95 protein-coding genes, 1 tRNA gene and 3 pseudogenes (1 of these 99 running past the window's edge) are annotated in these 115,343 nt (G+C 71.6%); 49 read left to right on the top strand and 50 right to left on the bottom strand.

What is annotated here, in order from left to right:
• Positions 1-1,339: the 3' portion of a CocE/NonD family hydrolase gene (locus HAV39_RS25855; protein WP_191841757.1), read on the top strand. Its footprint begins 227 nt before the window's first position; only the last 1,339 of its 1,566 coding nucleotides appear in the window; its start codon lies beyond the left edge, outside the window; the stop codon is at positions 1,337-1,339.
• A gap of 101 nt (positions 1,340-1,440) precedes the next feature.
• Here the strand turns inward: HAV39_RS25855 and HAV39_RS25850 are convergent, their stop codons facing one another.
• The 10 genes from HAV39_RS25850 to HAV39_RS25805 form a co-directional block, all read right to left on the bottom strand.
• The gene (locus HAV39_RS25850) at positions 1,441-1,854 is read right to left on the bottom strand and encodes a DUF7144 family membrane protein (protein ID WP_191841756.1); all 414 of its coding nucleotides are present in this window, start codon (positions 1,852-1,854) and stop codon (positions 1,441-1,443) included.
• A gap of 85 nt (positions 1,855-1,939) precedes the next feature.
• Positions 1,940-3,139 carry a YibE/F family protein gene (locus HAV39_RS25845; protein WP_191841755.1) on the bottom strand — a complete coding sequence of 400 codons (1,200 nt, stop codon included), beginning with the start codon at positions 3,137-3,139 and terminating at the stop codon, positions 1,940-1,942.
• Positions 3,140-3,148: 9 nt separating this feature from the next.
• On the bottom strand, positions 3,149-5,578 hold the full coding sequence (locus HAV39_RS25840) for a hypothetical protein (protein WP_191841754.1): 2,430 nt from the start codon (positions 5,576-5,578) through the stop codon (positions 3,149-3,151).
• Positions 5,579-5,655: 77 nt separating this feature from the next.
• A complete protein-coding gene (locus HAV39_RS25835; protein ID WP_191841753.1) occupies positions 5,656-6,255 on the bottom strand; it encodes a GTP-binding protein in 600 nt (199 codons plus the stop codon).
• Positions 6,248-6,637, bottom strand: coding sequence for a DUF742 domain-containing protein (locus HAV39_RS25830; protein WP_191841752.1), 390 nt, complete (start codon positions 6,635-6,637; stop codon positions 6,248-6,250). Before HAV39_RS25830 ends, HAV39_RS25835 begins: the two co-directional genes overlap by 8 nt.
• Positions 6,627-7,031: a roadblock/LC7 domain-containing protein gene (locus HAV39_RS25825; RefSeq protein WP_191841751.1), complete on the bottom strand. Its 405-nt coding sequence runs from the start codon at positions 7,029-7,031 to the stop codon at positions 6,627-6,629. The genes HAV39_RS25830 and HAV39_RS25825 overlap by 11 nt, the downstream gene beginning before the upstream one ends.
• The gene (locus tag HAV39_RS25820) at positions 7,028-9,262 is read right to left on the bottom strand and encodes a sensor histidine kinase (protein ID WP_191841750.1); all 2,235 of its coding nucleotides are present in this window, start codon (positions 9,260-9,262) and stop codon (positions 7,028-7,030) included. Before HAV39_RS25820 ends, HAV39_RS25825 begins: the two co-directional genes overlap by 4 nt.
• A 171-nt stretch (positions 9,263-9,433) precedes the next feature.
• Positions 9,434-11,275 carry a 1,4-alpha-glucan branching protein GlgB gene (gene glgB, locus HAV39_RS25815; RefSeq protein WP_239120213.1) on the bottom strand — a complete coding sequence of 614 codons (1,842 nt, stop codon included), beginning with the start codon at positions 11,273-11,275 and terminating at the stop codon, positions 9,434-9,436.
• A gap of 267 nt (positions 11,276-11,542) precedes the next feature.
• Positions 11,543-12,883 (bottom strand): glycosyltransferase family 4 protein, encoded by a 1,341-nt coding sequence (locus HAV39_RS25810; protein ID WP_239120215.1) that lies wholly within the window; start codon positions 12,881-12,883, stop codon positions 11,543-11,545.
• 143 nt (positions 12,884-13,026) lie between these two features.
• Positions 13,027-14,991: an amylo-alpha-1,6-glucosidase gene (locus HAV39_RS25805; protein ID WP_191841747.1), complete on the bottom strand. Its 1,965-nt coding sequence runs from the start codon at positions 14,989-14,991 to the stop codon at positions 13,027-13,029.
• Positions 14,992-15,176: 185 nt separating this feature from the next.
• Here HAV39_RS25805 and HAV39_RS25800 point away from each other — a divergent pair, with 185 nt between their 5' ends.
• Positions 15,177-17,753, top strand: coding sequence for an MGH1-like glycoside hydrolase domain-containing protein (locus HAV39_RS25800; protein ID WP_191841802.1), 2,577 nt, complete (start codon positions 15,177-15,179; stop codon positions 17,751-17,753).
• Between the two features lie 76 nt (positions 17,754-17,829).
• Here HAV39_RS25800 and HAV39_RS25795 read toward each other — a convergent pair whose 3' ends face one another.
• The 5 genes from HAV39_RS25795 to HAV39_RS25775 all read right to left on the bottom strand — a co-directional run bounded on the left by HAV39_RS25795 (position 17,830) and on the right by HAV39_RS25775 (position 23,287).
• On the bottom strand, positions 17,830-19,158 hold the full coding sequence (locus HAV39_RS25795) for an ATP-dependent 6-phosphofructokinase (protein ID WP_191841746.1): 1,329 nt from the start codon (positions 19,156-19,158) through the stop codon (positions 17,830-17,832).
• A 104-nt stretch (positions 19,159-19,262) separates the two neighbouring features.
• Positions 19,263-20,510, bottom strand: coding sequence for a hypothetical protein (locus HAV39_RS25790; RefSeq protein ID WP_191841745.1), 1,248 nt, complete (start codon positions 20,508-20,510; stop codon positions 19,263-19,265).
• Positions 20,511-20,674: 164 nt separating this feature from the next.
• Positions 20,675-21,586, bottom strand: coding sequence for a formylglycine-generating enzyme family protein (locus HAV39_RS25785; protein ID WP_191841801.1), 912 nt, complete (start codon positions 21,584-21,586; stop codon positions 20,675-20,677).
• A gap of 68 nt (positions 21,587-21,654) precedes the next feature.
• Positions 21,655-22,416: an HdeD family acid-resistance protein gene (locus HAV39_RS25780; RefSeq protein WP_191841744.1), complete on the bottom strand. Its 762-nt coding sequence runs from the start codon at positions 22,414-22,416 to the stop codon at positions 21,655-21,657.
• 163 nt (positions 22,417-22,579) lie between these two features.
• The gene (locus HAV39_RS25775) at positions 22,580-23,287 is read right to left on the bottom strand and encodes a ZIP family metal transporter (protein WP_203736085.1); all 708 of its coding nucleotides are present in this window, start codon (positions 23,285-23,287) and stop codon (positions 22,580-22,582) included.
• 111 nt (positions 23,288-23,398) lie between these two features.
• Here HAV39_RS25775 and HAV39_RS25770 point away from each other — a divergent pair, with 111 nt between their 5' ends.
• From HAV39_RS25770 to HAV39_RS25760, 3 genes are read left to right on the top strand one after another with little or no spacing between them, the layout of a single operon-like run.
• Entirely contained in the window at positions 23,399-25,336 is a 1,938-nt protein-coding gene (locus tag HAV39_RS25770) for an arylsulfatase (RefSeq protein ID WP_203736086.1), read from the top strand.
• Complete coding sequence (locus HAV39_RS25765) at positions 25,336-26,238, top strand: HAD family hydrolase (RefSeq protein ID WP_191841743.1); 903 nt, start codon at positions 25,336-25,338, stop codon at positions 26,236-26,238. The genes HAV39_RS25770 and HAV39_RS25765 overlap by 1 nt, the downstream gene beginning before the upstream one ends.
• A gap of 51 nt (positions 26,239-26,289) precedes the next feature.
• Positions 26,290-27,543, top strand: a complete 1,254-nt coding sequence (locus HAV39_RS25760) for an amidohydrolase/deacetylase family metallohydrolase (protein ID WP_191841742.1) — start codon at positions 26,290-26,292, stop codon at positions 27,541-27,543.
• A gap of 30 nt (positions 27,544-27,573) precedes the next feature.
• Here the strand turns inward: HAV39_RS25760 and HAV39_RS25755 are convergent, their stop codons facing one another.
• Positions 27,574-28,035 (bottom strand): hypothetical protein, encoded by a 462-nt coding sequence (locus HAV39_RS25755; RefSeq protein WP_191841741.1) that lies wholly within the window; start codon positions 28,033-28,035, stop codon positions 27,574-27,576.
• A gap of 300 nt (positions 28,036-28,335) precedes the next feature.
• Here HAV39_RS25755 and HAV39_RS25750 point away from each other — a divergent pair, with 300 nt between their 5' ends.
• Entirely contained in the window at positions 28,336-29,466 is a 1,131-nt protein-coding gene (locus tag HAV39_RS25750; RefSeq protein WP_191841798.1) for a hypothetical protein, read from the top strand.
• Between the two features lie 44 nt (positions 29,467-29,510).
• Here the strand turns inward: HAV39_RS25750 and HAV39_RS25745 are convergent, their stop codons facing one another.
• On the bottom strand, positions 29,511-30,716 hold the full coding sequence (locus HAV39_RS25745; protein WP_191841740.1) for an MFS transporter: 1,206 nt from the start codon (positions 30,714-30,716) through the stop codon (positions 29,511-29,513).
• A 219-nt stretch (positions 30,717-30,935) separates the two neighbouring features.
• On the opposite strand from HAV39_RS25745, the gene HAV39_RS25740 reads away from it, so the two are divergent.
• On the top strand, positions 30,936-31,829 hold the full coding sequence (locus tag HAV39_RS25740) for an NAD-dependent epimerase/dehydratase family protein (protein ID WP_191841739.1): 894 nt from the start codon (positions 30,936-30,938) through the stop codon (positions 31,827-31,829).
• A gap of 68 nt (positions 31,830-31,897) precedes the next feature.
• Here the strand turns inward: HAV39_RS25740 and HAV39_RS25735 are convergent, their stop codons facing one another.
• Positions 31,898-32,845, bottom strand: a complete 948-nt coding sequence (locus HAV39_RS25735) for a helix-turn-helix domain-containing protein (RefSeq protein WP_191841738.1) — start codon at positions 32,843-32,845, stop codon at positions 31,898-31,900.
• 91 nt (positions 32,846-32,936) lie between these two features.
• Between HAV39_RS25735 and HAV39_RS25730 the strand changes: the two genes are divergently transcribed.
• Positions 32,937-37,133 carry a S8 family serine peptidase gene (locus tag HAV39_RS25730; protein WP_191841737.1) on the top strand — a complete coding sequence of 1,399 codons (4,197 nt, stop codon included), beginning with the start codon at positions 32,937-32,939 and terminating at the stop codon, positions 37,131-37,133.
• A gap of 163 nt (positions 37,134-37,296) precedes the next feature.
• On the opposite strand, the gene HAV39_RS25725 is transcribed toward HAV39_RS25730, so the two are convergent.
• Positions 37,297-39,039 carry an IlvD/Edd family dehydratase gene (locus tag HAV39_RS25725; RefSeq protein WP_191841736.1) on the bottom strand — a complete coding sequence of 581 codons (1,743 nt, stop codon included), beginning with the start codon at positions 39,037-39,039 and terminating at the stop codon, positions 37,297-37,299.
• A 135-nt stretch (positions 39,040-39,174) separates the two neighbouring features.
• Between HAV39_RS25725 and HAV39_RS25720 the strand changes: the two genes are divergently transcribed.
• The gene (locus HAV39_RS25720; protein ID WP_191841735.1) at positions 39,175-40,050 is read left to right on the top strand and encodes a fumarylacetoacetate hydrolase family protein; all 876 of its coding nucleotides are present in this window, start codon (positions 39,175-39,177) and stop codon (positions 40,048-40,050) included.
• Complete coding sequence (locus HAV39_RS25715; RefSeq protein WP_191841734.1) at positions 40,047-41,075, top strand: serine hydrolase domain-containing protein; 1,029 nt, start codon at positions 40,047-40,049, stop codon at positions 41,073-41,075. The genes HAV39_RS25720 and HAV39_RS25715 overlap by 4 nt, the downstream gene beginning before the upstream one ends.
• 15 nt (positions 41,076-41,090) lie before the next feature.
• Here the strand turns inward: HAV39_RS25715 and HAV39_RS25710 are convergent, their stop codons facing one another.
• Both HAV39_RS25710 and HAV39_RS25705 read right to left on the bottom strand, forming a co-directional pair.
• Positions 41,091-42,104: a UDP-N-acetylmuramate dehydrogenase gene (locus tag HAV39_RS25710; RefSeq protein ID WP_191841733.1), complete on the bottom strand. Its 1,014-nt coding sequence runs from the start codon at positions 42,102-42,104 to the stop codon at positions 41,091-41,093.
• Positions 42,105-42,176: 72 nt separating this feature from the next.
• Positions 42,177-42,593 (bottom strand): VOC family protein, encoded by a 417-nt coding sequence (locus HAV39_RS25705; RefSeq protein ID WP_191841732.1) that lies wholly within the window; start codon positions 42,591-42,593, stop codon positions 42,177-42,179.
• Positions 42,594-42,733: 140 nt separating this feature from the next.
• On the opposite strand from HAV39_RS25705, the pseudogene HAV39_RS42840 reads away from it, so the two are divergent.
• The 4 genes and pseudogenes from HAV39_RS42840 to HAV39_RS42835 form a co-directional block, all read left to right on the top strand.
• Positions 42,734-42,857 (top strand): annotated as a pseudogene (locus HAV39_RS42840) (MerR family transcriptional regulator); the annotation flags it as partial.
• Between the two features lie 102 nt (positions 42,858-42,959).
• A pseudogene (locus HAV39_RS25695) lies at positions 42,960-43,172 on the top strand (sugar nucleotide-binding protein); the annotation flags it as partial.
• A gap of 233 nt (positions 43,173-43,405) precedes the next feature.
• Positions 43,406-44,941 (top strand): sugar transferase, encoded by a 1,536-nt coding sequence (locus tag HAV39_RS25690; protein ID WP_191841731.1) that lies wholly within the window; start codon positions 43,406-43,408, stop codon positions 44,939-44,941.
• Between the two features lie 27 nt (positions 44,942-44,968).
• Positions 44,969-45,361: pseudogene (locus HAV39_RS42835) on the top strand (glycosyltransferase family 2 protein); the annotation flags it as partial.
• 366 nt (positions 45,362-45,727) lie between these two features.
• Here the strand turns inward: HAV39_RS42835 and HAV39_RS25685 are convergent.
• The 5 genes from HAV39_RS25685 to HAV39_RS25665 are packed head-to-tail and all read right to left on the bottom strand — an operon-like array spanning position 45,728 to position 51,110.
• Positions 45,728-47,047 carry a glycosyltransferase family 4 protein gene (locus HAV39_RS25685; RefSeq protein WP_239120221.1) on the bottom strand — a complete coding sequence of 440 codons (1,320 nt, stop codon included), beginning with the start codon at positions 47,045-47,047 and terminating at the stop codon, positions 45,728-45,730.
• Between the two features lie 28 nt (positions 47,048-47,075).
• Positions 47,076-48,392, bottom strand: a complete 1,317-nt coding sequence (locus HAV39_RS25680) for a nucleotide sugar dehydrogenase (RefSeq protein WP_120318266.1) — start codon at positions 48,390-48,392, stop codon at positions 47,076-47,078.
• A 21-nt stretch (positions 48,393-48,413) separates the two neighbouring features.
• Positions 48,414-49,475: a GNAT family N-acetyltransferase gene (locus tag HAV39_RS25675; RefSeq protein WP_191841729.1), complete on the bottom strand. Its 1,062-nt coding sequence runs from the start codon at positions 49,473-49,475 to the stop codon at positions 48,414-48,416.
• A gap of 4 nt (positions 49,476-49,479) precedes the next feature.
• A complete protein-coding gene (locus HAV39_RS25670; protein WP_191841728.1) occupies positions 49,480-50,430 on the bottom strand; it encodes a glycosyltransferase family 2 protein in 951 nt (316 codons plus the stop codon).
• Positions 50,427-51,110 carry a polysaccharide deacetylase family protein gene (locus HAV39_RS25665; RefSeq protein ID WP_239120223.1) on the bottom strand — a complete coding sequence of 228 codons (684 nt, stop codon included), beginning with the start codon at positions 51,108-51,110 and terminating at the stop codon, positions 50,427-50,429. Before HAV39_RS25665 ends, HAV39_RS25670 begins: the two co-directional genes overlap by 4 nt.
• A gap of 332 nt (positions 51,111-51,442) precedes the next feature.
• Between HAV39_RS25665 and HAV39_RS25660 the strand changes: the two genes are divergently transcribed.
• Positions 51,443-52,255, top strand: a complete 813-nt coding sequence (locus tag HAV39_RS25660; protein WP_191841726.1) for a hypothetical protein — start codon at positions 51,443-51,445, stop codon at positions 52,253-52,255.
• Between the two features lie 25 nt (positions 52,256-52,280).
• Here the strand turns inward: HAV39_RS25660 and HAV39_RS25655 are convergent, their stop codons facing one another.
• The 3 genes from HAV39_RS25655 to HAV39_RS25645 are packed head-to-tail and all read right to left on the bottom strand — an operon-like array spanning position 52,281 to position 55,686.
• Positions 52,281-53,354 (bottom strand): hypothetical protein, encoded by a 1,074-nt coding sequence (locus HAV39_RS25655; RefSeq protein ID WP_191841725.1) that lies wholly within the window; start codon positions 53,352-53,354, stop codon positions 52,281-52,283.
• Between the two features lie 41 nt (positions 53,355-53,395).
• Complete coding sequence (locus HAV39_RS25650; protein WP_191841724.1) at positions 53,396-54,778, bottom strand: O-antigen ligase family protein; 1,383 nt, start codon at positions 54,776-54,778, stop codon at positions 53,396-53,398.
• Complete coding sequence (locus HAV39_RS25645) at positions 54,775-55,686, bottom strand: YveK family protein (RefSeq protein WP_191841723.1); 912 nt, start codon at positions 55,684-55,686, stop codon at positions 54,775-54,777. The genes HAV39_RS25650 and HAV39_RS25645 overlap by 4 nt, the downstream gene beginning before the upstream one ends.
• A 486-nt stretch (positions 55,687-56,172) precedes the next feature.
• On the opposite strand from HAV39_RS25645, the gene HAV39_RS25640 reads away from it, so the two are divergent.
• From HAV39_RS25640 to HAV39_RS25630, 3 genes are read left to right on the top strand one after another with little or no spacing between them, the layout of a single operon-like run.
• Complete coding sequence (locus HAV39_RS25640) at positions 56,173-57,378, top strand: glycosyltransferase (RefSeq protein ID WP_191841722.1); 1,206 nt, start codon at positions 56,173-56,175, stop codon at positions 57,376-57,378.
• Entirely contained in the window at positions 57,375-58,301 is a 927-nt protein-coding gene (locus HAV39_RS25635; RefSeq protein WP_191841721.1) for a glycosyltransferase family 2 protein, read from the top strand. The genes HAV39_RS25640 and HAV39_RS25635 overlap by 4 nt, the downstream gene beginning before the upstream one ends.
• On the top strand, positions 58,301-59,875 hold the full coding sequence (locus HAV39_RS25630) for a lipopolysaccharide biosynthesis protein (RefSeq protein ID WP_191841720.1): 1,575 nt from the start codon (positions 58,301-58,303) through the stop codon (positions 59,873-59,875). The genes HAV39_RS25635 and HAV39_RS25630 overlap by 1 nt, the downstream gene beginning before the upstream one ends.
• Before the next feature lie 78 nt (positions 59,876-59,953).
• Here HAV39_RS25630 and HAV39_RS25625 read toward each other — a convergent pair whose 3' ends face one another.
• A complete protein-coding gene (locus tag HAV39_RS25625; protein ID WP_191841719.1) occupies positions 59,954-60,736 on the bottom strand; it encodes a hypothetical protein in 783 nt (260 codons plus the stop codon).
• 626 nt (positions 60,737-61,362) lie between these two features.
• Here HAV39_RS25625 and HAV39_RS25620 point away from each other — a divergent pair.
• The 9 genes from HAV39_RS25620 (at position 61,363) to HAV39_RS25580 (ending at position 70,590) form a co-directional block, all read left to right on the top strand.
• On the top strand, positions 61,363-61,632 hold the full coding sequence (locus HAV39_RS25620) for an acyl carrier protein (protein ID WP_120318277.1): 270 nt from the start codon (positions 61,363-61,365) through the stop codon (positions 61,630-61,632).
• A complete protein-coding gene (locus tag HAV39_RS25615) occupies positions 61,616-63,139 on the top strand; it encodes a class I adenylate-forming enzyme family protein (protein ID WP_191841718.1) in 1,524 nt (507 codons plus the stop codon). Before HAV39_RS25620 ends, HAV39_RS25615 begins: the two co-directional genes overlap by 17 nt.
• Before the next feature lie 25 nt (positions 63,140-63,164).
• A complete protein-coding gene (locus HAV39_RS25610) occupies positions 63,165-64,079 on the top strand; it encodes a hypothetical protein (RefSeq protein ID WP_191841717.1) in 915 nt (304 codons plus the stop codon).
• An 8-nt stretch (positions 64,080-64,087) separates the two neighbouring features.
• The gene (gene acpS, locus HAV39_RS25605) at positions 64,088-64,774 is read left to right on the top strand and encodes a holo-ACP synthase (RefSeq protein ID WP_191841716.1); all 687 of its coding nucleotides are present in this window, start codon (positions 64,088-64,090) and stop codon (positions 64,772-64,774) included.
• Entirely contained in the window at positions 64,774-66,795 is a 2,022-nt protein-coding gene (gene asnB / locus HAV39_RS25600; protein ID WP_191841715.1) for an asparagine synthase (glutamine-hydrolyzing), read from the top strand. The genes acpS and asnB overlap by 1 nt, the downstream gene beginning before the upstream one ends.
• Positions 66,792-67,793 carry an NAD(+) synthase gene (gene nadE, locus HAV39_RS25595; RefSeq protein WP_120318281.1) on the top strand — a complete coding sequence of 334 codons (1,002 nt, stop codon included), beginning with the start codon at positions 66,792-66,794 and terminating at the stop codon, positions 67,791-67,793. The genes asnB and nadE overlap by 4 nt, the downstream gene beginning before the upstream one ends.
• A gap of 75 nt (positions 67,794-67,868) precedes the next feature.
• The gene (locus tag HAV39_RS25590; protein ID WP_191841714.1) at positions 67,869-68,603 is read left to right on the top strand and encodes an acyltransferase; all 735 of its coding nucleotides are present in this window, start codon (positions 67,869-67,871) and stop codon (positions 68,601-68,603) included.
• 16 nt (positions 68,604-68,619) lie between these two features.
• Positions 68,620-69,933 (top strand): glutamate-1-semialdehyde 2,1-aminomutase, encoded by a 1,314-nt coding sequence (locus HAV39_RS25585; protein ID WP_191841713.1) that lies wholly within the window; start codon positions 68,620-68,622, stop codon positions 69,931-69,933.
• A 72-nt stretch (positions 69,934-70,005) separates the two neighbouring features.
• On the top strand, positions 70,006-70,590 hold the full coding sequence (locus HAV39_RS25580; protein ID WP_191841712.1) for an SAM-dependent methyltransferase: 585 nt from the start codon (positions 70,006-70,008) through the stop codon (positions 70,588-70,590).
• A gap of 34 nt (positions 70,591-70,624) precedes the next feature.
• Here the strand turns inward: HAV39_RS25580 and HAV39_RS25575 are convergent, their stop codons facing one another.
• The 5 genes from HAV39_RS25575 to HAV39_RS25555 all read right to left on the bottom strand — a co-directional run bounded on the left by HAV39_RS25575 (position 70,625) and on the right by HAV39_RS25555 (position 75,607).
• On the bottom strand, positions 70,625-71,260 hold the full coding sequence (locus HAV39_RS25575) for a PIG-L deacetylase family protein (RefSeq protein WP_191841711.1): 636 nt from the start codon (positions 71,258-71,260) through the stop codon (positions 70,625-70,627).
• Positions 71,260-72,078, bottom strand: coding sequence for a glycosyltransferase family protein (locus HAV39_RS25570; protein WP_191841710.1), 819 nt, complete (start codon positions 72,076-72,078; stop codon positions 71,260-71,262). The genes HAV39_RS25575 and HAV39_RS25570 overlap by 1 nt, the downstream gene beginning before the upstream one ends.
• Positions 72,075-73,316 (bottom strand): class I SAM-dependent methyltransferase, encoded by a 1,242-nt coding sequence (locus HAV39_RS25565; protein WP_191841709.1) that lies wholly within the window; start codon positions 73,314-73,316, stop codon positions 72,075-72,077. The genes HAV39_RS25570 and HAV39_RS25565 overlap by 4 nt, the downstream gene beginning before the upstream one ends.
• 96 nt (positions 73,317-73,412) lie before the next feature.
• Positions 73,413-74,579 carry a class I SAM-dependent methyltransferase gene (locus HAV39_RS25560; protein WP_191841708.1) on the bottom strand — a complete coding sequence of 389 codons (1,167 nt, stop codon included), beginning with the start codon at positions 74,577-74,579 and terminating at the stop codon, positions 73,413-73,415.
• Positions 74,576-75,607: an NAD-dependent epimerase/dehydratase family protein gene (locus tag HAV39_RS25555; protein WP_191841707.1), complete on the bottom strand. Its 1,032-nt coding sequence runs from the start codon at positions 75,605-75,607 to the stop codon at positions 74,576-74,578. Before HAV39_RS25555 ends, HAV39_RS25560 begins: the two co-directional genes overlap by 4 nt.
• Before the next feature lie 242 nt (positions 75,608-75,849).
• Here HAV39_RS25555 and HAV39_RS25550 point away from each other — a divergent pair, with 242 nt between their 5' ends.
• Positions 75,850-76,740: a phosphatase PAP2 family protein gene (locus HAV39_RS25550; protein WP_191841706.1), complete on the top strand. Its 891-nt coding sequence runs from the start codon at positions 75,850-75,852 to the stop codon at positions 76,738-76,740.
• Here the strand turns inward: HAV39_RS25550 and HAV39_RS25545 are convergent.
• Positions 76,714-77,928 carry an acyltransferase family protein gene (locus tag HAV39_RS25545; protein WP_191841705.1) on the bottom strand — a complete coding sequence of 405 codons (1,215 nt, stop codon included), beginning with the start codon at positions 77,926-77,928 and terminating at the stop codon, positions 76,714-76,716. The genes HAV39_RS25550 and HAV39_RS25545 overlap by 27 nt on opposite strands.
• A gap of 453 nt (positions 77,929-78,381) precedes the next feature.
• Here HAV39_RS25545 and HAV39_RS25540 point away from each other — a divergent pair, with 453 nt between their 5' ends.
• Both HAV39_RS25540 and HAV39_RS25535 read left to right on the top strand, forming a co-directional pair.
• Complete coding sequence (locus HAV39_RS25540; RefSeq protein WP_191841704.1) at positions 78,382-80,343, top strand: FAD/NAD(P)-binding protein; 1,962 nt, start codon at positions 78,382-78,384, stop codon at positions 80,341-80,343.
• A gap of 143 nt (positions 80,344-80,486) precedes the next feature.
• Positions 80,487-81,617: an acyltransferase family protein gene (locus tag HAV39_RS25535; RefSeq protein WP_191841703.1), complete on the top strand. Its 1,131-nt coding sequence runs from the start codon at positions 80,487-80,489 to the stop codon at positions 81,615-81,617.
• Between the two features lie 105 nt (positions 81,618-81,722).
• On the opposite strand, the gene HAV39_RS25530 is transcribed toward HAV39_RS25535, so the two are convergent.
• On the bottom strand, positions 81,723-82,589 hold the full coding sequence (locus HAV39_RS25530; RefSeq protein ID WP_203736091.1) for a LysR family transcriptional regulator: 867 nt from the start codon (positions 82,587-82,589) through the stop codon (positions 81,723-81,725).
• 102 nt (positions 82,590-82,691) lie between these two features.
• On the opposite strand from HAV39_RS25530, the gene HAV39_RS25525 reads away from it, so the two are divergent.
• The 3 genes from HAV39_RS25525 (at position 82,692) to HAV39_RS25515 (ending at position 84,105) form a co-directional block, all read left to right on the top strand.
• The gene (locus tag HAV39_RS25525; protein WP_191841701.1) at positions 82,692-83,429 is read left to right on the top strand and encodes an SDR family oxidoreductase; all 738 of its coding nucleotides are present in this window, start codon (positions 82,692-82,694) and stop codon (positions 83,427-83,429) included.
• A gap of 104 nt (positions 83,430-83,533) precedes the next feature.
• Positions 83,534-83,758 (top strand): hypothetical protein, encoded by a 225-nt coding sequence (locus HAV39_RS25520; protein WP_120318294.1) that lies wholly within the window; start codon positions 83,534-83,536, stop codon positions 83,756-83,758.
• Positions 83,755-84,105: a type II toxin-antitoxin system PemK/MazF family toxin gene (locus HAV39_RS25515; protein ID WP_342355589.1), complete on the top strand. Its 351-nt coding sequence runs from the start codon at positions 83,755-83,757 to the stop codon at positions 84,103-84,105. Before HAV39_RS25520 ends, HAV39_RS25515 begins: the two co-directional genes overlap by 4 nt.
• A gap of 237 nt (positions 84,106-84,342) precedes the next feature.
• On the opposite strand, the gene HAV39_RS25510 is transcribed toward HAV39_RS25515, so the two are convergent.
• The 3 genes from HAV39_RS25510 to HAV39_RS25500 all read right to left on the bottom strand — a co-directional run bounded on the left by HAV39_RS25510 (position 84,343) and on the right by HAV39_RS25500 (position 86,853).
• Positions 84,343-85,689 (bottom strand): TolB family protein, encoded by a 1,347-nt coding sequence (locus tag HAV39_RS25510; RefSeq protein ID WP_191841699.1) that lies wholly within the window; start codon positions 85,687-85,689, stop codon positions 84,343-84,345.
• Entirely contained in the window at positions 85,686-86,198 is a 513-nt protein-coding gene (locus HAV39_RS25505) for a SigE family RNA polymerase sigma factor (protein WP_191841698.1), read from the bottom strand. The genes HAV39_RS25510 and HAV39_RS25505 overlap by 4 nt, the downstream gene beginning before the upstream one ends.
• A 583-nt stretch (positions 86,199-86,781) precedes the next feature.
• Positions 86,782-86,853 (bottom strand) — tRNA-Arg (locus tag HAV39_RS25500).
• A gap of 184 nt (positions 86,854-87,037) precedes the next feature.
• Between HAV39_RS25500 and HAV39_RS25495 the strand changes: the two genes are divergently transcribed.
• Positions 87,038-87,757: an LPXTG cell wall anchor domain-containing protein gene (locus HAV39_RS25495; RefSeq protein ID WP_191841697.1), complete on the top strand. Its 720-nt coding sequence runs from the start codon at positions 87,038-87,040 to the stop codon at positions 87,755-87,757.
• Between the two features lie 85 nt (positions 87,758-87,842).
• Here the strand turns inward: HAV39_RS25495 and HAV39_RS25490 are convergent, their stop codons facing one another.
• Together HAV39_RS25490 and HAV39_RS25485 are read right to left on the bottom strand one after the other, a co-directional pair.
• A complete protein-coding gene (locus tag HAV39_RS25490) occupies positions 87,843-88,472 on the bottom strand; it encodes a DUF305 domain-containing protein (protein WP_191841696.1) in 630 nt (209 codons plus the stop codon).
• Between the two features lie 10 nt (positions 88,473-88,482).
• A complete protein-coding gene (locus tag HAV39_RS25485) occupies positions 88,483-89,295 on the bottom strand; it encodes a thioredoxin-like domain-containing protein (RefSeq protein ID WP_191841695.1) in 813 nt (270 codons plus the stop codon).
• An 86-nt stretch (positions 89,296-89,381) separates the two neighbouring features.
• Here HAV39_RS25485 and argS point away from each other — a divergent pair, with 86 nt between their 5' ends.
• From argS to HAV39_RS25450, 7 genes are all read left to right on the top strand, one after another.
• Positions 89,382-91,031: an arginine--tRNA ligase gene (argS, locus tag HAV39_RS25480; protein WP_191841694.1), complete on the top strand. Its 1,650-nt coding sequence runs from the start codon at positions 89,382-89,384 to the stop codon at positions 91,029-91,031.
• Between the two features lie 82 nt (positions 91,032-91,113).
• Entirely contained in the window at positions 91,114-92,499 is a 1,386-nt protein-coding gene (gene lysA / locus HAV39_RS25475) for a diaminopimelate decarboxylase (RefSeq protein ID WP_191841693.1), read from the top strand.
• Between the two features lie 43 nt (positions 92,500-92,542).
• Positions 92,543-93,829, top strand: a complete 1,287-nt coding sequence (locus HAV39_RS25470) for a homoserine dehydrogenase (protein WP_191841692.1) — start codon at positions 92,543-92,545, stop codon at positions 93,827-93,829.
• 234 nt (positions 93,830-94,063) lie between these two features.
• Complete coding sequence (gene thrC, locus HAV39_RS25465; RefSeq protein WP_191841691.1) at positions 94,064-95,113, top strand: threonine synthase; 1,050 nt, start codon at positions 94,064-94,066, stop codon at positions 95,111-95,113.
• An 81-nt stretch (positions 95,114-95,194) separates the two neighbouring features.
• A complete protein-coding gene (locus HAV39_RS25460) occupies positions 95,195-96,412 on the top strand; it encodes an MFS transporter (RefSeq protein ID WP_191841690.1) in 1,218 nt (405 codons plus the stop codon).
• Between the two features lie 78 nt (positions 96,413-96,490).
• The gene (locus tag HAV39_RS25455; RefSeq protein ID WP_191841689.1) at positions 96,491-97,354 is read left to right on the top strand and encodes an SPFH domain-containing protein; all 864 of its coding nucleotides are present in this window, start codon (positions 96,491-96,493) and stop codon (positions 97,352-97,354) included.
• 9 nt (positions 97,355-97,363) lie between these two features.
• Positions 97,364-97,561: a type II toxin-antitoxin system antitoxin gene (locus HAV39_RS25450; protein ID WP_191841688.1), complete on the top strand. Its 198-nt coding sequence runs from the start codon at positions 97,364-97,366 to the stop codon at positions 97,559-97,561.
• Between the two features lie 47 nt (positions 97,562-97,608).
• On the opposite strand, the gene HAV39_RS25445 is transcribed toward HAV39_RS25450, so the two are convergent.
• A complete protein-coding gene (locus HAV39_RS25445) occupies positions 97,609-97,986 on the bottom strand; it encodes a hypothetical protein (RefSeq protein WP_191841687.1) in 378 nt (125 codons plus the stop codon).
• A 152-nt stretch (positions 97,987-98,138) separates the two neighbouring features.
• Between HAV39_RS25445 and thrB the strand changes: the two genes are divergently transcribed.
• On the top strand, positions 98,139-99,041 hold the full coding sequence (gene thrB, locus HAV39_RS25440; RefSeq protein WP_373311603.1) for a homoserine kinase: 903 nt from the start codon (positions 98,139-98,141) through the stop codon (positions 99,039-99,041).
• A gap of 384 nt (positions 99,042-99,425) precedes the next feature.
• Positions 99,426-101,348, top strand: coding sequence for a transcription termination factor Rho (gene rho, locus HAV39_RS25435; RefSeq protein ID WP_191841685.1), 1,923 nt, complete (start codon positions 99,426-99,428; stop codon positions 101,346-101,348).
• 63 nt (positions 101,349-101,411) lie between these two features.
• On the opposite strand, the gene HAV39_RS25430 is transcribed toward rho, so the two are convergent.
• Positions 101,412-102,104 carry an alpha/beta hydrolase gene (locus HAV39_RS25430; RefSeq protein ID WP_191841684.1) on the bottom strand — a complete coding sequence of 231 codons (693 nt, stop codon included), beginning with the start codon at positions 102,102-102,104 and terminating at the stop codon, positions 101,412-101,414.
• Positions 102,105-102,303: 199 nt separating this feature from the next.
• Here HAV39_RS25430 and HAV39_RS25425 point away from each other — a divergent pair, with 199 nt between their 5' ends.
• On the top strand, positions 102,304-105,720 hold the full coding sequence (locus HAV39_RS25425) for a phosphodiester glycosidase family protein (protein WP_191841683.1): 3,417 nt from the start codon (positions 102,304-102,306) through the stop codon (positions 105,718-105,720).
• A 125-nt stretch (positions 105,721-105,845) separates the two neighbouring features.
• Here the strand turns inward: HAV39_RS25425 and HAV39_RS25420 are convergent, their stop codons facing one another.
• The 3 genes from HAV39_RS25420 to HAV39_RS25410 all read right to left on the bottom strand — a co-directional run bounded on the left by HAV39_RS25420 (position 105,846) and on the right by HAV39_RS25410 (position 108,516).
• A complete protein-coding gene (locus HAV39_RS25420; RefSeq protein ID WP_191841682.1) occupies positions 105,846-106,433 on the bottom strand; it encodes a Uma2 family endonuclease in 588 nt (195 codons plus the stop codon).
• Between the two features lie 88 nt (positions 106,434-106,521).
• The gene (locus HAV39_RS25415) at positions 106,522-107,403 is read right to left on the bottom strand and encodes a phosphatase domain-containing protein (protein ID WP_191841681.1); all 882 of its coding nucleotides are present in this window, start codon (positions 107,401-107,403) and stop codon (positions 106,522-106,524) included.
• Positions 107,404-107,424: 21 nt separating this feature from the next.
• Entirely contained in the window at positions 107,425-108,516 is a 1,092-nt protein-coding gene (locus HAV39_RS25410) for a 2'-5' RNA ligase (RefSeq protein ID WP_191841680.1), read from the bottom strand.
• Positions 108,517-108,700: 184 nt separating this feature from the next.
• Between HAV39_RS25410 and rpmE the strand changes: the two genes are divergently transcribed.
• Entirely contained in the window at positions 108,701-108,925 is a 225-nt protein-coding gene (gene rpmE, locus HAV39_RS25405) for a 50S ribosomal protein L31 (protein WP_120318328.1), read from the top strand.
• 84 nt (positions 108,926-109,009) lie between these two features.
• The gene (gene prfA, locus HAV39_RS25400) at positions 109,010-110,098 is read left to right on the top strand and encodes a peptide chain release factor 1 (RefSeq protein ID WP_191841679.1); all 1,089 of its coding nucleotides are present in this window, start codon (positions 109,010-109,012) and stop codon (positions 110,096-110,098) included.
• A 97-nt stretch (positions 110,099-110,195) separates the two neighbouring features.
• Here prfA and HAV39_RS25395 read toward each other — a convergent pair whose 3' ends face one another.
• Genes HAV39_RS25395 through HAV39_RS25385 form a run of 3 tightly spaced genes read right to left on the bottom strand, consistent with a single transcriptional unit; the run spans position 110,196 to position 112,820 of the window.
• Positions 110,196-110,984 carry an ABC transporter permease gene (locus HAV39_RS25395; protein ID WP_191841678.1) on the bottom strand — a complete coding sequence of 263 codons (789 nt, stop codon included), beginning with the start codon at positions 110,982-110,984 and terminating at the stop codon, positions 110,196-110,198.
• Between the two features lies 1 nt (position 110,985).
• A complete protein-coding gene (locus HAV39_RS25390; protein WP_191841677.1) occupies positions 110,986-111,771 on the bottom strand; it encodes an ABC transporter permease in 786 nt (261 codons plus the stop codon).
• Positions 111,768-112,820, bottom strand: coding sequence for an ABC transporter ATP-binding protein (locus HAV39_RS25385; protein ID WP_191841676.1), 1,053 nt, complete (start codon positions 112,818-112,820; stop codon positions 111,768-111,770). Before HAV39_RS25385 ends, HAV39_RS25390 begins: the two co-directional genes overlap by 4 nt.
• Before the next feature lie 105 nt (positions 112,821-112,925).
• Here HAV39_RS25385 and prmC point away from each other — a divergent pair, with 105 nt between their 5' ends.
• The 3 genes from prmC to HAV39_RS25370 all read left to right on the top strand — a co-directional run bounded on the left by prmC (position 112,926) and on the right by HAV39_RS25370 (position 115,311).
• A complete protein-coding gene (gene prmC / locus HAV39_RS25380; RefSeq protein ID WP_191841675.1) occupies positions 112,926-113,801 on the top strand; it encodes a peptide chain release factor N(5)-glutamine methyltransferase in 876 nt (291 codons plus the stop codon).
• Positions 113,802-114,040: 239 nt separating this feature from the next.
• Positions 114,041-114,709 (top strand): L-threonylcarbamoyladenylate synthase, encoded by a 669-nt coding sequence (locus tag HAV39_RS25375; protein WP_191841674.1) that lies wholly within the window; start codon positions 114,041-114,043, stop codon positions 114,707-114,709.
• Positions 114,709-115,311 carry an arsenate reductase/protein-tyrosine-phosphatase family protein gene (locus HAV39_RS25370; RefSeq protein ID WP_191841673.1) on the top strand — a complete coding sequence of 201 codons (603 nt, stop codon included), beginning with the start codon at positions 114,709-114,711 and terminating at the stop codon, positions 115,309-115,311. Before HAV39_RS25375 ends, HAV39_RS25370 begins: the two co-directional genes overlap by 1 nt.
• The last annotated feature ends 32 nt before the right edge of the window (positions 115,312-115,343 follow it).

Genomic DNA, 115,343 nt, shown 5'->3' with positions numbered 1-115,343 from the left:
GGCCAACGCGCTGGCCCAGGGCGGGTACACCGTGCTGTCGTACACCCCGCGCGGCTGGTGGGCCTCGGGCGGCGAGATCGACACCGCCGGCCCGAAGGACATCGCCGACGTTTCCCGGGTGCTCGACTGGCTGATCGCGAACACCACCGCCGACCCGTCCCGCATCGGCATGGCCGGCGTCTCCTACGGGGCCGGGATCAGCCTGATCGCGTCCGGCCACGACGCCCGGGTGCGGGCGGTGGCGGCGCTGTCCGGCTGGAGCGACCTGGTCGCCTCGCTGTACGGCGGCGACACCCGGCGGCTGCAGTCCTCGGCCCTGCTGGTCGGCTCGGCGGCGCTGCTCGGCGACACCAGCGACGAGTTCGACGCGATCATCGGCGACTTCTACGCCAACCGGAACATCGCGGGGGTCAAGGAGTTCGCCCGGCTCCGCTCGGCGAGCACCTACCTCGCCGGGATCAACGCCAACCGCCCGGCGGTGCTGCTGGCCAACGGGTACGGCGACACCATATTCCCGCCGAACCAGCTGGTCGACTTCTACGGCGCGCTGGCCGGCCCGAAGCGGCTGGAGTTCGCGCCCGGCGACCACGCCATCCCCGAGCTGACCGGCCTGATCGGGCTGGACAACCACGTGTGGACCTCGGTGCGGCGCTGGTTCGACCGGTTCCTGTCGGGCCTCGCCAACGGCGTCGACACCGAGCCGCCGGTGGTGCTGCGCTCGCTGACCGGCGGGGCGGTGGAGTCGTACCCGAACTGGGCCGCGACCGCCACCTCGACCAGGCGCTACGGCCTAGGCGAGGTCAACTGGCTGACCGGCACCGGCAAGCTCGGCGGCGCGGCGACCACCGGCTGGTCCCGGCGGACCTGGTTCAACGACGACACGGTCGCCGCGGGCGGCATCGTGCTGCTGTCCAACGGGCTGCAGGCGCTGACCGGCATCCCGCCGACGGCCTGGCTGCCGGCGGTGGACCGGGACAACGGCGCGGTGTGGATCGGCGACGAGGCGTCGAGCGTGGTGCGCATCCGCGGCAGCGCGACCGTGCACACCCGGTTCACCCCGACCGAGCGCAGCGGCACCATCGTGGCCTACCTCTACGACGTCGACTGGGCCGGCACCGGCAAGCTGATCACCCACGCGCCGGTGTCCTGGCTGAACGCCACCGCGAACACCGCCCGCACGGTCGACCTCGCGCTGCCCGCGACCAGCTGGGACCTGCCCGCCGGGCACCGGCTCGCCCTGGTGGTCGACGGCCACGACGGCCTCTACCTGGACGAGAACGGCTGGCTGGGCTCGGTGCTGTTCTCCGGCCAGTCCTGGGTGGACGTGCCGGTGCGCTGAGGGACGAGATCGCTGTCCGGTGTCGGAATCTCGGGTCCAACCGCAGATTCCGACACCGGACAGCGATCATCGAAGGTGACGCCACGGGAGTGGGACCGAGGTCAGTCGGCGGTGCTGCCGCGCGGCGGCACCACCAGGGCGTAGATGACCAGGACGCAGAGCGCGATGTTGATCAGCGACCAGAACGGGTACACCGGCAGGTAGAGCATCTGGAGCAGGGCGGTCGCGCCGGCCAGGCCGATGCCCGCGCCGCGGGCCCACTCCTTGCCGGACCAGATGCCCGCGCCGACCGCGATCAGCACCGCGCCCAGCAGGACGTGCAGCCAGCCCCAGGTGTGCAGGTTGAACAGGTACAGCTCGCCCTGGGTCGACGTGGCGTACGCGGCATACCGGTCGTTGGCGATCGCGAAGATGCCCTCCACCACGTTGAACACCCCCAGTAGCAGAATGAGCAGGCCGGCGAACGACAGCCAGCCCGAGCCGATGCGCTCGGTCGCTTTCGCCACGGTCGACATAGCACCCACCTTCGTGCGAAACGGACGAAGCCCCTTCACGTTAGCGTCGAATGCACCCCTGATCAGGGCGAACGCCGGAAACAGCTCACGCCGCGCCGGGCTCGACCGGCTGCGCGTGCGTGTGCGCGGCGTGCCGGTGCGAGCGGGCGATCGCCCAGGCTGCCAGCGCGGTCGTGATCGGAACCGCGGCGATGAGGCCGATCGTGCCCACCACGCCGCGCACGATCTCGGCGGCCATCACCTGCGTCGACAGCACGTCACGGGTCCGGGTGCCCGCCGTGACGAGCAGGAGCATCAGCGGGAGCGAGGCGCCCGCGTACGCCAGGATGATGGTGTTGACCACCGAGGCGACGTGGGACCGGCCCACCTTGATCGCCGACCGGTAGAGCTGCCGCGCGCCCAGCGTGGGATCGGCCAGCGACAGCTCCCCGACGATGGCCAGCTGGGTGATCGCGACGTCGTCGAGCACACCCAGCGTGCCGATGATGATGCCGGCCAGCAGCAGGCCGCGCAGGTCCACCCCGGCCAGCACGTTGGCGAGGATCGCGGCCTCGTCGGTGCCGGAACCGGTCAGGTGCAGCAGGTTCGTGGTGAGCAGGCCGAGCAGCCCGGTCAGCACCAGCGCGGCCAGCGTGCCGAGCAGCGCCATGGACGTGCCCACGCTGACCCCGTGCGTCAGGTAGATCACCGAGAACATGATCGTGGCGGACCCGACGATGGCCACCCACAAGGGCGGCTCGCCGCGCACGATCGCGGGCAGGATGAAGGCCAGCAGCACCGCGAAGCTCACCACGAGGCCGACCAGGCTCGCCACGCCGCGCCAGCGGGCGAACGCGATCACCGCGGCGACGAACAACGCGACCAGCGCCAGCAGCCAGCCCCACCGGTCGTGGTCGACGACCGCATACCGCTGGCCGCCCTCGGCGTCGACCGACCCGATCAGCACCACGTCGTCGCCGACGCCGACGACCGGCGCGCTCGGCCCGGTCGGCACCACCGCGTCGACCACCTTGTCGCCGATGCGCACCTGCGCGGTGCCGCAGTCGCCGCCCGGCTGGGCCGGGACCTCGCGCGGGCAGGCGGGTGTCGCCGACACGATCTCGCCGTGCAGCCGCTGGGTGGTGTCGGAGGCCTGCTGCGGGGACGGCCCGCGCGGCCACAGCACGATCAGCCCGATCACGGTGGCCACGACCAGCGGCACGATGACCGCGGTGACGATCCGCCGCAGGTCAGCCGGGGCAGGTGGCAGCGACTCGCCAGGCTCGTGACTGTGTCCGGCCCCCATGAGCCGAACCTAGCCGCCGAACCCCGCGCAGTAGGGGCCTTTGCCCGGGTTGGGGGGTCCGGTCACCAGCACGGCGTACCGCCGGCCGCTGTCGGAGTAGGTCACCAGCACCCGGCCGTCGCCGCTGGTCACCAGCGCGGCCTGGAACAGCTCGCCGGTCAGCAGCGGCAGCGCCGCCCGGCGGGCCCGGTCCACCGAGCCGGGCGGGCAGTGCCAGAGCACCAGCCTGCCGCTGCCGTACTCGGCCGGGGCCAGCGGCACCGGGGCGGCCAGATCGGACTCCGTGCCCAGCACGTACAGGCCGGGGCCGTTCGCGGCGACCGCCACCGGCGCGTGGAAGGTGATCGCGTCGCCGCCCGCGACCAGCCGCGGCATGCCGGCGCCGGGCAGCAGCACGGCCTGGTCGGTGGCGCGCTCCGGTGCGCCGATCTCGGTGACGCGGGCGGTGTCGCACGCGGCCGTCGGGCACGTCGCGAGCCAGGCCCGGCGTCCGGCCGGATCGCGCAGCAGCACCGTCGGCCGGTCCGCGGGGTCGAGGGTGAGCTGCAGCAGCGGGGCGTACCCCGGAGCGGTGACCGTGCCCTCGGGCAGCCAGGCGCTCAGCTCGACCTCGACCGTGCCGAGCACGTCCAGCGACCGCCGGTTGCAGTGCACCGTGTTGCAGCGGGTGACCGCCAGCTGCACCCGCGGCCGGGCATCGGCCTTGGGCAGCAGCGGGCGGGCCGTGGCCACCACGACCGAGCCGTCCGGTCCGGCGGCGACGGCCAGGTGCGACTGGCCCTCCTTGCCGCCGCTGTGCCAGTGGGTGATGCCGTCCTCGCAGGTGCCCGGCTTGGGTCGGGAGTCGGCCGGGGCCCACGGTGCGGTGCAGCGCTGCATCTGCACGGCGTCGTCGCCGTCGGTCTTGACCGCCCGGTTCTCCCGTCCGCGGATGCCCGCCGAGACCACGTCGCCGGTGGCGGTGATCGCGGTGGCGGGCATCGGCGCGCCCAGCATCAGCGGTTCGGAGCTGCGGGAGCGGACGTCACGGCACTCGTCGTCGAGGCACCAGTGCGGGCCGTAGTCGGTGACCACGACCGGGTGGTGTCCGGCCGGCCACGCCGTGGCCAGCACCTCGCCGCTCCATGAGACGCCGTGCCGGCTCGCGTGCGGGCCGTCCCACGGGTCGGCGGCCGCGAAACCCAGCCCGAGCAGGGCCGGCAGCGACAGCGAGGCCAGTGCCGCGGCGAGCGCGGCGCGGCCGGTCCAGGGCCGGGCGAGCCTGGTGACGGGCCGGGTCGACTTCGCGAGGGGTCCGGTGAAGCTGACGACGGGCCGGGTGAACCTCGCGACGGGCCGGACGAGCTTCGCGACGCGCCGGGCGAGCCGCGCAATACGCCAGGCGAGCCGCGCGACAGGCCGGCCGGACCTCGCGACGGGCCAGGCGGCGTCGGCGAACAGCCGCGTGAGTGCGGCGAAGGGCCCCGTTCGCGCCACCGTGCCGTGCCGGGGACCCGTGGCCCGTTCGGCCGCGGTGAGGCCTGACGGGACGGTGGCGGACGGCTGCTGCTCGTCGGTGGCCGGGTCCGTCGGCGTGGGAACGGTGACCGAGGGGGACAGGGCCGACAGCGTCTGGTCGACCCGGTCGAGGTCGGCCTCCGCGCCACGGGCGCCCGCCGGACGGCGTTGCAGGTAGACGGTGGCGAGCACGGCCGCCTGCACGGCCGGCACGACGATCGCGGCCACGGCGGCGACCACCAGCGCGAGCGCGGGCTGCGCCTGGGTCAGCGCGGCCGCACCCATGCCCACCAGTGCGGGGGTCACCACCACCCCGATCGCCAGCGCCCCGCCGGCCGTCAGCATGCGGCCCGCGGCGAGCGCGTGCGCGTGCGACAGCCAGGAGGCCGCCCCGTCGCCCAGCACGATCGCGGGCACCGTCAGCAGCCTGCTGGCCAGCACGATCAGGGTCAGCACGAAGAGGGCGAAGACCGCCGCGGTGGCCACGTCCTGCGGCAGCGCGATGTCGAAGAAGGCGATGGCGAGCATGGTCACGATCTGCAGCCCGACCGCGGCGACCGCGAGCAGCAGCAGGGCCGGGACCAGCGCCGGCAGCCGCCGCAGGGACAGCAGCAGCGCAGCCCGGGGATCGACCGGGATGCCACGCACGCCGCCCGCCGCCACCGCGATGCCCGCGACCAGGGCCACCACCCAGCCGAGAGCGAGCGCGACCAGTCCCGCCCCGCCGGCGGCCGCCGCGGGCGCGGGGGTGAAGGACCCGTCCACGATCGTGGCGCTGCCGTTGAGCGCGAACATGCCGATGACCTCGCGGGCCAGCAGCGCGGGCACGAGTGCGGCGGCGGCCACTGTCAGCAGGCCCCGCGACCGCGTCAGCGTGAGTGCGGCGGCGTCGCGCAGGAGGGCCGGCAGGCTCCGGTTGGCGAGGCGCTCAGGAGTCGGCACCGGCGCAGCGTACCGGCGGCACCCGGGTCACGCCTATGGCTTAGACGTCCTCCGAAAAGTAGGCATCGCGGCTGTGGTCAGCCGGTGCCCGCCGCGGCGGTGTGCGCGGTGCCGAGCGTGATCGCCCGTACGTGCTCGATCAGCGTGACCAGCACCTCGCGGCCGGATCGGCGATCGCGCACGTCGCACATCACCACGGGCACGTCCGGATCCAGCGACAGCGCCCCGCGCACGGCGTCGACGCCGAAGGGCTGGTGGCCGTGGAAGCAGTTCACCGCGACGACGAACGGGATGCCCCGGCGCTCGAAGTAGTCGATGGACGGGAAGCTGTCCGCCAGCCGCCGGGTGTCGGCCAGCACCACCGCGCCGAGCGCGCCGATCGCCAGCTCGTCCCAGAGGAACCAGAACCGGTCCTGGCCCGGCGTGCCGAACAGGTAGAGCACCGCGCTGTCGCCGATGGTGATCCGGCCGAAGTCCATGGTGACCGTGGTGGTGCGCTTGGCCTCCACTCCGGACAGGTCGTCGGAGTCGGTGCCGGCGGAGGTGAGCACCTCCTCGGTGTGCAGGGGCAGGATCTCGCTCACCGTGCCCACCATTGTCGTCTTGCCTGCGCCGAACCCCCCGGCGACCAGTATTTTGATCGCCGTGGGTACGGACCGGGCACGCTCGTCACGCATGACGGAGGCCAAGGATCACCGCCTGGAGGATGTGGTCGTCCGGAATGTGGCCGGGGGCCACGGCGGGCGCCAACCGCTTGACGGCGCCCTCGTCGAGCAGGTCTGCGAGGAGTACCCGGACCACGCCGAGGGCAAACCCGGCACGGGAGGACAGCTCGGCGACCGAGATGGGTTCGTGAGCGAGGGCGAGCAGCGCCCGGTGCTCGGGTTGCAGGTGGACGGCGTGGCGGCGCTGCCCCACCGGTGTCGCCACGACATACGTGAGCAGGTCGAACGTGCCCGCGCCGGGGCGTGCCCGGCCGCCGGTGACCGCGTACGACCGCACCAGCGGCCCGGCCTCGGCATCGAGCCACTCGTGCGCATCGTCGTCGTCAGCGCGCATGGGTGGAGGTCGGCCGCGGCTGGGTGCCGAGGCTGTGGCCGATGCGCTCGATGACCATCTGCATCTCGTACGCGACCATGCCGATGTCCGAGTCGGCGTTGCTGAGCACCGCGAAGCAGCTGCCCTCACCGGCGTCGGTGACCAGCAGCACGGCCTCCTCCATCTCGATCACGGCCTGGCGCACCGGCCCGGCCTTGAAGTGCCGTCCGGCGCTGCGCGACAGGCTGGCGAAGCCGGCCGCGATCGCGGCCATGTGGTCGGCGTCGGCCTGGGTCAGGTCGCGCGACGCGCCGAGCAGCAGCCCGTCCACCGAGAACACGACGGCCCGCAGCGCCGCGGGTATGCGGTCCACGAAGTCGTCGAGCAGCCAGTCCAGGCCCGCGGGATTGCTCATGATGTCGACTCCTCAGGCGGTTCGGCCGCTGCGGGGGTGTCAGCGGGAGGGGTGGGTCCGGTCCGGACCGTGGCCGCGACCCGGCCCCGGTGCGCACCTGCGAGCAGGGACGTCAGGATGTTGCGCGTGCGCTCGGCGGGCCGGACCGGTGGCTCGGCGGCGCCGGGCACGGGGTCGAGCTCGATGACCGGCTCCTCGCGCAGCGGCGCGGCGAGGTGAGTCTGCGGCTCGCGCACCGGCAGCTCGCCCTCGGCGGGCGCGGCGCTCTCGGCGGGCGAGGCGACCGGAACCGCCGGGGTGGACGGCACCGGCGTCGCCGTCGGGACGGGGGCGTTGCCGTCGACGACCAGCTCGCGCGGCAGCAGCACCACCGCGGTGAGCCCGCCGTACGGGGACTGGCGCAGGGTGACCCGGATGCCGTGCCGGGCAGCGAGCCGGGCCACCACGAACAGGCCCAGCCGGGAGCTGTGCGCCGGGTCGAAGTCGGGCGGATCGGCGAGCCGCCCGTTGGCCTCCTCGACGACGGACGCCGGCATGCCGACGCCGCGGTCCTCGATCTCCACCGCGTAGCCGTTGGGCAGCAGCTGCCCGGCCACCGTCACGTGGGTGTCGCGGGGCGAGTACGCGGTGGCGTTCTCCAGCAGCTCGGCCAGCAGGTGGATGACGTCGCTGACGGCGCGGCCGCGCAGGGCCAGCTCCTGCGGCGGCACCACGGTGATCCGGGTGAACTCCTCGACCTCGGACACCGCGGAGCGCATCACGTCGTGCAGCGGCACCGGATGCCGCCAGCCCCGGCCCGGCTTGGCCCCGGCCAGGATCACCAGGTCCTCGGCGTGGCGGCGCATCCGCGCGCCGAGGTGGTCGACGCGGTACAGGTCCTCGAGGTCCTGCGGGTCGGTGACCCGGCGCTCCATCGCGTCCAGCAGCGCCAGCTGGCGGTGCAGCAGCACCTGGCTGCGCCGCCCGATGTTGAGGAAGACCTGGTTGAGGCCGTTGCGCAGGGTCGCCTCCTGCACCGCCGAGGCCACCGCGGTCCGCTGCACCAGGGCGAAGGCGTTCTCCAGCTCGTTGAGCTCGTCCTCGATCGGGCCCGGCGGCGGCACCTCGGCGTCCACGTCCACCTCGACGCCCGCGCGCAGCCGCGCCACCACGTCGGGCAGGCTGTGCTCGGCGACGTGCAGGGCCTGCGTGCGCAGCGCCTGGATGCGGCGGATGACCGAGCGCGCCACCCGGACCGAGACCAGTGCCAGCACCACGATGACGACCAGGCCCGCGCCGCCGGCCAGGCCCAGCCGGAGCAGGATCGCGGTGGCCGCGGGCATGGTCGCGTCGATGGTGCGGGTCGCGGCAGCGGACTCCAGGTCGTAGAGCTTGCCGTCGACGGTGGCGTAGTCGGCGGACCACTGGGTGGCGTCGATGGCCGGGGCCGGTCGGCCGAGGTCGGCGAGCCGGTCCTCGACCGCCCGCATCCGCAGGTAGGCCGCGCCGTCCAGGATGGCGGTGTAGTGGACCGCGTCGTCGGGGTGCAGGTAGCGGGTCGCGGTGTCGTGCGCGCGCCGCTGCAGGCCGATGAGCGCGACCGCCTCGGACCGCTCCGCCGCGGACATGCCGCCGGCCGCGATCGCAGCGCTGATCAGCGCATTCTCGCGGGCGTAGAGTTCGCGGGCCTCGGTGAGCGCGATGACCGTGCCCGCCTGGCGGTTCAGCTCGTGGTCGTCGAGGCCGGACACCGACCCGTAGAGGCCGAAGGCCTTGTCGATGATCCCGCTGTACAACCGCATGATCTGAACCCGGTCGTACTGGCGGGTGTCCACCACGGCCCGGCCCACCGGCAGCTCCTCCAGGGCCTTGTCGACCGCCGCCAGATGCTGCCTGGTGAGCGCGCTCGCGGCCGCCTCGGCGTCCTCGCTGCCGGTGAGCCGCCGGAACTCGGCCAGCGCCGTGTCGGTCTCGCCCCGCTGAGTGGACAGTTCGGTCGCCGCGCCCGCCCCGCCGCTGAGGAAGCGCATGGACAGGGCGCGCTCGGCCTGCAGCTCGCTGACCAGCTCGTAGGCGGGTTGGCCGAACATGTCGACGCCGGACTTGACGTCGAGCAGGTTCGCCGCCGGGCCGACCGTCACCGTGGTGCTGAACAGCCACATGCCGAGCAGCGGCACCAGCGGCGCCAGCAGGAGCAGCATCACCCGCGACCTGATCGACCAGCTCTGCTGGGAGAAGAAGCGTCGGGGCATAACGACCTCATAAGCGCACCGGGGGCGGGACCACGCGAGGGAAACGTGGAAATACTACTGATCTCACGGCCCCGGCACACCTTTCGGGTGCCCTCAGTTCACCAGGTAGGACGCGGAAAACACGATGACCGGCACCGATGCCGGCGCCGGTCATCGTGTTGAAGACCATCGTCACGCGGGGGCGAACCAGACCGCCCCGTAAGGTCCGACCTGGACGACCGCGTTGCCCTCGGCGTCGGTGCGGATCCGGCCCATGTTGCCGACCCCGGAACCGCCGTACACCTCCGCGTCGGTGTTGAGCACCTCCAGCCACGACCCGGTGCGCGGCAGCTTGATCTGGTGGGCGTGCAGCGGGATGCCGGAGAAGTTGGCCACGCAGGCCAGCAGCTTCTTCGACGTCTTGCCGTGGCGTACGAAGGAGACGGTGTTGCTGCCCGAGTCGTGCGGGTCGATCCAGCTGAACCCGCCCGGTTCGGTGTCGCGGGCCCACAGCGCGGCGCTGTCGCGGTAGATCCGGTTCAGGTCGCGCACCAGCCCGCGCACGTCCCCGTGATAGTCGGCGTGCGCCCAGTCGAGCCCGAACTGCTCGCTCCACTCCGATTCCTGGGCCAGTTCCGCGCCCATGAACAGCAGCTTCTTGCCGGGGAAGGCGTACATGTAGCCCAGCAGCCCGCGCAGCCCGGCCAGCCGCTGCCAGCGGTCGCCGGGCAGCTTGCCCATCAGCGAGCGCTTGCCGTGCACCACCTCGTCGTGGCTGAGCGGCAGCACCCACTGCTCGTCGAAGGCGTAGCAGCTGGGCCAGGTGAGCTGCGCGTGGTGGTAGCTGCGGTGCGACGGGTCCTTCTTGAGGTATTCGAGGGTGTCGTGCATCCACCCCATGTTCCACTTCATGCCGAAGCCCAGGCCGCCGAACTCGACCGGGCGGGACACGCCCGGCCAGGCCGTCGACTCCTCGGCGACGGTGAGGATGCCGGGCTGATCGGCGTACACGGCGGTGTTGAGCTCCTGGAGGAAGTCGACCGCCTCCAGGTAGGTGTTGCCGCCGAACACGTTGGGCGTCCACTGCCCGGCCTCGCGGGAGTAGTCGAGGTAGAGCATCGACGCGACCGCGTCCACGCGCAGGCCGTCGACGTGGAACTCCTCGCACCAGTAGCGGGCGTTGGCGACCAGGAAGTTGCGCACCTCGCGCCGGCCGTAGTTGAACACCAGCGTGCCCCAGTCGGGGTGCTCGCCGCGCTGCGGATCCTCGTGCTCGTAGAGCGGGGTGCCGTCGAAGCGGGCCAGCGCCCACTCGTCCCGGGGGAAGTGGGCGGGCACCCAGTCCAGCAGCACGCCGATGCCGGCCTGGTGCAGCCGGTCGACGAGGTGCCGGAACTGGTCCGGGTCGCCGAAGCGGGCGGTGGGCGCGTAGAAGCCGGTGATCTGGTAGCCCCACGAGCCGCCGTACGGGTGCTCCATCACCGGCAGGAACTCCACGTGCGTGAAGCCCAGGTCGGTCACGTAGGCGACCAGTTCGTCGGCCAGTTCCTTGTAGGACAGCCCCGGCCGCCACGAGCCCAGGTGCACCTCGTAGGTGGCCATCGGCCGGGCGTGGTGGTCGGCGCGCTTGCCGCGCCCGGCCATCCAGGACTCGTCGTTCCAGGTGTAGTCGGAGGAGAAGAGCACCGAGGCGTTCTCCGGGGGGCACTGCGTCGCGACGGCCAGCGGGTCGGCGCGGTAGGTCCAGCGGCCGTCGGCGCCGTGGACCCGGTAGCGGTAGCGCTGGCCGGCTGCGGCGTGCGGCACCGTGGCCGCCCAGACCCCGCTGCCGCCCTGCGGGCGCATCGGGATGCCGTCGTCCGGCCACCAGCCCGAGAAGTCACCGATGACCTGCACCTCGCGGGCGTTCGGCGCCCATACCGCGAAGCGCCAGCCCGCGCCGTCGGGCTCGGGATTGGCCCCGAGCACCTTCCAGAGCCGCTCGTGCCTGCCCTCGCCGATGAGGTATAGATCAAGATCGCCGATCAGGTTCATGGCTTCTCCTCGCCGTTCCGGATGCCCCGTTGACCAACGAGCCGAAGCCGTATCCGCACCGTCCTCGCTGCTCATCGGCTCGCTTGCGGTCGGGGTGGGGCGCTGAACGGCGCCCATGATTCGCTCGCTGCGCTCGCTCATCGCGCCGCCTCCGGCGTCGCGATGAGCCGAACGGCGCCCATGATTCGCTCGCTGCGCTCGCTCATTGCGCCGCCTCCGGCGTCGCGATGAGCCGAACGGCGCCCGTGATTCGCTCGCTGCGCTCGCTCATCGGAGCAGGTTTCCGTCAGGGACGATGATCTGAGGGCGCTCACCGCCGGACTGCTCGGCCAGGCGCTCGACCTGGAAGGCGGGCTCCTGGGCGATGGCGCTGCGATAGGTCTGCACGGTGCTGGCCGCGATGGTCTGCCAGCCGTACCGCTTGGACACCATGGTCAGCGCGCGTCTGGCGATCTGCTTGGCCTTGACCGGCTCGGCAAGCAGCGTGCCCACGGCGCCCGCCAGCGCCTCGGGGTTGCTGTGCGGGAAGGTCATGCCGGTCACGCCGGGTTCGACGATCTCGGCCAGGCCGCCGGTGTCGGCGACGGCCAGCGGCGCGCCGGCCGCGGCGGCCTCCAGCGCGACCATGCCGAACGGCTCGTACAGCGAGGGCACCACGGTGGCGTCGGTCGCCGCGAGCACGGCGGGCAGCTCGCGCTCGGACAGGAAGCCGATGAAGCTGACCGTCTTGTCGATCTTCAGCTGGTGCGTCGCCTCGACCAGCTGCTCGCGGTAGGGGCCGTCGCCGGCGATGACCACCCGCAGGCCCGGGTGCTCGTCGGCCAGCTGCGGCACGGCGTCGACCAGGTGCTGCACGCCCTTCTCGTACACCAGCCGCCCGGCGAAGCCGACCAGCGGCCCGTCCCCGGCGAAGCGCGAGCGGGCCTCACGGACCGCCTGCACGGGCGCCTTCCAGACCCGGCCGTCGACGCCGTTGGGGATGACGTCGACCTTGCCGATGGGCAGGTTGAGCAGGCGGGTGACCTCCCAGCGCATGTACTCCGAGCAGACCAGCACCCGGCAGGCGCGGTGGCCGAGCCACCACTCGACGGAGTGGATGCTCTTGTTCAGGTCCTCCGGCAGCCAGCCCTGGTGCCGACCGGCCTCGGTGGCGTGGATGGTGGCGACCAGCGGGCGGCCCAGGTGCTCGGCCAGCGTCACCGCGGTGTGCGTGACCAGCCAGTCGTGGCCGTGGATCACGTCGTAGTCGTCGGCCTCGGCGGCCCGCAGCGCGGCCCGGGTCAGCGTGTGGTTGAACGCCATCGTCCACGCCAGCAGCGTCGGGGTGGCGAGCGGGAACAGCGGCGGGTCCTCGGGCGCGCGGACGATGCGCACCCCCTGCACCCCGGGCACCGGCGGGGGAGCGTACTCCTCCAGCGGCGCGCCGGGCGCGTGCCGGGTGACCACGGTGACGTGGTGCCCGGCCATCACCAGCGAATTGGCCAGCGCATGCACGTGCCGACCGAGACCGCCGACCACAACCGGCGGGTACTCCCAGGAAAGCATCATGATCCGCAGCGGCTTCGATGCCGTCGGCGGACCCGATGGAACGGGAAGGTTCATGGTCATGCGGCCCCCTCGCAGACTCCCGGGCATACGAAATCAAGGCACCGGACACTCGGTGCCGTGTACGCCTTTGGGGTTGTACAAAGTCTGACTGATACCAATTTCGAGCTGGGGACCTTGTGTTTCGTGTCTGTTACGCTCTGCTACTACTCAGTAGACGTGACGTGAATTCTCATCGTCTCGGCCACGCTCCACGCCTGGAACGGGCAGCCCGTGGCCCGGTGCGGGGCGTCGCCGTCGGCGGTCTCGCTGACCGAGCCGAGACCGTGGTCACCCAGATGTGCCAGCAGTCCGGTCAGCACCCCGCGGGTCGGCAGCCCGGCCCGGCGCAGCGCGTCACCCAGCGGCCCGATCAGCCACGGCCAGACCGTGCCCTGGTGGTAGGCCAGATCGCGGTCGCGCAGCGTGCCGCCGTGCACCGGCCGGTAGGCCGGGTCGGCCGGGTCGAGGCTGCGCGGCCCGAGCGGGGTGAGCAGGGCGTCGGTGATCCGGTGCAGCACCGCCGGGTCCGGTTCCATCGGGGCGTACGGCAGCGACCAGGCCAGCAGCTGGTTCGGCCGCAGCGCGGCGTCGTCGGGATCGAGGACGTCGTAGAGGTGGCCGCCCGGTGCGGGGAAGCGCCGCCGGAACGCCGCCTCCGTCACCGCGTGCCGCCGCCGCACGTCGTCGCTGTGCCGCCCGGCCCGCTCGCGCAGCGCGGCCAGCGCCGCCAGCCCGTTGCACCACAGCGCGTTGATGTCGACGGCCTTGCCCGCGCGCGGGGTCACGCCCATCCCGTCGACGCGGGCGTCCATCCAGGTCAGCGCCTCGCCGTCGGCGCCCTGCACGAGCAGCCCGTCGCTCTCGTCGACCTTGATCCCGTAGCGGGTGCCGCGCAGGTGCGCCGCCAGCACCTCGTCCAGCGCGGGCACCAGCTCCGCGGCGAGGTCGTCGTCGTCGCTCGCGCGCACGTGCCGGTCGATCGCGTGCAGGAACCACAGCGTCGCGTCGGCGGTGTTGTAACCGACCGCGCCGCCGTCGGCCGTGTTGGCGAGCATGCCCTCCGACAGCGTCGCCGCGTACGCCCGCAGCAGCTCCCGCCCCTGCTCCAGGCGCCCGGTGGTCAGGAACAGCCCCTCGTAGGACGTCATCGTGTCGCGTGACCAGGCGCCGAACCACGGGTAGCCCGCCACCACGTCCGGCCCGCCGGCGGTGGTCACCACGAACGCGTCCGCCGCCAGGGTCAGCCGCGCGGCATCGGCGTCGGCCGCACCGGCGGTCAGCGCCCGGCGGCGCGCGCGTTCGGTGTCCACGATCGTCGCGGCCGATGGCGGTTCGACGCTCAGGTCACCGGCCCAGGCGGTCACCTCCAGGGCGTCGCCGGGCTCGGCCAGCGTCGCGGTGAACCGGCCCGCCAGCAGCAGATCCTCGTTCGGCACGTAGCCGCGGGCGGCCTCCATCCGGTGGTGCACGTTGCGCAGCCAGGTCCCGTCCGGGGCCCAGCCGGCGTCGGCGGCCCGGTCGGCCCACGGCCGGGTGTCGGGCGGTCCGGCGGGCGCCGACGCGGGACCGCCGCCGGCGGCCAGGCGGCCGCGCAGCCGGTACGCGCCGGCGACGACCGCGCCTCCGGCGACCTCGTGCACCGGCAGGTCACCCGCGCGACGCTCGCCGTGCTGGTCACGCCAGGTGCACAGCGCCTCCAGGGACAGCTCCACCGGCCCGCCGCCGACGAGCCGGTCCACGACCGCCACGCACGGAGAGCCGTGGCGCATCGCCAGGGTGCGCTCCAGCACCGTCGCGCCGATCCGCCAGCGCCACCGGGGTAGACCGTCCACCAGGGCGAACTCCTCCAGCAGGAGGTGTCCCTGCGGGGCGATCGTGCCGTCGGCCCACTCGTGGACACCCAGCCGCACGATCCGGCCGCCGGGCGGGCGTACCACCGGATCGAGCGCGGCCAGGCCGACCTGCCTGGCCGCCGGAGTGTCCCCCGCGACCACGAGCAGCGCGTGGTAGCGCCGCGTGCGCAGCCCGCTCACCGTGCCCATCGCGTAACCGCCGCGCCCGTCGGCCACCAGCCACTCCCGCGCCGCGCCGAGGGCCGGCTCGCCACATACCTGCGTCCCGAATCGCATGCAGCAACTCTGTCAAAAAACCGGGGCAATCGGGATGGTGATCGCGCGACTCCGCCAAAGTTACGCAGACGTGTAACAGAGGCAGGAGACAATCACGGGGTGGGCGAGCAGAGCGGGGAACACGCGTGATTGACGCGGAACGCAGGAGACTGGCCGATGCGGATGCCGGGGCGGAGCCCTGGCGGATGTGGGGGCCCTACCTCTCCGAGCGGGCCTGGGGCACCGTGCGCGAGGACTACAGCGAGCACGGCACGGCCTGGGAGTACTTCCCGCACGACCACGCCCGCTCCCGCGCGTTCCGCTGGAACGAGGACGGGCTGGCCGGCATCTGCGACGAGCGGCAGACCTTCTGCTTCGGCCTGGGCCTGTGGAACGGGGCCGACCCGATCCTCAAGGAGCGCATCTTCGGCCTGACCGGCAACGAGGGCAACCACGGCGAGGACGCCAAGGAGTACTGGTGGTACACCGACTCCACGCCGACGCACTCGTGGATGTCGTGGCGCTACCACTACCCGCAGCGCGAGTTCCCGTACTCGGAGCTGGTCGCGGTCAACCGCCAGCTGGACCGCTCCGAGCCAGAGTACGAGCTGGCCGACACCGGTGTCTTCGCCGACGACCGCTACTGGGTCGTCACCGTCGACTACGCCAAGGCCTCGCCGACGGACATGTGCATGCTCGTCTCGGTCACCAACCGCGGCGCGGCTCCGGCGACCCTGCACGTGCTGCCCACGCTGTGGTTCCGCAACACCTGGTCGTGGGGCCTGCCGGGCCGCGACGACAAGCCGGAGATCGTGGCCGGCGGCGGCGAGCTGCGGGGCCAGCACCGCATCCTCGGTCGGCTGGTGCTGCAGGGCGACGGCACGCCCGAGCCCCTGGCCTGCGACAACGAGACCAATGCGGCGCGGCTGTGGGGATACGAGGAGACGCCCGACTACCCGAAGGACGGCATCGCCGACCACGTGGTGCACGGCCTGCCCACGGTCAACCCGGCGCGCACCGGGACCAAGGCCGCGCTGCACTACGTGCTGACCGTGCCGCCGGGCGAGACGGCGCAGATCAGGCTGCGGCTGACCCAGGTCGCCGCCCCGGGCGGCAAGGAGCGCCCGGTGCCCTCGCTGGGCGCGGAGTTCGACCAGGTCATGGCCGCGCGCAGGGCCGAGGCCGACCAGTACTTCGGCTGGCTGGTCCCGCCGGGCACGCCGCCCGCGCAGGCGCAGATCGTGCGCGAGGCGGTCGCCGGGCTGATGTGGGGCAAGCAGTTCTACCACTACGACGTGGCCCGCTGGCTGGACGGCGACCCGGCCTCGCCCGCGCCGCCGGAGGGCCGCCGGTTCGGGCGCAACAGCGCCTGGCGGCACATGACCAGCTTCGACGTCATCTCCATGCCGGACCCGTGGGAGTACCCCTGGTACGCCGCCTGGGACCTGGCGTTCCACTGCGTGGCGCTGGCCCGGGTCGACCCGCACTTCGCCAAGGAGCAGATCCTGCTCCTGCTGCGCGACTGGTACCTGCACCCCAACGGGCAGCTCCCGGCGTACGAGTGGGCGTTCGGCGACGTGAATCCGCCCGTACACGCCTGGGCGGCGCTGCGCGTGTTCGAGATCGACGGCGGGCGCGACTACGCCTTCCTGGCCCGCGTCATGCACAAGCTGCTGCTCAACTTCACCTGGTGGGTCAACCGCAAGGACACCGGCGGCAACAACCTGTTCGAGGGCGGCTTCCTCGGCCTGGACAACGTCGGCCCGTTCGACCGGTCGGCGTCGCTACCGGTGCCCGGGGTGCTGGAGCAGTCCGACGGCACCGCCTGGATGGCGATGTACGCCCTCAACCTGCTGGAGATCTCGCTGGTGCTGGCCACCCACGACCGGGTCTGGACCGACATCGCGACCAAGTTCCTGGAACACTTCGCCTACATCGCCAACGCCGCCTCCCACCAGGGACTCTGGGACGACGAGGACGGCTTCTTCTACGACCTGCTGCGGCGCACCGACGGGCGGGAGGTGCCGCTGAAGGTGCGCTCGGTGGTCGGCCTGCTGCCGCTGTGCGCGACGACGACGCTCAGCTCGGTGACGCTGGTGCGGCTGCCGGAGATCGCGGCGCGGCTGCGCTGGTTCCTGACCAACCGGCCCGAGTTCACCGAGGTCGTCGGGGCACGGCGGATCTCCGACGGCGGGCAGCAGCAGCGCCTGCTCGCGGTGGTCGGGCCGGAGCAGCTGCGGCGCATCCTGAGCCGGATGCTGGACACCGAGGAGTTCCTGTCCGACTACGGGCTGCGTACGCTGTCGCGCGCGCACCTGGACAAGCCGTACACGATCCGGCTCGGCGGGCACGACTACACCGTGGGGTACGAGCCGGCGGAGTCGAACAACGGGCTGTTCGGCGGCAACTCCAACTGGCGCGGGCCGATCTGGTTCCCGACGAACTACCTGCTCATCGAGGGCATCCGGCACTACGCCCGGTTCTTCCACGACGACCTGCTGGTGGAGTATCCGACCCGGTCCGGGCAGAAGCTGACCCTCGACCAGATCGCCGACGACCTCTCCGACCGGCTCATCAGCCTGTTCCTGCCGGACAAGGACGGCAACCGCCCCTACCTGCCGGTGCACCCGCTGCTGGGCGACCACCCGGACTGGACCCGGCACCTGACGTTCCCGGAGTTCTTCCACGGCGACAACGGCATGGGCCTCGGCGCGACCCACCAGTGCGGCTGGACCGCCCTCGTCCTCGACCTGATCCTCACCCGCAACCGCCACAGCCGGTAGCGACGCGCCCCTTGATCCGTTTTTGTGGACGCCAGACGTTGCCGCAGCGGCATCCAGCGTCCACAAAAACGGATCCTCAGCCGAAGGTGCGGGGTTGGCCGGTGGTTTCGAGCACGGACATCCAGAGGTCACCGGCCGGGTCGACCTGGTTGCGCTTGCTGATGGCCAGCGCTATCGGGACGTGCACGAAGCGGCCGCGCCAGCGGCCGACGACCATCGCGGTGCGCCCGGCCATGGCCGCGTGCACGGCGGCGTGGGCCAGCCGGATGCAGTAGACGCTGTCGTACGGGTTGGCGGGCACGCTGCGGATGGCGTAGCTCGGGTCGATGTACTTGAGGCTGGTCTCCATGCCGTGCTCGGCGAAGTCGTCCGCGATACGCCTGCGCAGGTAGAGGCCGATGTCCTTGAGTTTGCGGTTGCCGGACTGGTCGACCTGTCCGGGCTCGCCGGACTCCAGGTACTCCTGGCCCGCGCCCTCGGCCGCGACGACCACCGCGTGGCCGCGCTCGCGGACCCGCCGCCGCAGGTGGGCGAGGAAGCCGTCGTCCCCGTCGAGCTGGAACGGCACCTCGGGGATGAGCACGTAGTCGGCGTCGTTGTTGGCCAGGGTGGCGTAGCAGGCGATGAAGCCGGAGTGGCGGCCCATGACCTGCACCAGGCCGACCCCGTTGGGCACCGCGCGGGCTTCGACGTGGGCGCTGCGCAGCGACTCGGTCGCCTTGGAGAAGGCGGTCTGGAAGCCGAAGCTCTGGTCGATGTACGGGATGTCGTTGTCGATGGTCTTCGGCACGCCGATCACGGCGATCTTCAGGCCGCGCTCCTTGACCACGTCGGCGATGGTCAGCGCGCCGCGCATGGAGCCGTCGCCGCCGATCACGAACAGCACGTTGATGCTCATCGACTCCAGGCAGTCGACGATCTCGTACGGGTCCTGGCTGCCCCGGGAGGTGCCCAGGATGGTGCCACCGTACTCGTTGACGCCGCTGACCGCCTCGGCGTCGAGGTCGATCGGCGGGTGGCCGTACTTGGCGATGAAGCCCTGGTAGCCGTTGCGGAACCCGTAGATCTTCGTGACGCCGTAGTGCGAGGTCAGTTCCAGCACCAGGCCGCGGATGACGTCGTTGAGGCCGGGGCACAGGCCACCGCAGGTGACGATGCCGACGCGGGTCTTCGACGGCTGGAAGAAGATCTTGCGGCGCGGGCCGCCGGGCTCGAAGCCGGGCAGCGCGTCCAGCTTGGCCTTGCGGGCGGCGATCATGTTCACGGTGTCGTCGAACAGCACCCGGTCGTTCTCATCGACGTAGTGCTCGGTGCTCTCGGTCTCGGCCAGCAGCGGCGCCAGCGGCGATTCGATGCGGCAGTCGCCGAGCGTGCGCACCGTCAGGTCAACGGACTCCGGAGCCATGGCCGTCCTCCACATGTCGCTGTCGCGGCGGGGCGAGCAGCCTATCGGGACAATGTTTCACCGGGCCGCGGCTGCGCCGCCGGGTCCGGCAGATGGATCATCGCTCAGAACAGCAGCCAGGTCGAGAAGAGCATGCCCATCGGCACCGCGATCACACCCGCGACGGCGGCGTACGGCCACAGCAGCTTGGCGGGCAGGTGCCGCAGCACGAGCAGCACGGGCAGCAGCAGGGTGTGCGACCGGTACTGGGACACGCCCGGCCCGGCGATCAGCGGCCCGACGAACAGCGCGACCGCGTAGATCGCGAGCCCGGCGTCGAACGGCCGCAGCCGTCCGCGGCCCGAGGCGATCACCGCGGCGGCCACGACCAGCAGCGCCAGTGCCAGGGACCACCACAGCTCGGCGTCCGTGAACAGGTGCAGCACCCAGAGCAGCTCCCGCCGCGGCTCGGCGATGGGTATCACGGACGGTTCGGTCGCCAGCTCGGCCAGTGAGTGCAGCGGGTTGTGCAGGCCGTTGCCGTAGTGCTCCTGGATCATCAGGTACGCGTTCCAGTGCCCGACGGTCAGCTGGTGCACGCCGAAGACCGCGCCCAGCCCGGCCAGCGGCAGCCCGCACCCGGCGAGCGCGGCCCGCACCGCCGCCCACGGCCGCAGCTCACCGCGGCCGAGCAGGGTCAGCACGGCGCCGAAGCCGATCGCGGCGACCGCGACCCCCATCGGGTACGCCGCGGCGACCAGCGCACCGGCCAGTCCCGCGAGCACCCACCGGCGGGACGCGACCGCGGTGACGCAGGCGAGCAGCAGCGCACCGGCCAGCGCCATCGGGAACACGGCGTGCAGGTAGACGCCCGCGGGCAGCAGCGTGGCCAGCGCCAGCACCGCGCCGGCGACCGGCCGGGCCGTGTCGCGCAGCAGCCGCCACAGCAGCACGAACGACAGCAGCAGGCAGACCTCGGTGATGATCAGGCCGGCTTCGTACTCGCCCAGCCCGGTCGGCCAGGTGAGCACCCGGATGAGCCCGGGGTAGAGCGGGAACCAGCCCGCGGTGCCGCACCACGCGCCGGGTGCGAACATCGGCCCGAGGTCGGGGTCGGCGTCGCACAGGAACAGCTCGTAACCGCGCGAGGCGACCAGCGCGTAGAGCCCCGAGTCGGCGCGCACGCGGCCGGACACCGGCAGGAACGGCTCGGCCACCAGCGCCCCGGCGACCGTGTAGACCAGGTGGCTGACCAGGTAGGCCAGCACCGGCGGGAGCAGCGCCAAGCCCCTGCGGCGCCACCGCGACGGCGGATCCTCGGGGGCGGTCGCCGGGACCTCGGGGGCGAGGACGGCGAAGGGCGCTGAGGACATGCAGAGAATCCTCCCCGGAACACCTGCCCGCCCGCAGCCCGGGTCCCCGCCCGGCGGCGACCGTCACCCGAGGTCGTCCGACTTGCCCGGCAGATGTGCGTATCTTGCGCGCGCATTCCCACATGTGCCAGGCAAGTCGGACGATCGAGGCGGGCCGGGTCGGGTCAGGGCCGGACCACCAGGCGGAAGCCGAGGTGGCAGGTCGAGGTGTCGACGGCCTGGGGCATCCGGGCGGCGGGGCGGTAGCGGCGGCAGTAGTTCGGCGCGCAGAGGAAGGAGCCGCCCTTCATCACCCGGCGGGGGATGCGCACGGCGGGCGTGGCCGGGTCGTAGCTGGCCCGCTCGTCGCCGCCGTGCGGCTTCGCCGGGGCGCAGCAGGCGTGCTCACCGGCGGTGTCGTGCGGGCCGTACCAGTCGGACGTCCACTCCCACACGTTGCCGATCATGTCGTGCAGCCCGAACGCGTTCGGCGGGAAGGAGCCGACGGGCGCGGTCGTCTCGTAGCCGTCGGCGGCCAGGTTGAGCACCGGGAACTCGCCCTGCCACACGTTGGCCAGATGCCGCCCGCCCGGGGTCAGCTCGTGGCCCCAGGCGTACTCGGCCGGCTCGGTCGCGCCGCCGGACGCGGCGTACTCCCATTCGGCCTCGGTCGGCAGGTCGCCGCCTGCCCAGGCCGCGTACGCGGCGACATCGGCCCAGGCCACGTGCACGACCGGATGGTCGTCGAGGCCGCGCAGGTCGGAGCCGGGCCCGTACGGGTGGCGCCAGTCCGCGCCGGGCAGCAGCTGCCACCAGTTCCGCACGTCGCGCAGGTCCACCCGGCGGGGCGGCCGGACGAACACGACCGACGCGGGGACCAGCAGCGACGGGTCGGCCCCGGGATAGTCGGCCGGATCCGGGGCGGTCTCGGCGACGGTGACGTGGCCGGTCCGCCGGACGAACTCGGCGAACTGCCGGTTGGTGACCTGCTGCCGATCGATCCAGAAGCCGCCGACCCGCGCCGGGTGCGCGGGCGCCTCCTCGGGGTAGTGCGCGTCGGAGCCCATCCGGAACGTGCCGCCGGGCAGCCACACCATGCCCGGCCGGGGCGGCGTGCCTGGTGCCTCGCCGTCCCGGCCGGGCCGGGTCAGGGTGACCGGTCCGCTCACGCGGTGACCGCCGTGCCGCCCGGTCCGACGAGCCCCTGCTCCGCCTTGTGCTTCAGGTCGCGCATCCGGAACGCCATGATGAAGTCGGTGATGCCGCGGGCCAGGCAGATCGCGCCGACGAACACGATGAGCAGGAAGAACGAGCGGGTGAAGCGGCCCGCTGCCCAGAAGCCCAGCAGCATCTCGATGATGCCGACGACCAGGCCGAGCCACCAGCCGTCGTGCTCCTTCTTGGTGAGGAAGGCGAGCACGATGTCGGCGGCGCCCTTGAACAGCAGGTACCAGCCGATGAAGGCGGCCAGCCAGAACACCGTGCCGCCGGGGTTGATCCAGCAGATGAAGCCCGTGATCAGGAACAGCACGCCGAGGATGGCGTGCAGCCAGCGCCAGCCGGGTGCGGTGAACGCCTGGAACAGCTCGAAGATGCCGGCCACCAGCACGACGATGCCGGCCAGCGTGGCGACCGTGGCGATGCTGCGCACCGGCGACTGGTTGAGGGCCAGCACGAACCAGCTGACGATGATCCAGCAGACGCCGGTGATGAGGAACAGCCACCACGGCACCCGGGATGCGGGCAGCGGCGTTCCGGCGCCGCGGAACACGTCGCCGGTCGACGTCGTGCCCGGCGGGATCGGGCCGGGCGTGGACCCGGTGGCCGCCCGGGCGGTGCCGGTCGCCACGCCCTCGGCCTCCTTCGCCGCGTGGGCGCCGGCCGCGGCGGGCTTACCGGTGCTGGGGCTGGGCGATGCGGTGCTCATGCCTTCTCCTCGCTGCGCTCGTCGGCGGCATGCGCGGGCCGCGGTCGATTTCGCTCGTCGCGCCTGCCCATGGGTCCCGCCGGAAGTGAGAGCCATCCGGTTGCAGACTATGCACCGTCTCATGCTGAAATGCGGTGTTTTCGCAATCTGTCCTTGATATCGGCTACTCCAGCGCGGAGAGCGCGCCGGCCACCGCGAAGCCGAGCACCGCCAGCAGGCCGGTGGCCTTGCCGCCCTGCCGGTAGGCCTCCGGGATCATCGAGTCGGCCAGCATGGTCAGCACCGCGCCCGCGGCGAAGGCCTCCACGTAACCGCCGTCGGCCCGCGGCACCACCTGGTACAGCGCGTAGCCGGCGGCCGCGGCCAGCGCGGACACCGCCACGATGCTCCACCACAAGCCGTACACCTGGGCTCTGGTGTGCCCGTGGGTGCGCATGGTCGCCGTCGCGCCGATGGCTTCGGGCAGGTTGGACACGAACACCGCGACCAGGAAGGCCACCGCCACGTCGCCGTTCATGGCCACCCCGATGCCCAGCACCAGCGACTCCGGCACGCCGTCCAGCAGCGTGCCGATCACCAGGGACCGCTCCGCCGAAGCCGCGCCCATGGTGCGCCGCCCGGCGACGACCGCGTCCGTGACGAAGAAGACGACCGCGCCCAGGCCGAACGCGGAGAACAGCAGCACGTCCTGGTGGAAGCCGGTGGGCACCAGCTCGTAGGCGATCGCGGCGAGCAGTGCGCCGGAGCCGAAGCCCATCACCATGCCGACCCGCGTCTCGGAGACCGGGCGCGGCCGCAGGGCCAGCCACGCGCCGACGACCAGGGAGAACGCCGCCAAGGCGCCCCATCCGGCAGCCGTCAGCACGCCCACGCGACCTCCATCGTCCGGTTACGACGGTATCAATGCATTCCGGCAATAACGGAAATAAGGCTCGTATCTCCGGAATACTGGAGCGCGGTAACCGGGTCCCTGGGAGGCGACATGCCCCGTACGCAGTCCACGGCGAAGAAGGCGACCGCGAAGAAGGCGTCGGCGAAGCAGACGGCCGCAGCGCAGCAGGCGGCCCGCAAGGCCGCCCCGAGCAAGGCGACCGCGACAAAGACCGTCACGCCGAAGGCCGCCACTGCAAAGGCCGCCACTGCAAAGGCCGCCACTACGAAGGCCTCCGCTACGAAGGCGACCGCGAAGAAGACTGCCGCCGCGAAGGCCGCTCCCGCCGAGCAGTTGCTCAGGTCGGCGGCTGTGGTCGCGGGCGGGGGCCCGGGCGGGCCTCCCGCGCGCAAGACGGGGCCGCGCAGGAAGGCGGCGGTGCCCGTACCCGCGAAGAAGGCCCCGCCTTCCCGCGCGAGCGCACGCACCGCGGCCGACCGTGGCCCGGCGCGCAAGTCGTCGCCGCGGTCCGCGGCGGGCGGCGCGGGCGCGGGCCGCAAGCCCAACATCCTGGTCATCTGGGGCGACGACATCGGCATCACCAACCTGAGCTGCTACAGCGACGGGCTGATGGGCTACCGCACGCCGAACATCGACCGCATCGCCGCCGAGGGGGTGCGCTTCACCGACTACTACGGCGAGCAGAGCTGCACCGCGGGCCGCGCCGCGTTCCTGACCGGGCAGTCGGTGTTCCGCACCGGCCTGTCCAAGGTCGGCATGCCGGGCGCGGACACCGGCCTGCAGGCCGCCGATCCGACCATCGCCGAGCTGCTGAAACCGCACGGGTACGCGACCGGTCAGTTCGGCAAGAACCATCTCGGCGACAAGGACGAGTTCCTGCCCACGCTGCACGGCTTCGACGAGTTCTTCGGCAACCTCTACCACCTCAACGCCGAGGAGGAGCCCGAGCACGAGGACTACCCGGACCCGCGCCGGTTCCCCGGGTTCAAGAAGCACTTCGGGCCGCGCGGGGTGCTGCACAGCTGGGCGCTGCCCGGCGGCGGCCAGAAGATCGAGGACACCGGACCGCTGACCCGCAAGCGGATGGAGATCATCGACGACGAGGTGTTCGAGCACGCGGCCGACTTCATCAGCCGGCAGGCCGCCGCCGACACCCCGTTCTTCGTCTGGTTCAACACGACGCACATGCACTTCAAGACGCACCCGCGCCCCGAGATCAAGGGCCAGGCGGGGCCGTGGCAGTCCGACTACCACGACGTGATGGTCGACCACGACCGCATCGTCGGGGAGCTGCTCGGCCTGCTGGACGCGCTGGGCATCGCCGACGACACCATCGTCATGTACAGCACCGACAACGGCCCGCACATGAACAGCTGGCCGGACGCGGGCATGACCCCGTTCCGCAACGAGAAGAACTCGAACTGGGAGGGGGCCTACCGGGTGCCGGCGATGCTGCGCTGGCCCGGCCGGATCCCCGCGGGCTGGGTCTCCAACGAGGTCGTCAGCCATCTCGACCTGCTGCCGACGCTGCTGGCCGCCGCGGGCGACCCGGACATCGCGGCGAAGCTCAAAGCCGGGCACGAGGCCGCCGGCAAGCGGTTCCACGTGCACCTGGACGGCTTCAACCTGCTGCCCTACCTCACCGACGCCGAGCCGCACAGCCCGCGCGAGGGCTTCTTCTACTTCTCCGACGACGGCGACCTGACCGCGATGCGCTTCGACAACTGGAAGCTGGTCTTCATGGAGCAGCGCGTGCCCGGCACGCTGCGTATCTGGGCCGAGCCGTTCGTCACGCTGCGCGTGCCGAAGCTCTACAACCTGCGCACCGACCCGTTCGAGCGGGCCGACGTCACCTCCAACACCTATTACGACTGGCTGCTGGATCGCGTGTTCCTGGTGCTGGCCGGGCAGAAGCTGGTGGCCGACTTCATCGCCACCTTCGCCGAGTTCCCGCCCCGGCAGGAGGCGGCCAGCTTCACCGTGGACCAGGTCATGGCGAAGCTGGCGGAAGGGATCGGGAGTCACTGATGGCGTTCCTGCCCTCCTGGCGGCCCGGCGCCGCGCGCGAGGCGATCACGTCGTTCCTCGACGAGTCGCTGGCGCTGCCGCCCGACCAGCGGGTGGCCGTGCTCGACAACGACGGCACCCTGTGGTGCGAGAAGCCGAACTACATCCAGTACGACTTCCTCGTGCGCACCCTGCACGCCGCCGTCGAGCACGATGCCGCCCTCGGCGACCGGACCGAATACCGGGCCCTGCTGGACGGCGACCGGGCCGCACTCGGCGAGCTGGGCCTGCAGCGGATCGCGCTGGCCCTGCTGGAGCTGTGCGCGGGCTGGACGCCGGACGAGTTCGCCGAGCGGGTGCGCGACTTCATGGCGGCCGAGAAGCACCCCGGCCGGGGCGCCCCCTATCCGAAGATGGTCTACCAGCCGATGCTGGAGCTGCTGGAGGCGCTGCGGGGGCACGGCTTCGACGTCTTCATCGTCACCGGTGGCGGCACCGAGTTCGTGCGCGCGGTCAGCCGCGACCTCTACGGTGTGCGCCCCGACGACGTGGTCGGCACGCTGGTCGAATACCACTACGAACAGCACGGCGGCGGTCCGGCGCTGGTGCGCACCGCGCAGGCGCAGGGCGAGGTCAACGAGGGCTGGGCGAAGGTCGAGCACATCCAGACCCAGCTGGGCCGCCGTCCGATCTTCGCGGCCGGCAACTCCGCGGGCGACCGGGAGATGCTGGAGTACGCCCGGGCCGCTGGTATGCCCAGCCTGGCCGTGCTGATCGACCACGACGACGCGGAGCGGGAGTACGCGTACGCCTCAGCCGCGGTGACCTTCAGGGACACCGAGCCGATCACCGCCACCGCGGGCCGCCTCGGCTGGAGCGTGGTGTCCATGCGGGACGACTGGTCGGTGATCTTCCCGGCCTGAGCCGGTGGCGGCTAGGGTCGTCCGGGAGCGCCGACCGCGAGGAGCCCTGGCATGGTTCACGACCTGCTGCTGACCGGTGGTCATGTGATCGATCCGGACAGTGGCCGCGACGGCGTGGCCGACGTGGCGGTGACCGGCGGGCGGATCGCCGCGGTCGGCGTGGACCTGCCCCGCGAGGGCACGCGCGAGCTCGTCGACGCGCGCGGCCGCCTGGTCACGCCCGGCCTGGTCGACCTGCACACGCACGTCTTCCCCGGCGCGACGTACTGGGGCATCGACCCCGACCCGGTCGCCTGGTGCTCCGGTGTCACCACCTGGGTCGACGCGGGCTCCGCCGGGGCCTACGGGCTCGACGCCCTGCGCCGCGCGGTGCGCGGCTACCGGGTGCGGGTGCCCGTGCTGCTCAACATCTCCGCCGTCGGGCTGACCGGGCTCACCGGCGAGTCCCGCGACCTCGCCGCGTGCGACGTCGACCTCGCGATCACCGCCGTCACCGCGAACCGGGACCTCGTGCACGGGGTCAAGGCCCGCATCGACGCCAACACCGTCGGGGCCAACGGGCTGGAGCCGCTGCGCCGCGCGATCGCCGTCGCGCGCGCCTGCGAGCTGCCGGTCATGGTGCACGTCGGACTTGCGCCGCCTGCCATCGCCGACCTGCTGCCGCTGCTCGGACCCGGTGACATCGTCACGCACTGCGCCAGTGGCATCGCCCTGGGCCGGGGCGGCCTCGATCCGGCACTGCGCCGCGCGTACGACAACGGGGTGCTGTTCGATCTGGGCCACGGCTCGGGCGGCTTCGCGTACGACGTGCTGGAGGCGCAGCTCGCGGCCGGGATGCCGCCGCACACCGTCTCCACCGACCTGCACGCGCGCTCGCTGCACGGTCCCGCCTTCGACCTGCCGACGACGATGGCCAAGCTGCTCGCCGTGGGCCTGCCGCCGGCCGCGGTCGTCGCCGCGGCGACCAGCGCGCCCGCGCGTGCCCTCGGGCTGCCCGCGGGCACCGGCACGCTGCGCGTCGGCGCACCGGCCGATCTGGCCGTGTTCACCGTGGAGGAGGGCGACTTCCCGCTCGCGGACGTGCACGGGCAGCTCCGCAGTGCGCCGCTGCGGCTGCGCAACGAGGCCACCTACGTCGCCGGGCGGCTGCTGCCGCCGAGCCTGCCCGCACCGCCTCCGCCGTGGGTTCCGCTCACCCGCGCCCAGCGCGACGCACTGGCCCGCCGCGAGCGCTCGGTCCGCGACCTGCTCACGTCGCCCCTGGTCGATCCCGACGGCCTCGCCGAGCAGTTCGCCCGCCCCTGATCGACCCGCAGGATCGACCCGCTCGGCGGGTCAGCGCGGTGTTGCCGGAGTGCCGGAGGAGGCGGCGCCGCAGATCGCGATCATCTTGTCGGAGAGGGCGTCGATCTTGGTGACGTCGAGCTTCTGCAGCGAGCTCATGTCGGTCAGGCTCTTGCCCTGGGCCTCGAACTCGTCGGCGAGCTGGCCCAGCGTGGTCTTGACGTCCGCGGCGTCGGCGGACGCGGCGTCGGTGCGCAGGTTCGCGGCGAGGTCGACCAGCTCGCCGCCCGCCGCCTTCACGGACTGGTTCGCGGCGGCCATGTTGCCGGAATCGGCGGCCGCGGTGACCTTGGACAGCTCGGTCGCGAACTGGCTGAGGCCGTCCTCGACGGTCTTGGCGGTCTTGGTGCAGACCTGCGGCGTAGGTTCGGCCGCGGCAGGCACCGCACTGAAGCCGAGCGCGGCGAGGACGGTGGTGGAGAGGATGCAGGCTGCGCGTGAGAGGCGTCGCATGACGTCCTCCAATCGGGGCCGCGGGCCCGGCTGGGAGAGCCGGCCCCAAGACGTCCATCTTCTGCCCGCGACGGGCGGCCCCGGGCGAACTCGGCCAAGTCCGCGCAGGTGACCGCCCGGCCGCGTACGATCCCGCGCCAACGCTGCGGCCGAAGCCCCCAACCGGCCTGGACCGCGTCCGACCTTCGGGCCGGGGCTGGGCGGGGGCGGGAGAAGCGCGGAGAGGCGGGAAGCGGGGAGAGGGCTTAGGCTCCTGCGGTGCGTAGGCGTTCCTGGGTTGCGGTCGTTGCCGGTGCCGTGATGGCCGTGCTGCCGGCGGGGTGCGGGTCGGAGGCGGTGCCGGAGCCGCAGGGCAGCTGGGTGGCGGCCGGGGCGAGTGCCGCGCCGTCGTCGGCTGCCCCGAGCGCCGCGCCCTCGTCACCCGCGCCGACGGCAGCGGTGGTGGTGGGCAACCCGAAGGGCCAGGCGACCGTGCCGGCCGAGGCGAAGGCCGTGGACACGTCGCGGCCGACCCGGGTGATCGGCAACGGCACGCCCGCGAGCTGCACCTCCAAGGCCGTGGTCGCCGCCGTCGCGGCGGGCGGGGTCATCACGTTCGACTGCGGGCCGGATCCGCTGACGATCACCATGGCGGCCACCGCGAAGGTCAAGAACGCGAACGGGCCGAAGATCGTGCTCGACGGCGGCGGGAAGATCACCCTCAGTGGCGGCGGCAAGCGGCGCATCCTCTACATGAACACGTGTGACAAGGCGCAGGGCTGGACCACCTCGCACTGCCAGGACCAGGACCACCCGCAGCTCACGGTGCAGAACCTGACCTTCGCCGACGGCAACTCGACCGGCGAGACCGCGGAGGGCGGCGGGGGCGGCGCGATCTTCGTACGCGGTGGGCGGTTCAAGGTGGTCAACTCGCGCTTCATCCGCAACCGCTGCGACGACACCGGCCCGGATCTGGGCGGCGCGGCGATCCGGGTGCTCAGCCAGTCCAAGAACCTGCCGGTGTACGTCGTCAACAGCACCTTCGGCGGCGGCAAGGGGCTCGGCGGCCGGTGCTCCAACGGCGGCGCGCTGAGCAGCATCGGCGTCTCCTGGGTGGTGCTCAACAGCGTGCTCACGCACAACAGCGCCATCGGCAGCGGGGCCAACCCGGCCCGTGCCGGCAAGCCCGGCGGCGGCAGCGGCGGCGCCATCTACACCGACGGCAACCTGTTCACGGTGCGCATCGCGGGTTCGATCGTCACGGACAACCACGCCGAGGAGGGCGGCGGCGCGGTCTTCTTCGTGAGCAACGACCGCACCGGCACCATGACGATCGAGGGCTCCACCCTGCAGCGCAACCCCAGCGACGGCTTCGAGACCGGGGGTTTCCCCGGCATCTTCTTCCTCGGCGCCCGCAACCCGACCGTCAAGTCCTCCACCCTGCGCAGGTAAACCCGCAACCAGCGAGTGGACCCGCAGGCCGCGAGCCCGCAGCGTTAAGAAGGTGCCCTTCCTCTACGCATAGCGATGGGAAGGTGCCCTTCCTTTGGCTCGGGGCGGAGGGCGGTGGCTGCTGCCGCGACGAACAGGGCCAGGACGGCGGGGACCGCCAGGGCGGCGGGGAGGCCGACCACCTCGGCCAGTGCGCCGATGACCAGGGGGCCGACGACGAAGCCGAGGAAGCCGAGGCTGGCGACGCGGGCGATGGCCTGCCCGGCCCGCGCCGGGTCCTGGCTGCCGGCCGCGGAGAACACCTGTGGCGCGATGCAGGCCAGCCCCGCGCCGAGCAGGCCGAACCCGGCGACCCCGGCGACCGGGTGCGCGATCAGCAGCGCGGTGCCGAGGCCCAGCGCGGCGAGCACCCCGCTGTAGCGGACCAGCCGCACCGGGCCCAGCGCTGCGGTGAGCCGGTCGCCGACCAGCCGCCCGGCCATCATCATGATCGAGAAGGCGGCGTACGCGGCGGCCGCGAAGCCCGGCGTGCTGCCCAGGCTGTCGCGCAGGTAGACGCTGCTCCAGTCGGCCGCCGCGCCCTCGCCGACGAGGCAGCAGAAGACCAGCACGCCGAGGAACGTCACGCCCGGCAGCCCGCCCCCGCCCGGCCCGGTCTCCGCCGCCGGGACCGCCGACGGGGCGAGCCGCCGGCGTGCCGCCACCGGCGCGGTCACCGCGACGACCGCGGCCACGGCCAGGAAGGTGGCCGGCGCACCGAGCCCGGCGTACGCGCACAGGCCGCCGACCGCCGCCCCGAGGAAGCCGCCGATGCTGTAGACGGCGTGGAACGACGACATGATCGGCGCCTGCCAGGCCCGCTGCACCTCGACGGCGGCCGTGTTCATGGTGATGTTGAGCAGCCCGTGCGCGGTGCCGAAGGCCAGCAGGCAGCCGGCCAGCACCGGCAGGTTCGGCGCGAACGCGGGGGAGGCCAGCAGCAGGCCGTCGGCCAGCACGACGGGCAGCAGCAGCCGGCCGGCGCCGTACCGGTCGACCAGCCGTCCCGCGGCCTGCATGCCGATGATCGCCCCCGCGGCGAAGGCCAGCAGGCCGAGGCTGAGCGCGCCGTCGGTGAGCGCCAGGCCCTGTTTGATCGCCGGGATGCGGGCGGTCCAGGTGCCGAGGATCACGCCGTAGAGTCCGAAGAGCAGGCCGACGGCCAGCCGCGCCCGGTGCAGCCGGACGCGGTCGTGCGGTGACGAGGTCATGGGGTCCGTCTCCGAAGGGTGCGGGCCGGGGAGGGCCGCTGTGAGTGCGAACATCATGAATGTATGCGGCCCCTGCGCGGCCCGCAGCCCGGCCGTCCCGGCGCGCGAGCCTGTATGCTGCGCAGTGCCCTGGCCAGGCCCTGGGTTCGAGCGGCGCGCCCGCTCGTGGCCGGCCGGGAGCTGACTAGTGCCGGTCGAGAACTGCGGGAGCGAAGATTCATGTCGAACGAGACGCTGCTGGTCACCGGTGGTGCCGGCTTCGTGGGCACACACCTCATCCGGGCGCTGCTGGACACCCACCCGACCGCGCGGATCGTGTCCGTCGACAACTACTTCACGGGCCGGCACGACAATGAGATCGTCGACGAGCGGGTGAAGTACCTCGACGGCTCGACCGTGGACATCTTCAAGATCTGGGCGGAGCACGGCTTCGAGTCCCCGAAGATGGTCTTCCACCTGGGGGAGTACGCCCGGATCGTGCAGTCGTTCGACGAGTTCGACCGCACCTGGGAGTACAACACCCACGGCACCAAGGAGGTCATCCGCTTCGCCGCCCAGCACGGCGCGCGGCTGGTCTACTCGGCGTCCAGCTCGAAGTTCGGCAACGAGGGCCAGGACGAGCACCTCAACCCGTACGCCTGGACCAAGGCCAAGAACGTCGAGCTGATCAAGAACTATGGCGAGTGGTACGGCCTCGACTACGTGATCACGTACTTCTACAACGCGTACGGGCCGGGCCAGATCAGCGCCGGCACCTACGCGACCGTGCTCGGCATCTTCGAGCGGCAGTACCTCGCGGGCGAGCCGCTGACGGTGGTGTCCCCGGGCACGCAGACCCGCGACTTCACCCACATCTCGGACATCATCTCCGGCATCCTGGTCTCCGCCGAGGGCGGCAAGGGCGACGGCTACCTGCTCGGCAACGGCCGGGAGTGGGAGCTGATCGAGGTCGCGAAGATGTTCGGCACCGAGCACGTGATGATCCCGGCCAAGCGCGGCGAGCGCACCCACGGCCGCGCCGACAACTCGAAGGTGCGTGACCTGGGCTGGGAGCCGAAGGTGGCGCTGGACCGCTACATCGCCGACTTCGTGCGCGACAACCCGCGCCCGTGAACCGGTGAACCGCGGTCCTGGTCCAGAAGCTGGACCAGGACCGCGGCTCCGTTTCCACGGAGCAGCGGTCAGATCCAGCCGCGGCGGGCCGCGATCGCGCCCGCCTGGAAGCGGTTCGCCGCGCCCAGCAGCTCGTACAGGCGGCTCATGCGCCGCCGCATGGTGCGCACCGACCAGTCCAGCTGCCGCGCGACGGCCTCGTCCTTCAGCCCGCTGACCAGCAGGATCAGCAGCGCCCGGTCCTCCTCGGACACCGGGTCCTCGGCCGGGGCGAGCAGTGGCACGGCCGTCCGCCAGCACAGCTCCCAGTAGTCGATCAGGCCGTCGAGCAGCGTGGACGGCCGGATGACGGCGGCCCGCACCTCGGTCAGGTCCAGCGACAGCGGCATCAGCGCGATGCGCCGGTCCGCGATGGCCAGCTTGATGCGCAGGCCGGGCAGCACCCGGGCCTGCTCGCCGTGGCTGATCAGCTCGCGGATGTCGTCGAAGACGCCGGGCCACTCCAGGGCCTCGGGCGCGTACACCGCCCGGTACCGCACGCCCCGCGCGATGCCGGCCTGCTCGATCGGGTTCGAGGTGGTCAGCGCGTACGGCGGCCGGTCCAGCGTGATGACCTCCTCGCGGGCCTCCTGCTGGATCTGCACGAACCACCGGCCCAGCGCCTCGCTGCCGGTCACGATCTCGATCTCCTCGCCGGTGCCGGAGTGCGCGGCGGCGAACAGCATGGACAGCTGCGCGGCGGCGGCCTGCACCCGGTCCAGCTCCGCGGAGCGGGCGCGGACCAGCGCGGACACCCCCGCCTGCGGCTCGATCGCGGCATACCGGCGGCGGGCGCCGGCCAGCCGGCCGACCAGCCCGTGATCGCGCAGCCGGTCCAGGGCGCGGGCCACCCGCTCGGCCGAGCAGCCGAGCTCGTCGGCGAGCTCGGCCGGGGCGGCGGTGCGGCGGACGAGGATGGCGCGGTAGACGGCCTCGTCGAAGGGGTCGACACCGGCGGGGGTGAGGTCCGAGGGCATGGCCAGATCTTGGCCCAAGAGTGCCACCGGCAGCAACGGGCCAGTGGAGATCGTTGCGCCGAACGGCTGAGGACCAGTAGACCGCTTAGCTATGAAACTCCCCCCTCGTTTCCTCGCGGCCGGGCTGTCGGCCGTGGTCGTCGCCGGGACGCTCTCGGCATGGTCCCCGGCGGACGCCGCCACCCCGGCCGCGCAGCGGCGGGTCATCGTGCTGCTCGCCGGGGACGCGGCGGTGGCGTCGGCCCCAGCCGGCGCGCTGCGTGACGCCGCCGGCACGGCGCAGGTCACCGGCGCGCGCCAGGCGGTGCAGGACCGCCAGCGCGCCTTCCTCGACGGCGCCCGCGGCAAGGGCCTGCGGCTGACCCGCGAACGCCCGCTGAGCCTGCTGGTCAACGCGGTCGCCGCCACCGTCCCGGCGGACGAGGTGGCGCGGCTGTCCGCGCTGCCCGGGGTGCTCGCCGTCGTGCCGGACGCACCGGTGCGGGCGTACACCGACGTGAGCGTGCCGCTGATCGGCGCGACCGAGGTCTGGCAGCGCAAGGACGACACCGGCACCCCCGCCAAGGGCAAGGGCGTGACCGTCGCCGTCATCGACAGCGGCGTCGACTACAGCCACCCGGACCTCGGCGGCGGCCTGGGCGAGGGCTTCAAGGTCGTCGGCGGGTACGACTTCGTCAACGGCGACGCCGACCCGATGGACGACAACGGGCACGGCACCCACGTCGCGGGCATCATCGCGGGCAAGGCGGCCACCACGGGCGGCGTCACCGGGGTCGCGCCGGAGGCGAGCCTGCTGGCGTACAAGGCGATGAACGAGTGGGGCGAGGGCTGGACCTCCGACATCGTCGCGAGCATCGAGGCGGCCGCCGACCCGGCGAACCCGCACCGGGCCGACGTCATCAACATGAGCCTCGGCGGTTACGGCGACGGCCTCGACCCGCTCGGCCTGGCCGCGACCGCGGCCACCCGGGCCGGGGTCGTGGTGGTCGCCGCGGCGGGCAACAGCGGTCCCGGCCGCGACACGGTCGGCACCCCGGCCGTCGCGGACGGCGTCATCGCCGTGGGCGCGTCCACCAGCAACATGGTGCTGCCGACCGCGTACGTCGGCGGGGTGCGCCTGCAGACGTACCGCGGTGTCCTGTCGGCGAACCCGGCGGCCAAGCCGGTCACCGGGCGCCTGGTCGACGCGGGCTACGGCAGCACCGAGGAGCTGGACGCGGCCGGTGACCTGCGCGGCAAGGTCGTGCGCATCACCGGTTTCGCCGCACCAGTGCTGGACTACCTGTCGCAGTGGGAGCTGGACCTGGCCAAGGAGCTGGAGCGCCGGGGCGCGCTCGCGGTGGTCTCGGGCCAGGCCGACTCCGGCCCGGTGGTGGCCGCCGCCGACGGCTCTGTGCCGGTCGCGCCGTCCACCTCGGTGAAGGGCCTGGCGAAGGGCCTGGCCAAGGACCTGGTGGGCACGCAGGCCTCCGGTGACCTGTACCGGATGGACAAGCTGGTCGTGCTCGGCATGGACGGCACGCAGCACGAGGAGCTGACCGCGCGGCTGGCCGCGGGGCCGGTCGACGTGACGCTGCAGGGCGAGGACGTCACCGATCGGATCGCCGCGTTCTCCTCGCGCGGCCCGTCGCTGCGCTTCGGCCTCAAGCCCGACCTGGTCGCGCCGGGTGTCGGCATCCGCTCGACGGTGCCGACGGCGCTGTTCGGGCCGGGGCAGTACCTGATGTCCGGCACCTCGATGGCCGCCCCGCACGTGGCCGGCGCGGCGGCGCTGCTGCGCCAGCTGCACCCGGGCCAGGAACCCGCGCAGGTGCTGGCCACGCTGACGGGCACGGCCAAGCCGGTGGGCGGCACCCCGACCGCGTACGGCGCGGGTCGGCTCGACGTGGCCGCGGCCGCGCGCGCCACGCTCACCGCCGACCCCGCGTCGGTCTCGTTCGGACTCGCCGACCTGGGCGGCTCGACCGTGGGCGGCAGCCGGACCGTCACCCTGCACAACTCGGACACGCGCGCGATGACCGTGCGCCTGCGCACCGGCGACAAGACCGTGACCGTCGCGCCGGACCGGGTGACCGTGCCGGCCGGGCGCACCGCGAAGGTGACCGTCACGCTGCGGGCCGCGCGGCCCGCCGGGGACACCGAGCTGTCCGGCGTGATCACCGCCGACGGCGGCGCGGGCCGGGTCGCCCGGGTGCCGTACCTGCTGGTGGTGCGGCCGCTGATCGTGGCCGCGACGCCCGACCCGAGCGACGGCCACAGCACCGTGTGGATCGGCGCGCCGACCGGGCTGGCCGCCGCGCCCGCCGTCACCGTCGACCCGCCGCGCGGCCGGTCGTACACCGTGCCGGCGACCCACCGGTACGACAACGTGTACACCGCCGACCTCACCGGCGAGGACCCGGGCGCGTACCGGGTGAGCGTGCGCGGCACCGCGGCCTCCGGGCAGCGCCTGATCGGGTCGAGCGGCTTCGAGGTGCTGCCCGAGGACGTGCGGCGCACCAAGTGGGATCCGGTCGGCCCGTACGGCACGGGCGGGCAGCTAGCCCTCACCCCGGCCGACGGCGCGGTCGGTGTCATGAGCACCGACTACAAGGCAGGCCCGTGGCTCACCACCGACCACGGCAAGAGCTGGAGCCAGCTCAACCGGCTCCCTGTCGCCGGGAACGCGGGCGTCGGCACGCCCGTGCTCGACACGAAGAACGCGTCGCGCTGGTGGTACGCCGTCAACGACCCGCAGACCGGCGGGAAGATCCTGCGCACCACCGACCGGGGCCGCACCTGGCAGACGCTGCCCACGCCGGCCGGCTGGGTCGACGAGCTGGTCGCCGACGCGCAGACCCGCGTGCTGGTGGCGGTCATCGGCGGCGCGCTGTGGACCAGCGTGGACGGCGGCGACGGCTGGACGGCGATGCCGTCCGGGCTGCCCGGCGAGATCCAGCACGCGGCGATCGGCGGCGACGACCTCTACCTCGCCGACTTCGACGGCGTGTGGAAGCTGTCCGGTGTCGTCTCCGGCACGCCCGCCGCGGCCGTGCGGGTGTACGACAGCGCGTCGAAGTTCGTCGCCTCGCTGAGCGCCGACGACGGCGTCGTCGCGGCAGTGGTGTGGGGCGAGGGCGTGGTCGGCTCGCACGACGGCGGCAAGAACTGGTCCACGCTGTACAGCCGCGAGTTCGGCCTGCACACGATGCGGACCTCGGGCGGTGACCTGTACGTGGCCACCCTGTCCGGCGAGGGCCTGGTCGGCCGCGACCACGGCCGCACCTGGGAGTCGGTGCCGCTGCCGGCGCACGACGCGCTGGTCACCGACTACGACCGCTGGGCCGACGGCACGGCGACCACGGCCACCTCGGCCGGCCTCTACGCGACCGGGCCGGCCGGCTACCGCCGCCTCGGCGTGCAGGGCACCACGGTGTACGACCTCGCCGTGGTCGGCGGCGACCTGGTGGCCGGCACCGAGAGCGGCCTCTACCGCACGGCGTCGCCCGCGACCGGCCCGGACTGGGGCGCGGCCGAGGGCGAGGGCTGGATCGGCGCGGGCGCGGAGTTCCTCGCCGTGTCCCCGGCCGACGCCAAGGTGGTCTGGAAGATCCGCCGGGCCGCCTGGGGCGACCAGTTCATGTTCGGCCGCAGCGACGACGGCGGCCGCACCTGGAGCGAGGTCTTCACCGGCACCGAGAAGCCGACCTCGCTGCTGATTCACCCCGCCGACCCGAACCGGGTGTACGCCGGCTTCGAGCGGCTGAGTGGCCAGGGCCTCACCGTCACCCTCGACGGCGGCCGCACCTGGAAGAACCTGTACCTGGACGAGCGGGTCAACGCGCTGGCCGGTGACCCGGCGGACGCGAAGCGGCTGTGGCTCGGCATGAACAGCGGCCTCTACCGCTCCGACGACGGCGGCGTCACCCTGACCAAGGTCGCCGACGGCCAGGTCATCGCGCTGCGGGTGGACGGCAGGCGACTCGCCGTCGGCGGTCCGAGCATCCGGACCAGCACCGACGGCGGCCGGACCTTCCGCACCGCCGACACCGGCTCCCTGGACCTGATGGTGTCCGACTTCGCCGCCAAGGGCGACACCCTCTACGCGGCCACCACCACGTGGTCCGCGTACGGCCTCGCCAAGGGCGGCCGGGGTGTCCTCCGCAGCGTCGACGGCGGCCGGACCTGGCACAACATCTCGTCCGGCCTGCAGAACCTGGACGTCACCACCCTCGCGGTGAGCCCCGACGGCCGCTGGCTGTTCGCCGGGACCCTCCGCGGCGGCGTCCACCGCATCCCCCTCCACTAGGAGAAAAGAAGGGCACTTTCTTATCGCGGAGCGATAAGAAAGTGCCCTTCTCCACCCGCTCGTCGGGGCGGGGCTAGGCGTTCGCCTGCAGTTTCGGGGAAAGTGCAGGTTCACGCCGTCCGATGGGTGCAGTTTCCCCGAAACTGCAGGCCCACCCGGCGGGTCAGTGGGAGTCGCGAGGGACTTCGGAGCCGCGGGAGCCGGTGAGGAAGTCGAAGTCGGCACCCAGTTCGGCCTGCTGGACATGGGCGCGGTAGAGCCAGCGGTAGCCGGACCTGTCGGCGGCCGAGCGCGCCGGTTCGGCCCAGTCTGCGGCGCGCTCCGCCAGCTCGTTTTCGGACACGAGCAGGTCCAGGGTGCGGGCGGGCACGTCGAGCCGGATCCGGTCGCCGGTGCGGACCAGGGCGAGCGGCCCGCCGACGGCCGCCTCCGGGGACACGTGCAGGACCACCGTGCCGAAGCCGGTGCCGCTCATCCGCCCGTCGCTGATCCGTACCATGTCGGTCACGCCCTGGCGCAGCAGCCGGGTCGGGATCGGCACGTTGGCCACCTCCGGCATGCCCGGGTATCCCTTCGGCCCCGCGCCCCGGACCACGATCACGTCGTCGGCCGCCACGTCCAGGTCCTCGTCGTCGCAGACCGCGTGGTAGTCCTCGGGAGAGTCGAAGACCACGGCGCGGCCCTCGTGCGCCAGCAGGTGCGGCGAGGCCGCCGACTGCTTGAGCACCGCGCCGCGCGGGCACAGGTTGCCGGTCAGCACGGCCGTGCCGCTGCCGGCCGCCTGCAGCGGCTTGTCCCAGGGGCGGATCACCTCGTCGTTCCAGCACCCGGCGTCGGCGACCTCGGTCCCGACGCCGCGGCCGGTGACGGTGACCGCGTCGCCGTGCAGCAGCCCCGCCTCGGCCAGCCGCCGCAGCACCACCGGCAGCCCGCCCGCGTAGCAGAAGTCCTCCATCAGGAACCGGCCCGAGGGCATCAGGTCGACCAGGGTCGGCACCTGCCGGATCAGCCGGTCGAAGTCGTCGAGGCTCAGCTCGACCCCGACCCGTCCGGCGAGCGCGAGCAGGTGCAGCACCGCGTTGGTCGAACCGCCGATCGCGGCGTTGGCCCGGATGGCGTTCTCGAAGGACTCCCGGGTCAGGATCGCGCTGGGCCGCAGGTCCTCGTCGACCATCGCGACGATGCGGCGGCCGGCGGCCTGGGCCGTCTCGTAGCGGCGGGCGTCGACCGCGGGCCAGCTCGCCGAGCCGGGCAGCTGCATGCCGAGGGCCTCGGCCAGGCACGCCATGGTCGAGGCGGTGCCCATCGTCATGCAGTGGCCGTTGGAGCGGGCCATGCAGCCCTCGGCGACCTCGCACTCGGCGACGGTCATCCGGCCGGCCTTCACCTCTGCCTCGAACTTCCAGACGTGCGTGCCCGATCCGACGTCCGCGCCCTGGAACTTGCCGTTGAGCATCGGCCCGCCGGTGACCATGATCGCCGGCAGGTCGACGCTCGCCGCGGCCATCAGCAGGCCGGGCGTGGTCTTGTCGCAGCCGGACAGCAGCACGACGCCGTCGAGCGGGTTGGCCCGGATGAGCTCCTCGCCCACCATCGCCACCAGGTTGCGGTAGAGCATCGCGGTGGGGCGCATCAGCGTCTCGCCGGTCGCCATCACCGGGAACACCAGCGGGAAGCCGCCGGCCTGCCACACGCCCCGTTTGACGGACTCGGCGACCCGGTCCAGGTGGGCGTTGCACGGCGCGAGCTCCGACCAGGTGGAGGCGATCCCAATCACGGGCCGGCCGTCGAAGACCTCGGGCCCGTGGCCCTGATTGCGCATCCACGACCGGTACACCATGCCCGAACGCCCCTCGGCGCCGAACCAGTGCCGGCTGCGCCGCGCGGGCGAGGCCTCCGTGTCCATGTCCACCTCCGGCCGTGCGCCGACGTGCGGTGTCCGGTGCCGCGACGGCCGCGCTGGGATTACGTGTATCGACACACTAGGGTCTGCTGGCATGTCGGCACCACAGCGCCGGCCGGGCAGGTCGGGGCCCCGGCCGTGAACATCGTCAGATACCAGGTGGACGGTGCGCCGGACGTCCGTGTCGGGCGGCATGCCGACGGCGAGGTCACCGAGCTGCGCGGCGTCGCGTCGCTGGCCGAGCTGTGGCGGTTGCCGCTGGCGGAGCTGCGCGACCGGCTGGCCCGGCCCGAGCCGGGCCCGGCACTGCCACTGGCGCAGGTGCGCCTGCTCGCACCGGTCGACGGCACCACCGAGGTATGGGCCAGCGGCGTCACCTACCGCGTCTCGCGCGAGGCCCGGGTCGAGGAGAGCGAACGCGCCGCCGACGTCTACCAGCTCGTCTACGACGCGGCCCGCCCCGAACTGTTCTTCAAATCGGCGGCGTGGCGGGTGCGCGGCCCCGGCCAGGACATCGGCGTGCGCGCGGACTCCGAGGTGGACGTGCCCGAGCCCGAGCTGGCCCTGGTCGTCAACCGGTTCGGCGAGATCGTCGGGTACACCATCTGCGACGACGTGTCGTCGCGCACCATCGAGGGCGAGAACCCGCTGTACCTGCCCCAGGCGAAGATCTACTTCGGGGCCTGCGCCCTCGGTCCGTGGATCACGCCCGCCTGGGAGGTGCCGGATCCCTACGATCTGGACATCGCGCTCACGATCACGCGCGACGGGGCCACCGCCTGGCAGGGCACGGCGGGCACCTCGTTGCTGCACCGGCGGCTCGACGAACTCGTCGGCTACCTGATGCGCGGCGACGTCCACCCAGACGGGGTGGTGCTGTCCACCGGCACCTGCCTGGTGCCGCCCACGCCGTTCAGCCTGCGCGACGGCGACACCGTGCGCATCACCGTCGGCGCGCTCGGCACGTTGGCCAACCCGGTCCGGCGGGGCATGCCGGGGACGGACGCGACGTGACCCAGCCCGGCAGCATGCACCGCCCGCACGACGAACAGGACACGATGCACGACGAGATCCGACGCCTGATGGCAGCCGCTCCGATGCCCGCGGTCGCCGTCAGCGTCTTCGACCCGGCGACGACCCGGTTCAGCGAGGTGGCGGGCACGGCCGACGGCACCACCGGCCGGCCGGCCGGCCCGCACGACTGGTGGGACCTGGCCAGCGTGACCAAGACCCTGGTGACGCTGCCCGAGGTGCTGGCGCGTCTCGACCTCGACAGCCCGCTCGCCGACGTGTGGTCTCCGACGCGCGACCAGCCCGTCGGCCGGGCGACGGTGGCTCAGCTGCTCTCGCACCAGGCGGGCCTGCCCGCGGTCCGGCAGTTCTTCCGCACGGCCACCACGCGGGACGAGATCGTCGCGCAGGCCGTGGCGACCCCGCTGGTGCGCGCGCCCGGCAGCGGGGCGGAGTACAGCGATCTCGGGTTCCTGCTGCTCGGCGAGGCGGTGCAGGACCACGCCGGGCTCAGCCTGGCCGAACTCGCCCGGCGGCGCAGTGGACTGCGCTACGGGCCGGTGCCGGGCGCCGCCGTGGCCACCGAGATCTGCGCGTGGCGCGGCCGTCTGATCGTCGGCGAGGTGCACGACGAGAACGCGTACGCGATGGGCGGTGTCGCCGGCCATGCCGGCGCGTTCGGCACCCTCGCGCAGGTCACCGCGGCGGCGCAGGCCTGGCTGGCCGGCACGGTGCTGCCGTCGCGCCTGCACCGCGCCGCGTCCCGCTGCTGGGCGGAGAACGCGGCGGACGAGCGCTTCGGGCTCGGCTGGTGGCTGCCGCCGACCCGGGGCATCTGCGGGCCCTCGGCGGGCGCGGACGCCTACGGCTGCTCGGGTTTCGTCGGCAATAGGATCTGGCTGGAGCCCGCGCGCGGCTACGGGGTGGTCGTGCTCAGCAACCGCGTGCACCCCTCGCGCGAGCACCCGGAACGGTTCCGCGACTGGTGCGTCGCGCTGCTCGAAGCCGTGGCGGCACACCACCGCTGACCGCCGGCGACCCGGTCAGAACGAGCAGTTGACCAGGTGGCACTCGGGGGTCAGCGCGACGTCGAACATGGCCTGCACCCCGTCGCGGATGTGCGCGGCGAACTTCAGCACGTCCGCGGTGGTCGCCCCGCCCCGGTTGGTCAGAGCGAGGGTGTGCCTGGTGGAGAGCGCCACGGCGCCGTTGCCCCACTCGGTCCCGTAGCCCGGGCCGAACCCGGCGTGCTGGATGAGCCATGCGGCGTGCAGCTTGGTGCCCTTGGCGTCCGGCTGGCTCGGGCACGCACGGGCGCGCTCCGGCACCTCGGCGAGCACCGGGTTGAGGAAGAAGGAGCCGACACTCCAGGTGTCGTGGTCGGCGGGGTCCAGCACCATCTTGCGGGCCCGGCGCTGTTCCAGGACCGCCTCGCGCACGTCGGCCGGGGCCGCGGTGCCGCCGACCTCGATCGACAGCCGCTCGGCGACCGCCGGGAAGGTGACCGGGGCGGACTGCCCACCGCGGCGGAGCCGGTACGTGACGTCCAGCACCACCCACCGGTCGCTGTGCTTGAAGACCGACTGCCGGTGGCTGCCGAACCCGCACCGCTCCGGTGTCCAGCGCTCCACCTCGCCCGTCGTCCGGTCGTACACGGACAGCGACTCCAGCACGTCGGAGGTCAGGGTGCCGTACGCGCCGACGTTCTGCACCGGCGTGCCGCCGACCGACCCGGGGATGCCCGACAGCGCCTCGACCCCGGCCAGGCCCTCGGCCAGCACCGTGCGGACGAGGTGTTCCCACTCGACCCCGGCGGCGGCGGTGACCAGCTCGCCGTCGATGGCCAGCTCGGCCGACTCCATGCGCACGACCGTGCCGTCCCAGCCGACGTCGCCGACGACGAGATTCGAGCCGCCGCCCATCACCAGCAGCGGCTCACCGGTCCGGTCCGCGTCGCGGAGCAACTCGATCGCGTGCGGCGTGCTGCGGGCGACTTCCAGCCGCCCCACCGGGCCACCGACCCGCATCGTGGTCAGCTCAGCAAACGTGATGGTCACGGGCCCGAGCCTACCGAGGGATCAGCGCACGCCGGTCGGCGGTCGCCCGCGTCGTCGTGGCCGACGGCACGGTCATCTCCGGCTGGGCTGGTTCAGGCGGATCATGTTCCCGGCCGGGTCGCGGAACGCGCAGTCCCGGACGCCGTACGCCTGGTCGGCAGGCTCCTGGAGCACCTCGGCGCCCGAGGCGCGGATGTGCTCGAAGGCGGCGTCGACGTCGTCGGTGGTGAAGATGAGCCCGCGCAGCAGACCCTTGGCGAGCAGGTCGTACTCCTTCTGCTTGTCCTCGGCGGAGGCGTCCGGGTGTGACTCGGGCGTCTCGATCGTGATCTCGAGGTCGGGCTGGCTCGGCGGCACGACGGTCACCCAGCGCATGCCCTCGTAGCTGACATCGGTGCGGACCTGGAAACCGAGCACGTCGCGATAGAAGCCGATGGCCTTGTCGTGGTCGTCGACGATGATGAAACAGTGTGAGACCTTGATGTCCATGCAGCTCACGTTACAGACGGGAGCCCGGCCCGGGCCTCACCCGCACTGAGCGGCGCCGCTGCGGTCCGAGGCGAGCGGGGGCACGACGTCACGCCCTCCACGCGTCCGATCAATATGGTGAAATGGCGCTCATGTCCAGCGCGCCGTTGTACGACACCATCGGGGCCTCCTACACCGTGACCCGGCGCACCGAACCGCGTATCGCCGCGCAGGTCCTGGCTGCCCTCGGGGACGCCCGGACCGTGCTGAACGTCGGCGTGGGCCGAACGCAACCGAGACCTCGCCGGGCTCGACGCGGCAGAGCCCGGCCTCCGTCTGCTGATCGCCTGAACGCGCCATCGCCGCACAGGTCGCGGACATGTCGTACGTACAGCTTGGCTCTGCGGCACGCATGGGCGAAACTTCCTGGCCACCATGCTCGCGCTCGCCGAGACTCGGCCGACCCCGACCGGGCTCGTCGATCAGCATGACCGTCCGACGTGGACGATCACTCGATCGGCAGCTCAACGGCCTGGCGGCGGACGTGGCGGGTCGGTATGGTGCGAGCCGGACCGCGCGGGCGTCCCCGCAGTCGGCTAGGCGACGCTACCGCCGCTGGTGACGAGGCGTACGTGACTCGTCACAGGTCAGCTCGTCGCACCCGGTGCCGCCGCGACGTAGGACGGGCACGCTCCGTTGCAGACTGTCGGCTTGCTGACCCCTGCGTCTTCGTAACGCTCATAGACTCAGCGCGTTCTGCAGCCCGAACACACAGACCAGCCGTTGCGCCATCGGACCGGTGGGGGGTCCCGAGTGTGACTGACACACAGACCATGACCGACACGCACAGGATCACAGCGATTCGGCACGAGGACGATGACAGCGGCGTCACCGCCGTCCTGTCCCGGATCGCAGCCGACAACCAGGCCGGGTTCGCCCGGGTGAACTGGGAGACCGGATATGTCCGGCTGGCGGTGCTCGGCGACGCGCTCGTCGCCGCCGTCGCCGCGGTGTTGGCGATCTACTTCCGATTCGGACAGACCTGGGACAGTCCCTGGAACCGCAACCACCTTGCCATCGCGCTGCTGTTCCCCGTGGGGTGGGTCGTGATGGCGTTGCTGACCGGTGCCTACGACTCGCGGTGCATGTTCCTCGGCAACGACGAGTACGCGCGCATCCTGCGCGCCGCTCTGTGGCTCACCGCCATCATGGCGTTCGCGTCGTACATGCTGAATCTCAACATCTCGCGCGCCTATCCGCTGATCTCCATACCGATGGTGGTGACGCTGACACTGGCGCACCGGTATCTGCTGCGGCGCGTGCTGCATCGGCGCTGGGAGAACGGGCGCCTGCTGCGCCGGATCATCGTGGCGGGGCACGAGCAGGCCGTCTGGGAGCTGACCGCCCAGCTGCGGCGCGAGCGGCGACACGGCATGCAGGTGGTGGGCGTCTGCCTGCCCACCGAGTCGAAGCTGGCCAAGACCATGCTCGGCGGCGCGCACGGCCACCCGAAGGTGTACGGCTCGCTCGACGTCGACGAGGTGGCCAACGCGGTCGCGGCCTCGGGCAGCGACACGATCATCGTGCTGCCCTGCCCCGAGTTCGGCAGCTCCGCGGTCCGGCGGCTGGCCTGGAAGCTGGAGCGCGATGAGATCGACGTCATCCTGGCCAGCGCGCTGATCGACGTCACGGGTGACCGGACCACCATCCGGCCCGTGGTCGGCCTGCCGCTGCTGCACCTGGAGCACGCGAAGCTCAAGGGCGGCAGCCGGCTGCTGAAGGCGGCGGTCGACTTCTGTGGCGGCCTGCTCGGCACGCTGGTGCTGCTGCCCTTTCTCGCGGTGCTAGGGCTGCTGATCAAGCTGACGCCCGGTGGGCGCGGGCCGGTGATCTTCCGGCAGACCCGGGTCGGCCGCAACGGCGTCCCGTTCACCCTGTACAAGTTCCGCACCATGCACGTCGACGCGGAGAGCAGGCTGCAGAGCCTGCGCGCCCACAACGATCACGACGGCTCGCTGTTCAAGATGCGCGAGGATCCGCGGATCACGCCGATCGGCCGCTGGCTGCGCAAGTACTCCCTGGACGAGCTGCCGCAGTTGATCAACGTGCTCAAGGGCGAGATGTCGCTGGTCGGCCCGCGCCCGCCACTGCCGCGCGAGGTCGCCGAGTACGGCTTCGAGATGCGCCGGCGACTGCTGGTCAAGCCGGGTCTGACCGGGCTGTGGCAGGTGTCGGGGCGGTCGGATCTGCCCTGGGCCGAAGCGGTGCGGCTGGACGTCCACTACGTGGAGAACTGGTCTTTGTGGATGGATCTGCTGATCCTGGTGCGCACCGCCGGTGCGGTGCTCAAGGGCACGGGTGCCTACTAGCCAGGTCGGCGACGGCGTGCGCCCCTTATGCTCACGGCCGAGGATGAGGGGAGCAGCGTCGTGAACGACGTCGTGGACGAGGCCGGCGTGCCCGCGGTGGGCACGCCGGCGGTGAGCATCGTGATCCCGGCGCACAACGAGGAAGCGGTGCTCGGCGCGAACCTGGCCACGCTGCTCGACGGCGCGCGGCCCGGTGAGTTCGACGTGGTCGTCGTGCCCAACGGCTGCACCGACCGCACGGCGGAGGTGGCCGCGGCGGCCGGCGTGCGCGTGGTCGCCTCCCCGGTCGGGGGCAAGCCGAACGCGATCCGGCTCGGCGACGCCGCGTGCCGTGCCTTCCCGCGCATCTATCTGGACGCGGATGTCGCGATGTCGGCCGACTCGGTCCGTGCGCTCGTGGCGGCATGTGCCGCGCCCGGCGTGCTGGCCTGCGCACCCGTGCCGGAACTCGATCTCGTCGGGGTGGGCCAGGTGGCACGCCGGGTGCACCGCGTGCACGACCGCCTGATCGCGCCGAACCGCGCCCTCGCCGGTGTCGGCGCCTACGTGCTGACCGAGGCCGGGCACGCCCGGATCTTCCCGATGCCCGACATCATCTCTGACGACGGCTGGGTCCACACGAGTTTCGCCCCGGCGGAGCGGGCGGTCGTGGCGGCCGCGCGCACCGTCGTGCGGCCCGCGCGCACGGTCCGGGCGCATCTGCGCCGTCGCGTACGCGTGCGGGCCGGCAATCGCGAGCTTGCCGAGCTGGGCCGCAGCCACGCCGGTGGGCGGCTGCGGCTCAGCTCACTGCTCGGGCTGGTACGTCGGCGGGAGGTACGGCTGCTCGACGCCGGGTGCTACCTCGGCGTCCTGCTGGCCGAGCGTGCGCTGACTCGGCACCTGCGGCGCGGTGGCACCGTCGCTCCCGCGTGGGGCAGTGACGCCACCACCCGTGCCGCGCGGTAGCGGCACCGTCGTCGGCTGCGGGCGCACCGCCGCCTCGTACGCGGCCACCAGGGCCTCCTTCGAGCGGTCCCACGACAGTGGACCGGCGACCCGCTCCCGGCCGAGCCGGCCCATCCGGCGCCGCTCCTCCGGAGCGTCCAGCAGGTAGGCGACCTGCCGTGCGAAGGCGTTCTCGTCGTTGGCGGGCGCGTACACGGCCGCCTCGCCCGCGGAGACCCGCGCCTCGGTCAGGTCGAACGACACGATCGGCCGCGACATCGCCATGTACTCGAGGACCTTGTTCATGGTGGAGACGTCGTTGAGCGGGTTGGTGGGGTCGGGTGACAGGCACACGTCCGCGGTGGACAGGTAGCGCAGCAGATCCTCGTCGGAGATGCGGCCGGTGAACTCGACACAGTCGTCGAGTTTCAGCTCCACGGCCAGCTCCCGCATCGCGTCGAAGGTGTCCCCGGCGCCGATGAACACGGCGTGCCAGTCGGTCCGGCCCACCTCGTAGCGCAGGATCGCCAGCGCCCGCAGGGCGTAGTCGACCCCGTCCTGCGGACCCATCACACCGAGATACGCGAGCAGGTACGGCTTGCCCTTGCGCAGCTGCGGCTCCTCGGGCACCAGCGTGAACCGCTCGACCCGAGGTGCGCTGCGCACCACGAACACCCGGTCCGGGTGCTTGCCGCCGCGGGTGATCGCCATGCGGCGGTAGCTCTCGTTGGTGGCGATGACCACGTCGGCCGCCTGGTAGGTGCGGCGCTCCAGCCAGCACACCGCGCGGTACAGGAAGTCCTTGCCCCGGTTGAAGCGGGACAGGTACAGCTCCGGCACCAGGTCGTGCTGGTCGAAGACGAATCGCGCGCCCTGGCGCTTGAACCGCTTGGCCAGCAGGAAGTACAGGTCTGGCGGGTTGCACGCGTGCACCACGTCGAACCTGCCGAGGCGGCGCGCGATCCGCCGGGTCCGCCACAGCGCCGCGCTGTACTCGCGCAGGTAGCCGACGGGGCCGCCGGTGGCGGCCTGCAGCGGGTACCGGTGGATGTGGATGTCCTCGAGCACGACCTCCGGCTCGGTGTCCCGGTTCGTGCCCTGCGGGCAGATGACATGGACCTCCCAGCCCGCGTCGCGCAGCGCCAGGCATTCCTGCCACACGCGCCGGTCGAACGGCACGGAGAGGTTTTCGACGAGGATGAGAGCTCTACCAGCCAATTCCCACGTATCCAGGGTTGGCCCGACGCGCCGGCGCGTCAGGGAGACGGATCAGGTCCACGATCGGCCGATCGTCGACTCGGGCGAGGGCGTCGAGCACCGGCTGATCCCGGTGCCCCACGACGAACGCCTCGGCGTGGTCGAGCAGTTCGTCAACCGTGTCGACCAGCACCTCGCTCAGGTGCGGCAGATGCCGGTCGATGAAGTCGCGGTTGGCCCCGATGAGCCGGGACAGCGACACGTTGGTGTCGTAGATGCGCAGGTCGTAGCCCTTGCCGATGAGCCGTTCGGCGAGGTCGGCCAGGGGGCTCTCCCGCAGGTCGTCGGTGCCGGGCTTGAAGGACAGGCCGAACATGCCGATCTTGCGGGTGCCCGTGGCCGCGACAAGGTCGAAGGCGCGGCGCAAGTGCTCCTCGTTGGCGGCGAGCACGTGCCCGAGCAGCGGGGTGGACACGTCCACGGTGCGCGCCGCGTACACCAGGCCGCGCAGGTCCTTCGGCAGGCACGAGCCGCCGAAGGCGAACCCGGGCCGCAGGTACGCGGTGCTGATGTTGAGCTTCCGGTCCGCCATGAACACGTCCATCACCTGGTGGGAGTCGAGCCCCAGGCCGCGGCTGATCGCGCCGATCTCGTTGGCGAAGGCGATCTTCAGTCCGTGGAAGGTGTTGTCCACGTACTTGATCATTTCGGCGACCGGCACCGGCACCCGGAAGACCTCGCCGGGCAGGCCCGTGTACAGCTCCGCCACCAGGTCGCCGCTGCGCTCGTCGAGCTGGCCGATGACCGTCTTCGGCGGGTCCAGGAAGTCCCGCACGCTGGAGCCCTCGCGCAGGAACTCCGGGTTGACCGCGACCCCGAAGTCGACCCCGGCGGTGCGGCCGGACGCCTTCTCCAGCAGCGGCACCAGCAGGTCCAGGCAGGTGCCCGGGAGCATGGTGCTGCGGAACACCACCGTGTGCCACCGGTCCAGGTCGGCCAGCACGGCGCCGATCTGGGTGGCGACCCGCTCCAGGTACTCCGTCGACATGCGGCCGTTGGGGGCCGAAGGGGTGCCCACGCACACCAGGGACACGTCCGAGGCCGCGATCGCCGCCTCGATGTCGGTGGTGGCCCGCAGCCGGCCCGCCGCCACGACCTCGGCGGTCAGCTCGCCGATGCGCTCCTCCACGACCGGCGCGACGCCACGGTTGGTGAGGTCGACTTTGACCGGGTTGTTGTCGACACCGATGACCTCGTGTCCACGGGAGGCAAAACAGGCTGCGGAGACGCAGCCGACATAGCCGAGCCCGACAACGGCGATGCGCATGTGAACCCCTTTCGATTAGTTCTAGGCGCGGCCGCGCAGCCGACGCGAGATCTGCCGCAGCTGCGGCCCGAGCGGTGACGTCTTGGCGGCGGCGACGAGCCTGCGCTGCAGGCGGCGCGCGGCCAGCCGGGTCGAGCTGCGGGTCACCAGGCCCTGGCACACCTCGACCTCGCCGGTCTTGGCGCGGCGCTTGAAGTCGTCGTCGCCCCGGCCCAGGTCGATGCGGGTGATGCCCAGCTCGTCGGCGCGCATGATGATCTCGCGCAGCAGGATCCAGCCGGGGGAGAGCTGCCCGAGAGCCGGGTCGTAGACCGGGAACCACCAGTGCAGCACGCTGTCGGCGCGGATACCGAAGTGCGCCGCGAGCAGCTGATCGCCCGCGTACACCGTGGACAGCATGCCGCCGAAGGCGGGATCGCGCCGGTCGAGCAGGCCGTGCACGAGGGCCACCCGGCTCGGCTCGGCGAAGTAGTCGGGGGCTCCGGTGCTCGCGTACTGCGCCCGCTTCAGTTCGATGACCCGCGCGAGCTCGTCGTGGTCCACCGTGTCGGCCGCGAACCTCAGCGGCCCGAGGTTGCGCTCCGCCATGGCGACCAGGCGGCGTGCCTCGGTCATCTTGCGCCGTCCGGCACTGGAGGCGCGCTCCAGGTAACCGGGCAGGGCGCCGCCGATCTCCAGGTATGGCGACGGCTGCCGGGACTCGATCCACGGCTCGCACCGGTCCACCCCGGTCAGCAGGTGGTCGAAGGAGTATCCGCGCACCCGGCCGGCGATCAGGTCCAGCGGCCGGAACGGGGTGTCCGGGGCGGCGATCGGGCCCTGGAAGTCGGCTCCGGGCCAGCCCACGGGGCGCAGCAGGCCGCCGCTGACGTGGCAGGGCAGCAGCAGGGTGGCGTCGCCGGCCGGGCCGCGCTCGACGTACACGTGCACCGGCGAGCCGCTGTCGTGGACCGCCCGGGCGAAGTCCGGGTGGAAGTACGGGCTGTCCAGCAGCGGGTTGCCGGCCCGGATCCGGTGCCAGGCGGAAATATCCTGGTCGGCCAGGTGCTGCAGTGGCACCAGGCCGTTCGCGGTGGGGGTCATCGGGCTACTCCGCCAGCGAGGTGACGCGGCGGGACGGGAACAGCAGTGCCTCGGTCGCCGCTCGGGCCTCGGGGCGGCCGCGCAGCGCGCGCATGCTCTGGCCCAGTAGCGTGGCCAGGTAGTAGGCGCCGGACCGCAGCGCACCGTGCCGGCTGCGGAACAACCGCACCCGATTCCAGACGATCAGTTTCGACAGGAACGGGTCCTTGCCGGACGGGCCGCCGATGTGGGTCACCACCGCGGTCGGCTCGAACCAGGTGGTGTAGCCGTGGTCTGCGGCCCGCAGGCAGTACTCCGTCTCCTCGCTGAAGAGCAGGAACGACTCCTCCCAGGGGCCCACCTCGCGGGCCGCGTCCGCGGAGATGAGCAGCGCCGCGCCGGTGGCCCACGACACCGCGTGCGGCTCGCGGTAATCGGCCGGGTCGGTGACCAGCTCGCTGCCGGCCGGATACCGCTCGGCCCGGCGGCCCAGCAGCGCCTCGCCGAGCGCGCGGCGGACGCTCGGCGCCCGGCGCAGCGACGGCTGCAGCGATCCGTCCGCGTTGAGCATCAGCGGCGCGGTTATCCCGCAGCCCGGCCGGCGGAGTGCCGCTGCCAGCACGGCCAGTGCTTCCGGGCTCACGCTGCAGTCGGGGTTGAGGACGAAGACGGCGTCGTAGCTCGCCGGATCCAGCGCCGCCAGGCCCGCGTTGACGGCAGCCGCGTAGCCGGCGTTGCGGCCGACCGCGACGGGGACGACCGGCAGCGCGAACGCGGCAGCGCGGGCGACCGCCAGCGACTCGTCCCGGGACGCGTTGTCGGCCACGACGACGGCGCTGAGGGTGACGCCGGTGACCGCGGTCAGGGCGTCAAGGCAGGCAGGCAGGACCGCGGCGCTGTTGTACGTGACGATGACGACCGCGACCCGGGTCGTCGTGAGCTCGTCGGCCGCCGGGCTGGTCGCGGCGTCGCTCACGGCCGCCCCCGCCACCGCTTGACGGTGCGCTTGGCGAGCCGGACGGCATCGCCGCGGACGCTGGAACGCTCGTCCAGGACGCCCGCCAGCCAGCTCGCGTCGAGGTCGTGGCGTGCGCTGTTACGCGGCCGTAGCCACGTGCCGGGCCGCGCGCGGCCTCCGTCGCTGGTGTATACGCAGGTCGCGCCGGCTCGGCGCAGCCCGGACAGCACACGCCGGTCGTACGAGCCGAACGGAATGGCCACAGTGGACACAGTCCGGTCGATGAGCTTGCCGAGCACGGTGGGTGCGTCGCCGTACTCCTGGGTCGCGCCCGCCGCATCCGGCAGGCGGCGCCAGTCCACGTGTGCCCAGCCGTGCGATCCGATCGTCATGCCGGCCGCGTCGAGCTGCCGGACGTGGTCGGCGCTGAGCCAGCCCGGCTCGCCGAGCATGCCGGCGAGCACGAAGAAGTCGGCGGTGAGGCCTCGCTCGATCAGCCGGGGCAGCGCGATGGTGATGTCCGAGGCGTTCCCGTCGTCGAACGTGATCCGCACGTCGTCGCGCGTGCCGACGGCATCCAGCAACTGCTCGAACTGCTGCTCGCTGATCCAGGTCTGCGACTCGGCGGACGAGACATCGCGTTCGGGGGCGCCGATGCCGTGCACCGTCAGGTAGACCACCGGTTCCGGAACGCTCACGTTGGTGCTCAATGAACCTTCCGTCCTTATGCAGCCGACTGCGACCCGTAGATGGTGTCGTGCGACAACCACGGGGCGCAAGCGAACTGGTAGGTAAGCGCATGTCGTCAAACCGACAGGCTTATGCATGATGGGTGCCGGTGGCGGATGTGCCATTCTCGGCCAGCCGAAATAGGATCGGGCAGCCGCTCACGACCGTGACCGCAGGGCGTAGGCTACAACCTAATCGGTGCGGCTCAGCGAAGCCATTATCCTCATCGGATGGAGAGGGACGCAACTTGGACGCGTCGTCGGGCCCCCTCAGGGTACTGATGCGGCGATGGATGGTCTCCGTGCCGCTGTTCCTCCTGGTGATCGCACTGTCCCCGCTGGTGTACGGCGCCGTCTCCCCGTCCTACACGTTGACGTCGTACGTGCAGATGGTTCCGCCGCTGCCGCGGCCGGTCAGCGACGATCCGAACGCCGCGGCACCCCCGGTGAATCCGTGGCTGGCACAGGGCCTGCAGACGATCGCCAACGCCGCGATCGTCACCGTGCAGGACAAATCGATCGTCGAGACCATGGAATCGGCCGGGCTCAGCGACACGTACACCCTGGAGCTCGACTCGTACACGCCCATGGTGAAGATCGAGATCGTGGCGTCGTCCCGCAACCAGGCGCGCGCCACGGCGGACGAGATCGTCCGGCTTCTCGTCACGAACATCGCGCAGCTGCAGTCGCAGTACGGGCTGGCCACCATCGACCTCATCAGCACCCGCCGGCTGGACGCGGGCTCGAACATCGAGAAGTCCATCACCAAGCAGATCGCGGTCGCCTTCATCGCGACCATGCTGGGACTGGGCGGCGCGGCCGGCGTGGTCGTGCTCGTGGACCGGGCGCTGTCGCTTCGGCGGCGTCGGCCGTTCGCCGCGGCACCGGCCGGGGCACGCGGGCCGGAGGCTGATCCCGACCTGTCGGGCGAACAGACCCAGGCCGTTCCGACCTGGCCGTCCGACATTGAGCTGACCGCGGTGATCTCGCGCGTGCCCGAGCAGGCCGACGACACCGGCAAGACGCGCACGGCCGTGGACTCCGAGGAACCGACTCAGGCCGTCCCCATGAGTGCCGATTCGACGATGGTGTTGCCGCGGGTCGGCAAGGACTGACCCGCGGCCCCGCCGCGTGCGGTGATCAGTTGTGCTGCTGCGGCGCGGGGATCGGCGTGTTGGTGTCCACCCACACGTTGCCGCTGTTCTCGGCCAGGCTCGACTGCGTGCTGAGCAGGATCGGGCAGCGATAGTAGGAGTGCCGGCCGAACCGGTTGCCGACCACGTACAGCGACGTCAGGCGGCTGCTGTTGCCGGGGTGGAAGTTCAGGGTGCACTGGCCGCCGTCGAGCCAGTTGTTCTCGATGCGCACCTCGGTCGCCGCGTTCTGCAGCGCCGCGTTCGCCGCGGGCAGGCTCGACACGTCGATCGTGTTGTGGCGCAGGGTCAGCTTCGTGTCGCCGGGCAGGCTCTGCACGCCGTCGTTGTGGGTCTCCCCGCCGCCCTGGTTGGGGTCACTGGCGAACCAGGTCAGGTCGTGGATGAAGCTGTCCTGGATGAGGACGTTCGAGCCGGTCTTCACCCCGTCGACGCTGCCGTGGATGTTCGCGCGGTAGATGCTGACGTTCTGCGCCCAGATGCCGTCGATGCGCGCGGACGGGTGGGCGGGCGCGAACTCCGAGTCCTCGACCACGGTGTTCGTGCCGCGCACCGTGGTCAGCAGGAACTCGTTGTTGGTGGCGACCCCGCCACGGAACAGGCAGTTCCGGAACGTGATGTTGCGGCCCGTGACGTGGACGAAGCCGCGGAACTCCTTGCCCTCGACGACCGCGCCGCTGGTGCTGAACGTGACGTTGCCGTTGACGACGGACAGCTTGACGCCGGGGCGCACCCCGGTGTTGGTCGCGTCGGGTTTGGCTCCGGCGGGGGTGCGCGGCCGGGAGGTCTTCGGGCTGGCCGACGGTGGGCGCTTCGTCGGCGTGGCCGTGGCCGAGGTGCTGGGCCGCGGTGTCACCCCGCTCGGGGAGGGCCCGCCCGCGGTGGACGCGACGGAGCCGGACGGCTGCGCGTCCACCCCGGCGGCCACGTTCGGGTCGGCCTCGGTGGAGTCGGGGCCGCCCCAGACCGCGACCCCGAGGATCGTGACTCCCACCAGCGCGACCACCGCCGCGGCGATGATCCGGTCCGATCGGTTCTCCAGCAGTCGGGTGGTACGCATCGTTCGAGGCTCCTGCCTGTCGCGGACGCGGCGCGCATGTTCTAGCCGGCGTTCTCCGAGTCCCCTCGCGCGGTCGCGGTCCGGACGGAGACGTCCTGATGGGTGAGGCGCCAGACTGCGCCGCACAGGCCCAGCATGAGCGCGATCATGGTGGCGTACGTGGTGAAGCTCATCGAGTCGAAGGTGCCGCCGACGGCGACGGCGATGATCTGCGTGGCGATCAGGCAGGCGCACAGGTGCCGGGTGGCCTGCGTGGTGCTGCGGCGGAACGCGATGACGGCCAGCACCAGCGCGGTGAGATGCAGTCCGGCCAGGGTGAGCACACCGATGACGCCGTCGCTGATCAGCGTGCCGAGCCACTGGTTGTCGAGGATCGGGTACTGCGGGGTGAGGAACGTGCCGGTGCCCCGCCCCAGGATGGGCCGCTGGGAGAAGTACTCGAACACCATGGGATACCGGTTGGAGCGGGCCATGATGGACGAATTGTCGGTGGGGTTGTCGAACAGCGAGAACAGCGTCCGTGCCAGCCCCGGGTTCACGACCGACAGCGCGGCGATCACCCCCACGGCGGTCACGCCGATGTTGTACCTGGTCCGCCACGTCCACACCGGCACCAGCACCAGCGCTGTCAGCGCGACCGCGACGATGCCGGTGCGCGAGATGGTGGCGCCGATGCCGGGCCCGATGAGCAGGGCGCAGACGAGCGCCACGCGGCGCTGGACCGGCTTCTGCGCGAAATGGGCGAGGTGGATCGCGAACGGCAGGCAGAGCGCGAGCACCGCGGCGAGTTCGATGTAGTGCGTGGCGGTGCTGGCGACCCGGACCCCGGCCCCGCGTTCCTCGAATCCGAGGGACTCGCCCTTGATCTCCAGCCCGGGGATGTTGATGTAGGCCACGATGTCGACCCGGGTGACGTACTGGATGATGCCGAGCACCGCCATGATCGCGGCGCACACGACGGCGCTCTGCAGCACCACCTGCAACCGCTGCCAGTTGGTCAGGCCGTCCGCGGCCACCAGGATCACTCCGGCCAGCGTGCCGTAGAACAGCAGCGCTCGGTTCGCTCCGTTGATCTCCAACGTGGTGAGTCCGCGGACCGAGCCGGCCGCGTACGAGAGCAGGGCCGCGCTGACGAACGCCAGCAGCGCCCACCGCATCGGCTGGGGGCCGGTGACCACCAGGTGGGGTGCGAACCGGACCAGCACCCACCAGCCGCACAGCACGAGGCCGACGACCAGCCCGGGCCGGCCGACACCGGTCATTCCCGGCAGCACCTGGCCGACGGGAACCAGGCAGATGAGCGCGACGACGACGGTGAGCATCGTCGCGGCGTCGATGCGGCCGGCGCGCAGCCGCGTCACGTAGGTCTTGCCTGCGAGCTGGGCCGGTTCGAAGTCAGCCAGGTGGGAGGTGTTCGGGTTCACTGCGGCGAGCGCCGCTCTGCCGGGTGCGGCACGTCCTTGCCGTTCACCGCGGCCAGTTTGGGCAGGATCGCGGTGGTGTCGTTGCCGGCGTCGGGCAGGGTGCGCGCGGTTCCGTTCGTGGGCTGGTACACCACCGCGATGTCGTCGCGTGGACCGTTCGCCCGCTTACCGGCGGAGGGCATCGTCAGCGCTGGTCCGGCCCGGTTGGGCATCGGCGGCGGGGTGCCGTTCGCGGTCGGCGCGCCGGCGTGCGGATCACCGTCGTCGCCGGTGGTGGTGCCGGGGGCACGGTTGCGCCGGCGGGCCCGGGTCCGCAGCACGGCGTCGACGGCCACGGTGACACCGGCGCTGAGCATCAGACCGGCCGCCGCGACGGCGATGATCGCCCGCTTGACGTTGGAGTTGGCGGCATCCGCATTGGTGCCCGGGTCGAGCCGGCGAGCGGTGATCAGGTCGGTCGCGCCCACGCCGTACGCCGTCTGCAGGGTCTGCACGCTCTGCTCGATCTTCGAGACGATCTGCGCGGCGGTGTCGTTGGCCTGTGCCTTCGTGTCGCCGACGACCTCGATGGTGATCATCGTGCTGCTGCCGAACATCTCCACGGTGTACGAGTCGCTGAACCCGCGCTTCTTCAGGTCGTCGCGCAGCGACTGATCGATCACCGAGATCACCGCCGCGTTGCCCAGCGTCTGCAGGCCCTGGTTGAGCCAGGGATTGCGCTGCTCGGGTCCGGGCTGGCCGACCCTGGTCCGGGCCGCCGGCGGCACGAGCTGGACGTAGCTGAGAGCGACATAGTCGGGCTTGACGATGATGAAGGTGAACACTGTCAGACCCAGGGTCAGCAGAACCATCGGCACGGCCACTCGCCACCGCCGGACCAGCAGCTTCGTGAGGTCCCAGAAGTCCACCTTGTTCCCTTCCGATCCGCGTCGCCTCTCGGCCCCGCGCTTCCGCGACGATCGGATGGCGGCTCGCGCGATGTCGTATTGCGCTGCACCACAACCCATCGCACCACGCCAAGCGAATGACGCCACGTCGGCACCCGGGTGCGCGCGCGGCCTCATTGTAATAGTGGCGGCGCCGGGCACTGCCTCCGCGATCCGGCCAGATTGCCGACACCATCACGCGGGGACCGGACCCGACCGGTAGCAGCGGAGGCACCCGCCGGTCAATCACCCCCGCCAAGGTTCCGGTGCCGGACCGGGTGACAGGGTCCACGCCTGTTGCGTCGGTGATCCGACACGTGCGCGCGCCGCCGTCTCCTTGCCCGCAAGAATGCTCCGAATCGGGTCGTCGCGGCTGCTTCACGGCCTTCGGCGGCCGCTGCCGTGCGAGTTCTGCATAGTAAGGTGCCTCATGCCCAACCGTCGTGCCGGTGCTGCGCCGGAGTCTCGATGACACCAGGTGCCAAGGTCGATGAGCGCCCACTGGTGGTCATCTTCGGTGCCAACCCGTGGGACGACGTCCTCATGAACGACCGCCTCCTCGCGATCGAACTGCTGCGCTACTGCGACATCCTCTGGGTGGACCCGCACCTGTCGGTGCTGTCGCCCCGGGCGAAGGAACGCGGTCGGCTGCGCTCCCTGTGGCCGGAGACAGAAAAGGTCCAGGAAGGACTGACGCTGCTGCGTCCGGTGGCGCTGCCCGCGCACAGCCGCGCCGGTCTGCGTCACACCACGGCGCCGCTGCTGCGGTCCCAGACCCGGCGTGCGCTGCTGACCATGGGCCGGACGCCCTACGCGGTGATCGATGCCCGTTTCGGCAGGATGACCGGCGGCTGGGGTCCCGGCGTGCTCAACGTCATGTACGCGATGGACGACGTCGTCGGCGGTGCCTACCTGATGGGCCGGGACGTCGGCGCGGTGTTGACGGACGAGCGGGAGACGCTGGCCCGGGCCGACCTGGTCCTGGCGGTCTCGGAGCCGCTGGCGGACCGGCTCCGCGGGCTCGGCGGCCAGGCGCGGCTGCTGGCCAACGGGGTGGCGGTGGAGATGTACCGGGACGTGGACGGGGCCCCGCCCGCGCCGGAGGTCGACCTGCCGCACCCGATCGCCGGGATCATCGGCTACCTGTCGGAGCGCATCGACATCGCCCTGCTGGAGGCCATCGTCGAGGCCGGGATGTCGCTGCTGATGGTGGGCAAGCACGATCCGCGGTTCGAGCCCGCGCGCTTCGCCCGGCTCGCGGAGCACCCCCGCGTGCAGTACGTGGGCCTGCAGCCCTTCGCGAAGCTGTCGTCGTACCTGCATCACATCGACGTCGGCGTCACGCCGTACGTTGACTCGGAGTTCAACCGCGCGTCGTGTCCGCTGAAGACACTGGAGTATCTGGCCGCCGGCCGACCGGCGGTGAGCACCGACCTGCCGGCCGCCCGGTGGCTGGGGACCGATCTGATCCGGATCGCCTCGGAGCCGGCGGCTTTCGCGGCGGCCGTCCGCGACGTCAGCGCCGAGTCGCGCGAGCCCTATTACATGGCCGCCCGCCGGGCGTTCGCGGCGAACCACTCGTGGCGGCGGCGCGGCGACGACCTCGCCGAGATGCTCGGACTGGTGCCCGCCGCCCATCGCAGTGACGAGTCGGAAGGGGTGCGGCCGGCATGACCGAGCGGCCCAGGGTGACGTTCGGCGTCACCGCGTACAACAACGAGCGGTACCTGCCCGGCGCGCTCGACGCGGTGCTCGCCCAGGACTTCCCGGACTTCGAGGTGGTGGCGTGCGACAACCAGTCGACGGACGCCACCTGGGACATCCTCCAGGACTACGCCGCGCGCGACGCCCGGGTGCGGGTGTTCCGCAACGAGTCGAACCTGGGTGAGTCGGGCAACTACGCCCGGGTGGTGAGCCTGGCCCGCGGTGAGTTCTTCCGGCTGACCTCGCACGACGACCGGATCGCGCCGACCCTGCTGCGCCGGTGTGTCGAGGCGCTGGACGCCAACCCGGCCGCGGTCGCGGCGTACCCGCAGGCCGTCGTCATGGACGCCGCGGGAAACGAGCTGTTCGCCTGCACCGGCGAGCCCGCCGTGCGGCAGGCCACCCCGACCCGGCGCATCGCGGGTTCGATGGGCCTGCTGACGTACTGCAACGCGGTGTTCGCCCTGGTCCGCATGGACGTGCTGCGGCGCACCCGGCTGCACCTGGCGTTCGGGACCGCGGACCGGACGCTGATCCTGGAGCTCGCCGCCCGGGGTCAGATCGAGCTGGTGCCCGAATACCTCTTCTACCGGCGGGGTTCGGTCAACGGCAACGAGTTCGGCGGCTCGACCAACGCCCGCGACCGGTACGCCTGGCTGGAGCCGGAGCTGGCCCGGCGCCGGCGGCTGCGCCTGGTCGGGAACAACGAGCAGCTCCGGTTCGTCCGGGAGACGATGCGGTCGCTCGCAGTGAGCGAACTGCGATGGGATGACAAGGTCGGGTCGATCGTGGCATTCGGCACCGCATGGCCGGCCAGCGAGGCCCGGATCCGGCTCGGCGCGCTGCGCCGGCGCTACCGCCGAGCACGCCCTGAGACCCCGAAGGACACCTGATGACCACCGATCGACTGAGCACTCCCACCGCCGATGCCGGCGCTGATCCGCCCGCTGCGGCGGACCTGGCGACGCACGCCGGTGACGCGCCCGACGCGACGGCGGAGTCCGGGACTGCGCGCGCCGGGGGCCGGCTGCCCCGTGCCGCCGTCCTGTGGTCGTACGTGCTGACGATCGGTCGGTTCGGGACCACCGCCGCGGTCACCGTGATCATGGCGAGGTTCCTGTCCCCGCACGAGTACGGCGTGATGGCGCTGGCCATGGTGTGGGTCACGTTCGGTCAGACCCTCGCGATGCACGGCCCCGGGCAGGCCGTCGTGCAGCGCGAGGACGTCGACGACAGCCATTTCGACGCGGCGTTCTGGTCCACCCTCGGCACCGGGGCGGCGCTCGCCGCGGTCTTCGCGGTCGGGGCGCCGCTGTGGGCGGCGCTCAACGACACTCCCGATCTGATCCCGGTCTCCCTCGTGCTGGCACCGGTGATGGTCCTCAACGCCATGGTGGTGGTGCCCGACGCCATCCTGCGCCGGCAGCTGCGGTTCCGGTCCCTGTCCGTGCGCTGGCTGGTGGCGGGGCTGGTCAGTGGCGGCGTCGGCGTCCTGGGCGCGGTCCTCGGCTGGGGAGTCTGGGCGCTGGTAGCCCAGCAGGTCGTCATGTCGGTCATCTCGGCGGTGGGGGTGTGGATCGCGGTCCGCTGGCGCCCGGGTTTCCGGCGCATCGGGCCGGCCCTGCGCGAACTGCGGAAGTACTCGCTGCACTCGCTGTCCGGCTTCTTCGCGAGCTTCGTCGCGGTGCGCACCGACGCGGTGCTGCTCGGGCCGATCTTCGGACCGGTGGCGATCGGCCTCTACCGGTTCGTCACCAGGATCGCCGAGATGGTCAACGACATCGCGACCGGGGGTCTGGCCCAGGTGGCGATGCCGCACCTGTCGCGCGAGGCGGCGTCGCAGGCGGAGTTCACGCGGTCGGCCATCCGCTACTTCCACATCGGCACGCTGGTCGCGTTCCCGCTGTTCGGCGTCATGTTCGCGACCGGCCCGCTGTTCCTGCGCTGGATCGGTCCGCAGTGGGTGGCCGCCGGTCCGGCGTTCCGGGTCATCTGCGTGGCCATGGCGGCGGTCGCGCTCGGCCCCATCATCAGCGCCATCTACCAGGCCGCCGGTCGTCCCGCCATGCTGGCGGCCATCAGCTGGGGGTCGGCCGGCTTCACGGTCGTCAGCATGCTGATCGCGGGAAGGCTGTTCCACGACTCCGGCCCCGGCACGCAGGTGCTCGCCATCGCGTCGACGTTCGCGATCGTGCAGTGGACCGGGACCCTCATCGCGCTCATGCTGATGTCAGCGCAGGTGGTCAAGGGTTCCCTGCTGGGCATCGTGCGCACGTCGCTGCCGGCGGTCGGCGCGGCGATCGGCGCGGCTGTGGCGGGGCTCGCCGTCCAGCCGCTGCTGCACGAGCTGGACAGCTTCCTGGCACTGGCCGCCACCGGGATCGTCGCCGGGGCGGTGGCGCTGGCGGTACTGGCGGCCCGGGAGCGTGAGGTCTCCTCGCGGCTGGGCCGGCTCATCCGGCGCTGACGCTGCCCGCTGCACGTCGGGGGGCCGGTGCCAGCTGGCACCGGCCCCCCGACGTACAGCGGAGCTACGGGACTGCCGTCACCAGTCCTTGCAGGGCAGTGGCCCGACCGTGCTCACGACCTGGTAGTTGGCGTCGATGGTCACGATGGTGTTGCCGGACCAGTTGACGGTCGCGCAGTCGGAGTCGACCGGCGCATAGATCCACGACTGGTTGACGAGGCGGTTGTTCTGCACGATCGCCGTGCCTTTGACGTTGCGGACCTGGATGGAGTAGGTGCCGCCCATGATCAGGTTGTTGGTCACGACGACGTCCTCGGCCTGCGAGTCGACGATGAAGACCGGCGCCGTGACGTCCGCGGGGTTGGCGTCCCGCTGGTCGATCGTCGTGTGGTTCAGCGTCAGACCCCTGCCCGTCAGGTAGGTCTGGATGCCGTCGGAGTGCGCGCCGGGGTTGGTGCACAGGTGCACGTACGAGTCCTGGATGTTGATGTTCGGACCCGAGGCGCGGAACCCGTCGCTGTGCCCGCGTAGCAGCACCCGCGTCGCGGTGTAGTCGGAGAACCCCAGCGCCGGCTGCCCGTGGCAGTAGCTCGTCGGGCCGATGGTGGAGTCGGAGATCGTGAACGGGTAGAACTTGCGGGAGTACTCGTTGTAGACCATGCCGTCGATCTGGCTGCGGGTGACCCGGACGTTGTTGGCCGTGATCAGGAGATCGCCGGGGATGTGCACCCCGTCCAGGACGGTGTTGTGTGCGGTGACCCGGTATGTCGTGCCGTCGAAGTTGAGGCCGAGTCTGGTCAGCTTGGTGCCGGCGGGCACGCCGGTCGTCGCCGGCGAGGGATAGTCGCCACTGACGGTCACCACCGGGACCTGCGGCAGGGTGTTCCCGGACCGTGCGGGAGCCTTCGAGGAGGAGGCGCCCGGTTTCGGTTGCGCCGTTCCCGACGGCGTGACGGACGAACTCGCGCTGGGAGCAGCCTCACCCGGCTGCTGTCCCTCTCCGACGGGCCGCTGGCTCGACGAGGCCTCGTTCGTGGTTTCCGAGCCGGTCGGCTTGACGTCGTCACTCGCGTGCAGGGCCACGCCGCTCGATAGCACGAGCAGGGCGGCGACGGCGATGGCGCGAGGCAGCGTGATGACCGGACGAGGGCGTTGTGATGCCACTCTTCGTTTCCTCTCCGCGGGGCTGGCTGGCGTCGAACTCACGGATTGTAGCCGGGTGCACATCAATCGGCATCGTGATGCGACCCCTGCCGGGCGACTGTCGCCTTTGCGACGGGTGGGTCGGGATGCCGTCACGTCGAGGGCGGCGCGATGGGGCAGAGTTTCTGCCGATCATGTTGAAAGTCCAGGTCAGCAGCCGTTTCTGGGGTTGTCCGGGCGGCGTCGTCGCGCACTGTCTGTCCATATAGGAGCAGCGTTCGGTCACTCTCAGGTGCTGTATGCTCCGGCGCGTGACAGAGCGAGCCCAGAGGGGTGTGGTGGGCATGGAGATGCAGGTCCGTACGGAGCTCGTAGACTTCGTCGTCAGCAATTACCTGTTCGGCGAGGCCTCGCGCCTGCCGGGCGACCACGATTCGTTGGTGGAGCAGGGCATCATCGACTCGACCGGCGTGCTGGAGCTGGTGGAGTTCCTGGAGGAGCGCTTCGGCATCCAGGTCTCCGAAACCGAGACCATCCCGGACAACCTCGGCTCGATCGCCAATCTGACGAAGTTCGTCGAGGGCAAGAAGGCCGGCAGTGGGCTGGCGCGATAAGCGCTCGAACGCCGCCGACCACCTGCTCGACACCGGCCGCGCGGACGATGTCGCGGTCGTGGACGGCGCCCAGCGGTATACGTACCGTGACCTTCGCGGCGCGGTGGCCCGCCTGATCGAGGCCCTGGGCGCGCTGGATCTGCCACGGGGCTCGCGAGTGGCCGTCCTGGGACCCAACTCGTTCTTCTGGATCGCGGGTTATCTCGCGGCGATGAAGGCGGGTTGCGTCGCGGTGCCGGTGTCGGACCGGGCCACGCTGGACGAGGTGCGCCGCAACCTGGCTCTGGTCGGCGCCGAGGCCGCGTTCGTGGATCGCCGTGCGCTGCGCCGGCTCGGCGCCGCGCTGGAGGGCATCGCGCCTGTCACCGACGAGGCGCTGACCGCGGCCGACCGGCTCGACGAGGCGTGGCCGGAACTGCCCGCCGCGACCGAGTGCGACCTGGACGCCGACGCCGCGCTGATGTTCACCTCGGGCACCACGTCCCAGCCGAAGGCGGTGCGGGTCACCCACCGCAACATCCTGGCCAACACCGACTCCATCGTCGGCTATCTCGGCCTGGGGGCCGAGGACCGGGTGCTCGTGGTGCTGCCGTTCTACTACTGCTACGGCGCCTCGCTGCTGCACACGCACCTGCGGGTGGGCGGCCGGGTCGTGCTGCTGAACTCGTTCGCGTTCCCGGAGGTCGCGCTGGATCTGCTGGAGCGGGAGGAGTGCACCGTCCTCGCGGGCGTGCCGTCCACGTTCCAGCTGCTGCTGCGCGCCGCCAGTTTCACCGCGCGCGAGCTGCCCTCGCTGCGAGTGGTTCAGCAGGCCGGCGGCAAGCTGGCGCCGGTGCTGGTGGAGGAGCTGCTGGGCGCGCGGAACACCGCGCGGCTGTTCCTCATGTACGGCCAGACCGAGGCGACCGCGCGCCTGTCCTACCTGCCACCGGAGCTGCTGCGCAGCAAGCCCGACTCGATCGGCCGCGGCATCGCGGGCGTGGAGTTGCGCGTGCTCGACGAGGCCGGCGACCCGGTGCGGCCGGGTGAGCAGGGCGAGATCTACGCCCGGGGCGAGAGCATCTGCCCGGGTTACTACGGCGCGCCGACGGAGTCGGCCGCCAAGTTCACCCCGTCCGGGCTGCGCACCGGCGACCTCGCCACCATCGACGAGGACGGCGACGTCTTCATCGTCGATCGGCGGGACGACTTCATCAAGACGTGGGGCTTCCGGGTGTCGAGCCAGGAGATCGAGGATTGCGCGCTGCGCCTCGACCGGCTCACCTCCGCCGCCGCCGTCGGCGTGCCCGATTTGGCGGCCGGGGAGGCGATCATCCTGTTCGTCGTGGCCCGGCCCGGTGCCGAGGTCACCCCGGACGAGGTGCTGGCGGTCTGCCGTGCACACCTCGCCAAGCACATGGTGCCGGCCGGTGTGTTCGTGGTGGACGCCCTCCCGCTGACCGGCAACGGCAAGGTGGCCAAGGCGCGTCTGGTCACCGCGGCCGCGGGCGGCACACCGACGGCATGACCTGCCGATGAGCGAGGGAGTGGGGATGACGAGGACCGACATCGAGAGCGCCGAGCCGACGACCGAGCCGTCGCGCGGTGCACGGCGCAGGTTCGGACGGCTGACCGCCGTGATGGCGGCGATCGTGGTCGCCGCCGGGGCGGGATGGTTTCTGGTGGAGGGGAAGGACGAGGCTGTGGCCACGGACGAAGTGACCGGTGGTGTCGCCACCGCGGAGGTGTCCGCGACCGACCTGGCGAAAGTCAGCCGGACCAGGGTGTTCTTCGGGCACCAGTCGGTCGGGTACAACGTGCTCGACGGCGTGGCCGCGGTCTACCGCGCGCACAGCGTCGCTGCGCCGCCCATCGAGGAACGGCGGGACGCGCCCGCGGCCTCCGGCGGCTTCGTCGTGCACGCGCTCATCGGCGAGAACACCAAGCCGCTCGACAAGATCAAGGATTTCGACGCGCTGATCCGCAGTGGCATCGGCGGCCAGGTCGACGTGGCGATGATGAAGCTCTGCTACATCGATATCACCCCCGGCACCGACGTCGACGCCGTCTTCGCGGCGTACCGTGACACGCTCGCGGCCCTGGAACGCGACTTCCCGAACGTCGCCTTCGTCAAGGCCACCGTGCCGCTCACCACGCAGCCCGGCCGGCTGTCGCAGCTCAAGCAGTGGGTCCAGGGCAACGACCTGTACGGCGCGACCGCGAACGCGACCCGGGAGCGGCTCAACCAGCTGATCCGCAAGGAGTACGGCGACAGCCACCTGTTCGACGTGGCCGCGGTGGAGTCGGCCGCGCCCGACGGCACCCGCGCCGGCGGCGTCACCGACGGCCACCCGTACTTCGCGCTGAACGACGCGTTCGCCGCGGACTCCGGTCACCTCAACGACGCGGGTGCACAACGCGCGGCCAGTGCCTGGCTCGCGGCGGTCGCGCAAGCGTCGTCGAAGTAGCGGCCGCCGTGAACGGCAGCGTCGGCACGGACATCGTCTCGGTCGCGCGGATCGCGAAGCTCATGGACCGCCGTGGGGACCAGTTCCTGCGCCGCTGGTTCACCCCGGGCGAGGTCGCCTACTGCGTCGGCAAGGCGGTGCCGAGCCGGCACGTCGCGGCGCGGCTGGCCGCCAAGGAGGCGGTGGTCAAGGCGCTGCCGTTCGGCTGGACGGGCGCGGTGCCGTGGCGGATGGTCGAGATCCTGAGCGGCCGCCACGGCGCGCCGGCCGTCCAGCTGTCCGGCACGATGCTGGTCGAGGCGCAACGGGCGGGCGTCGTCGACATCCAGATCTCGATGTCACATTGCGACGAGTTCGCCACGGCCGTGGCCATGGTGACCTCGTCCGCCCAGGAGCCCGCACCGCCGCCGGTGGTGCAGGCCGAAGCCAGTCAGCAGGGGGGCTCGGTGCCCCTGCAGGAAGCGACAGGTGTTGCGGTGGTGGATCGCAGGCAGGTCGAACAGATCCTGGCCGAGTGGTCGGGCATGCGGGAGGAGCACACCGACCCGGAACTCGAGGCGGTGCGGTTGGCGATCCTGGTCGAGGACGTCTTCGAGGTGACGCTGATCGACGACGACATCGACCTGGCGGTGCTGACCGATCCCGATGCCGTGGTGCGGGCGCTGGGCCGGGCGCACGGCGGAGTGTCGCGCTGATGTGCGGCATCTGCGGCGTCGCGTCATTCGACCAGACCCCGGACCGCGACCTGCTGCTGGACATGATGCGGCAGCTGGTGCATCGCGGCCCGGACGGCTGCGGCTACTACCGGGACGAGCGGGTCGCGCTGGGTCACACGAGACTCGCGATCGTGGACGCCGCCGGCGGGGCACAGCCGATGTGCAACGAGGACGGCACCCGGTGGGTCTCCTTCAACGGCGAGATCTTCAACTACGTGGAGCTCGCCGAGGAGCTGCGCGGGCGGGGCCACACGTTCCGGACCGTGAGCGACACCGAAGTGATCGTGCACGCGTGGGAGGAGTGGGGCGAGGACTGCTTCCGCAGGTTCAACGGGCAGTGGGCGCTCGCGCTCTGGGACCGCAGGGCGCGGCGCCTGGTGCTGTCCCGCGACCGGGTCGGCGTCCGCCCGCTGTTCTACGCCCATGGCGCGGCCGGCCTGGTGTTCGCCTCCGAGGTGAAGTCGCTGTTCGCCGATCCGAGCCTGCCGCGTGCCCTCGATCCGGCCGGGCTCGACGAAACCCTGACCTACTGGTCGACGGTGGCGCCGCGGACCGTCTTCGCCGGCGTCGAGCAGCTGCCGCCCGGGCACTACGCGGTGTACGACGAGTCCGGGTTCCGCACCGCGCCGTACTGGACCCTCACCTTCCCGGACCGCGCGCAGCCGGTGCCGGACCTGCGGGAGACCACGCAGGAGCTGCGGGAGAAGCTCGTCGAGGCCGCGCGGTTGCGATTCGTGCGCAGTGACGTGCCGGTGGGGGCCTACCTCTCCGGCGGTCTCGACTCGTCGATCACCACCGCGGTGGTGGCCCGGTACACCGAGGCTCCGCTGCACACCTTCTCGCTGCGGTTCTCCAGCGACGAGTTCGACGAGGGCGGCTACCAGAAGGTCATGGCCTCGGCGCTGGGCACGCAACATCACGACATCGTGGTGAGCCCGCGCGACATCGCCGAGGTGTTTCCCGAGGTGGTGCGGCATGCCGAGGCGCCGCTGCTGCGCACCGCGCCGGCTCCGCTGTACCTGCTGTCGAAGCTGGTGCGCGAGAGCGGCTACAAGGTGGTGGTGACCGGGGAGGGCGCGGACGAGGTCTTCGCCGGCTACGACATATTCCGGGAAGCGCGGGTGCGCCGGTTCTGGGCCGCCGACCCCGGCTCGCCCAAGCGGCAGCGCGCCGCCGAGTTGCTGTACCCGTGGATGGTGCGGTCCCCGGGCCAGGCCCCGGCGTTCGCCCGCAGCTTCTTCGGCCGCAACCTGGACGCCGCGGACCCGGCGCTCTCGCACCGGCCGCGCTGGGACGCGACCACCGTGCTCAAGCGCATGCTGTCGCCCGACCTGCAGGCCGCGATCGGTGCGGACTCGGCCGATCCGGCCGGGCTCGCGGCCGCGCTGCCGGCCGGCAGCGAGCACTGGGACCCGCTGGGCCGCGCCCAGTGGCTCGAGACGACCACGCTGCTCTCCGGCTACATCCTGGCGGCGCAGGGCGACCGCATGCTCATGGCGAACTCGGTCGAGGGCCGGTTCCCGTTCCTGGACGCCAACGTGCTCGAGTTCGCGGCCAACCTGCCCGCCCGCTACAAGCTCTTCGGCCTGGACGAGAAGTACCTGCTCAAGCGCGCATTCGCCGATCTGGTGCCGGAGGAGATCCGGCGTCGCCCGAAGCAGCCGTACCGGGCGCCGGACGCGGCGAGCTTCTTCGTCGACGGCACCCCGGACTGGTTCGACGACGTCATGTCGGCGCAGGCCGTGCAGGACGCGGGCGTGTTCCGGCCCGAGCAGGTCGCCGGGCTGGTGGCCAAGTGCCGCCGCACCGGCGGGGAGCAGATGAGCAACACCGACAGCATGCGGCTCATGGCCGTGATCTCGACTCAACTCACCCACCGCACCTTCATCGCGGGCAACGGCGGGGCGACAGCCGCACCGGCGCTCCCCGCGCTGCAGGTGGCAGTGGATCTGTGCCAAGGCGACAGTGCATTCGACACCCACCATGGAGGCAACGCATGACCAGCTCGGGCACGGCGTTCGGGCCGGACAGCCTGCGGATCGACGCCGATCTGGAGACGGCCAGGATCTCAGCCACGCTGAGCTCGTACCTGGCGAGCACCAAGCGACGGGGCATCGTGGTCGCCCTGTCCGGGGGCATCGACTCCAGCGTCGTCGCGGCCGCCTGCGTCGCGGCGCTCGGCAAGGAACGCGTCTTCGGCCTGCACATGCCGGAACGCGACTCGTCGGACGACACGCTGGGGCTCAGCCGCCTGGTGGCGGACAGCCTCGGCATCGAGTCGGTGCACGAGGACATCACCCCGCTGCTCGAGGCGGCCGGCTGCTACCAGCGGCGCGACGACGCGATCCGGCTCGTCTGCCCCGAGTACGGCCCGGGGTACAAGTCGAAGATCGTGCTCCCGAGCGTGATCGACTCGGACAGCTTCCGGCTGTACTCCGTCGTGGTGCAGGCCCCGGACGGCACGCTGACCAAGCACCGCCTCACCACCGAGTCCTACCTGGGCATCGTCGCCGCGACCAACTTCAAGCAGCGGGTCCGCAAGATGATGGAGTACTACCACGCGGACCGGCTGAACTACGCGGTGTCGGGGACCCCGAACCGGCTCGAATACGACCAGGGCTTCTTCGTGAAGCTCGGTGACGGCTCAGCCGACGTCAAGCCGATCGCGCACCTGTACAAGACGCAGGTCTACCAGCTGGCGGACCACCTCGGGGTGCCCGCCGACATCTCGGCCCGGCCGTCCACCACGGACACCTACTCGCTGCCGCAGTCGCAGGAGGAGTTCTACTTCTCCCTGCCGTACCAGCGGATGGACCTGTGCCTGTACGGGCTCAACAACGGTGTCCCGGTCGATGCGGTCGCCGAGGCGGTGGGCCTGACCTCCGAGCAGGTGCTGCGGGTGTATCGCGACATCGACCAGAAGCGGCGTACCTCGAACTACCTGCACCTGGCGCCGCGACTCGCCGTGGATGTTCCGGAGATCAGCCACGGTGGGTAAGGTGCGACGCCGGGGTGATGTCGGTGTCCTGCCGCCCATCCGTAAGCCAAGGCATGTGGATCCTGAGGAGCGGCAATGAACTCGTCGGTCGGCCCTTCTGTGGACCTCCCCGCCGGCGACGCATCGACCGATGCGTCGCCGGCGCCACCGCTCACGGCAGACGGCTCCCGGACCATGCGGTCGGCGCTGCGCCGGCCGGTGGCGACCGGGGAGACCGGCGCTCCGAAGAGCCTGGGGCAGGCGGTGCGGATCGTGCTGCGGATGATCTGGGATGATCTGACCGGCGCGCTGCACTACTACTACCTGGTCAAACTCGCCGGGGCACGGATCGTGCCGCGGCCGGTGCGGTTCGTGATGTACCGGCTGGCCGGGGTACGCCTGCAACAGTCGAAGATCGCGCCCGGGCTGTTCATCGGCGGCCCTCCGTCGAACCTCACGATCGGGCACAACACCAGCATCAACGTCGACTGCTTCTTCGACTGCCTGGCCAAGGTGACGCTGGGCCGCAACGTCATGGTCGGCATGGGCGCGATGATCGTCACCAGTGATCACGAGGTCGGTCCGGACGGCACCGCCCAGCACCAGGTCATCGGCCGCGACGTCGTCATCGGTGACGGCGTGTGGCTGGGTGCGCGGTCGACGGTCCTGCCGGGGGTCACCATCGGCGAGGGGACCATCATCTCCGCCGGCGCGGTCGTCACGCGGGACTGCCGTCCCCGCGCCATCTACGCCGGGGTGCCCGCCCGACTGGCCGGGCACCTCGGGGGCGCGGACCGGCCGGGCGAGAGCGCCGGCACCACGCCAGCCTGAACCGGTGAGGAACCGCATGAGACGTGACGAGTCACGGCGCCTGCGTGCGCGCGCCCACGACCTGATCCCCGGGGGCGCGCACACGTATGCCAAGGGGGACGACCAGTACCCGGCGGACGCCCCGGGTTTCATCGCCCGGGGCAGCGGCTGCACGGTCTGGGACGTGGACGGCAACGAGTTCCTCGAGTACGGCATGGGCCTGCGCGCGGTCACGCTGGGCCACGCCTACGCCCCCGTGCTCGCCGCGGTGCGCGCGCAGCTCGAACTCGGCGTCAACTTCACCCGCCCGGCCGCGATCGAGGTGGCGTGCGCGGAGCAATTCCTGAACGTCGTCGCACCCGACCGGGACTGGATGGTGAAGTTCGCCAAGAACGGCTCGGACGCGACGACGGCGGCGGTGAAGCTGGCGCGGGCACACACCGGGCGCGACGTGGTGGCCATCTGCGCCGGGCAGCCGTTCTTCTCCACCGACGACTGGTTCATCGGGAGCACCGCCATGCCGGCCGGCGTCACCGACACCACCCGGCGGCTCACCGCCCGGTTCGGGTTCAACGACCCGGACAGTCTGGCGGCGCTGTTCGCCGCGCATCCGGGCCGGATCGCCGCGCTGGTGCTGGAGGCCGCCTATCAGGAGCCGCCCGCCCCCGGTTACCTCGACGAGGTGCGCCGGCTGTGCGACGAGCACGGCACGCTGCTGATCGTCGACGAGATCATCAACGGCTTCCGCATCCACCAGCGCGGTGCCGCCCACCTGCATGGGCTCACCCCCGATCTGGTCACGTTCGCCAAGGGCATGGCCAACGGGTTCTCGGTGGCGGCACTGGCGGGCCGCGCCGACGTGATGGAGCTCGGCGGCCTGCGCACCCGGCGCGAGCGGGTGTTCCTGCTGTCCTCCACCTACGGCGCGGAGACGCATGCGCTGGCGGCGGCGATGGCGACGATGTCGGTGTACCAGGCGGAGCCGGTCATCGACCGGCTGCGGGAGCTCGGTGAGCGCCTCGCCTCGGGGGTGCGCGCGGTGGCGGCGGCACGTGGGCTGTCCGAGCACGTCGACGTGGCGGGCCACCCGGCCAATCTCGTCTACGTGACGCGGGACGCCGCGGGCAACCGGTCCCAGGAGTTCCGCACCCTGTTCCTGGACCAGCTGATCCGGCAGGGCATCATCGCGCCCTCGTTCGTGGTGTCCTACTCGCACACCGAGACGGACATCGACCGCACCGTCGAGGCGGTGGACCACGTCCTGGGCACGTACGCCAAGGCGCTGGCCGACGGCGTCGAGCACCACCTGAGCGGCCGGCCGGTGCAGCCGGTGTTCCGTCCGTACAACTGACCGCGGCGGGGTGCATGCCTGTCGAAGTCCCGACAGACATGGTGTGCCCCGCGCTATAGCATCCTGCGGGTGATGAACAACGTGCGCGACCGGCTCAGCAACGTCTGGTGGGAACAGCAGTTGGGCATCTCCACCAGGGGCCTGACGCTGATCGACCATGAGGACTCGTCGCGATACACCACGATGGGCTACCGCACCGTCGAGCGCGTGCTGGACCACCTCGACCTGCAGCCGTCGGACGTGTTCGTCGACGTCGGCAGCGGCAAGGGCCGGGTGCTCTGCTGCGCGGCGCGGCGCGAGGTCAAGCAGGTCATCGGCGTGGAGCTCGATGCCGCCCTGTGCGACGTCGCCCGGGACAACGCGCGCCGCCTGCGCGGTCGCCGGGCCCCGATCGCCGTGGAGACGGTGCTGGCCCAGGACTTCGACTACGCTGCGGCGACCGTGTTCTTCCTGTTCGACCCGTTCGGCGCGGCCACTCTCGGCCAGCTGCTCGACAAGGTGCACGCCGACACCCGCGGCCAGCAGGTCCGGTTCGCCTACGCCAACCCCACCCACGACCATGTCTTCCAGGCGCAGCCGTGGCTGGAGCGCACGGCGACCTGGGACAGCGGGCAGGCCGGCACCGAGCACACGATCCACTTCTACCGCAGCCGGTAGGGCACGCCCCCGCCGGGCGACCCGCCGGCTGGCGTCATGCGGTGAGCCGCAATGTCGCCTTCGCGCAGTGGAACGCCTCGGCGTAGGGCGCCCGGCATTCGATGCCGCGCAGCCGCATCAGGCCGCGGAAGGTCTCCTCGGTCCACCAGTCGCGGTCGCGCTGCGAGCCGAAGCACGTGTCGAGGTGGGCCACCTTGGCGGCGGCGACCTCGTCGGTCAGCGGGACGTACAGCTGGGGCCGGCCGAGGTCGCCGTCCCACTTGGGGATCTCGTACTGCAGGTGCAGCGCGGACCGGAACGCGGTCGGCACCAGCTCGCCGATGAGCCGGTGGTCCTGGTGGGCGTCGCCGGTCCAGGGTGACAGCACCAGCTCCGGCCGGCTGGCGGCGGCGTCGTCGACGATCCGCTTCACCTCTGCCCAGTGCGCCGGCAGCCGCCCGTCCGGCAGCGTGTGCAGGCTGGTGGTGAGCGTGGCACCGGGCAGGAACGCGGCGGCGGCCGCCATCGCCTCGGCGTGCCGGTCCGGCGTGCCGGTGCACAGCACGTAGTGCACCCGTACGCCCGGGTTCGCGGCTGCCAGCGTGAGCAGGAGCCCGCCCGCGCCGATCTCGATGTCGTCCGGATGCGCGCCCAGGACCACCGCCTGCCGGACCTCGGACAGCCGGAGCATCAGGTGAGCCGCCGTCCGCCGGGCAGCGGCTGGCCGCCGTTGCGCAGCGGATCCCACAGCATCCACGGGCAGTTGCCGCGCTGGAACATGTCCTCCAGCTCGGCGCGGTCCTTGAAGGTGTCGGCGGCGCGCCAGAAGCCCTCGTACGGCTGGGCCAGCAGGGCACGGCGTTCGATGAGCCGGTGGAACGCCTGCGGCACCAGATCCTCGCCGGCGCGCAGCGTGTCGAACACGCCCGGCCGCATGATGAAGTAACCGCCGTTCTCCCACTGGCCTTCGCGCAGCTCCCGTACGGCGGTGACGGTGCCCTCGGGGCGGATGTCCATGACGTGGTGGGTGGAGTCGGGGGGCACGGCGAGCACGCTCACCGTCGCGTCACTGCGCTCGAACCGCTCGATCAGCGCCGGCAGCGGTGCGTTGGTGAGCGTGTCGGCATAGTTGGCCAGGAAGGTCGTCTCGCCGTCGAGCTGTGACTGCACGCGCATGAGCCGCTCGCCGATGGTGGCGGTCAGCCCGGTGTCGATGAACGTGATCTTCCAGTCGGCGATGTCGGTCGAGTGCAGGCGCAGGTCGCGACCGCCGTTGGCGAGCGTGAAGTCGTTGCTGAGCGTCTCGTCGTACCGCAGGAAGTAGTCCTTCACCACGTTCGCGCCGTAGCCGAGGCACAGGATGAAGTCGTTGTGGCCGAAGTGGGCGTAGTAGCGCATGACGTGCCACAGCAGCGGCCGGTCGCCGATCATCGACATCGGCTTGGGCGCGCTGCCCTGCCCCTCCCGCATCCGCAGGCCGAAGCCTCCGCAGAACAGCACGACCTTCACGGCGTCACGACCTCCAGCCGGGGGATGGGGAAGACCAGCCGGCCGCCCCAGTCGCCGATATAGGCGAGCTGCGCACTGATCTCCTTGCGCAGGTTCCAGGGCAGCACGAGGACGTAGTCCGGCCGGTCGGCCGCGATCCGGTCCGGGTGGTGGATCGGGATGTGCGTGCCGGGCAGGAACCGGCCGTGCTTGTGCGGGTTGCGGTCCACCGTGTACTCGAGCAGGTCGGCGCGGACGGCACAGTGGTTGAGCAGCGTGTTGCCCTTGCCGGGCGCGCCGTAGCCCACCACCCGCCTGCCCTCGGCGCGCGCCTGGTGCAGGAAGTCCACCAGGTCCCGCTTCACCTGGAAGACCGACTCCGCGAAGCCCCGGTGACCGGCCACGGTGTGCAGGCCGGCAGCGGCCTCGGCGGCCAGCAGTTCCTTGACGGCGGCCTCGGGCGCCCCCGCCGGCCGCGCGAACACCCGCAGCGAGCCGCCGTGGCTGGGCAGCTCCTCGACGTGCACCACGGTCAGGCCGGCGGTGGCCAGCGCCCGTTGGGCGGTGAGCAGCGTCAGGTAGTGGTAGTGCTCGTGGTAGACGGTGTCGTACTGGTTGCGCTCGATCAGCCGCATCAGGTGCTGGAACTCGAGCGTCACCAGGCCGCCGGGCTTGACGAGCGCGGCCAGCCCGGCGGTGAAACCGATCAGGTCCGGGATGTGGGCGTACACGTTGTTGGCGACCACCAGGTCCGCGCGGCCGTACCGCTCGGCCAGCTCCGCCCCCGACTGCGCGCCGAGGAAGCGCGTCTCGGTGCGAACACCCGCGGCCCGCGCGACGGCCCCGACGTTGGCCGCGGGCTCCACGCCGAGCACGGGCACCCCGGCGTCGACGAAGTGCCGCAGCAGGTAGCCGTCGTTGCTGGCCACCTCCGTGACCAGGCTGTCCGGACCCAACCCCAGCTCGGCGACCATGCGGTGGGCATACCCGCGCGCGTGCTCCACCCAGGACTGGGAGTACGACGAGAAGTACGCGTAGTCGCTGAAGATCTCCTCGCCGCCGACGTACGCCTGCAGCTGCACGAGCAGGCACTCGTCACAGATGCGCACGTGCAGCGGGTAGAACGTCTCACCCGCGTCGAGCTGGTCGGCGCGCAGGAAGTTCTCGCAGAGCGGCGACATGCCCAGGTCGAGGAAGGTCGTGGTGAGCGGCGCGGCGCACAGCCGGCAGGGTGGCGTGGCTGTACCTGCTCCGGTCATGCCTGCTCCTCGGTGCGCTCGTCGACGGCGGGGTGGGGGAGCCGTCCGACCGGCTCCTGCGGCTGCCTCATGCGGCGGTCTTCCTGTCGCGGTCCATCAGGCCACCTCCAGCTCGGCCTCGACGCCGAGGCCGGCCAGCGCGGCGGTGATCTCGGCACGGTAGGCCGGGTTGGTGATGATCACAACTTCGGGCCGCAGCGCCGCCAGCGACGCGGGCGGGTCGACCCGGTGGCCGCTGACCGGCAGGTAGCGGCCCCACTTGCGCGGATTGACGTCGACGACCGCGGCGAGCTCGCGGCCCATGTCCACGCTGGTGAGGAACTGCACCGCGCGGGAGCCCGCACCCCAGAGCACGGGGCGCCGCCCGTCGGCCGTGTACGTCGCGATGGCCTCCTGCCAGCGGGCACGCTCGGCCCGGTGCCGGTCGCCGAAGGCCTGGATCCGCGCGAGGTGGGCGGCCGCGTCGCGGGGGAGCTCCGGGTCGGCGACGCGCCGGGCCGGATCGGTGGTGATCTCCAGGTAGCGGAACATGCCGTCGAAGTACGTGCCGCTGCCCGCGACGTGCCAGCCCGCCCGTTGCGCGATGCGGCACAGGGCGTACTCGTCGAAGTAGGACACGTGCGGGTAGATGACCTCCCAACCCGCGGTGGCCAGGTCGTATGCGGCGTCGGGCACCTCAAGGTAGCCGTGCGCGGTCCGGTCGCCGGCCTGCGCCCGCAGGTCCACCAGGAACTCGTACGGGTCGTCGAGGTGCTCGAACCAGTGGCGGGAGGTGACGAAGTCGAAGCGGGGCAGGCCCGCGCCACGCGGGGCGAGCGCGCTGTGCAGCGTGGCGCCGCTCGGGTCGGGACCCTCCGGGCCCGCGTACATCGCGTCGTAGCCGCTGCCGGTGCACGGCGCGTGGCCGCACAGCTCGCGCAGGAACTCGCCCTGCCCGCAGCCGACGTCCAGCACGTGCCGGCCGGCGAGCTGGTAGCGGTCCGCGAGGTGGTGCACGAGTTCCGTGGAGTACTTGGCGAAGGCCGCCGAGAAGTGCAGGTTCGTGTCCATCGTCGGGTCGTACACCAGCAGCGCCGGGTCGAATGCCAGGTTGCGCACGTAGCCGCAGGCCGGGCAGCGGCCCAGGTGCATGCGGCCGGACGCCGAGCCGACCGCGTCCTGCCGGTCGGCCCAGTGCACGCCGCACAGGATCGGCACGGCCCCGAGGTCGGCGAACGGGACCAGGTCCGCGCCGGCGCAGGCGTCGCAGCGGCGAGCCGTCACGGCGCGATCCAGCGCAGCTCGTCGTCCAGCCGACCGGCCGCCCGCAGCGCGGTGATCCGCTTGAGCCGCTGGTGGGCGGGGCCCATCAGGTCCTCGAGCCGCAGCCCGTACCGCGTGTACGCCTCGACGAGCTGCTCGATGCCCTTGCGCAGCGTCCAGGTCGGCTGGAACTCGGGCACCTCGGCCGCGATCAGGTCGCAGGACACCCGGTAGTTGCGCAGGTCGGCGCTCGCCCCGGCGGCGAAGGTGACCCGGCTGCCCGCGACCACCTCGGCGACCAGCTCCGCGACGTCGCGGATGAGGTAGTTCTCGGTGCTCCGGCCGACGTTGTAGGCCCGCGCGTGCACCCGCTCCCGCGGGGCCGCCAGCAGCGCGAGGAACGCGGCGCAGATGTCTTCGACGTGCACCAGCGGCCGCCAGGCCGAGCCGTCGGACTGCAGGCGCACCTCGTTGGTGTGCAGCGCGTGCCCGACCAGGTCGTTGACGACCAGGTCACCGCGCAGCCGCGGGGAGAACCCGTACGCGGTGGCGTTGCGCAGGAAGACCGGCGAGAACTCGTCGTCGGCCAGGGCGAGCAGCGCCCGCTCCGACTCGATCTTCGAGGTGCCGTACGGCGTGATCGGGTTGAACGCGGCGTCCTCGCGCAGCGGCGCGTCGTCCAGGCCCTTGCCGTACAGCGAGCACGAGGACGAGAACAGGAACCTCGTCACGCCGGCGGCCTTGGCCGCGGCGGCCAGGCGCTGGGTGGCGTGCAGGTTCACCGCGTACGTCAGGTCGGGATCGAGGTTGCCCAGCGGGTCGTTGCACAGCGCGGCCAGGTGGACCACCGCGTCCACCTCGGCGCAGTGGGCCGGGGTCACGTCGCGCAGGTCGACCGGCAGGGTCGCGACGGGGGCCGGCGGCGGTCCGATCAGGCCGTCGGCGTAGAGGCCGGTGTCCAGCCCGACCACCTCGTGCCCCGCGGCCTGCAGCATGGGCGTCAACACCGAGCCGATGTATCCCTCATGGCCTGTCACCAGTACCCGCAACGTGCTCTCCCTCTGTGTTGACGTTGAGAGTGTGCCTAGTCGCCGTCGGGATTGCATCCTCCTGTGAGCGCCCTATCGGGAACTTGACAACCGACGCGGTGCGCCCATCGCGCGCCGCGGCACGTGGTCGCGCGATGTTCGCCCTGTATATCCTGGTCCGGGCGGCTCGCCTGCTGATCGGACGGACCCCGTCCGGGTGCCGCCGCAGGGCGCGCGTCGCGTCGCCACAGAGGAGGTATCCGGTGCCGACCACGACCGCGCGGACCGATTCGCCCGGGACGTCGACCGGACCGCGACGCGAGCGGGTGTCTCCGCTCGTCCGGGCGCGCTGGCTCACGCCGGCCTGTGCCGCGGCGATGATCGTCGTGTACGTGGCCGCGGTGCGGACCCAGGCCGGGCAGGCGTTCGAGGACGCGACGCTGGACGGTGGCGCGCGCGGCACCGACAGCCTCGCCGAACTGCTGTCGCTCGCGCTGCTCGAGCTGACGCCGCTGGTGGCGCTCGTGCTCCTGGCAGGGGTGGTGCTGCTCGGCCGGCGGCGCGGATGGCTCGTGATGCTGCTCGGGCTGGGGCTGGTGGTGCTGAGCGTGGGCGTCGTGCAGGTGCTGCAGGACGGGCTCACCCGGCCGGTGCTGCTCGACTCCGGCTACCGCCGGGCGGACCAGAGTTTTCCCAGCGGCCACACCGCCCTGGCCCTGTCGACGTACGCGGCGACCCTGCTGGCGGTGCCGGCCCGGCACCGCCGGCTCGCCGCCTGCCTGGCCGGGCCGTGGGCGCTGGGCGTCTGCCTGGCGGTGGTGACCTCCGGCTGGCACCGCCCGAGCGACGTGGTCGGCGCGGCGCTGATCGTGCTCGGCGTCGCCGCGGCGGCGTACGAGTTCGCCGCCGCGGCGGCGATGCGGGCCGCCCGGCCCGTGTCCGGAGTGGGCGCTGGCGCGGCGCTGGCCGCCTGCCTGCTCCCGGTCGCGGTCGCGGTCGGGTCGGTGGTGCTCGCCACCGCCGGCCCGTCGGCGTTCTCGCTGGGCAGGGCGGTGATTCTGGCCGGCGGCAGCTGGACGCTGCTGGGCCTGTGGTGGCTCGCCCGGCGGGCCGACGGGGGCGGCCGGTCAGGAGCGGACGCGGCGACCGGGTAGCGCCTGCCACAGCGCCGCCCAGCTGCGGTAGCGCTGGAACGGCAGCTCGAAGACCTGGGCGAAGCACCATGCGAACGCCACCGCCAGCGGCGTGACCGTGCCGAGGGTGAGCAGGAAGCGCCCGGCTCCGGGCGCGGTGTGCGGCTCGACCAGCTTGACGAAGATGATCGCCAGGATCGGTGCGTGCACCAGGTAGAGGCTGTAGGAGAACGTGCCCAGACGGCGGATCGGCGCGAGGTCCAGCAGCCGCGTGAGTGTCCGTAGCCGGCCCGACGCGATGGCGGCCAGCAGCAGCGCGGCTGCCGGGCCCAGCGCCAGGTCCACCCAGAACAGGTTGGCGACGGTCCACTCCGAACCCTGGTAGGCGATCAGGCCGACCACCGGCAGCGCGGCGAGCAGGCTGAGCCATCCGTACGGGAGCCGCGCCGCGCGCTCGCGGTCGCGCAGCACCCCCGCGGCGACCACGCCCGCGGCGAACAGGGCCGCGAACTGTGGCGTGAACCGGCTGAACAGGTCGACCAGGCTGACGTGTGCCGCCAGGACGCCCTGGGCCACCACCACGACGGTGACCGCGCCCAGCATGACCGCGGTGCCCACCCGGCGGACGAGCAGGAGCATCAGCGGGAACACCAGGTACAGCTGGGCCTCGACGGCGATGGACCAGAACGCGCCGTTCGGTGACACCGACTCGAACACGTCCTGCAGCAGCAGGCCGTGCACCAGCACCGATTTCGCGGTTGGGTGGACGCCGTCCTCGGGCACCACCACCCAGGCCACGAACAGGCTGTACGCCAGCGCCGCCCAGTACGGGGGCAGGATGCGCCAGGCCCGCCGCTGCGCGAAGACGCGTTTGTCGCCCAGGTTCCAGCCGCGGCGCGCGGGGGAGACCGCGAGCGAGAAGCCCGACAGCACGATGAACACGACCACCGCGAAATGTCCGTAGATCAGCCAACCGGACCACCACGGCCCCGTGGTGCGCGGATAGCCCGGGTAGGACGCCAGGTAGCAGTGGTGCAGCACGACGAAGAGCGCGGCCAGGCCGCGGATGCCGTCGAGGCCGGACAGGCGCAGCTCGCGCTGCCCCGCCGGGGCGTCCGCGGCCACGGGGGAGTCTGCGGCCGGGCGCGGGTCAGGCGCCGTCGTGGTCCCGGCGGGCACGGCGCTGCGCGTCGCGATGTCACTGTCCATGGTCGTGCCATCCCTGTTCGGCGGTCGTGGGCGGGGAGGGGTTGCGGGGACCGCCGGCCGCGGGTGCCGAGCCGGTGGCGCACCTGAGCGCCGCCAGGGCGCGCGAGCTTCACGAACAACCGGGAATGCTAGCGGTAGCACCGGGACGGCGTGCCCGCCGAACCAGGTCGACTTCCGGACAGCGGGGCCCCTGCGTGCTAAGCGGAAGGCGCACATGCGCGGAGAAGAGTCAGCGCGATACGTCCTTGCAGGTGAACTTGACGCGGATGCGCGGAGCCCGAGTGCGCGCCTAGTCTCGGCACTAATGATCTTGGCAGTTGGTCACGTGAATGAGGCCTGCCGCCACGGGTCTCATCGCCACTCCCGGCGGCCGAGCCGTTCCCGCCGGAACGGTGACGCGTCAGCCGGACGCATGCGACATGACCCACCCTGAGCGAGGTGTAGGAGCGGAACATGACCAGGACGCCGACCGTGGCAATCATCGGTGCCGGCCCACGTGGCACCTCACTGCTCGAACGTCTCATCGCCAACGCCGCCGAGTGCGCGCCGGACCGCACGATCGCCGTCCACGTCATCGATCCTTATCCGCCTGGAGGCGGTCGCATCTGGCGGTCCCAGCAGTCACCGCTGCTGTGGATGAACACCACGTCCGACGACTGCACCATGTTCACCGACGAGACCGTCGCATGCGAGGGTCCCGTCGTCTCCGGGCCCACGCTCGTCGCATGGGCACAACAGCTGGCCACGGGCTGCCTGTCGGCGCCACCGGGATTCCGGCCCGCTCCCTCCACGTCGGCCGAGGCGGGGAGGATGCGGGACAGCTGGTTCACCACTCGCCGGACGCAGAGCGATTATCTGTCGTGGGTGTTCCGGCAATCGGCGCAGAACGGCATGCCCCAGGTGCAGGTCCGTTCACACGTGGGCCGGGCCGTCGATGTGCACGACCTTCCGTCAGGCCGGCAGCGCGTCGTCATGGCGGACGATCTTCCCCCGGTGGACGCCGACGTCGTACTCTTCGCACAGGGCAACGTCGATGTCGCGCCGAACGCGGAAGAGGTGCGTCTGACGGAGTACGCGGCCGCCCACGACCTGTGTTACCTGCCATCGGGATCGACCGAGGATCATTGCTTTGACCGGATACCCGCCGGCGAACCGGTGATCGTACGCGGGCTCGGCCTGTGTTTCATCGACACCGCCGTGCTGCTGACCTCCGGTCGCGGCGGCACATTCCACCGTGACGACTCCGGTGAGCTGCATTACCGGCCATCCGGTGCGGAACCCGTCCTCTTCGTGGGCTCGCGGCGCGGCGTGCCGTACTGGTCGAAGATGGGTTACAGCCTGCCCGGACCGGCCCCGGAGCCGTTCGGTCACCTCGACGCCGCGGCCGTGGCCGCACTCGGCGACCGCCCCCTGGACTTCGCCATGGACGTCTGGCCGTTGATCGCCCGTGAAGTCACCCACGCGGGCTATCGCGAGCTGGCCGAGTCGCACCCGGAACTCCTCGACCTCGACGCTCGCCAGTTCCTTCACCGCCTCGACACCCTCGATTGGGATGGACCGGCGCTCAAGGAGCTGGTCGATCAGGCGGTGCGGTTCGACGAGGACCGGATCGACCTGGCGGAGACAGCCCATCCGCTGGCCGGTCGCCACTTCCCCGACCTGGGTTCCCTGCAGAGCTGGATGATCGATTACATCGCTGCCGGAGTGCGGCGCGGGCGCGATCCTCGCCACAGCGCGAGCCTGGCGATGCTGCACGGTCTGAGCTCCGCCTTCTCCAGCCTGGTCGCGCTGGTCAACCAAGAAAGACTCTCTCCCGCCGCATGGGAGCACGATCTGCCCACGTTCCTCGATCTCTGCCGATTCCTCACCAGCGGACCGCCTGGACAGCGGCTGGAGGAGCTGCTCGCCCTGACCCGTGCCGGTGTCGTCAGATTCCTCGGTGCCGAGATGACGGTGAGCACCCACGGGGGGCTCTTCCACGCGCGGTCCTGCAACGTGAGCGTATCGATCACCGCCCGATCCCTCATCGAGGCCCGGCTCCCGGAGCGGACGATGCTTCGCGTGAACGACCCATTGCTGGGCAAACTCATCCAGCGCGAGGAGATCAGGGAAGAGTCTCGGCCGGCCCCCGGCGGCGGCGACCGGTATCCCGCTGGTCTTGTCGACACCGCGGGTCTCATCGACACCGATTCCCTGCATCGCCTCAAGCGCGCCGATGGAACCCCCCACCGGAGTCGCTTCGGGGCAGGAATCCTGTTTTCGGGCAGTGCGCTGGCATCCGGCCGGTTCCCGTCCCCGCGGAGCAATGACGGATTCTTCCGGCAGAACGACACAATCGCTCGTGCCGCGCTCCAGGAACTGTGTCGAGCCGGTCAGGGCGAGCATGAGGACGAGTCTTGCCACGGCCAACCGTAGAGATCCGGTTCTGGCGCGGTGGCCGGCCGCTGTCATGACTCGATCGGCTTGTGGCCGTTCGAGTTCAGCGTCGAGGAGTCACGGGGAGGCAAATATCTGACGGCTGTGTATTGTGCCCTGGTCTAGGGGACGAGGGGATCCGGATGACCATCGCCGAAAAGGTGCAAAACACCGAAGCCAGCGCGATACCGCGTCCGCGCGGATCGGAGGAATCGCCCGCGGCGCAGCCGTTCGCCGGCGGCCGGCTCTACATCCTCGACGGCCTGCGGCTGGTCGCCGCGCTGATGGTGGTCATCTGGCACTTCGTGGGGGCGAACTCGTCGGAGGCGTACGGCGAGCCCACGAGCTCGCTGTTCCCGGCTGTCGTGTGGAAGCTCGCCCACTACGGCTGGACCGGCGTCTACCTCTTCTTTCTGATCAGCGGATTCGTCATCTGCATGTCCGCGTGGGGCCGGCCGCTCGGAGACTTCGCCGCGTCACGGATCACCCGGCTGTTTCCGGCGTACTGGTTCGCCGTGCTGCTGACCAGCGCGGTCCTGTGGCTCGCACCGATCTTCAACGGCCGACGCAAGCCGTCGGACACCGTGTCGAACCTGTCGATGTTCCACGAGCTCCTGGGCGTACGCCCGATCGACCCGGCGTACTGGACGCTGCTCGTGGAGATGCAGTTCTACCTGCTGTTCGCGCTCATCGTGGCCAAGGGCCTGACCTACAAGCGGGTGGTGACCTTCTGCGTGGTCTGGACGCTCGTCTCACTGGCGGCGTTCGCCTACTCGGTGCCGGGCGCGGCCGCGCTGGCCCCCAAGTTCTCCAGCTTCTTCGTCGCGGGCATCGCCTTCTACCTCATCTATCGGTTCGGATCGTCACTGCTGCTGTGGGGCATCGTCGGCTTCTCCTGGATCATCTGCATGAACCGGCTCATCAGGCTGTCGGCCGGGAACTACAGCGCCAACTGGCGGCCCGCCTCGGTCGCCGTGACGCTCTTCTTCGTCCTCGTCGCGCTCATCGCCCTGCACAAGTTCGACTGGGTCAGATGGAAGGCTCTGGTCGCGGCCGGTGCGCTCACCTATCCGCTGTACCTGGTGCACCAAGAGATCGGCCTGACCCTGATCAAGGGCTTCAGCGGGCACATCGCCCCGATCCCCCTGCTGCTGGGCGTCATCGCGGTCGTCCTGCTGCTGGCGTACCTGATCCACCGCCTTGTGGAGAAGCCGGTCGCTCGGCTGCTCAAACGCGGACTGGCGAGCTCTCTGGCCCAGCTGCGCCGGGGCTGACCGCGACAAGGTCGCGAACCGCCGATCGGCACATGGTTGGTCGCGCACGACGGTCGGACCCGCGCCGAGACCGATACCACCGGGACAAGAGGGAGCGACAGCACGCTACCGGGCGGAATCGAGCTGTACGGCGGTCCTGATCAGGCTGGCCAGGGCCGGTGAGCGGCTGTGCGTGGGCCAGGCGATGTGTGTGACGACAGGGGGCGCGTCGGTCAGCGGGACGGCGGCGTGCTCGGACCACAGCCAGGCACGCGCGGACTCCGGCACGACCCCGACGGTACGGCCCAGGGCGACCAGTTGGGCCAACTGCGTCTGGTCGTGGATCTCGGGGCCGGGGCCGGGCGCGTAGACGCCGTGTCTGGGCCAGCGTGCCGGTGGGAGGTCGGGGAGGTCGCTGATGTCGGCCATGGACAGGGTTTCGCGCGCGGCGAGGGGATGTCCGGCGGGCAGTACGGCGAGCTGACCCTCGGTCATGAGTTCCTCGCTGTCGAACCCGGCGAGGGAGTTGTACGGCACGTGCATGAGCGCGACGTCGGCGCTGCCGTCGCGCAGCCGTGCTTCCTGGTCGCACAGGCGGCATTGCAGGACCTCGACCTCGGCGGCGTCGGGCTGGGCCGCGTAGGCGTCGAGGAGCTTCTGGAGCAGTTCGTGAACTGCGGCGGTCTTCACCGCCAGCACCAGACGGCTGCGCGCACTGCCCGGGTTGTCGGCTCCGCCGGCGCGGCGGGTCCGGCGGGCGGCAGCGGTGGCCGCGTCGAGTGTTGCGCGGCCCTCGAACAGCAAGACTTGTCCGGCATCGGTCAGCGCGACGCCACGGCGGTTGCGTTCCAGCAGGCAGACGCCGAGGCGCCGTTCGAGTTGCTGGATCGCGCGCGACAGCGGCGGCTGGGCCATGCCTAGGCGTTCGGCGGCCCGGCCGAAATGCAGCTCCTCGGCGACGGCCACGAAATACCTCAGCTCGCGGGTCTCCAAGGCGTCCACGACCACAGCGTACGCCGGCGATACCCACCGGGTATGACAGCGAACCTGATCGGTGTTGGCCGGCGCGTCCGCCTGGGAGCGAGGCTGGACGGCATGAACGAAACGAAGATCGCGCTCGTCACCGGCGCGAACCAGGGAATCGGATACGCGATCGCCACCGGGCTCAGCGCCCTCGGCTACCGCGTGGCCATCGGAGCGCGGGACGCGGGCCGGCGCGAGACCGCCGTCGAGAAGCTGCGCGCCGCTGGGGCCGACGCGTTCGGTGTGCCGCTGGACGTCACCGGCGACCGGAGCGTCGCGGACGCCGCGGAAATTATCGAGCGGGAGGCCGGTCGGCTGGACGTGCTCGTCAACAACGCAGGCATCTCCGGACAGCTGGGTGCGGACTGGGCGCAGGACCCGACCACGCTCGACCTCGATCTGGTCCGCACGGTCGTGGAGACGAACGTCATCGGCGTGATCCGGGTGACGAATGCGATGCTCCCGCTGCTGCGGCGCTCGCCGTCGCCGCGCATCGTCAACATTTCCAGCAGCGTCGGCTCCGTGACTCTGCAAGCCGACCCGGACATCGAGATCGGTCCGGTCATGGCTGCCTACGCGCCGTCGAAGTCGTTCCTCAACGCCGTGACCGTCCAGTACGCTCGGCGGTTCGCCGATACGAACATCCTGATCAACGCCACCTGCCCGGGCCTGGTCGCGTCCGCCTTCACCGGCTTCCACGGCTCGCGCACCCCCGAGCAGGGCGCGGCCACAGCGATCCGGCTCGCCACGCTGCCCGACGACGGCCCGTCCGGCGCGTTCTTCGACGACGAAGGCGTCGTCCCCTGGTAAGGATGATCTCTGGTGGTCTACGTCGGATCGGCCCGAAAGCCGATTGTCACCGCTGTCACCGCCGACCGCTGGCCGGAGCGACCGCCCGCCCGTATGCTTCATGTATGCAGACGAGCATGCGTGTGTCGCCGGAGAACCGGGATGCGCTGGCGCGCATCGCCGCCGACGAGCTGGGTGGCGCGAGCCTGGACGAGGCGTTGCGCGTGCTGATCTGGCAGCACCAGGCCATGGCTGCTGTCGCGCGGTTGGAGGCTGACTCGGAGGCGCTGGCCGAATATCAGGCTGAGGCGCGCGAGTGGGCAGAGCTGGACACGGCGGTGGTTGAGTGACGCCAGCGCGTCGGCCGCAGGTGGCACCGTGGCAGGTGTGGTGGATGCAGTTCAACCCGCAAGTCGGTCACGAGCAGGCCGGAGAGCGGCCTGCGATCGTCGTGGGGTCGGCGCTGGCCTGCTCCCTACCCAACGGGTTGGCGTTAGTCGTGCCGTGTACGACCACGGACCGGCAGTTGGTGTGGCAGCCCGCGGTCACTCTCGCCGGGCGGGCCGGGTTCGCGATGTGCGACCAGGTCAAGGCGGTGTCCACAGACCGGCTCGTGCGCCGGCATCAGGCAGTGTTACGCAAGGCGGAGCGTGAAGCGATTGCGTTCGCGCTGCGGCAGCTCGTCGCGACCCCATGACGCGACGGCTGAGCGGCGGAGTTTGACCACCGTGGTCGGCACCACGGTCCCGGCCGACCATGAGCGCAGAAACTTCGGAACGTATAAACTGCTCCCCGTTGGGTCGGCTGGCCATAGCGGCTGACCTGCCGATTGGATGACAAAAGAGCCATCGGGCGCTACGCATGGTCTTGACTGCATGGCCCATGCCGTATCGGGCGACAGGTTGGTCCATGATCTGGTCCGGCGCCAGGCACACTATCGCGGAGGCTCAGGGGCGACCCTGGAACGTTGTGTCATCGACCGTCGTCTCCACCGCCGGCCCAGCTTCACAACGAGCGCCGCGCCGGTCAGTACGATGAGCCCCAGCACGACGTAGGCCCAGTTCTGCGCTTGCCATGGCGACGGCGTCAGCTGTGGGCCATCGAGGGTCCACTGCTCCAGTGCATTGCGGGGATAGCTCGGGCACCCGTACCCAGCCGCCCGCAGTGGCAGAGTCTCGGGGCTCTGGCCGGCCGGGAGACGCACGATGGCGCATGAGTTGTCCGCGTCGTTGGTAACCGACAGGACCGGAGCGCCTTGCCGCCACGCGATGAGGTTCGGTCGATCTTCCCGGCCACGGACCGCCTCGTCCGTGACCGTTCCGGTGTCGACATCGAGATGTTGCAGGTGGAACCGCTGCCGGGCCGGCCGGTCAGGGGTGGGCCCGTCGCAGGACGGCGACGTAAGGCATCCCTCGATGAATGTGAGGATCAGTTGGTTGCCATCCGGCGACCAGGCGGCGCTGCCCGCGATCTGCTGCCGCTCGCCGAGCGGCACCGCACGTTGCACGGCGCCGGTCGCAACGTCCAGGATGAGCAGCTCCTTATTTTGTGCGTCGCGGCCGACGGTGATGGCCACCCGGGTGCCGTCAGGCGAGAACGCCGCCCGGAAGACGTCTGCCTCAGCCACGTGGACGACCCGTAGGCTGCCGTCCGGCACGCTGACGATGACTATGTTGTCCAAGCGCGTCGAATCGTTGATCCGCTCACCGTTCGGGCCGGTGGTTGGCACTACGTCGTCCTGCCCGATAACGGCGACGGCGCTTTGGCTGTCGGGCGACCACACGGCTGGCCAATGTGACGAGACGGCAGGACTGAGCTTGCGGGACTGCCCGGTGACCAGGTCGACAAGGTTGTCGCCCAGGAGGTAGCGGCCGTCCGGCGACAAACTGCCCATCAACTCGCCGGGGTCGAGGTAGACCAGCCGGAAGGAGTCGTCCCGGCCCACGACCACCAGCGACGTATCCAGATCGAGACTGTGCCCTGTCTCGAACACAAGCTTCGCCGGCCCGTTCGGATCCTCGCTGAACGTCTGCTGCCACAGGTAGGGCTGGGCGGCCCAGGCTGGCAGCGTACGGTCGTCAGTACCTGCGAACTGCGACCAGGTCGCATTCGGCGACGGCAGCCACATCGCGGTCATACTCACCAGCAGGCAGGCAAGAATCCCTGCGGCCCGGCGCCGCCAGCGGAGGCGACGTCCGCGCCGCCACAGGTCCGCCGGCATACGCAGGCTGGGAGCCTCGCCGGCGAGATCAACCAGAACTCGATGCAGCGTTGTAGTCATTTCGGCACCTCCTGCAGGTCAGCCAGTTCGGGGGCGACGGCACGTAGGCGGGCCAGCGCATCACGAGCCTGGCTCTTCACGGTGCCTGTCGACACACCCAGGACCTGTGCCGTCTGCGCTTCGGTCAAGTCCTCGAAGTAGCGCAGCACCAGCACGGCCCGCTGTCTGGGGGCCAGCTTGGCCAGCGCCTGGCGAACGGCGATCGCCGTCGTCGTCGGCCCGTGGGGGTCCGCCCCGGCGACCTCCGGCACGGCGGCGACCGGCAGCGGCTCCCGTCGCCACCTTCTCCACCAGGAGACATGCTGGTGGTACAGGACGCGCCGCACGTAGGCGTCCGGGTTCCCGTCCGCGACGATCTGTTCCCAGCGGGAGGCAACCTTGGCCAGCGTCTGCTGAACCAGGTCCTCCGCCAGATACGAGTCGCCGGTCAGCAGGAACGCCGCACGCACAAGCGTCCCCAGGCGCGCGTGCACGTATTCCCGGAACGAATCCGCAGGACCGGCGTTCATCACTGGCACATCGACATCACTGGCACATCTCATACACGCGCAGAAGGCGACCGTTGGAGGGGCGGCTTGGGTGCTTGTTGAAAAGCCGGTCAGCCAAGGCCGCCGGCAGGTACGTGGCGATCACTGCCGTTCAGTGCCGGGGCTCGGCCTCGCCGCAGACGGGGCATCGCATCGGCCCGCGGACCGACCAAAGCCCAGTTGACTGTCGCAACCAGCGACGACGACCTAGCCGAAGCACCTGGGTTTCTGGCGTGGCCGTGGATGTGGTCGAAGGATTCGGCGTGCGCCCGAACCACTCCAGAATCTCCAGAATGGATTCTGCTCGCGCTGTCGCCAGACGCCGTGCCCGCTCGCCGTCAACGGCGGCGATGTCGTAGCCACACTCCAGCTCAGCTGGCTCGCGCACATCTCAGTTCATCACGAATCGGGATATCGCCGGCGTGACACGCGCATCGGCGAACTGGGCACAGTCGCGGCAACCTGTTCCCAGGTCAACTTGCCAAGCGACGATGTTTCCGCAGCTCAGCTGCGCAGTAAGAGCGATCCAGAAATTGGATATTAGCTACTTACCAGTACAAAAAAGTGCCCCCGGCAGGATTCGAACCTGCGCCCCCGCCTCCGGAGGGCGGTGCTCTATCCCCTGAGCTACGGGGGCTCAGCGACCGACAAAGAGTAGCAGGTCGCCTTCGCGGTGCCGAATCGATACCCGCGTCGGCCGTTCGGATGACAAGGTGTCACGCCCGCCATCGAGCTGCCGTCGTTTGACCTGATCCCCTCCGTCCCAGGTCGGGGCGACGATGTGGCGTTGACTCACCTGTCCATCCCCTGGAGGAACACCCATGCGCCTCGTGCGGCCTCTCCTCACCGTGGCGATCGCCGCGCTGGCCGGCGTTGCCTTCGCCGGTCCGGCGCACGCGGACGCGACCGTGCCGCTGAACCAGACCAAGAATGACAAGACAGTCCTGGCCAGCACGTTCCCCTCGCGGGAGTGCGAGGACAAGGACAAGCGGATGGCTCCTCGCACTGCGGGCGAGGACGGCTGGCACTTCGTCCTGCCGGGCAACGGCGGGGAGTTCGTCAAGATCACATTGACGTTCAAGAACTTGAGTGGCAACACCGTCGTCGTCGAGATTCCGGACGCGGACGACAGCCCCTACAAGAACGACTTCTACGATGCGGGTGACGACGGCAAGCACGCGTACCTGTTCACCCCGGCGGGCTGGACGCTGACCGCGGGTTCGGCGGTCATCACCAACGGCGCGGACTTCTTCACCCTGAGCCACACCTGCGGGGGCACGCCCGACACCAGCACGCCGACGCCGGGCGGCCAGACGCCCACGCCAGGCGGTCAGACGCCCACGCCGGGCGGCCAGACCCCGACGCCGGGCACGACCCCGGGCGGCCCTGGTGTGACGCCGTCATCGTCGGGACAGCCGGGCCTGCCGGTGACCGGCGCGGCCGTGACGGTCGTCGCCTCGGTGGGCCTGGCGCTGGTCATCGGCGGGGCGGGGACGCTGTTCCTGGTGCGCCGTCGCCGCGATCTGCCGACCGAGGTCTGATCGCCGGGTCGGCCTGATGCCGGAACGCTGAGATGAGGAAGGGCCCCGCCGGAACTCCGGCGGGGCCCTTCTCTGTTGTACGCCCTCAGCGCTTGGCGAGGGTGGTCTGCAGTTGCTGCATCTCCGAGATCTCCAGCTGCTGGCGGGCCTTCATGCCCTTGGCCAGCCAGAGCACGTCGGGATCGTCGGTCTGGGTCAGCACGGCGTCGACCATGTGCACGCCGCCCAGGTGATGCTTGATCATCATCTCCAGGAACAGGCGGTCGGCGTCCTTGCCGGTCGCGTTCTCCAGTGCCGTCATCTCCTGCGCCGTGGCCATGCCGGGCATCAGGTTGCCGTTGGTCAGGGCCTTGTCGCCGTCGGGCATCCAGGCCATCGGCTTGGCGTCCGAGTTGATGTTGAGGCCCCAGTCCCGCAGCCACTGGCTCATGATGCCGATCTGGGCCTGCTGGGTCAGTGCGATGTCCTCGCCGATGATCCGCACCTCGTGCGCGTTGCCCCTCTTGGCGGCGAGCATGCCCATGGCCACGGCCTGGGCATGGTGCGTGCTCATGTCGCGCGCGAAGCCGGCGGCGGCCGAGTCGTCGGCCGGCGTGCCGGCCGACGCGAGCCGGGTGACGCCGAACCCGATGGCGAGCCCGACCAGCAGCGCGAGCGCCACGGAGAGGGCCAGCCCTCGCGTGCTGAACCGAGGGCTGTTCCCCACGTCCGTCATGGTGCTCCCGTCAGCCTTGCTGCTGCTGCTGCTGCTGGAGGGCGGTGGCCTGCTCCTCGGTCAGCGGCTTGTCGCCGGTGGCGGTGTTGCCGCCCTGGCACGTCGCACCGGGCTCCTGGGTCGCGTTGACGCGCAGCGCACCGATGAAGTCGTCGATCCGGGGGTCGCTCGCGTTGTCGACCTTCAGCTGGTACGACCAGGCCTGCAGGGAGATCGGCTTGTCCAGGTCCGCGACCGGGCTCAGCAACATCATCTCCTTGCCCTCGACCTTGGCGGCCAGCGCGGCCACCTGGTCGGCGGGCAGGTCCTTGCGGTACGTGATCCAGACCGCGCCGTGCTCGAGGCTGTGCACCGCGTGCTCCTTGGGGATGGGCGCGTCGTAGACATTGCCCATGCACTGCTGCCACACGTAGCTGTGGGTGCCGCCGACCGGCGGGTTCTGCTCGTACGTCTCCGGGTTGTACGTGTGGTTGCTCTTGAGCTCGGTCGTCACGTGCGTGATGCCGTCGATGGCGCCGGCCCGCGTCTTCCAGTCGTAGCCCGCGCCGCCCGGCTTGAACGCCGCCCAGGCGCCCCAGCCGATGATGCCGACCGCGATGATGCCGACGGCGGCGAACATGGCGATCGGCCCCCAGTTGCGACCCTGGTTGACCTTGATCGGCGTGATCGGCTTGCGGGGGCCGCCGCCCTTGCCACCCTTGGGCGGGGTCTTGCCGCCGCCGGTGGTGGTCTTGGTGCCGGGCTTGGCGCCGGCCGCGGGCTTGCCGCCGACCTTCACAACATTGGGGCGGTGCTGCTCCCCGCCTTGCGTGCTGATGCTCATCGTGGTGTCCGTCACATCGAGGGGTGGGCGCGCCCGCCGTGCGGTGGGACGCAGAGGGCCGAAGTCTACCCGGTTAGCATGGCCGGGTGACTCCTGCGAATATCGCCGATGCCGTCCTGACCGCCGCAAAAGCCGTCTTCGCGGCCCGCGGCCTCGATCTGGCCGCCCTGCCGGCGGCGGCGGCGGTGGAACGTCCGCGCAACCTGGAGCACGGGGATTACGCCACCAACCTGGCCCTTCAGGTCGCCAAGAAGGTCGGCGAGAACCCCCGCGAGCTCGCCGCGGCCCTCGCCGAGGAACTCAGCAAATTCACAGGGATCGCTGCGGTGGAGATCGCCGGTCCGGGCTTCCTGAACATCCGGGTGGACGCGGCGGCGGCGGGCGAGCTGGCCCGCCTGGTGGTCACCCAGGGCCCGGGGTACGGGCATGGCACGGCGCTGGCCGGGCTGCGGCTGAACCTGGAGTTCGTGTCGGCGAACCCGACCGGCCCGATCCACCTGGGCGGGGTGCGCTGGGCCGCGGTCGGCGACGCGCTGGCGCGGCTGCTCAAGGCGGCGGGCGCGCAGGTCACCACCGAGTACTACTTCAACGACGCCGGCTCGCAGATCGACCGGTTCGCCAAGTCGCTGCGGGCCGCGGCCCGGGGCGAGGCGACGCCGGAGGACGGGTACGGCGGCGCGTACATCGCCGAGATCGCCGAGGCGGTCCAGGCCAAGCACCCCGGCGCCGACGACCTGGAGACGTTCCGGGTCGAGGGCGTCGAGCTGATGTTCGCGCAGATCAAGTCGTCGCTGAACGAGTTCGGCACGCATTTCGACGTGTACTTCAACGAGAAGGACCTGCACACCAAGGGCGAGCTGGACCTGGCTCTGGAGCGGCTGCGCGCGCAGGGCCACCTCTACGAGGCCGACGGCGCGACCTGGCTGCGCACCACCGACTTCGGCGACGACAAGGACCGGGTGCTGCGCAAGAGCGACGGCGAGTGGACCTACTTCGCCGCCGACTGCGCCTACTACCTCGACAAGCGGGACCGCGGCGCGGACCGGGTCGTCATCATGCTGGGCGCGGACCACCACGGCTACGTGGGCCGGATGCGCGCCATGGCGGCCTGCTTCGGCGACGACCCGGACGTCAACCTGGAGATCCTCATCGGGCAACTGGTCAGCCTGGTCCGCGACGGCCAGCCGCTACGGATGAGTAAGCGCGCGGGCACGGTGGTCACGATGGAGGACCTGGTCGAGGCGATCGGCGTGGACGCCTCCCGGTACGCGCTGGCCCGCTACAGCAGCGACTCCCCGATCGACATCGACGTGGACCTGTGGACCCGGGCCACCCGCGACAACCCGGTCTACTACGTGCAGTACGTCGCCGCCCGCACCGCGAGCGTGTCCCGCAACGCCGCCGACCTCGGGCTGACCCGGGACTCGGCGGAGTTCGACCCGGCGCTGCTGGCCCACCCGAAGGAGCTGGAGCTGCTCAAGGCGCTCGGCGACTACCCGACCGTGGTCAAGGGCGCGGCGGAGCTGCGCGAGCCGCACCGGGTGGCCCGCTACCTGGAGGACCTGGCGGGCGACTACCACCGCTTCTACGACGAGCCGGCCTGCCGCGTGCTGCCGCACGGCGACGCCCCGATCGAGCCCGGCAACGTCGCCCGGCTCTGGCTCAACGACGCGACCCGCACCGTCATCGCCAACGGCCTCGGCCTGCTCGGCGTGACCGCCCCTGAACGGATGTGACCCGCATGAGTGAGCGCAGCGAACGAATCATGAGGCTCAGGGCTGTGCCTCGTGCGACGAACGCGCGGAGCGGGTTCGTCGCATGAGAGCTCATGAGGCAGGCGCCCTGCACGGCGACTTCGGGCACCAGGGACCTTCCTGGCTGCGTACGCCCGCTGATGTGAACGAGCTGATGGCGCCGCTGTGGCCGCGCACCGCCCGCAAGGACGACGACGGTGTGCTGCAGGTCGGCGGCCGGGACGTGGCGTCCCTGGCGCAGGAGTTCGGCACCCCGGCGTACCTGCTCGACGAGGAGGACTTCCGGGCCCGCTGCCGCGACTTCAAGCAGGGCTTCGCCGGGGCGGACGTGTACTACGCGGGCAAGGCGTTCCTGTGCCGGGCGATCGTGCGCATCCTGGTCGAGGAGGAGATGAACCTCGACGTGTGCAGCGGCGGCGAGCTGGCCACCGCGCTCGCGGCGGGCATGGACCCGGCGCGGCTCGCACTGCACGGCAACAACAAGTCGGTACGCGAGCTGACCCGCGCCGTCGAGGCCGGGGTGGGCCGGATCGTGGTCGACTCGTTCGACGAGATCGAGCGGCTCGCCGCGATCGCCCGCGAGCGCGGGGTCCGCCCGCGCGTCATGATCCGGGTGACCGTCGGCGTGGAGGCGCACACCCACGAGTTCATCGCGACCGCGCACGAGGACCAGAAGTTCGGCTTCTCGCTGGCGGGCGGCAAGGCGTTCGAGGCGGCCCGGGTCATCCTGGAGCAGGACACGCTGGAGCTGCGCGGCCTGCACTCGCACATCGGCTCGCAGATCTTCGACACGTCGGGCTTCGAGGTCAGCGCCCGCCGGGTGCTCACGCTGCAGGAGCGCATCCGCACCGAGCTGGGCGCGGAACTGCCCGAGCTGGACCTGGGCGGCGGCTTCGGCATCGCGTACACCAGCCAGGACACGCCCTCGCCGGCCGGTGATCTGGCCGAGCGGATGTTCAAGATCGTGGCGGACGAGTGCCGCGGCCTGGGCATCGCCCAGCCGCACCTGTCCGTGGAGCCGGGCCGCGCCATCGTCGGCCCGTCGACCTTCACGCTGTACGAGGTCGGCACGGTCAAGCCGCTCGACGGACTGCGCACGTACGTGAGCGTGGACGGCGGCATGAGCGACAACATCCGCACCGCGCTGTACGACGCGTCGTACTCGGCGACGCTGGCGTCGCGTGCGTCACAGGCGGAGCCGATTCTTGCCCGCGTGGTGGGAAAACATTGTGAGGCCGGGGACGTGGTGGTGAAGGATGAATTCCTGCCCGCTGACGTCCGGCCCGGAGATCTTATCGCGGTGCCGGGAACCGGCGCCTACTGCCGGAGCATGGCCAGCAACTACAACCACGTGCCCCGGCCGCCGGTGGTGGCCGTGCGCGACGGGCAGGCACGGGTGATCGTGCGCAGGGAGACCGAGGACGATCTCCTGGCGTTGGACGTGGGGTAGGGCGCATCAGCGCCCTGTCCAGGTGAGCGTTACGGGAGACGAAGTGGCTGACTCGGTCAAGGTGGCGTTGCTGGGATGCGGCGCCGTCGGCTCGGAGGTCGTACGCCTGCTGCACGAGCAGGCCGACGACCTCACGGCGCGTATCGGCGCACCCGTCGAGCTGGTCGGCATCGCCGTCCGCAGAGCGGGCCGCGACCGCAGTGACCTGCCGGTCAAGCCGGACCTGTTCACCACCGACGCCCTCGGCCTGGTCAAGCGGGACGACGTGGACGTGGTCATCGAGGTGGTGGGCGGCATCGAACCCGCCCGCACCTGGCTGGTCGAGGCGCTGCGCTCGGGCAAGAGCGTGATCACGGGCAACAAGGCCCTGCTGGCCGAGGACGGCGGCAGCCTGCACGACGCCGCCGCCGAGGGCGGCGCGGACCTGTACTACGAGGCGTCGGTGGCGGGCGCGATCCCGCTGCTGCGCCCGCTGCGCGAGTCCCTGCACGGCGACCGCATCACCCAGGTCACCGGCATCGTGAACGGCACCACGAACTTCATCCTGTCCGCGATGGACGCCACGGGCGCGGGCTTCTCCGAGGCTCTCGAAGAGGCGACCGCACTGGGCTACGCCGAGGCCGACCCGACCGCCGACGTCGAGGGCTTCGACGCCGCCGCGAAGGCCGCGATCCTCGCCAGCCTGGCGTTCCACACCCGGGTCCGGGCCGCCGACGTCTACCGCGAGGGCATCACCGAGGTCAGCGCGGCCGACGTGGCCAGCGCCAAGGCGATGGGCTGCACGATCAAGCTGCTGTGCATCGCGGGCCGCACCGCCGACGGCGGCGTCAGCGTGCGCGTGCACCCGGCGATGATCCCGCGCACCCACCCGCTGGCCGGCGTCGGCGAGGCGTTCAACGCGGTGTTCGTCGAGGCCGAGGCCGCCGGGCAGCTGATGTTCTACGGCCGCGGCGCGGGCGGCGCGCCCACCGCGAGCGCCGTGCTCGGCGACCTGGTCGCCGTGGGCCGCAACCGCCTGGCCGGGGTGCGCGCCGCCAGCGAGTCCGCCTACGCCGACCTCGCCGTCCACCCGATGGGCGAGGTCAGCACCCGCTACCACGTCTCGCTCGACGTGGCCGACCGCGCCGGCGTGCTGGCCGCGGTCGCCGGCGTCTTCGCCCGCCACGACGTCTCCATCGCCACCGTCAACCAGTCGGGCCGCGGCGACGAGGCCAGCCTCGTCATCGTCACCCACTCCGCCCCCGACAGCGCCCTCGCCGCCACCGTCGCCGAACTCCGCACCCTCGACTTCGTCCGCGCCGTCGCCAGCGTCCTCCGCGTGGAGTTCTAGCGCGGCCGCCGCAGGCCGGCCGCGCGCCGTCGATCATGAACTTGTGGACGTGTTCGGCGGCGTGTCACCACCGTGGGACCGTGATCGACCTCTAGGTTGGCGCGGGCCCGGCGGTGGCCGCGCGCGGCGAGGGTGGGGTGCCTGTGGGATCGACGTCCCGGAGGGTGGAACCTGAGTGGTGGCGACGGCGGCGAGACGGCAAGGTACTCGATGACACTCGGTAAGGAGGCCAGCATGTGGCGTGGGTTGATCGAGCAGTACCGGGACCGGCTGCCGGTCACGGCCAAGACGCCCGTGATCACGCTGCACGAGGGCAACACTCCGCTGGTGCCCGCCCCCGTGCTGTCCGACCGCACCGGGTGTGACGTCTACCTGAAGGTCGAGGGCGCCAACCCGACCGGCTCCTTCAAGGACCGGGGCATGACGGTGGCCGTCTCCACCGCCGTCGAGCACGGCGCGAAGGCGATCATCTGCGCGTCCACCGGCAACACCTCCGCCAGCGCCGCGGCATACGCCGCCCGCGCCGGGATCACCTGCGCGGTGCTCGTGCCGCAGGGCAAGATCGCCCTGGGCAAGCTGGCCCAGGCGCTCGTGCACGGTGCGAAGCTGCTGCAGGTCAGCGGCAACTTCGACGACTGCCTGGCGATGGCGGGCAAGCTGTCCCAGGACTACCCGGTGGCGCTGGTCAACTCGGTGAACATCGACCGGCTGCACGGCCAGAAGACCGCCGCGTTCGAGATCGTCGAGGCGCTCGGCGACGCGCCGGACATCCACTGCCTGCCGGTCGGCAACGCGGGCAACATCAGCGCGTACTGGATGGGCTACAACGAGGACGTCGCCGCGGGCAACGCCACGAAGGCCCCGAAGATGTACGGCTTCCAGGCCGCCGGCTCCGCCCCGATCGTCAACGGGGCGGTCGTGGCCAACCCGTCGACGATCGCCACCGCGATCCGGATCGGCAACCCCGCCTCGTGGACCAAGGCCCTGGACGCGCGTGACGCCTCCGGCGGCCTCATCGACGCCGTGACCGACCGCGAGATCCTCTCGGCATACCGGCTGCTGGCCCGCGAGGTGGGCGTCTTCGTCGAGCTGGGCTCGGCGGCGAGCGTGGCGGGCCTGCTGCAGGCGTCCGCGGCCGGCAAGGTGCCGCCCGGCTCGCGCATCGTCTGCACGGTGACCGGCCACGGTCTCAAGGACCCGGAGTGGGCCATCTCGACCGCGCCCGCCCCGACCACCATCGGCAACGACCCGCTGGCCGCGGCCCGCGAACTCGGCCTCGCCTGACCCGTGCGCCCCGAGCCATCGGGGCGCACGTCACAGCGTGCCCGCGGTCCGTGAGATCGCTCTCAGGTGTACGGTGCCTACGTGCTCAGGGTCCTTACGCGTAGCGCCGACTTCCGCCGCCTGTTCCTCGCCGAGGTCATCGTCTTCGGTGCGGACTGGTTCGTCATGGTTCCGCTACTGGTGCTGCTCAACCGGGAGACGGGCCAGGGACTGTGGGGCGGGCTGGCGCTCGCGGTGGAGACGGGCACGGTCGCGCTGCTGCTGCCGTACGCGGGCACCATCGCCGACCGGTTCAACCGCAAGCACATCCTGATCGCCTCCAACCTGTCCGCGCTGGTCGCCGTCGGTGGCCTGTTCCTGGTGCGCGGCCCCGGCGCGGGCCCGATCGCGCTGGTGGCGCTGGGCGCGCTCGCCGCGGCGAAGGCGTTCTACACCCCGGCCGCCAACGCGGCGGTGCCGAACCTGGTCGACCCCGCCGACATGGGCCCGGCGATGGCCGTCAACGGCACCGCGTGGGGCACCATGACCGTGGTCGCCTCGTCGCTGGGCGGCCTGGTCACCGAGTGGCTGTCGCCGTACGCCTGTTTCGGCCTGGTCGCGGTGAGCCTGGTGACCTCGGCGCTGCTCACCTCGCGGATCAAGCGGCCGACCCAGGACGCGCTGCCCGCGGTGTCGCGTCCCGCGTTCGCGGCGATCCGGGAGGCGATGGGTTACCTGCGCCGCGACCCGCGGCTGCTGGCCCTGGTCACCGTGAAGTCGGCGGTGGGCACCGGCAACGGCCTGCTGGCCACGTTCCCGCTGATCGCGGCGACGTTCGGGGTGGGCGCGCGCGGGCTGGGCCTGATGTTCGCGGTGCGCGGCCTGGGCAGCGTGGTCGGCCCGTTCCTGTTCCGGGCGGCGCTGGCCCGGCCGCACTGGCTGTTCCCGGCGCTGGCGCTGTCCATGTCGACCTACGGCCTGGTCTACCTCGGGGTGGCTGGGGCGGCCTGGTTCCCGCTGGTGCTGGCGGGCATCTTCCTGGCGCACGCGGCCGGCGGCGGCAACTGGGTGATGTCGAACTACGCGATCGCCCAGGAGGTGCCCGACGAGCTGCGCGGCCGGGTCAACGCCACCGACACGATGATCGCCATGCTCGCGGTGACCGCGTCTCAGCTGGTCGTGGGAACGTTCGTGGACTCGGTGGACTGGCGGGTGCTGGTCGCCTGCTGCGGCGTCACCACGCTGTCGTACGCCGTGGGCTGGTTCCTGGTCACCCGGCGCATCCCGGTCCAGGTCCCGGCGGCGGCGCTCGCCGACTGAGCCTTTCGGCGGCCCCGCGCCCGAGGCTTGACAGGTGCTGCTAGCTTGGTGATATCACTTCGATATGAGGAGGCCGCCATGCAGCGTAAAGCGTTCCGGGTTTCCGGGTTCATCATGGTCGTCGTGGCGCTGCTGGTGGCGGCCGCAATGATCGCCGTCATCGCCGCGAACGCGGGCAAGCCCGGCACCGAGGGCGTCATCGGTCTGGCCGTCGCGGTGGGCACGCTGCTGCTCGTGCTGATCGCGACCGGATTCATCGTGATCAGCCCGAACGACGCCCGGGTCGTCCAGTTCTTCGGCAAGTACGTCGGCACGATCGGCGAGCCGGGTTTCCACTGGACCTGGCCGATGACGGAGAAGTCGAAGATCTCCAAGCGGCTCCGGAACTTCGAGTCCAACCGGCTGAAGGTCTCCGACGCCGACGGCAACCCGGTCGAGATCGCCGCGGTCGTGGTGTGGCGGGTCGTGGACACCTACGCGGCCAAGTTCGCCGTGGACGACTTCGTGCACTTCGTCGAGGTGCAGGCGGAGACCGCGGTGCGGCACCTGGCCACCAGCTACCCGTACGAGGCGCACGCCAGCGGCCGGACCAGCCTGCGCGACAGCGCCGCCGCCAGCGAGGAGCTCACCGCGGAGCTGCGCGAGCGGGTCACCCTGGCGGGCGTCGAGGTGGTCGAGTCACGGATCACCCATCTCGCCTATGCTGCGGAGATCGCGCAGGCGATGCTGGCCCGCCAACAGGCACAGGCCATCGTCGCGGCGCGGTCCACCATCGTGGAGGGCGCGGTCGGCATGGTCTCCAGCGCGCTGGAGCAGCTGCGCGAGCAGGGCGTGGTCGAGCTGGACGAGGAGCGTAAGGCGCACATGGTGTCGAACCTGCTGGTGGTGCTCTGCGGCGACCGCAACGCGCAGCCCGTCGTCAACACGGGCTCCCTCTACTGAGGACGACGCGTGCCTGAGCGCAAGAAGCTGTTGCTGCGGCTGGATCCCGCGGTGTACGACGCGGTGGCCCGCTGGGCGGCCGACGACCTGCGCAGCGTCAACGCGCAGATCGAATACGCCCTGCGGGCGGCGCTGAAGTCGGTGGGGCGGCCGGTCGACCGCTCCACCGCCGCCATGTCCGCCGACGAGGAGCCGGACGGCGACTGAGCCGCCGTCCGTCCATGCCGGACTGCGGCGGGTGGCCGGAGGGGCTGCTACAGCAGGGATCCGGGGCCCACAATGGCGTTCTGCACCACCACCGGGGTCCGGCGGCGGCCGGCGAAGACCGCGGCGATCAGCAACCCCGTCCAGAGCAGGTGCATCGCCCAGGTGGCCAGGCTGACGACGGTGAGCATGGTGTACCGCCCTTCGCCGCCGCTCTCGAACACCATCCTGACGCCGGCCGACTGCCACCAGGCGTTGAACACGAAGGTCAGCGCGCCCAGCGCGGTCGCCGCCACGGTGAGGCCGGTGGCCGCGATGCCGAGCCGTCCGCGCATCACGAGGGCGGCGACCAGCGCGGCGATCATCATCAGCACGCCGACTGCCTGCGGCACGATGACGCCGAGCATCGTCATGTCGAACTCTTCCACAGATTCTCCCCAGGGGTGGACGACCCGCACACCGTATCGAGCGCCTGCCATCCGCGCGGGGCCGCCGGAATCCCTGCCGCACCTCCCGAGGAGTGGGCGGCCGGGGCACCGGACGGGCGGGCGGTGAGGCCCGCGGCCCTACCATGACGACCGTGACGATCTCCTTCGCGCCCGGGGCGTACACCGTCCATGCGCCCGCCACCAGCGCCAACCTCGGGCCGGGCTTCGACGCCCTGGGCCTGGCGCTCGACCTCTGCGACGAGGTCACCGCCTGGGTGGCCGACGACGGCAAGACGACCGTCGAGGTGACCGGTGAGGGCGCGGGCGAGCTGCCCCAGGACGAGACGCACCTGATCGTGCACGCGATGCGGGAGACGTTCGCCGAGCTGGGCGCCCAGCCCGCCGGGCTGGGCCTGCGCTGCGTCAACCGGATCCCGCAGGCGCGCGGCATGGGCTCGTCCAGCGCCGCGATCACGGCCGGGGTGACCCTGGCCAACGCGCTGGCCGGCGGGCGGCTGAGCCGGGCCGACGAGGTGCGCATCGCGGGCCGCATCGAGGGGCACCCGGACAACATCGCGCCGTGCCTGCTGGGCGGCTTCACCATCGCCTGGACCGAGGCGGGCGGGGCGCGGGCCGTCGCGCTGCCGGTGGCCCCCGAGATCCGGCCGACGGTGTTCGTGCCCGCCGTACGCGGCCTGACCGCCCACGCGCGGGCCGCGCTGCCGGCCACGGTGCCGCACGCCGACGCCGCCTTCAACGCGGGCCGGGCGGCCCTGCTGACCCACGCCCTGACCAGCGCCCCCGGCCTGCTCTTCGAGGCCACCGAGGACCGCCTGCACCAGGGCTATCGGGCCGCGGGAATGCCGGAGACCGCCGCGCTGGTTGCACATCTGCGTGCGGCCGGCGTCGCCGCCGTGGTGAGCGGGGCCGGGCCGAGCGTGCTGGCGCTTTCGCCCGTGCCGTCCGGTTTCCGGCCCGGGGGGAGTTGGTTGGCACACACTCTCGCGGTGTTCGCTGGTGGCGCCCGCGTTTCGGCGGGTAGGATCCCTGGTTAGAAACCGGGGCGTATCACCTGTCTTTTGCAGCATTTCAGACACGCCGAGTAGCCCGGTGTTGCCGCTGGTCTCAGTCGTTGATTACGCTCTAGGGCAGCACAGCCGCGAAGCGCCCGATCTTGCGGGGCGGCGTTACCGGAGCTCGGTTCAGACGGATACGTTAGCCAGACGGCCGTCCACCCCCAGTCCTATGCCTGCCGCAGACTGATCGCACGCTCCAGGCGTGTCCACACCGTCGTTTGTGGATGGTGGCGGAGCGCCGTCGTGACTGCGCCAAAACTCCCGTAGCGCTCTGGACGAGCACCACGGGCTTCCGAGGCCGCCCGGCCGCCAACTGTCGTAAGAAGACCCGGGCTGCCCCGGCCAATCGAGGGAAGGAATCCATTGAGCGACACCACCGACATGACGTCGGATGTCTCCCACGTCGCTGACGACGCCTCCACCGGCCGGCGCCGCCGCTCCGCCGGCAGCGGTCTCTCCGCGAAGCTGCTGCCTGAGTTGCAGACCATGGCAGCGGGGTTGGGTATCACGGGCACCGCACGCATGCGCAAGGGCGAGCTGATCGCCGCGATCACGGCCAGCCAGGGCGGCGGCGCACCGCGCCCCCGCGCTGACGTCGCCGCGGCCGCTGCTCCGGCTCGCGAGGAGGTGCGGGCCGAGGTCCGCGAGGCGGCGGGCGAGCCCGCGCCGACAGCAGCCGAGGGCGCCGAGCCGCGTGGCGAGCGTCGTAGCCGCCGCGCTCCGGAGCCCCGTGGTGAGGCGGAGGCCCCGGCCGAGGGCCGCGAGAACCGTCGCGAGTCCCGCCGCGAGCGTGCCGAGCGAGGCGACCGGGGTGACCGTGCCGAGCGCGGCGACCGGCCCGAGCGCGGGGAGCGCAACGCCGAGCGCGGTGAGCGCGCCGACCGTGGTGACCGGCCCGAGCGTGGTGACCGGCCCGAGCGCGGGGAGCGTGCCGAGCGCGGCGACCGGCCGGAGCGCGGTGAGCGTGCCGCCGATCGCGGCAATGACCGTGGCAACGACCGCGGTCCCGACCGGGGCGGTTTCGACGGTGACGAGGACGGCGACGGCCGTCGCGGCCGGCGCAGCCGGTTCCGTGACCGCCGCCGTGGCCGCGAGCGCGGCGAGACGGTCGGCGCAGCCGGCGGCGGCGGTGAGCCGCACGTGGGTGAGGACGACGTGCTGGTGCCGGTCGCCGGCATCGTCGACGTCCTGGACAACTACGCCTTCGTGCGCACCACCGGCTACCTCTCCGGCCCCAACGACGTCTACGTGTCGATGTCGCAGGTGAAGAAGTACGGCCTGCGCCGTGGCGACGCCATCACCGGCGCCGTCAAGGCCAGCCCGCGCGACGGCGAGCAGCGGCGGGACAAGTACAACCCGCTGGTGCGCCTGGACACCGTCAACGGCATGGAGCCCGAGGAGGCCCGCCGCCGTGGCGAGTTCTACAAGCTCACTCCGCTGTACCCGCAGGAGCGCCTGCGCCTGGAGACCGAGCCGCACATCCTGACCACCCGGGTCATCGACCTGGTCATGCCGATCGGCAAGGGCCAGCGCGCGCTGATCGTGTCCCCGCCCAAGGCCGGCAAGACCATGGTCCTGCAGGCACTGGCGAACGCGATCACGAACAACAACCCCGAGTGCCACCTGATGGTCGTGCTGGTCGACGAGCGGCCTGAAGAGGTCACCGACATGCAGCGCTCGGTCAAGGGCGAGGTCATCGCCTCGACGTTCGACCGGCCGCCGCAGGACCACACCACCGTCGCCGAGCTGGCGATCGAGCGGGCCAAGCGCCTGGTCGAGCTGGGTCACGACGTGGTGGTGCTGCTGGACTCGATCACGCGTCTGGGCCGGGCCTACAACCTGGCCGCGCCGGCCTCCGGCCGCATCCTGTCCGGTGGTATCGACTCGACCGCGCTGTACCCGCCCAAGCGCTTCCTCGGCGCGGCCCGCAACATCGAGAACGGCGGCTCGCTCACCATCCTCGCCACGGCGCTGGTGGAGACGGGCTCCATGATGGACACGGTCATCTTCGAGGAGTTCAAGGGCACGGGTAACGCCGAGCTCAAGCTCGACCGGAAGATCGCCGACAAGCGCATCTTCCCGGCCATCGACATCGACCCGTCCGGCACCCGCAAGGAGGAGATCCTGCTGGCGCCGGAGGAGCTGGTCATCGTGCACAAGCTCCGCAAGGTCCTGCACTCGCTGGACTCGCAGGCGGCCCTGGACCTGCTGCTCGACAAGCTCAAGCAGACCCGGACCAACATCGAGTTCCTGATGCAGATCGCGAAGACCACTCCCGGCGAGTGACCTGAGCGAGAACGACGGCAAGGGCCGGCACCGCGAGGTGCCGGCCCTTTCGTGTGTACGGGGTCAGCCCGCCTGCGCGGCCTCGACGATCAGGTCGGTCACCGGGCCCGGCAGCGAGGCCAGCGAGGCGTGGCCCGTGTCCAGCTCGACGGTCCGCCGGGGGCACATGCGCTCGGCCATCCGGCGCTGGTTGTCCGGATTGATCATGCGATCCTGGGTGGAGACCTGATACCAGGTGGGCTTGGCCCGCCAGGCGGGCGCGGTGATCGGGTCGCCGAAGGTGGAGGCCAGGGGCGCCTTCTGGGTCACCGCCATGACCAGGGCCTCGTCGGCGGGCAGGTCCTGGCAGAAGCTCTCGTGGAACGTGTCCTGGGAGATCCACAGGTAGCCGTCGGAGTCGGGCGGCCCGACGTTCGCGATGGCCGCGGGCGGCAGCTCCTGGGTGAGCCGGCCGGGGCTCTCCCCGGCGTCGGGCGCGAACGCCGCGATGTAGACCAGGCCGGTCACGTTGGGCAGGTCCCCGGCCTCGGTGAGCACCGCGCCGCCGTAGGAGTGGCCGACCAGTAGCACCGGCCCCGGCACCTGGCGCACCATGCGGCGGGTGCGCTCGGCGTCGTCGGCCAGCGAGGTGAGCGGGTTCTCCACGGCGCGCAGCGCGTCGTAGCCGCGGCGGTGCAGTTCGACGATGACCTTGGCCCAGTGGGCCGCGCCGCCCCAGAACCCGTGGACCAGGACGATGGTCGGCTTGTCTGCCATGCACTCAGGCTAGGTCCGGCAGGGCAGGCGCGTGGCCGGATCGCGAGGCTCCGGAACCGGTCCGGCATCGGGGGATGTGCAATTACCTTTCGGGTTCTATTGTTTGTCTGAAGTTTTCCTTCAGGCATCCGCACTGCCGCGCGCGCCTCTTCGGAGGGGACTGCACTGGCGGCAGCACCCCACACCCCCGGGAGGAACCGTGCCTTCGCGAAGGCGGATACACCCCCTGCTCATAGCTCTGACAGCACTCAGCGCGACGGCCGCCACGGCCCTGCCGCAGCCTGCCGCGGCGGCCCTGCCCGCCGCCGGCTCGGTGTCCACGCTGCTCGGTGCGGCCGGAACGGGGCCGGACGGCGACGTCGTGACCGGACCCGACTACGTGGACACCCCGACCAGCACCCGGCCGGTCGCCCCCGGCGTCACGCTGACCTCCTTCGACCGCTACGACGCCCGCGGCTTCCTGCGTGCCGACGCGCTCACCGTGGACCTGTCCGGCAGCGCCACCGTCGACTACGTGTTCCCGGGCGCGGTGGCGGCCACCCAGCCGCTGTCGCAGCAGCTGGCCGCCCGCGCCGACAAGCGGGTCGTCGGCGCGGTCAACGGCGACTTCTTCGACATCAACAACTCGGGCGCGGCGCAGGGCGTCGGCATCCGGGGCGGCGAGCTGATCCAGGCCCCGCTCGCCGGGCACCACAAGGCCGTCGGCTTCACCTCCGGCGACGTGGGCCGCCTGGTGGAGGTGTACTTCGAGGGCACCGCCACGCCCGAGGGCGGCGCGCCGATCGCACTCACCGGCTTCAACACCCACGCCCTGGGCGCGAACGCGGTCGGCGTGTTCACCGGCCTGTGGGGCGACTTCAGCCGGGCCCGGCCGGTGACCGGCGCGAGCCGGACCACCGAGGTCGTGCTGCGCGGCGGCGTGGTCGAGTCGGTCTCGGCGACGCCGGGCAGCGGCCTGATCGGCGACGGCACGCAGGTGCTGCTGGGCCGCGAGGCGGGCGCGGACGCGCTGGCCGCGCTGACCCCCGGCGCCAAGGTCACGGTCGCCCACCGGCCGCGCAGCTCCGACGGGGGCGAGCTGACCACCGCCATCGGCGGCAACGCCTGGCTGCTGCGTGGCGGGCAGCTCGCCGACGGGGCGGTGGTGGACGCCGACAACCCGCGCACCGCGGTCGGCTTCGACGCCACCGGCACGAAGATGTACCTGCTCACCGTGGACGGGCGGCAGGTCGACAGCCACGGGCTGACCCTGCGCGACCTGGCCGTGATGATGCAGCGCCTGGGCGCGCACGACGCGCTCAACCTCGACGGCGGCGGCTCGTCGACCATGCTGGCCCGCGAGCCCGGCACCGCCGTCCCGCAGCTCGAGAACGCGCCCTCGGACGGCAGCGAGCGGCCCACGCCCAACGGACTGGCAGTGCTCTCGCCGGTCGGCAGCGGGCGGTTGCACGGCTTCTGGGTCGAGACCGCGACCGCGCCGATGACCGCCCCCACCCTCAACGACGTACGCGGCGGGCGGCCGGACCGGGTGTTCCCCGGGCACTCCCGGCGGCTGACCGCGGCCGGCTACGACGAGACCTACGGTCCCGCCGCGGGCACCCCGTCCTGGAAGGTGTTCCCGCCGCTCGCCGGGCGGGTCACCGAGGGATCGTTCCGCGGCCTGCTGCCGGGCACGGCGACCGTCACCGCGTTCCGCGGATCGGCGTCCGGGCAGCTCACCATGACCGTGCTGAACCGGCTGGAGCGGATCAGCCCCACCGCCGGGCGGCTGTCACTGGCCGGGGCGGGCAGCACCGGCGGCTTCGGGGTGCTGGGCTTCGACGCCGACGCGCTGAGCGCGCCGATCGAGTCCGACGAGGTGAAGCTGAGCTACGACACGTCGATCGTGGACATCGCCCCGGACGGCGCGGGCGGCTTCCGGGTCACCGGCAAGGCCGACGGCGGCACCGTCGTCGAGCTGGCGGTCGACGGCAAGACGACCCGGGTCGGCGTCACCGTCGGCTCGCGCGAGGTGGTCGTCGCGAACTTCGACGACGCCGCCGCCTGGAAGTGCACCACCGCCCGCGCGACCTGTGCGGTCTCCGCCGTGCCGGGCCACGACGGGCTGGGCCTGCGCATGTCGTACGACTTCACGCAGTCCACCGGCACGCGCACCTCGTACGCCACCCCGCCCGCGCTGATCGAGCTGCCCGGGCAGCCGCTCGCGGTGAGCATGTGGGTCAACCCGGAGGCCGGGCGCGGCGAGTGGGCCCGGCTGCAGGTGTACGACGCCACCGGCGCGCTCGTCCCCGCGTTCAGCGGGCCGTACCTCACCGGCACCGGCTGGCAGAAGATCGAGTTCCCGGTGCCGGCCGGGCTGCAGCACCCGCTGAAGTTCCGCTGGTTCTACCCCGCGGAGGTCAAGCCGGAGGCCTCCTACACCAACGCGATCGTCATCGACGATCTCGCCGTCAAGCTGCCCGCCACCATCGACGTGCCGGCCGACCCGGCGTACGAGCGGGACTTCGTGATCCGCGACGGCGCCGCCGCGGACGAGAAGTGGCGCTTCGCGGTCATGTCCGACGCCCAGTTCGTGGCCCGCAACCCCGACAGCGACCTGGTCCGCAACGCCCGGCGCACGCTGCGCGAGATCAAGGCGGCCGCACCGGACTTCCTCGTGATCAACGGTGACTTCGTCGACGAGGCCGCCCCGGCCGACGTCGCGCTGGCCAAGCAGATCCTCGACGAGGAACTGGGCGGCACGCTGCCGTACTACTACGTGCCCGGCAACCACGAGATCATGGGACCCGGCAACCTGGACAACTGGCGGGCCGTGTTCGGCGAGACCCACCGCGTCGTCGACCACCGGGGCACCCGCTTCGTCATGCTCGACTCCTCGAAGGGCACCCTGCGCGGCGGCGGTTTCGACCAGGTGCTGATGCTGCGGCAGGCGCTCGACGAGGCGGCGGACGACCCGGCGATCGGCTCGGTCGCGGTGTTCTTCCACCACCCGCCCCGGGACCCCACCCCGGTGCAGGCCAGCGAGCTGGCCGAGGCGAAGGAGGTGGCCACCGTGGAGCGCTGGCTGGCCGACTTCCAGTGGGCCTCGGGCAAGGGCGCGGCCATGGTGAACAGCCACGTCGGCACGTTCGCGGCCGCCAAGGTGGACGGGGTGCCGTATCTGATCAACGGGAACTCGGGCAAGGCCCCGTCCACCTCGCCCGCCGAGGGCGGCTTCACCGGCTGGACCATGGTCGGCGTCGACCCGGTCAGCCCGCTGGAGTGGCTGGTGCCGCGGCTGTTCCCGCAGGCCGGGGTCGCGGACTGGTTCCACGCCGAGATCCGCCCGCACGTGGACACGCTGGACCTCAGCGCGCCCGCGACGCTGGCGGCCGGCGCGACCGGACCGGTGTCGGCGGTGGTCACCCAGGCCGGACGTGCCGTCCCGGTGGCCTACCCGGTCTCCGCGGACTGGGCGGGCACGGTCCACATCGGCCCCGCCCAGACGGCGCCACGGACCGCCGTGGCCGCCTACGACCCGGCGACCGGCCGGCTCACCGCCCTGCGCCGTGGCACGGCCACCCTGACCGTGACCGTCAACGGCGTGACCGCCACCGCGACGGTCACTGTGCCCTGACCCTCCCCCCGAGCAGCAACTCTTGAAGACTCGCGGCCTCAGAAACGCTCTGAGGCCGCGAGTCTTCAAGAGTTGCGCCAGGAGGGGGCCGCGGGGGTCGGTGCGCGGCGAGGGGCCGGGGGCGGTCAGGGGATGAGGTCGGTGACGGGGATGGCGGCCCAGTCGAGGCGGGGGACCGAGATGCGGTCGCCGGGGTGGAAGACGCCGGTGGACTCGTACACGTCGGTCTCGTCGAGCTGGTAGGTGTGCACGACGAGTTCGGGCAGCGGCTCGATGCGCCAGTAGCAGGGGATGCCGGCGTCGGCGTACTCGGCGTGCTTGTGCTTGCGGTCGGCGGTCTGCGTACCCGGGCTGACGATCTCGACGGCGAGCAGGACGGCCTTGGGCGGGAAGCTGAACCAGTCGAGGTTCACCGCGTCCCGGCGCACCACCAGCACGTCGGGGTTGCGCCGGTGGTCGTCGGCGATGCGGATCTCCTGCTCGTGCAGCGCGGTCAGGTGCTCCGGGCACCGGCGGAGCAGGCTGTTCACGAGCCTCATCATGACGATCTGGTGCCGGGCGGTGGGAGGCGTCATGACGTGCAGCACTCCGTCCACGAGCTCGATCCGGGGATCCGGGGGCAGGGCGTCGTACTCGTCAGGGGTTACCGTCACCGCGTTCGGCAGCGTGATGTGCGCCCCGTCCTGGGCGACCTTCGGCGACGGCCTCGTCATCTCGTCCTCTCGACCTATGTCTGTCCATCCATGTTAGGAAGGGCACCTTGCATTACCTATAGCGATGTGAAGATGCCCTTCCTTCGGGTCAGAAATCGCCTTCGGCGACCTGGAAGACGGTGAGGCCGAGTTCGCGCCACATGCGGACGACCTGCTTGCGGTCGTCGAGGACGGCCACGACGTACCAGGCGTCGCGGATCTCGCGTTCGAAGATCTCGCGCTTGACCACGGAGTCCTTGCGCTGGTCGCCGGTGACGCGCATGTGCAGCGCCGCGTAGGGCACGCCGACGTGCTTGTCCAGCCAGGCGGCGGAGGACTCGCGGCAGGCGTCGACGCGGCCGGAGCAGTAGACGATGGCGTGGCCCGCGGCGTGCAGGGCGCGGACCGCGTCGATCACCGGCTGGTGCGGCAGGTCGAGGTGGACGCGGGTGTGGTCGTACGGGCTGCGGTCGCCCATCAGCGCGACCGTGCCGTCGAGGTCGACCAGCACCGCCCGGGGCAGGTCCGGGCGCGGCTGGTAGACCAGGCGCGGGCCGGGCGCGGGCAGCACGAGCGGCTCCCGGCGGCCGGTGAGATAACGCTCGTGCATGCTCTCGATGACCTCCGCGCCGACCCGCTCGCCCTCGGGCCGGGCCGCGTCGCGCTCCAGGCAGACGGCCAGCGGCACGTCGGTGAAGTCGCGCAGGGCCACCGTCGCGCCGCAGTCGATCGCCAGGTCGGCCAGCTCGCGCACGACCCGGGCGCGCAGGTTGGTGTCGTCGCAGATCACGTCCGCGCCCGCCTTCAGCAGCGCCTCGACCTGGGCCCGCTGCGCGACGGTGACCTGCCGCTCCGCCCAGCCCTCACCGAGGTTGCCGCCGTGCAGCATGCGCCGCAGGTCGTCGCGGTTGACCCGGACGCCGGGCTGCTGCTTGGCCCAGGTGGTCTTGCCCGAGCCGGGCAGGCCGCGGGTGATGGTGAGGGTGGGCATCGCGGATGGCTCCCGTCGTGGTCATTCGTCGTCGAAGGTACGGCCGTGCGGTCGCTCGTCGCCGTCGGGCTTGAGTTCCTCCCAGAGCTGACGGCGGTACGGCTTGCCGTCCAGGTGCGCGAACAGGTAGCCGCGCAGCGGGTGGCGGCCCGCGACCATGGCGTAGTCCTTGCGCGTCCAGCCGTCGGGCAGCCCCTCCATGATCTTTTCGTGTACCTGCGCCACCTGCTTCTCCAGCTCGGCCAGGCCGGTGGTGAGGCGGGTGGCGAGCTCGGTGACCCAGCCGTGGAACTCGTCGGGCAGCGGCTCGGCGATCTCGGCGACCGTCGCGCCCCCGCCCAGCGCCGCCCAGACGCCGCGAGCGCTCAAGCCGGTGACGATGCGGTGCAGGTGCACGTACTCCTCGTACTTGATCTTCACGCGGACGTCGCTGCCGAGCGCGTGCACGACCAGGCCCTCCCGGCCCGGTCGGGCGGGCGCGGCCAGTGCCCGCTCGAACGTCGGGTAGGCGAACGTCTCCACCACCGGGCCCGGCCAGTCGGCCACGGCGCCCGGCGGGAACGAGCGCCCGGTCGCGATCTCCACCGCGCCGAGCAGCATCAGGTCGTTCATGCCGCCGTAGTCGACCACGATCCGGTTGCCCGGGTAGATGATCTCCACCAGCACGGTCAGCCCGTCCGGCGGCGCCCAGTGCGGGTAGCGCTCGCGCAGCAGCGCCGTGGCGTGGCGGGCCTGGTCCGAGGCGAACGAGCCGCGGGTGGCCACGGCCGGGCCGTCCGGGGTGGGGTAGACGATGCCCAGCGAGCCGTCGGCCTTGTCGGTCACCACCACCGGCTCGTCCAGCCCGATCACCGCCGCGCCCGGCTGCCCGTGGTTGAAGAACTTCACCAGCGGCCGCGCCAGCACCGTCCCACCGGCATCACTGATCAACCCACGGCACGCGAGCGTCACCTCGTCCCACAGGTTCGCGTACGTGCACTTCTCCGTGTAGTTGTAGATCGTGAGCGGCAGCTCCGGGTGGACCTGCGCGCGGACGAGCCCCTCGGCGATGGCGCGGGCCAGCGCGTCGGGCGGGAAGATAGCGGCGAGGGTCGTTGTTGTGGTGGGGGACATGGCCGGAGACGCTACGAGACTTCCTCGCGAAACGCAGCCGAGTTAGCCGCTGAAGATCGCGAACGGGGTGGATGGCATACTGGTCAGTCGGCCACCGGGACTGGTTCACGCCCGAGCCGTCCGGACGAGCGTCCGGCGGTGTTGACAGCGACCCAGCGCCCACGAACATGAAAGGACCGTGACTATGAAGTCCGGTATTCACCCGCAGTACAACGAGACCACCGTCACCTGCTCCTGTGGCAGCACCTTCACCACCCGCAGCACCGCCAAGGGCGGTTCGATCCACGCTGAGACCTGCAGCGCCTGCCACCCGTTCTACACGGGCAAGCAGCGCGTCATGGACACGGCCGGCCGGGTGGCCAAGTTCCAGGCCAAGTACGCCAAGGTCGCCAAGAAGGACGCCAAGTAGCTGTCGTGACGACGCCCGCTCCGTGCACACGGGGCGGGCGTTGTGCTGTTGCAGGTCCCATCGCTGTCGAGTGAGGATTCGGACATGAGTAACGAACGGCTCACCGCGCTGCTGGCCGAGTACGCGGAGCTGGAGGCACGGCTGGCGGATCCGTCGATCCACGCCGACCAGGCCGCGGCACGCAAGGTCGGGCGGCGCTTCGCCGAGCTCACCCCGATCCACAAGACGGCGCACGAGCTGGACGCGGCGCGGGCCGATCTGGAGGCCGCGCGCGAGCTGGCCGCGATCGACCCGGACTTCGCGACCGAGGCGGTCAGCCTGGAGCAGCGCCTGCCGGAGCTGGAGGAGAAGCTCGCCGAGCTGCTCGCCCCGCGTGACCCCAACGACGCCAAGGACGTGATCCTGGAGATCAAGTCCGGCGAGGGCGGCGAGGAGTCCGCGCTGTTCGCGGGTGACCTGCTGCGCATGTACCTGCGCTACGCCGAGCGCCGCGGCTGGATCACCGAGGTGCTTGACTCGCAGGACTCCGACCTCGGCGGCGTCAAGGACGTCTCGGTCGCCATCAAGACCCGCGGCGTGCCCGACGGCGGCAACGGCGTCTGGTCCCGCCTCAAGTGGGAGGGCGGCGTGCACCGCGTCCAGCGCGTGCCCGCCACCGAGTCCCAGGGCCGCATCCACACCTCCGCCGCGGGCGTCCTGGTCATGCCCGAAGCCGAGGACACCGAGGTCGAGATCGACACCGGCGACCTCCGCATCGACGTCTACCGCTCCCAGGGCGCGGGCGGCCAGTCCGTCAACACCACCGACTCCGCCGTACGCATCACCCACATCCCCACCGGCACGGTAGTCACCTGCCAGAACGAGCGCTCCCAGCTCCAAAACAAGGACAAGGCGATGCGCATGCTGCGCGCCAAACTCGCCCAGTTGGCCGAGGAGCAGGCCCTCGCCGCCGCCGCCGACGCCCGCAAGGCCCAAATCCGCACGGTAGACCGCAGCGAGCGCATCCGCACCTACAACTACCCCCAGAACCGCATCACCGACCACCGCATCGGCTACACCGCCTACAACCTCGACCTCGCCATCGGCGGCGACATGGACGGCGTCCTGGAGGCGCTGACCACCGCCGACCGCGCCGCCCGCCTGGCCGGCGAGACCGAACTCTCCCGCGCCTGACCCCAAGATCCCGACGATCTTGCGCGGGCTGTGGGTATGACACGGGCAATAGCCGTGTATCCCCAGCAGTTCACGCAAGATCGTCGCGATCTTGGGGTCAGTGGCCCGCGGAGTCGTAGCGGCGTAGGCCTAGGCGGAATACGAGGCGGGCCAGGTAGACGCAGTAGAGGGCTACCAGGGGGGTCAGTAGGCCGAGCCAGGCGGATTCCTTGCCCAGGAGCCAGGAGGCGGGGAAGAAGCTGATGAAGGCGTACGGGACCAGGACGGTGAAGGTCGCGCGCACCGCGACGCCGTAGATGCTGAGCGGGTACTTGGCCATGTCGCCGGTGCGGATCAGGGTCATCGCGAAGACCGGGTGGTTGCCGCCGACCCAGAACGACGCCGCGTTGCCCAGCACGATCAGTGACAGCAGGATGGTGGCGCTGCCGGCCAGCAGGATCAGCGCGCCGGCGACCCGGGTGGCGCTCCAGTCGATGTCGGAGTTGGCCAGACCCCAGCCGATCATCGCGCCGCCGCCGATGACGTCGCCGATGCCGTGCATGCCGATGCCCGCGCTGATCACCTGGACCAGCACCGGGGCGGGCCGGGTCAGCGGGTAGTCCAGCTCGCCGTGATTGATCTTGCCGGCGAGTCGCCAGGTGCCCTCGAAGAAGATCGGTCCCAGGCCGTTGACGAAGCCGTACGTCCCGGCGAGCAGCACCGCCTCCGGGAACGACCAGCCGTTGAGGGCCGGCACGTGGGAGAAGACCGCGCTCAGGAAGATCAGGTTGAGCACCTGGAACAGCAGACCGGCGACGACGAGGATCCAGAAGTCCGCCTCGTACTCCAGCACCGCGCGCAGGTGCGCGCCGAGGCTGCGCCGGTAGATCCGCAGCGTACGACGCACGTCAGCCTCCGTGGACGGTGAGGGCGCGCAGCGCGCGCCGCCAGACGAGCCGGGCGCCCCACCACAGCACCAGCACCCAGACGGCCTGCACGGCCAGCAGCCGCAGCGCCTCCCAGCCGGTGGCCTGGCCCAGGTAGAGCGCGGCGGGGGTGGCGGTGATGCTGGCGAACGGCAGCACCGCCGCGGGGCCCGCCAGCCACGCGGGCAGCAGCGCCAGCGGGATCAGCGCGCCCGAGAACAGGGTGACGACCGCGTCCTTGGCCCACGAGACGCCCATGAAGTTCTGCGTCCAGAAGCAGGCCATCGTGGTGATGTACGCGATCGCGAACTTCAGCGGCGCGACCAGCAGGAAGCTCACCGCGAACAGCAGCGCCTGCGCGGGTCCGGGCACGACCAGGCCGCCGGTGAGCGTCACGATGGCCGTGGCGGCGATCGCGATCGCGATGAACTCCGTGGCCAGCCCGCCCATGTGCTCGCTGAACCGGGCCCACTGGTAGTCCAGCGGCTTGGTCAGGTCGGTGGCCACGTGGCCGTCGAGGATGCGATTGGCCATCCACCAGTCGCCGTACGCCGAGCCGATGGACGCGGTGGCCCAGCCCACCAGCAGGTAGGCCTTCATCTGGTCCCAGTCGTAGCCGCCGATCGTGCCCTGCGACAGCAGCGCGTGCCACACGGCCAGCGAGCCGGCCAGGAAGGTCGCGCCGCCGATCCACAGGATCAGCGAGTTCAGCCGGTAGGTGAGGATGCGCCGCGTCGACATCCGCAGCAGCCCCAGGTACGGCTTCATGCCTTCTCCCGGCTGCGCTCGTCGGCGGCGTGAGCCGAACCGGGCTCCGGGATCCGCAGCAGCTCCCCGGCGTAGACCTTGCGCACCACGTCCTCGATGGCCGGCTCGTCCAGGTGCAGCTCGCCGACCTCGACGACGTCCAGCACCCCGGCGATGATCTGCCCGGCGGTGTGGGTGAAGCGGTCGAAGGTGACGGTGACCTCGGCCGGGCTGTCGCCCGCGACGACCTCGACGTCGGGCAGCCGCTCGGCGAGCTTCTCGACCGGGGTCGGCTCGGCCAGCTGCAGGCGCATCCGGCGTACCCGTGCGAAGCGGTCCTTCATCTGCGCCAGTGGGCCGTCGAAGATCTTGCGGCCCTCGTCGATGATGACGATCCGCTCGCACACGTCCTCGATGTCGCCCAGGTCATGGGTGGTCAGCATCAGCGTGGTGCCGTCCTCGCGCAGCTCCCGCAGGAACTGCCGGACCCGGTCCTTGACCGAGATGTCGAGCCCGATGGTCGGCTCGTCCAGGTAGACGATCTTCGGCTGGTGCAGCAGCGAGGCCGCCAGGTCGGCGCGCATGCGCTGGCCGAGCGACAGCTTGCGGGCCACCACGGGCAGCAGGTCGGCCAGGCCGAGCACCTCGTCGAGGCGTTCCAGGCGCTGCCTGTAGAAGGCGGGGCTCAGGTCGTACATGTCGCGCAGCAGGGCCAGCGACTCGCGGACCGGCAGGTCCCACCACAGCTGGGTGCGCTGGCCGAACAGCACGCCGATGTTGCGGGCGTTGACCACCCGGTCGGTGTGCGGCTCGGCCCCGGCCACCCGCACCGTGCCCGCGGTCGGCACCAGGATCCCGGTGAGCAGCTTGATCGTGGTGGACTTGCCCGCGCCGTTGGGCCCCACGTACGCCACGGACTCGCCCGCCTCGATGGACAGGTCGATGCCGTCCACCGCCCGGAAGTCCTTGAACCTCCGCTGCACCAGATGTTTCAGCGAGCCGCGCAGACCCGGATCCTTCTCCGGCCGACGGAAGATCTTCGTCAGGCCACGGGCCTCCACCAACGACATGCGCCGACCATGTCAGCGCGCTCCCGGGGGGTCAACCGGATTCTCGCGGACCGTCCCGGCGCGGGGCCCGGCCGGTTCCACTTCGCAAGCCGCTAGGTTGATCGGGTGCCCGTGCTCTCCGCCCAGCTCCGCGCCGCCGCCGCCCGGCTCGCCGCGGCCGGGATCGACTCGCCCCGGGTCGAGGCGGAGCTGCTGGCCGCGCATGTGCTCGGGGTCGCCCGCGGCCGCCTCCTGCTGATCGACGACGTCGCCGAGCCGCAGGCCGAGGCCCTGGCCGAGCTGGTGGGCCGCCGCGCCGAGCGGGTGCCGCTGCAGCACCTGACCGGCACCGCACCGTTCCTGGACCGCGAGCTGCTGGTCGGGCCGGGCGTGTTCATCCCGCGCCCGGAGACCGAGCTGCTGGCCCGCTGGGGGATCGAGTCCCTGCGCGGCGTGGCCGACCCGGTCGCCCTGGACCTGTGCAGCGGTTCCGGCGCGCTGGCCGTCGCGCTGGCCGACGCCCGCCCCGACGCGACCGTGTACGCCGTCGAACGCAGCGACGACGCCCTGCCCTGGCTGCGCCGCAACGTCGCCGGGACGCAGGTCGAGGTGATCCCCGGCGACGTCCGCGACGTCGCACTGCCCGCCCCGGCCGACCTGGTCCTGTGCAACCCGCCCTACGTGCCGCTGTCCGTGGCGGTGCCGCCCGAGGTCGCGCACGACCCCGCCGAGGCGGTCTTCTCCGGCGAGCACGGCCTCGACCTCATCCCCGTGATCATCGCCCGGGCCGCCGAGGTGCTCCGCGACGGCGGCCGCCTCGGCATCGAGCACGACGACACCCATACCGCCGCCATGGCCACCCTTCTCACCGGCTGGCGCGACATCACCACCCACCCCGACCTGGCCGGCCGCCCCCGCTTCACCACCGCTCTGAAGGCAGCAAGGGCATCGTCGGCTCGCTTCAGCGAGACGAGCAGCAGCTCTGCACATCGCTCTGCGTAGAGGAAGGGCACCTTCTTAACCTCGCCGCCCCACGGGCGTGCGCACCGTTCGCGCGATGGCCGTCAAGATCGCTCGACTTGCCCGGCACCTGTGCGTATCTTGCGCCGCCATTCGCCCATGTGCCAGGCAAGTCGGCCGATCTTGGGGCGTGCGGCGGGCGATCGCGGGGTGTCGTGGGGCAGGGTGGCGGAGCTGCTGTCCGGTGGGTGGGAGGCGTGTGTGCCGAATGCGAACAGCGCATGACAGACTGGCTCACCGTGAGGCTCTACGACTGCCGCGACGTCGTCGAACGTGACCGTGGGATCCAGGCCGCGATCGACGCCGTATCCAGTGGCGACCTTGTGGTCCTGCCGACCGACACGGTGTACGGCATCGGTGCCGACGCCTTCAAGCCCTGGGCGGTGACCAACCTGCTCAGCGCCAAGGGGCGGGGCCGGCACATGCCGCCGCCGGTGCTGGTCGGCTCCCGGCACACCCTGGACGGCCTGGTGATGCGGCTGCCGTCGGTGGCCCGTGACCTGGTCGAGGCGTTCTGGCCGGGGGCCCTGACGATCGTCGTCGAGCAGGCGCCGAGCCTGCAGTGGGACCTCGGCGAGACCGGCGGCACGGTGGCCGTACGCATGCCGCTGCACCCCGTCGCGCTGGAGGTGCTGCGCAAGACCGGCCCGATGGCCGTCTCCTCGGCGAACCTCACCGGCCAGCCCGCGGCGCTCACCGCCGATCAGGCCCGCGAACAGCTCAGCTACAAGGTCAGCGTGTACCTGGAGGCGGGGGAGTGCCCCAGCCCGGTGCCGTCGACGATCGTGGACGTCACCGGCGACCGGCCGCGGGTGCTGCGCGCCGGGGCGATCAGCCTCGACCAGCTGCGCGAGGTCGCCGACGACATCGCCGGTCCGGAGGAGTCGTGATGGCGCCGTTCACGGTCCTGCACGTGTGCATGGGCAACATCTGCCGGTCCCCGATGGCCGAGCGCCTGCTCGCGCTGGCGGTCACCGAGCAGGCCGGCCCGGTGGGTGCCGACCTGGTGCTCTCGCACTCGGCCGGCACCGGCGGCTGGCACGAGGGCGAGGAGATGAACCCGCCCGCGGCCCGCCAGGTGCGCTCGCGCGGCGGCTCACCCGACGACTTCAGCGCCCGCAAGCTGCGCGCGGAGCACATCGAGGCGGCGGACCTGATCCTCACCGCGACCGCCGACCAGTACGACTACGTCGTCGCGCTGCGCCCCGACGCCGCGGACCGCACCTTCGTGCTCGGCGAGTTCGGCCGCCTGCTGTCCGCCGTCGACCCGTCGACCCTGCCTGCCGCCGACCGCACCCCCGACGCGGTGTACGCCCGCGGTGTGGCCCTCGTCGCCGCCGTCGCCGCCGCCCGCAACGGCGAACCCGCCCAGGCCAAGGACGACCTCGACGACCCGTGGGGCCGCGGCGACCAGGTCTTCGCCCGCGTCGCCGACGAGATCCAGTCCACCGTCCACCCCCTCACCACCGTCCTCCTCCCACCCCCGGCGTGACCCACCCCACCCACCCACCCCACCCCACCCAC

Origin of the sequence: Catellatospora chokoriensis, from assembly GCF_011297315.1 — a bacterium.
Taxonomy (GTDB): domain Bacteria; phylum Actinomycetota; class Actinomycetes; order Mycobacteriales; family Micromonosporaceae; genus Catellatospora; species Catellatospora citrea.
Note: the sequence above shows the minus strand (reverse complement) of the source record. Positions and strands in the feature narration are given on the sequence as shown.

What these genes read in the sequence shown, in the direction of transcription:
- HAV39_RS25690 (WP_191841731.1), top strand. Translation starts at nt 43,406, where the DNA reads ATGACCGACACGCACAGGATCACAGCGATTCGGCACGAGGACGATGAC.
- HAV39_RS25495 (WP_191841697.1), top strand. Translation starts at nt 87,038, where the DNA reads ATGCGCCTCGTGCGGCCTCTCCTCACCGTGGCGATCGCCGCGCTGGCC.
- HAV39_RS25705 (WP_191841732.1), bottom strand. Translation starts at nt 42,593, where the DNA reads ATGGACATCAAGGTCTCACACTGTTTCATCATCGTCGACGACCACGAC.
- HAV39_RS25800 (WP_191841802.1), top strand. Translation starts at nt 15,177, where the DNA reads ATGTGGGGGCCCTACCTCTCCGAGCGGGCCTGGGGCACCGTGCGCGAG.
- HAV39_RS25745 (WP_191841740.1), bottom strand. Translation starts at nt 30,716, where the DNA reads ATGACCTCGTCACCGCACGACCGCGTCCGGCTGCACCGGGCGCGGCTG.
- rpmE (WP_120318328.1), top strand. Translation starts at nt 108,701, where the DNA reads ATGAAGTCCGGTATTCACCCGCAGTACAACGAGACCACCGTCACCTGC.
- nadE (WP_120318281.1), top strand. Translation starts at nt 66,792, where the DNA reads ATGACCAGCTCGGGCACGGCGTTCGGGCCGGACAGCCTGCGGATCGAC.
- HAV39_RS25510 (WP_191841699.1), bottom strand. Translation starts at nt 85,689, where the DNA reads ATGACTACAACGCTGCATCGAGTTCTGGTTGATCTCGCCGGCGAGGCT.
- HAV39_RS25490 (WP_191841696.1), bottom strand. Translation starts at nt 88,472, where the DNA reads ATGACGGACGTGGGGAACAGCCCTCGGTTCAGCACGCGAGGGCTGGCC.
- HAV39_RS25540 (WP_191841704.1), top strand. Translation starts at nt 78,382, where the DNA reads ATGACCAGGACGCCGACCGTGGCAATCATCGGTGCCGGCCCACGTGGC.
- HAV39_RS25430 (WP_191841684.1), bottom strand. Translation starts at nt 102,104, where the DNA reads ATGGCAGACAAGCCGACCATCGTCCTGGTCCACGGGTTCTGGGGCGGC.
- HAV39_RS25635 (WP_191841721.1), top strand. Translation starts at nt 57,375, where the DNA reads ATGACCGAGCGGCCCAGGGTGACGTTCGGCGTCACCGCGTACAACAAC.
- HAV39_RS25730 (WP_191841737.1), top strand. Translation starts at nt 32,937, where the DNA reads ATGAAACTCCCCCCTCGTTTCCTCGCGGCCGGGCTGTCGGCCGTGGTC.
- HAV39_RS25810 (WP_239120215.1), bottom strand. Translation starts at nt 12,883, where the DNA reads ATGACCATGAACCTTCCCGTTCCATCGGGTCCGCCGACGGCATCGAAG.
- HAV39_RS25735 (WP_191841738.1), bottom strand. Translation starts at nt 32,845, where the DNA reads ATGCCCTCGGACCTCACCCCCGCCGGTGTCGACCCCTTCGACGAGGCC.
- HAV39_RS25370 (WP_191841673.1), top strand. Translation starts at nt 114,709, where the DNA reads ATGGCGCCGTTCACGGTCCTGCACGTGTGCATGGGCAACATCTGCCGG.
- HAV39_RS25790 (WP_191841745.1), bottom strand. Translation starts at nt 20,510, where the DNA reads ATGTCCTCAGCGCCCTTCGCCGTCCTCGCCCCCGAGGTCCCGGCGACC.
- HAV39_RS25630 (WP_191841720.1), top strand. Translation starts at nt 58,301, where the DNA reads ATGACCACCGATCGACTGAGCACTCCCACCGCCGATGCCGGCGCTGAT.
- HAV39_RS25485 (WP_191841695.1), bottom strand. Translation starts at nt 89,295, where the DNA reads ATGAGCATCAGCACGCAAGGCGGGGAGCAGCACCGCCCCAATGTTGTG.
- HAV39_RS25770 (WP_203736086.1), top strand. Translation starts at nt 23,399, where the DNA reads ATGCCCCGTACGCAGTCCACGGCGAAGAAGGCGACCGCGAAGAAGGCG.
- HAV39_RS25740 (WP_191841739.1), top strand. Translation starts at nt 30,936, where the DNA reads ATGTCGAACGAGACGCTGCTGGTCACCGGTGGTGCCGGCTTCGTGGGC.
- HAV39_RS25580 (WP_191841712.1), top strand. Translation starts at nt 70,006, where the DNA reads ATGAACAACGTGCGCGACCGGCTCAGCAACGTCTGGTGGGAACAGCAG.
- HAV39_RS25640 (WP_191841722.1), top strand. Translation starts at nt 56,173, where the DNA reads ATGACACCAGGTGCCAAGGTCGATGAGCGCCCACTGGTGGTCATCTTC.
- HAV39_RS25415 (WP_191841681.1), bottom strand. Translation starts at nt 107,403, where the DNA reads ATGCCCACCCTCACCATCACCCGCGGCCTGCCCGGCTCGGGCAAGACC.
- HAV39_RS25385 (WP_191841676.1), bottom strand. Translation starts at nt 112,820, where the DNA reads ATGTCGTTGGTGGAGGCCCGTGGCCTGACGAAGATCTTCCGTCGGCCG.
- HAV39_RS25545 (WP_191841705.1), bottom strand. Translation starts at nt 77,928, where the DNA reads ATGGACAGTGACATCGCGACGCGCAGCGCCGTGCCCGCCGGGACCACG.
- HAV39_RS25805 (WP_191841747.1), bottom strand. Translation starts at nt 14,991, where the DNA reads ATGCGATTCGGGACGCAGGTATGTGGCGAGCCGGCCCTCGGCGCGGCG.
- HAV39_RS25535 (WP_191841703.1), top strand. Translation starts at nt 80,487, where the DNA reads ATGACCATCGCCGAAAAGGTGCAAAACACCGAAGCCAGCGCGATACCG.
- HAV39_RS25785 (WP_191841801.1), bottom strand. Translation starts at nt 21,586, where the DNA reads ATGGTGTGGCTGCCCGGCGGCACGTTCCGGATGGGCTCCGACGCGCAC.
- HAV39_RS25760 (WP_191841742.1), top strand. Translation starts at nt 26,290, where the DNA reads ATGGTTCACGACCTGCTGCTGACCGGTGGTCATGTGATCGATCCGGAC.
- HAV39_RS25455 (WP_191841689.1), top strand. Translation starts at nt 96,491, where the DNA reads ATGCAGCGTAAAGCGTTCCGGGTTTCCGGGTTCATCATGGTCGTCGTG.
- thrC (WP_191841691.1), top strand. Translation starts at nt 94,064, where the DNA reads ATGTGGCGTGGGTTGATCGAGCAGTACCGGGACCGGCTGCCGGTCACG.
- HAV39_RS25565 (WP_191841709.1), bottom strand. Translation starts at nt 73,316, where the DNA reads ATGACCGGAGCAGGTACAGCCACGCCACCCTGCCGGCTGTGCGCCGCG.
- prfA (WP_191841679.1), top strand. Translation starts at nt 109,010, where the DNA reads ATGAGTAACGAACGGCTCACCGCGCTGCTGGCCGAGTACGCGGAGCTG.
- HAV39_RS25725 (WP_191841736.1), bottom strand. Translation starts at nt 39,039, where the DNA reads ATGGACACGGAGGCCTCGCCCGCGCGGCGCAGCCGGCACTGGTTCGGC.
- HAV39_RS25675 (WP_191841729.1), bottom strand. Translation starts at nt 49,475, where the DNA reads ATGACCCCCACCGCGAACGGCCTGGTGCCACTGCAGCACCTGGCCGAC.
- lysA (WP_191841693.1), top strand. Translation starts at nt 91,114, where the DNA reads ATGAGAGCTCATGAGGCAGGCGCCCTGCACGGCGACTTCGGGCACCAG.
- HAV39_RS25610 (WP_191841717.1), top strand. Translation starts at nt 63,165, where the DNA reads ATGACGAGGACCGACATCGAGAGCGCCGAGCCGACGACCGAGCCGTCG.
- HAV39_RS25820 (WP_191841750.1), bottom strand. Translation starts at nt 9,262, where the DNA reads ATGCCCCGACGCTTCTTCTCCCAGCAGAGCTGGTCGATCAGGTCGCGG.
- HAV39_RS25795 (WP_191841746.1), bottom strand. Translation starts at nt 19,158, where the DNA reads ATGGCTCCGGAGTCCGTTGACCTGACGGTGCGCACGCTCGGCGACTGC.
- HAV39_RS25585 (WP_191841713.1), top strand. Translation starts at nt 68,620, where the DNA reads ATGAGACGTGACGAGTCACGGCGCCTGCGTGCGCGCGCCCACGACCTG.
- HAV39_RS25755 (WP_191841741.1), bottom strand. Translation starts at nt 28,035, where the DNA reads ATGCGACGCCTCTCACGCGCAGCCTGCATCCTCTCCACCACCGTCCTC.
- asnB (WP_191841715.1), top strand. Translation starts at nt 64,774, where the DNA reads ATGTGCGGCATCTGCGGCGTCGCGTCATTCGACCAGACCCCGGACCGC.
- HAV39_RS25375 (WP_191841674.1), top strand. Translation starts at nt 114,041, where the DNA reads ATGACAGACTGGCTCACCGTGAGGCTCTACGACTGCCGCGACGTCGTC.
- HAV39_RS25750 (WP_191841798.1), top strand. Translation starts at nt 28,336, where the DNA reads ATGGCCGTGCTGCCGGCGGGGTGCGGGTCGGAGGCGGTGCCGGAGCCG.
- HAV39_RS25655 (WP_191841725.1), bottom strand. Translation starts at nt 53,354, where the DNA reads ATGCGTACCACCCGACTGCTGGAGAACCGATCGGACCGGATCATCGCC.
- HAV39_RS25850 (WP_191841756.1), bottom strand. Translation starts at nt 1,854, where the DNA reads ATGTCGACCGTGGCGAAAGCGACCGAGCGCATCGGCTCGGGCTGGCTG.
- HAV39_RS25390 (WP_191841677.1), bottom strand. Translation starts at nt 111,771, where the DNA reads ATGAAGCCGTACCTGGGGCTGCTGCGGATGTCGACGCGGCGCATCCTC.
- HAV39_RS25680 (WP_120318266.1), bottom strand. Translation starts at nt 48,392, where the DNA reads ATGCGCATCGCCGTTGTCGGGCTCGGCTATGTCGGCTGCGTCTCCGCA.
- HAV39_RS25505 (WP_191841698.1), bottom strand. Translation starts at nt 86,198, where the DNA reads ATGAACGCCGGTCCTGCGGATTCGTTCCGGGAATACGTGCACGCGCGC.
- HAV39_RS25575 (WP_191841711.1), bottom strand. Translation starts at nt 71,260, where the DNA reads ATGCTCCGGCTGTCCGAGGTCCGGCAGGCGGTGGTCCTGGGCGCGCAT.
- HAV39_RS25620 (WP_120318277.1), top strand. Translation starts at nt 61,363, where the DNA reads ATGGAGATGCAGGTCCGTACGGAGCTCGTAGACTTCGTCGTCAGCAAT.
- HAV39_RS25525 (WP_191841701.1), top strand. Translation starts at nt 82,692, where the DNA reads ATGAACGAAACGAAGATCGCGCTCGTCACCGGCGCGAACCAGGGAATC.
- HAV39_RS25830 (WP_191841752.1), bottom strand. Translation starts at nt 6,637, where the DNA reads ATGCGCGCTGACGACGACGATGCGCACGAGTGGCTCGATGCCGAGGCC.
- HAV39_RS25410 (WP_191841680.1), bottom strand. Translation starts at nt 108,516, where the DNA reads ATGTCCCCCACCACAACAACGACCCTCGCCGCTATCTTCCCGCCCGAC.
- HAV39_RS25780 (WP_191841744.1), bottom strand. Translation starts at nt 22,416, where the DNA reads ATGAGCACCGCATCGCCCAGCCCCAGCACCGGTAAGCCCGCCGCGGCC.
- HAV39_RS25590 (WP_191841714.1), top strand. Translation starts at nt 67,869, where the DNA reads ATGAACTCGTCGGTCGGCCCTTCTGTGGACCTCCCCGCCGGCGACGCA.
- HAV39_RS25825 (WP_191841751.1), bottom strand. Translation starts at nt 7,031, where the DNA reads ATGAGCAATCCCGCGGGCCTGGACTGGCTGCTCGACGACTTCGTGGAC.
- HAV39_RS25765 (WP_191841743.1), top strand. Translation starts at nt 25,336, where the DNA reads ATGGCGTTCCTGCCCTCCTGGCGGCCCGGCGCCGCGCGCGAGGCGATC.
- HAV39_RS25845 (WP_191841755.1), bottom strand. Translation starts at nt 3,139, where the DNA reads ATGGGGGCCGGACACAGTCACGAGCCTGGCGAGTCGCTGCCACCTGCC.
- HAV39_RS25520 (WP_120318294.1), top strand. Translation starts at nt 83,534, where the DNA reads ATGCAGACGAGCATGCGTGTGTCGCCGGAGAACCGGGATGCGCTGGCG.
- glgB (WP_239120213.1), bottom strand. Translation starts at nt 11,275, where the DNA reads ATGAACCTGATCGGCGATCTTGATCTATACCTCATCGGCGAGGGCAGG.
- HAV39_RS25835 (WP_191841753.1), bottom strand. Translation starts at nt 6,255, where the DNA reads ATGCGTGACGAGCGTGCCCGGTCCGTACCCACGGCGATCAAAATACTG.
- HAV39_RS25420 (WP_191841682.1), bottom strand. Translation starts at nt 106,433, where the DNA reads ATGACGAGGCCGTCGCCGAAGGTCGCCCAGGACGGGGCGCACATCACG.